We start from the raw sequence: 102,420 nt of genomic DNA on the forward strand, positions 1-102,420 counted from the left end.
TATATAGATTTATTAGATTGGACGTTGTAACTGTTAACCAGTAGTCATTTTTGACTACACCATTATTATACTAGGAGATATAAAGATTGGGGGAGATGAGCGGCCTCTGGTGATTCCGGAAATCGGGATTAATCATGGAGGGAATCTTGAGACGGCAAAACAGATGGTGGATGCGGCCTGCCGCGCGGAAGCCAGGCTGATCAAGCATCAGACGCATGTCGTGGAAGATGAGATGTGCCATGCAGCCAGAGAAGTGGTTCCCGGGAACAGCAGGGATTCCATTTATGATATTATGGCTGGCTGCGCCCTGTCTGAGGATGAAGAGTATGAGCTTATGAGGTATACGCAGTCAAAAGGGATGGTGTTTTTAAGCACGCCCTTTTCCCGCGCAGCGGCAGACCGCCTGGAGCGATTTGGCGTGCCTGCGTATAAGATCGGATCCGGTGAACTGAATAATTACCCCCTTTTGAAGCATGTGGCCTCATTCGGAAAGCCAATGATTGTTTCCACGGGGATGAACGGTATGGCGCATATCAGGAAGGCAGTGGAAATTCTGGAAGGGAGCGGCGCCTGTTATGCCCTGATGCATACCACAAACCTTTATCCGACGGCGCCCCCACTCGTCAGGCTTGGGGCGATGCAGGAGATGATGGCTTCATTTACAGACGTGCCGGTGGGACTTTCGGATCATACGCAGACCAATACGGCCTGTATTGCCGCCATGGCGCTCGGGGCGTCCGTTGTAGAACGCCATTTTACGGATAAAAAGGATCGTCAGGGACCTGATATCGTATGCTCTATGGATGAGAGGGAGCTTGGGGAGCTGCTGGCCGCCGCCCGCGACATAAAACAGATGCTGGGAGGAAAAAAGGAGGCGGCAGAGGAGGAGCAGGTGACATCGGATTTTGCATTTGCCTCTGTTGTGACCATAAGGCCTGTGGAGCAGGGAGAGGCTTTCACACGGGACAATCTGTGGGTCAAGCGCCCAGGTGTGGGCGGGATACCGGCCGGGCGGTATGAATCGCTCCTGGGGAGGCGCGCCGCGCGTGCGATTGCCTGTGACGAGCAGCTTACCTGGGATGCGGTGGAAGAATAGGAAGGATTTATGAAACAGAAGAGGGTTTTATTTCTGACGGGAACCAGGGCGGACTACGGAAAAATGAAGCCTCTGATGCGCGCGTTAGACGACAGGAAGGAATTTCAGGTATTTATCTTCGTATGCGGTATGCATCTTTCAGAGACGTTTGGAGGCGCCTTTACTGAAGTGTTAAAGGACGGCTATGAGAATGTGCATATTGCGTACGGACTTTTGCAGACGCAGAATGCAAGTGTAAACGTCGGAAATACCATAGCCTATCTGTCAGGTTATGTAGAGCATGTGCGGCCGGATATGATTGTTGTGCATGGGGATCGGATGGAGGCTCTGGCCGGGGCTGTAGTGGGGGCGCTGCATAATATCTTAGTGGCCCACATTGAGGGCGGGGAGCTGTCCGGGACGATCGATGAATCGATCCGGCATGCGATTTCAAAGTTTGCGCATATCCATTTTGTATGTACGAAAGAAGCGCAGGCGCGTCTGATCCAGTTGGGAGAGGAGCCGGATCGGATTTATGTCATCGGTTCGCCGGATATCGATGTGATGATGAGTGATCGCCTGCCGTCCGTAGGACGGGCAAAAGAGAGGTACGATATCCGGTTTGAACGCTACGGCATTTTGATGTACCATCCGGTCACAACGGAATATGACAGGGTTGGCATATACTGCAAGACCGTTGTGGACGCGGTAAAATGTAAAATGGAGCTGTAACGGCCGCCTGAATTATGCGTCAAAGGATAAAGAAATGCTGCAGTTGATGAGGAAAGCCGGATGCGTGTTCATCAACTACGGGATTGAATCCATGGATAATGAGGCTTTAAAGCGCATGAATAAAAATCTGACAACGGATATGATCATACAGGGGATTGAAAATACATTGTCCTGCGGTATCAGTCCGGGGCTGAATATCATTTTTGGGAATTTAGGTGAAAACAGGACATCCATTGAAAATGACGTGAAATTTCTATTAAAATATGACGACCACGCGCAGTTGCGCACAATCCGGCCCGTTACCCCGTATCCCGGAACCGATCTGTATAACTATGCGATTGAGCAGGGACTGATCAGGGATATTGAAGATTTTTATGAGCGTAAACACGTGAATTCTGATTTACTGACGTGCAATTTCACGGAGCTGACAGACGATGAATATTATGATGCGCTGTATTGGGCCAATAACGTATTGCTTGAAAATTATTTGGAAAGTACAAGAGAGGCTAATAAAACGTGCCTGGATAAACTGTATCTGGAAAAGGATGCGAGTTTCAGAGGATTCCGGTATGTGTAAATGAGAGATAGTGTTTTATTTTTGGCGCATGATGGCTGAGAAAAAGAGGTTTGAGAGGGGATTGTAAAAAAAGTTATAGTTTGGTATAATAAATCCGGCTCAGAAGAGAGGGGAACCGGCGTGGCTAAATAAACATATGCTCCGGTTGACGATATTTTCGCTGTAAGCATTCCGGAACTGCCGGGATGCATGGCACATGGCGAAACAAAAGAAAAAGCATTAAAAGAGATAGAAACGGCAAAGGAACTGCGGATAGAAACGGCCCTGAAAGCGGCTGAGGAATCTGGAAATAAGGAAGAAGTCAGGCGGATCATTGATGAGTTATCGAGGATGCCCAGGACGGCCTTGAGGACGATTAGGGCGTGTTTGAGACGCGCTCCGGGAGATATAATGATGTTCCGCTCCTGACATTGTAAACAGCGCAGAGGCCGGGTAAGACATATCTTTGAAAAGATATGTCTTTTTTGAGCAGGACAGACATGCCATGAAGCCCCATTTCCACATTGAAATATGAGCGGTTTCGCTTTAAATGTAAATCGTGGCTCACAGCGCAACAATTCAGCTTGTCTGAACGACTGTCCCGCAGCAGATAAAAGGAGTGCAAAAGCATGACCATGGAAGACAGAAAAAAGATCGCGGCGTGGATCCACGCCCAGCTCGAGGATGTATGGCGCGCGCTGGGGGACGGGGAGCCGCCGGGAGAGGCCGATCGCGCGCTTCGGGTCCGCCGCGCCGGGGAAGATATTTTTTACTGCTTTATCTACAGGGGAAAGCCGTGCGCAGAAGCAAGGATCTACTTTGACCATCTGGACAATCAGTGGAGATTTGAGCTGACGCAGGTGGCTCGGGCGCATTATGAGAGCGTGCGGGCATATTTTACAGGGAAGATGCGTAAAGGGCGTTGAGGCAGAGCCGCGAGAAAGGATATGCTTCGGAAGAATAATCGATCTCGCAAAAGTGAACAGGCGGGAAAATGAATGGGGATCCTGAATCAGGGATTCCTTTTATTTCAGCGACTGGTCCGGTTATAGCTGGTTTGACGCGGATTACGTAGGCGGGTACGACGACGCATACGTCTTCTTCGGGGACGGCGCATAGAGGGAGAGGAGGGAAATTTTAGCGCATGAAACAGCGCGGCCCCGCCCAAAATTTATGGAATCTAAATAAACCCACCTAAACCGAATTACCTGTGTGGAATACATCTTTCCTCTTTTTTCCATGGAAAATAGAAGCAGAAAGATCGGATAAACGTGAATTTGTTGGTTCTTTTCCGTATAATCCTCTTGTTTTTGTCAAAAATAGATAAGGAAAAAGTCTCCGGTTTATATGGGAAAAATTTGACAATCTTTCATTTTCATGATATAAATGGAGCGTATTCAACAAAAAGAATATTACCTGAAAAGGAGTTTTGGTTATGAAACAGAGAAGAATTATGCTGACTACAGTAGAAGAAGCAAAGGATTTTGTGACATCTGCGATGAAGTGTGACTTTGATATTGACGTTTTTTATAATCGCGTTGTGATCGACGCAAAATCTTTGCTGGGTGTGATGAGTCTGGATTTGACAAAGGTGCTGACCGTGGAGTATGATGGTGAGAACAAGGGCTTCGAGGCATTTCTGGACACCGTGGCTGTAAAGGCGACAGCGGCTTAATAATTAGGCGGGCGCTTTTGCACAGAAAGTCTTTAGGAAAGACGCAGAAACGGCGTTTGCGGGCCGGGAAGGGCTGTAGGGATGCGGCCCGGGGCTCCGTTAAGCGCAGGCGCGGTTATTTTGGGATTCCGGTAAAAGGGAAGAGCTGCAGGAAAGACGGCGGCTCTTCCCTTTTTTGCACGGCCCCGCATCATGAAGTTTGCCGCGCGATGAAAATGGAAGGCGGCAAGGAGGGGGAAATGGAGCTGAAAGGGCGTGAGATACGCGTGTCGGTGCGGAATCTGGTGGAGTTTGTCCTGCGGTCCGGGGATATCGACAACCGCCGGACCGCGGGCCGGCAGAGGGAGGCCATGGAGGCCGGCAGCCGCCTTCACCGCAAGATCCAAAAGCGGATGGGGCCGGACTACCGCGCCGAGGTCGCGTTAAAGCACCGCGTAGAGGAGGAGGGCTTTTCGCTCCTCATCGAGGGCCGGGCGGACGGGATCCTGCGCCGGGGGAACGAGACGGTGATTGATGAGATCAAGGGCGTTTATATGGATGTGTCCCTGCTTCAGGAGCCGATCCGCGTACATCTGGCGCAGGCCATGTGCTACGGGTATTTCTATGCCCGGTCCGAGGGGCTGGCCGCTGTGACCGTGCAGGTGACGTATGCGAACCTGGAGACAGAGGAGATCCGCCGTTTTCAGGAGGAGAAGCGCTTTGAGGAGCTTGAAGAATGGTTTTCCTGCCTGATCCATGAATATGTGAAATGGGCCCGCTACTTATACCACAACGCCCTGCGCCGGGACGAATCGATCGGAAAGCTTTCCTTCCCGTTTCCCTACCGCAAGGGGCAGCGGGATCTGGCGGCGGCGGTCTACTTAAGCGAAACGCGCGCCCGGCGTCTGTTTATCCAGGCCCCCACGGGCATCGGAAAGACGCTCTCCGTGGTGTTTCCGACCTTAAAGGCCATCGGGGAGGGGCATGGGGACAAGCTGTTTTACCTGACGGCAAAGACGGTCACGCGGGTCGTGGCAGAGGAGGCTTTGGAGCTTTTGAGGAAAAACGGGCTCTATTTCCGCTCTGTGGCCATTACGGCCAAGGAAAAGCTCTGCATCCTTGAGAAGCCCGAGTGCAATCCGGACGCCTGCCCGCGCGCCAGGGGGCATTTTGACAGGGTCAATGACGCGGTGTTTGCGATTATCCATGAGGAATTCGGCATCACAAGGGAGCGCATCCTTTCCTTTGCGGAACAGTTTTCTGTGTGCCCCTTTGAGTTCTGCCTGGACATCTCAGGCTTTGTGGACGGGATCATCTGTGATTACAATTACGTATTTGACCCGGATGTGCGGCTTAAGCGCTATTTCGGGGAGGGCGCAAACGGCGCGTACTTTTTCCTGGTGGACGAGGCGCACAATCTGGTCCAGAGGGCGAGACAGATGTACAGCGCCTCGCTTGAAAAGGAGGAGGTGCTGGCTGTAAAAAGGCTCGTTAAGGAAAAATCGCCGGCGCTGGCCATGCGCCTTGAGCGGGTCAACCGGATCCTTCTGGAGCTGAAACGGGAGTGCGAATCGTGGCGGCTGCTGCCGGACGCCGGACACCTCATCCTGGCGCTTACCGGGCTCTTTTCCGAGCTCGAACGGTTTCTCGATACGTTCCGGGAGTTTCCGGAACGGGAGGAGGCGCTGAACTTCTATTTTACGGTGCAGAGCTTTTTAAATACCTATGAGCGCCTGGACGGGCATTACCGCATCTACACAGAGCTTTTGGAGAGCGGCGCATTCCGGATCCGCCTCTTTTGCGTCAACCCGATCCGCAATCTCGGCCTCTGCCTGGAGCAGGGCAAAAGCACCGTGTTTTTTTCCGCCACGCTTCTGCCGCTTCCCTATTACCGGAAGCTCTTAAGCAATGAGGCCGAGGACTACACCATGTACGTCCACTCGCCGTTCCCGCCGGAAAACCGCCTGATTCTGGCGGCCTGCGACGTGACCAGCCGCTACGCAAGGCGCGGGGAGCGCGAGTACCGGAAAATCCTCCAGTATATCTACGAGGCCGCGGGGGCCAGGCGGGGAAACTATATGGTCTTTTTCCCATCCTACCAGTACATGGAGCGGGTGTATGAGCTGGCCCGGAGCGGGCCGCGCCGCCTGGCCATCCTGAAGCAGGAAAGCCGCATGGACGAGGAGGCAAGGGAGGCGTTTCTGGCGGAGTTCGACAGGGAGCGGGGCGAATCCCTGGCGGCGTTTTGCGTGATGGGAGGGCTGTTTTCCGAAGGGATTGACTTAACCGGGGAACGCCTGATCGGCGTGATCGTGGTCGGGACGGGCCTTCCCATGGTGTGTACGGAGCAGACGGTGTTAAAGGAGTATTTCGACGAGGCCGAGCAGGCAGGATTTTCCTTTGCGTATCAGTATCCCGGGATGAATAAGGTGCTGCAGGCCGCGGGGCGGGTGATCCGCACAGCCAGCGACCGGGGGGTGATCCTGCTGCTGGACGACCGGTTTTTGCAGGGGGACTACCGGGCGCTGTTTCCGAGGGAATGGAGCGATGTGAGGCGGGTGACGCTTAAGACGGTGGGGGAGGAGCTTTTGAGGTTTTGGGATGGGGATTTTGTGGAAGGATAAATCCCCGTCCCGGATACCGGAGGAGATTGGGTTGGGCTATTTGTCTCCATAGTGGCCTCTGCAGTGGGCGATATAGAGCCGCCCGTTTTCCATGTGGCAGACGAGGCGGTCTTTTTCGTTGATACGGCGGCTGTATTCGCCGTGCAGGTCTCCAAAGAGAGGTTCAGGTTACCCAATTCCTTTCATACAGCCGTTCCGTTCAATATCCTGGATGAGCTGGTTGATCCTTTTTAGTGTTTTTTATCTTGCGCCTGCCAGCAGGGCATCCTGCAATACTTTTGAAAAGCTGACGCTTTTTTCTTCACAAAGCGTGCTGAGCCACATAGGGATGCTTAAAGTCTTTCTCACGGGTTCGTATTCATATGTGCTATTATTTACTTAAGCGAAGTATTGCGGGCCATTGTTTATCATGAGAGGGCCGCCATTGTCAGGTTCTGAATCCAACAAAACCCCATGTCGTTAATGCAAATAACATCGGTTTACACGCCCCCATACAACAATCGGCCTTACCGTATAATTTTCTATTCACAGCCGCCGTTGTTTATGGTATGATTGAGAAAACACGCAGCCATCCGGTCTGCCTGGGCGGCTGCGATAACACAACACAACGGATCCGGAGAAACCATCCGGAGAAGAAGGAGGAGAAAAACGATGCCGCAGGATCATACGGAAAGGGCCCGCCGCGCGGGTTCCGGTTCGCGCGGAGGCGGGCCGGGAACGCTGTACAACCTTTACAGGAGCGAGCTGGGCCGCATATCGCGCTGCACGCCGGAAGAGGAAGGGGAGCTTTTAAAGGCGCTTCTGGCGGGGGAAGAGGGCGCGTCGGAGCGCCTGGTGGAAGGAAGGCTTGAGATGGCGGCCCTCCTGGCAGAGGATTATAAGGGGCGCGGGCTCCCTGTGGATGATCTGGTGCAGGAGGCGAATATGGGGCTTCTTCTCGCCGTGCGGGAATATCAGGGCGGCGATTTTTCCGCGTTTGCCGAGGAGCGGATCCGGCGCGTGATTGAGGACGCGCTTAAGCTTCAGCGGAGCGAGGACCGCGTGGGCGAAGAGCTGGCGGCCAGAGTCAATGTGCTAAAGGATATTTCCGCGGGTATGGCCGAAGAGCTGGGCCGGGAAGCCACGGTAAGCGAGCTTGCCGGGCGGATGCGGATGACGGAAGAGGAGATTAAGGATATCATGAAGCTGACGCTGGACGCGTTTCGCGTGGGCTGAGAGGGCGTATGAGATTTTATTTGGTCCGCCACGGGCAGACAGAGTGGAATATAGAAGGAAAGGTACAGGGTAAGACGGATATTGCATTAAATGAGACGGGCCTTCTCCAGGCGCGTCTTCTGGCCGGAGCCCTGTCGGACTGCGGGGCTTCATGCGTCTACACGAGCACCCTGAAACGGGCCGGGCAGACGGCAGAGGAGATCGCAGAGGAAACGGGGATCCCGGTGATTGCGTCCGGTGATTTGCGGGAGGCGGATTTCGGGCTCTGGGAGGGCATGACCTGGGAGGAGATCGCCCGCGATTTCCCGCAGACCGCCGCCCAGTGGGAGAAAACTCCCGCCCTTGTGACCCCGGACGGAGGCGAGAGCCCGGAGGAATGCAGACGCCGCTGCCGGCGGATTGTGGAGCGGATCGCGTCGGAAGCGGGCGGGGGCGGTAAGGACAGCAGCGGCCGCAGCGGAGGCGAGGGCGGCAGGGACAGCAGAGGCCGCAGCGGAGGCGGAGGCCGGGAAAGCGTGATTGTCGTGGCCCACGGCCGGATTCTGGTCTTTGTCATGGGATATCTTCTGCGCAGGCAGGAGGACAAGCCGGAGCTTATCACAAAAAACGCGAGCATTTCCGTGATTGACTATGACGCCGGGACAGGCGTGGGCGAGCTTTTAACGCTGAATGACTGCAGCCATCTGGACGGGCTGGCGGGCGGGAAAAGAGGCCGCTACTGCTGATAGGGGAGGACAACAGCAAAGGAAAAAAGCAGGAGGTAGCTAAAATGAGCGTAAGACGTATTTTCGTTGAGAAAAAGCCGGAATTTGCCGTCAGGGCAAAGGAGCTTTTGGAGGAAATCGAAAGTTATCTGGGAATTGACACGATTACCGGCGTGCGGGTGCTGATCCGGTATGATATTGAGGATGTCTCGGAGGAGGCGTACCAGAAGTCGCTGGCCACGATTTTTTCCGAGCCGCCGGTTGACTTTGTGTACGAGGAGGATTTCCCGTGCAGGGGAAGCGATACGGTGTTTACTGTGGAATACCTGCCGGGGCAGTTTGATCAGAGGGCTGATTCGGCGCAGCAGTGCGTGAAGCTTTTAAGCGGGGACGAGGAGCCGGTGATCCGTTCCGCGACGACGTATGTGATATCCGGCCAGGCATCGCCGGCGCAGATCCAGGCGATCAAGGCGCTGTGCATCAATCCCGTGGATTCCAGGGAGAATAATAATCCCAAGCCGGAGACGCTGGCCGTGACCTTTGAGCAGCCGGAGGACGTGAAGGTGTTTGAGGGCTTTCGCGCGCTCGATGAGGAGGCGTTTTTAGCGCTTTACGCTTCCTTAAACCTGGCGATGACCTTTGAGGACTTTAAACATATCCGCAATTATTTTACGACAGAGGAGCAGCGCGATCCCACAGTGACCGAGATCCGGGTTCTTGACACCTACTGGTCGGATCACTGCCGTCACACGACGTTTTTGACGGAACTGAAGGATGTGGCCTTTACAGAGGGCGATTACAACGCGCCGATCGAGGATGCGTACCGCCTCTATTTAAGCGGCAGGGAGGAGCTCTATAAAGGAAGGGACGACAAATACATCTGCCTCATGGATCTGGCCCTGGCGGCGATGAAAAAGCTTAGAAAGGACGGGAAGCTTGAGGATCTGGAGGAATCGGAGGAGATCAACGCCTGCAGCATCGTGGTTCCGGTGGAGATCGACGGCGCGCGCGAGGAGTGGCTGGTGAATTTTAAAAATGAGACGCACAACCATCCCACGGAGATTGAGCCCTTCGGCGGCGCGGCGACCTGCCTGGGCGGGGCGATCCGCGATCCGCTTTCGGGGCGCACGTATGTGTACCAGGCGATGCGCGTGACCGGCGCGGCGGATCCGACGCGGCCTGTGGCCGAGACGCTGAGCGGCAAGCTTCCGCAAAAGCGCATTGTGACCGACGCGGCCCGCGGCTACAGCTCCTACGGGAACCAGATCGGCCTGGCCACAGGCTATGTAAAGGAGATTTACCACCCGGGATATGTGGCGAAGCGGATGGAGATCGGCGCGGTGATGGCCGCCGCTCCCAGGCGGAATGTCATCCGCGAAACCTCGGATCCGGGCGATGTGATCCTCCTTATGGGCGGGCGCACGGGCCGCGACGGCATCGGCGGCGCGACCGGATCCTCCAAGGTCCACACCGAGGCGTCCATTGAGGTCTGCGGCGCGGAGGTGCAAAAAGGGAACGCCCCCACGGAGCGCAAGCTCCAGCGCCTGTTTTCACGCGAGGAGGCCAGCCGCCTGATCAAGAAATGCAATGACTTTGGCGCTGGCGGCGTGTCGGTCGCGATCGGCGAGCTGGCGGCGGGGCTTATCATTGACCTTGACAAGGTTCCGAAGAAATATGCGGGCCTTGACGGCACGGAGATCGCCATTTCCGAGTCCCAGGAGAGGATGGCCCTGGTCGTGGATCCAAAGGATGTGGACAGGATGCTGGCCCTGGCCGCGGAGGAGAACTTGGAGGCGGTTCCCGTAGCGGTGGTCACGAAGGAGCCGAGGCTGGTGCTTAACTGGCGCGGGAAGACGATTGTAGACATAAGCCGCGCGTTCCTGGATACGAACGGCGCGCATCAGGAGGCTTCGGTTACGGTCGAGGTCCCGAAACGGGAGGGCAATGTATTTGAGCGCCGTGATCCGGGCGATGTGAGGGAGAAATGGCTCTCTGTCCTTTCCTCTCTGAATGTGTGCTCCCAGAAGGGCTTAACCGAGCTGTTTGACAGCACGATCGGCGCGTCGAATGTGCTCATGCCTTACGGCGGAGTTTACCAGATGACGGAGACGCAGGCCATGCTCTCCAGGCTGCCGCTGATCTCCGGATCCTGCGATACGGTGACCATGATGAGCTATGGATATGACCCATATCTGTCGAGCTGGAGCCCGTACCACGGGGCCGTGTATGCCGTGCTTGATTCCATTGCCAAGATTGTGGCAAACGGCGGGGATTATAAGCGCATCCGCTTCACCTTCCAGGAATATTTTAAGCGCATGACCGGCGAACGGGAGCGGTGGGGCGTGCCGTTTGCATCGCTTCTCGGCGCGTACAGCGCGCAGATGGCCTTTGGCCTTCCGTCCATCGGCGGAAAGGACAGCATGTCCGGGAGCTTCTTTGACGAGGAGCACGGCGAGATCAATGTGCCGCCGACGCTGGTGTCTTTTGCAGTGGATATTTCCGACGGCCGCCATGTGGTGACGCCGGAGTTTAAGAAGCCGGGCAGTAAGATTGTGGTATTCCGGATCGAGCGCGACGCGTACGATCTCCCGGTTTATGAGCAGGTCATGGACGGATACGGCAGGCTCTATAAAGACATGGAGGACGGAAAAATCATTTCCGCGTACGCGGTCGGCGCAAACGGCCTGGCGGAAGCGGTGAGCAAGATGGCCTTTGGAAACCACTTAGGGCTTAAGATCGAGCACAACCTCGATCCCAGGGACTTCTTTGCGCCGGGCTGGGGCAACATCGTGTGCGAGGTCCCGGACGGGAAGGTGGGAGAGCTCTCCATTTCCTATACGGTGATCGGCGAGGTGACAGACACAGGCCGCTTCGAGTACGCGGGGGCGCAGATTACCCTGGACGAAGCGTTAAAGGCGTGGACCGGCACGCTGGAGAAGGTGTTCCCCACGCGTTCCGGCGCGCCGGCCGCCGATGTTTCGGAGAACGCATACCGGACGGATTCGGTTTACATCTGCCGGCATAAGGTGGCAAAACCGAGGGTGTTTATCCCGGTTATGCCGGGAACGAACTGCGAGATGGACAGCGCCAGGGCCTTTGAGGGCGCCGGGGCGGAAACGATCGTGCGCGTGTTTTGCAACCAGAGCGCGGCCGATATCCGGGAGTCGGTAGAGAGGTATAAGGATGACATAAGCCGTTCCCAGATCATCATGTTCCCGGGCGGATTTTCCGCGGGGGACGAGCCGGACGGATCGGCGAAATTCTTTGCCACCGTGTTCCGGAACGCGGCTCTGACAGAGGAGATAAACCGGCTGCTTAACGAGCGGGACGGCCTGATCTTAGGCATCTGCAACGGCTTCCAGACCCTCGTCAAGCTGGGCCTTCTGCCGGGCGGGGAAGTCGCGGCGCAGACTGCGGATTCCCCGACCCTGACCACGAACCGCATCGGCCGCCATATCTCCAGGATGGCGTATTTAAAGGTGGTTTCCAACCTCTCGCCATGGCTTCGCGAGGCAGAGACAGGCGGCGTGTACGCCAATCTGATCTCCCACGGCGAGGGCCGTTTTGTGGCAAACGACGAGTGGCTTAGGAAGCTGTCCGAAAACGGGCAGATCGCCCTCCAGTACGTGGATCCAAACGGGAAGCCGTCCATGGACGAGGAGTGGAACCCGAACGGCTCCTATATGGCCATTGAGGGAATCACCAGCCCGGACGGACGGATACTTGGAAAGATGGGGCATAATGAGCGCGGCCGCGAGTGCCGGGACGGCGTGGCAGTGAATGTATACGGCGAGCAGGATATGAAGCTGTTTGCGTCGGGCGTGCATTATTTTCAGTAACGGCGGGACTTTTAGAAAAAGGTGATGCGATGACAGAAAAAGAAATGATAAAGATATCCATCGAGGAATTTTCAAGAATCCAGGACTGGATGCTGCTTGCGGATAAGGACACGGAATTGTATAAAAGTATCAGAAAGCGGTATATTGATTTAAAGGTTATATTGACGACATCCGGTGTAAGTCTTACGGAACTGGACAGGATAAAGGAGTAATGAGGATGCGGCAGATCGGCGTATCCGCCCGGCGTAAGGGTTTATCGGTTTAAAATCATTTCAGGGAAACGGCGTAGCTTTGCGGGTTATGCCGTTTCTGTTTTCAGATTTTTTGTGGGAATCCGGCGGTGCTGCCAGCACGATTACTGGCCGGATGGAGCAATATCAAGATATTAAAAAACATCTGGAAAAATGATACTATATATGATACTATATATAGAAAAGGAGGGGATGCAGTGATTATAAACCAATGTAGAAATCAGGTGAGTTATAATGAATGTTAAGAAAATATTGGAAAAAATGCAAAGGCAGCCTAACGGAATCAGGTACGAAGAAGCAAAAAGAGTGTTAGAACATTATGGATTTGAGTGCGCCCGGCAAAAAGGTTCACATGCCCATTTTAGAAACAGGAAAACAGGAGAATTGATAACCATAAAAGTAGATAATCCTCTGAAAAAAGTATATATTCTTGATATTCTGAATAGGGTAGATGAATAAATTTTAGAATTATTTAATATTATATTAGAGAAAGCTAAAATTAAATACAAAATAAGGAGAGAGGAAAATTATAGGCATTAATTAAAATAGATTATCGAGGAAAACACTATGAATAAATTGGAATATTATATGAATTTACCATACAATAAAATCATACAGGAGATCAATGATGAAAGCGGTCACTATTTTTATGGCAGAATTTTGGAACTGGATGGTTGCCAGAGTACAGGAGATACACTGGAAGAATTAAATGCAAATCTTACAGAGGCTATGGAAGGGCATATTGAAGTATTGCTGGAAAATGAAATGGAGATACCAGAACCAGTTAAAGAAGAAAATTTTAGTGGAAAATTTGTAATCAGGGTTCCAAAGTCATTGCATAGAAGATTAGTGGTAGAAGCAGAAAGAGAGGGCGTGTCATTAAATCAGTATGCTATGTATAAATTATCAAGGTAAAAGGAAACCCGATCGGGCTGCATTATGTTTAGCATGCTGTACTAGCCAGAGGCTGGTTCTGTATCCATAAGAAACCCGTAGAAAACTGACGGCGCTTAGCGAGATCTTTTCGAGCCGTACAGACCGCTGTATACGCAGAGCTGTACCGGCTGTCCGCTGCGCTTTTCTCAGGGCGGGAGCGGGGTTTCTTTTGGATACAGAACCAGCCTCTGGCGGCCTTTTCACAGTCTTTCTTACATTCATGACACATACGCAAGGCTGCGCACAAACATACGAAATTTTTAAATATCCCTCTTGAAATCCCCTATATTTAATAGTATACTAAAAAAAGCAAACAAAACTGTCTGAGAAATTACCCAATAATTGGATATCAGACGCATCAACAAAGGAGAAGGGAGAAAAAATGTTTGATTTCTTTGTTTTCGGGGGTATTTTGCCATTCTTACCGGTGATTATCCTTGTAACTGTGCTTATCATCATTATTGCCAGCGGGTATGTCAAAGCCCCGCCGGATGTTGCGTTTATTATTTCGGGCCTGAAACGGGAGCCGCGGGTGCTTTTGGGGCGGGCGGGGATCAAGATCCCGTATCTGGAGCGGAAGGATAACCTGATTGTAAAGCAGATCAGCATTGATATCAAGACAAACGGATATATTCCCACCAAGGATTTTATCGGCGTGGACATCGACGCGATCGCGAAGGTGCGGGTGAACACAGACCGAGAGGGGATTCAGCTTGCCATGAAAAACTTCCTGAATATGAAGGAGGATCAGATTGCGCTGGCCCTGACCGATTCCCTGCAGGGTAATATGAGGGAGATTATCGGTACCGTGGAGCTCAAGGAGCTGTGTACGGACCGCAAGAAATTCGGCGACGAGGTGCAGAATAAGGCGCAGCAGGATATGAACGCGCTGGGCATCTCGATTATTTCCTGTAATATCCAGAAGATTGAGGATGAAAAGGGCCTGATCGTGGCTCTCGGACAGGACAACATGTCCAAGATCCAGAAGGACGCGTCCATCGCCAAGGCGCAGGCTGAGCGCGATGTGGCGATCGCCAGGGCGGAGGCCGATATGGCAGCAAACGACGCGCGCGTCGGGGCGGAGACAGAGATTGCCCAGAAGAATAATGAGCTGGCGATCCGCCGGGCTGAGCTGCAGAAGATGTCGGATGCGAAGAAGGCCGAGGCGGACGCGGCGTACGAGATCCAGAAGCAGGAGCAGGAAAAGACCATCCAGACAGCCACCGTAAACGCCCAGATCGCCAAGGCGGAGAGGGAAGCCGAGCTTCGCAAGCAGCAGGTTGCGATCCAGCAGCAGGCGCTGGAGGCGGAGATCAACAAGCGGGCGGACGCCGAGCGCTATGCGACGGAGCAGAAGGCCGAGGCTGAGCTGGCCAAACGCCAGAGAGAGGCCGAGGCGAGGAAATACGAGCAGGAGAAAGAGGCGGAGGCCAAGAAGGCCAGGGCCGAGGCTGAGAAGTACGCGATGGTCCAGGAGGCGGAAGGTATCAAAGCCAGAGGCGAGGCCGAAGCGGCGGCCATCCAGGCAAAGGGCCTTGCTGAGGCGGAGGCCATGGAAAAGAAAGCGGAGGCGTACCAGAAATACAATAAAGTCGCCATGGCGGAGATGATGATCCGGGTTCTGCCCGAAGTGGCCGGAAAGATTGCGGAGCCGCTTACGAGAATCGAGAGCATCAGGATCATCGGCGGCGGAGGTTCCGACGGATCGGACGGCGTGGCGTCCGTGGCGGGCAGCGTCCCGGTGGTGATGGCAAAGCTGTTTGAATCCATGAAGGAGACCACAGGCGTGGATCTGGCGGAGATTATGCGCGGCGATACATATGACGCAAAGGTGAACCGGAATCTTCATGTTTCAGGTTTTCCGGAGAACGGGAATTTCACGGACGCGGCCGGGATGGCGGCGGCAGAGGCTCTGGCCGGAGACGGGAAAGAAGGGATTTAGGGCATGTTTTAAACGCGCCCTGGCCTGCAGATGCCCGGACTTTACAGGAATGTGTTACTTCACACAGTTGCAGCGGCAGCGTTCACGCGCGGCGTGGGCAGGGAGGCAGTTTCTCCCGGCCTGCCGCGCGGTTTTTGTCATACTATACAACGGCGTCGTCCTTTGTATAGCTTTCCAGAGAATGTTCCCTGACCTGGATGCACAGAAAATGAATATCCGCCTCTTCGGCTGCGAAAAACTGACGCTTTGCCGCAGGGGAAATGCGGATCCAGTCGCCGGCGGCGAGTTCTGCCGTTTCCCCGTCAATCACAGCTTTGCCTTTTCCGGAGAGGATCGCGTAGATCTCCTCATTTTTTTTATGGGAGTGGACAAAAGGCACGCCTGCGCCTGCCGGAAGATGATTGATACTTACCTCTGCGCCGGTCAGGCCGAGCTGATCATGAAGCTCGGTTCTTGCCTCGGATGCCACGCTGACTTTGCTGAAATTTTTCATAGCAGTACCTCCGTTTTTTGAATGTAATAATTGTTGATACAACAGAAATTATACCATTGATTGGTTGTAATGTCAATGGTTATATCGGATTTTCTCAAAAAAATAACCATTCGGTAACAGCCCAGGTTGTCTGAGCTGCTGCAGCCGTTCAGGTATCCGAAATGGTTATTTTGATGCTATTAATTTTTGGGCGTCGTCCATGACATTCTGTATTGTTACGGATTTCATCTCCTGTTCCATGGCTCTTTGGATCTGTTCAAGCCGGCTGTCCAAAATGGAGTGGATGTTTTTTCCCACAGGGCAGAGCTGGCTTGGATTTTCATGGAAATGAAAGAGCCCGCTGTCCTCCACGCACTCTACGGCGTCATAGATGTCAAACAATGTAATCTTATCTAGCGGCTTTTCGATATCCGTTCCCCCGCTGCCCCGTGTGACGCTTACGATCCCGGCTTTTTTTAACTGCTGCAGCAGACGCCTTATGATCACGGGATTTACATTTACGCTTGACGCGAGAAAATCGCTTGTCACTTTGTAATCATTTTTAAATGTCTCGATACATATGAGCACATGAACGGCAATGGTAAATCTGCTTGAAATCTGCATGGCATACCTCATCTGTTATGTTTTACGTACAGAACATATCCTGTATGGAATCCAGTATAGCAGAAAAAGGGGGATTTCTCAAGACGGTTTTCTATTTTGAAGAGCTTATTGAAGAGCTTATACGTAACAGTTCAGATAGGTCAGCGCACCTGCTGCGCTGACCGTACGAAAACGCGGCGAAAGCAGGCATCCGCCCCATCGCGAAGCGATTTTCATGGGCAGATGCCGTAACAGTTCAGGTTGTCTGAACTGTTACGCTTATACTGGCCTGCGCGCAATCCGGTATCAAAGGGATCAAAAGACCTTTTGACCCCGACATCATTCCATTGATCTCTGAACTGTTACAGAAAGTAAAAATCTGACAAAAAAACTTAAGTAAAATGTTAGACTTACGCGGGAAGTATCTGTTATAATAATAAAATAATATACATTATTGGAAGAAATCAGGCGAGTTTACTGTATAAATTCAGCCTGTGGGCGCAAGGCGGACGAATATGGGCTCGCGCGCCCGGCTCCGTACGCAGGCGCTTGCGGTCTGCAGCGGCAGATACCGCGGGAGGCCAGCATCTGGCGGCAGATGGTCCGGGCGTATGGCAGAACCGTCTGCAGGAGCAGAATATGTATATTAAAACCAATAACGAGAAAGGAGGAGGAATGATGAGGCACAGCATAAAGCAGCACACCCTTGCGGCGGTACTTTCTGCTGCTGCGGCGCTTTCTATGTGCATGCCGGCCTATGCGGCCAGCAAGGATACAATCCCAAGCGTAAAGCTGGAGGTTGACTGCGGGGAAGAGCCGGAGGCGGGGGACAGCGTCGGTTCTGTGGAAGTAAAGATACCGGCTTCCGCCAAATACGAGATATCGGAAGAGGCGGAATATTATGATACCAACGATGACGAATGGGAGCGCGGCGAGGTTCCGGTGATCCGCGTGGAGCTGCGGGTAAAGGATTTTGAGAAGGATCGGTTTACCTCATCCACCAAAGTGACGGTATCGCGTTTCCACAGCTCCGTGAAGTCCAAGAAGGTACTGGACAACGGCGAGACGCTCCGCGTAGATATCAAGCTGCGCGCCGTGGGCGGGGAGCTTGAGGAGGTGGACGATTACTGGTGGGACGGCCGGTACGCTGCCTGGAGCGATATTGACGATGCAGATAAGTATGAAGTCAAGCTTTACCGCGGGAGTAATAATGTGGCGACTGTGACGACCACATCAAACCGCTATAATTTTTATCCCTACATGACCCGTTCCGGCAATTATACCTTTAAGGTACGCGGGCTCAGCAATTCGGACGGAGAAAAGGGAAGCTGGAGCGGCGAATCGGATGATTATTACATCAGTGAGAGCGACGTCTATACCGGAACGCCGCCGTCTGACAGTACGTCAACAGGTTCCGGCAGCCCGTCAGGATCGGGCAGCCCCTCAAATTCCGGGAGCCCTGCTTCCGGCTGGGCGCAGGATCAGAACGGCTGGACCTACCGCCTTGGAGACGGCAATCTGGTGCGCAATGCGTGGATCTTTGTGGATGACAACTGGTTCTATCTGGGCGGCGACGCCTATATGCTGACAGACTGGATTTTCGTGGACAATAACTGGTTCTACTTAAATCCGGTTTCGGACGGCACAAAGGGCGCGATGAAGACCGGGTGGCTGAACCTTGGCGGGACGTATTACTACTTAAATCCCATCTCGGACGGCACGAGGGGCGCGAGGAAGACCGGCTATCAGAATATCGATGGAAAATGGTATTTCTTTGATCTGAACACAGGCGCTCTCTGGATGAACCGTACGGTTCCCAATGGGAAATGGGCCGATGCAAACGGCGTGATTAATTAAAATAAATGTACTCCCGGAATCTCGCCGCGCCTGATTTCGAGAGTAGATATTAAGGAAAAGGGCTGCCGCGCAGGATGATTCGCGCGGCAGCCCTTTCCGGTATGGCGGGGGATGTTGTCCCTGTCAGGCTTTTAGGCCGCCGCATGCCGTTTGGCGAATGCGGCGCTTCTGGTAAGCATTTGTTTATGGCCTGCATTTTTTGCAGGCGTCATACCCGGCGGATATGGCGTACTCACGTGTGACGGAGCGCGCGTTGCCGGGATTCATCCTGCCGCAGTCCGGTATGCGGTGATACTTTTCGCCGGTTGCGGAGAGCCATACCATATCGCTTGAGGAGGAACGGCTGTCTTTGCCGGAGGATGCGGACGCGCCGGAGCCGGAAGAGGCTGTATGTTTAGGGGCGGCGTTTTCTGCGCTTTGGTCCTGGCTCTGCGCGGCCGCCGCCGGAACATCCTGCAGGAGCTTTGTCTGCACAACGCTGTCTACGGTCCAGGCCCCGTTTATGTCTACCGTATACCCGTCGGGCGTGTCGCAGTCAGTGAGGCAGTACCCGCTGCCGTCGAAGTAATAGCATTCGGCGATTCCGTCCTGATTTCCATCGATCCATTCCCATGTGTCTGTCAGGAAGCTGCCGTCATCCTGCGCGTAGCGGTAGCCCTCTGTTGTTTGCCGCCATTCCCCGGCAAAGGCTGACGCGGATAAAAGACCTGTTAAAATTCCCGCGATGAGCAGTATTTTCCGCAGTTTTTCCATGGTTTGTTCTCCTTTGTATATTTTTTCTTTTATTATAGATTATTGTGGCATAATTGACAATCTGTTTTTGACGCGCCTGAATGGTTTCTTTGCCTGTTGGCAGTCGTTATACCATTTGAAATTCCAGGGCGCCAGTACAGCGTTGCTAAAATTTCAGTGAATACATTGCTTGATATCGGTGTCATCTGCACGCCCCACTTTGCGGTATATTTGTGCCAAATTCACTTAACGTAGCCCACTACGCCGCGTTCATTTGGCACAAATCTCCCACAAAGTGGCACGCACAGCTACCAGAAAGCAATTTTCAAACACGCTCTAGGGCGCTTTTTCAAGTGTGAAGTTTGAGCAGTTAAATAAACGCTCTTTTTATGCAAATCACAATATTCCTCAAACATTTATACCTTTACCAAACCATCGCAGAGACATCAACGGTATCGTGCTCCGGATATTCACCATATCGTTGGAATTCAAAGGCCTTTGCCTTACCAACCTCTAAATGCTCTAAAAAAGTATTTTCCATATAAACAATTTTATTGTCTTTTCTAAGTACAATGGACAGGTTTACCTGGTCAATCTCCTGTGTGTAATTATTCGTAATTTCTCCCGTTATAAAATTTTCGTCGCTGCCGCTTCTTTCCGATACATTCGTTATCGCAAAATCTGTCGTTTTTGCCGCGCTGTAAATGAACGTCCCACTTCCCAAATCACTCCAATCCACATCAAATATGATTTGTGTATCATCTGTCAAATCGGAAGCCTGCACGGAGAACATACCGCAGAGTGTAACAGTATCGTTTGGCATAACAATGCTTCCAGTCTGTTCCTCTGCCGCTGCGATACTGCCATCTCCATTTTTTACAGTAACAATCACTTTAGGAAATTGTGCGGCAAGCGTTTCATTTGGGTTATAGATGATTCCGCAAAATTCAACATAGGCAGTATCTCCGGACGGCGGATTAATAAACCATCCATAATCAACTAATTCCAATGGCTGCTCTGAAGTGCGCGGATTATCTGCATTAAACGATAAAATACCATTTGAAGATGAGGTTGAATCATCAATTACCGCATGATTTACCTTCTCATAGTTAATAATCCATGAGCCTAAACGGTTTTCTATGGCGGTTGCTTTCACAACAACTGTATCCCCCTGTTTTACATCAGGGTTTCCGGATGATATAAAATTAAGGTGTTCCCCTGCCCAGATATTATATCCGAAAGCTGAATCTGGCTTCAGCTCCCCGGCAACGAATTGAACAATCGTTCCTTCCAGATTTTCACCGTTGTTCAGCGCGGCTTCAAAAGATTCTGCGTCTGTATAATTAATTACCTCCGCATTTTCTTTGGTTTCTTTAGTTTCCTTGGTTTCCCTGTTTTCTTTGGCTTCTGTGGTTTCGTTACACGCGGCCAGTGATGAAATCATCATAATTACAATCAAGAAACCGGTTACTTTTTTTATGGTTTTCATTTTTCCATCTCCCTCCTGAATTGGGCTGCTTTTACGAATCTGCTTAATTTTATAACTTACGGAACTGCGAAGTTTCAGTTATTTATCCTGCTCCTTCCTTAAATGTTTTCATTTGTGAATTTTTCCTTTCATACTTCCATACAGGCAAACGTCTTACAGACATTTTGCTCATTAATAATCAACAATCCTTTTACTGTCTCTGAGAGACAGCGCCTCGCTCAGCTCCGTTGCCTCGTATTCCGATTTAAATCCGTCGTTGTCCTGTAAAATGAGCGTGCCCGGCTGATTTTTCTGTTTAAAATACAGCTTGTACGACCAGACAGAATCTCCGTCGTGCCAGGTAATCGCCAGCTCGTGATTCAAATCCCCGGAGACAATCTTTACCCGATCACACGTGGTGTCTCCCATGCCTTCGCTGAAATAATAAACATAGCCGCCGTCAAAATCAATAATATAATAGAGGTCATACGTCCCGCGCCGGCCGATATAGGAAAATACCCCGGAATTTCCGTTTTTAGCCGTTTCCTGGCCGTTGGTGGAATAATAAACGGGCCCGGAGGAGGCGTCTTCGGAAGAAGCGCCGGAAATATTGCCCTCCGGTTCCCCTGCATCCCCGGCCGATGGCGTGCTGCCCTCCGGTTCCGGCGTCTCTGCGTCTTCGGAATGTTCCGGTTCAGCGGCCCCGGCCGAATCGGAGATCGTGTCAACGTTGATCCGGGAGCCTGCGCAGGAAAGTCTCAGACAGACAACGCCGTCCCTGGCCGCGTCAATCCGGCTCTGGCCTTTGACCTCATCGTCCTCTGCGCTGGCAAACTGGATTGTGTGAGGGCCTTTGGCCAGGATCAGGGTGTAGTATTCCGTTGCGCCATGCCGGATCGTTCCCTGCTCGGCGCCGTCAACACAGATCGTAACATCATACTTGTTAAAAAGCAGGTTGGCGGCGCAGTCAACTTGAAGCTCAATGGTGTATTCCGGCTCGGCTATGGAGATGCCGATCACTTCGTTTCCCTGATAATCAACCGTGAGCTGATAGCCGTCTGCGTTTTTGGCAAAATACTGCCTGTCTGATTCAGCCGTCCCGGCATTGAATCCTGCCTCGGCGCACGCTAAAACGTACGCTCTATACTTTTCCTGAGATATGCCGCTTACATATGCCTTAAAGCCCGAATCGGTATTGATTTCTATCTTTCCTGTGGAGGAATCCGGAGCCGGGATGAGCCGCGCCAGCCCGGTATCAGGCCATTGCATGGCGTCAAACGTCTCAGGGGCGTCAAATAAAATATGCAGCTCGCTTTTGTCTTCAAAATAGCGCAGGGAAAGCTTGTAGCCCTCCGGATTGAATGCATCAAAGGAGTCGCCGGTCTTTTCGGCTTCCACCGAAAATCCTGTCTCCTCGCAGGCGTCAAGGTAAGCGGCGTATTGCGCGGGGGATATATGATAGAGATGTACAAGCATAGTATCCGCCGAATTGGAGAGGATTTGGCCGCGATTTATTTCAGGGGCGGGCAGCCGGTTTCCCAGGACGATCTCATTCCAGTCAAGCCGCTCGGTCTTCGCCGAAGTGAGCAGGACGGCATAAGGCGCGAGCAGAAAAAAGGAAGCGGCAAGGAGCGGTATGGAAAGCCAGGCTTTTGCTCCCCTGATAACCTCTTTTTTTATGAAAAAGGAAATGGCTGCCATTGCAATTTGCATCAGCGCAAGGATCCCCGCGCCCGGTTTTCCCGCGAGAAATGCAATCAGGCATAAAAGCGTGAACAGCAGGACGGAGACTGCCAGGATTTTTTCGTAGGCGCTGAGCTTAGGTTGGTACATGGCAGGCCCGGATCGGACATCGCTGAAAGGCGCTGCCGCCGCGTCGATCTCTGCGCCGCAATAAGAGCAAAATTTCGCATCATCGGGCAGCTTCGCGCCGCATGCCGGACATTTCATGGATGTATCCCCCTTTTTTGTTTTTGCATAACAATTATTTATATAACAATTCGTAACAGATCAGATAACCCGGATTATTACGATAATTGGGTTTACAGAGCGATTCTTTACAGTTTTTCGTTCAGATGAAACGTAAAATGCAACGTTTATTTCTCAGATGGAACGGGCGGCATGGTGCTTTGAAATACATCTTTCAGTTCATCTACTGCATCAGCGCGGCTCCATGCGGGCATTCCGGGCCTCCACACCAGGCTGGACATGAACAGGCCGCCGGCTCCCGCCATCTGCGTTAAGGTATTGATGTCAAACGGGCCGGCAGCCGTTCCGTTCACGGCGACATGATAGGCGGGAACCGGGATGGGGGGAGGCGGGACAGGAGGAGGGGAGGAGAGCGCCGCGGGCTGCGCCTGATTCGTTTCAGCCATGATACGGTTCATTGTGCCGGCGATATTCTGCCCGACAGCTCCGCCGACTGCCATACCGGCTATCATAGCGGCCGGATTGAAGACAGCGCTGCTGCCGGCCGGATCCGCTCCGGCGGGAGCGCCTCTTCCCATCTGTCCGAGGGCGGAAGCGCCGGCAATGCCGACCTCCGCCTGTTTTTCCACCTGAAAAGCGCCCATATTCGCGGACTGTGTCTGCTTGTGCTGCGCGTACTGGCTTTCTTCGCGCCGGATACGGAGACATTCCGTATAATCCGTTGTTTCCGCCTGTATCCTGAGGGCGGCGACTTCTTTTGTCACTTCCATAAGCTGCCTGTAGCCGTCGCCGGACTTGTCAATTTCAATAGCCCCGATATCGACGCCGGTCACTGTTACGCCAAAGCTCTCCCTCAGCCGCGCGCGGATAGCGGATTCCGCCTGGTCATTTATGAAAGACAGCCTGCTTTCAAGCTGAATCACCGGAATGTTGTGCTTTGCCGGAGCATTTGTGACAATTGCTTTGATATAGCGCGCCGCCGCATCCCGGATCTGCGCCTGGAAATCATCAAGGCGAAAGGTGTTCAGGCGGTGCAGCCGGATGAATTCCCTGTAATCGCTGATCCGGAAGCTCAATGTGCCCCTGACCGCGGCCGGGACGCCGAAGTCCGGGAACCGTGGGTCATAGACGTCAAAAAACGGGATGCCGAACTTAACCTGAATGATTTGGGCAAGGTTGATAAAGTAGACTTCCGCCTGGAACGGCGTGCCTCCGGCATATGCAAGTCCCACAATTGAGGCCAGGACAGGCAAGTTTTCGGTTTTTATGATCTGGTCATAGGGCCCTTCGATAAAATCCTGTGTGACGCCGTCCCGCCTTTTATAGACAAATACCGCGGCCTCCCCTTCCTTTACGCGCAGGGAAGAGCCCCAGCGAATGGCATTTTCCCGGTTATTGACGCCCGGATCGGAGCCTGCCGGACGCCATTTCCAAATCAGATACGAGGGCTCGTCGCAGCGAATCTCATCCATGAAGCCGCCGGACCGCTGTTTGGTGAATAATCCCATCATGTTCCTCCTGTATGATTGACGTGCTGCTATTTTTTGACGTCTATGTATAAAATTGCCGTGATCGCCGCCAGAGCTGATATGACGGCGGCGATCGCCAGCGTGGCGGCCGGGTTCCACTCCATGCCTGCCATCAAAAGCAGCAAAAGAAAGGGTATAAGGAAGGCGCAAAAGGACAGCGCCTTTTTTAGTGTCATACGGATTTTTTCTGCCCTGATTTCCTGCCGGGTTCTCTCATAGATTTCCTGTATGCGGGCAAAATCCGCATCGTTTTTCATGGAGAGCGCCGCTTTTTGGTAAACCTGCTCCAGCTTTGAAATCCAGGCTCCGGATACTGCGTCGTCTATTCCGCGGGCGGGATTGATTCTGGATGCGGCCAGAATCATACATTCGAGCATGTCTTCTTTTGTATTTGGAAGAGAGTAGTGGGTGATCAGGTTCGCTTTTTCCTGTTCTTTTTGCGCGTCAAACCGCCGCCTGGCTTCCGCGGCCTCGTCTTTTTCCCTGAAATCCTTGCCGAAAATCCATTTCATTACAGATTTTTTCTCTTCCAGCGCAGGCATGTCGCGGGCTTCGATCTCCTCAAGCCTGGCGGCGAGCTCCCTTACGGAATCCGAAGCCTTTGCGCCGCGGATCTCATACCCGCACGCAGGGCAGTTTATGGCAAATGCCTCCAGAACCTCGCCGCAGCCGGGGCATTTATGGATATAGCCCTCATAGATGGTTCTTCGCCCTGCCGGACGGCTGTGAAATGTGTCTGCGGATGGTTTTGGCCCCGCGCCTTCCTCTGCGATACGGCTTGCCGCCTGCTTTCCGCAGCCCTTACAAAATCTTGCGCCGGGATCCAGTTCCGTACCGCAGAAGGAGCAGAACCGGGCCGGCGCAGGGCGCGCGGCGCTGTCATTATAATCATTCATGTCTGACACAATCCCCTCTTCTTTCTCATTCTTCATTCCTCCCCCTGAAGCATTTTTCCAACACGTTCCGGTTCTGGTATTTAGTATATCTGTAATGAACTTATAAGTCAATATTAACTTATAAGGTTCTTATTTTTTACGCCTGTTCTGTTTATAATAAACCGAGGTGATGCACATGGTAATAGATTATCAGCTAATCGGGCGGCGCATCGCGGCGCGCCGGAAGAACAATCATATCACACAGGAAAGCCTGGCTGAGTATCTGGACGTTTCTCCGGCTTTTATCAGCAAGATCGAGCGCGGGAGGACGCAGCTCAGCCTTGAGCGCCTGGTCCAAATCTGTCATTATCTGGACACAACTCCCACTGAGCTGCTATACGGAAGCAGCTTAGAGTCAGCGTCCTATATGGTTCCTGAGATGGCCTCCCTTCTGGAACAGTGCCCAAAGGACGCGCTTCCGCTTGTCCGATCCCTGATCGAGGATGTGATACATTATTCTAAAAACGCAAAAAAAAATGCTGACTGATGATGGTCAGCATTTTATCATAATAGGAAGCTGTTTTGGTCTGCCGCCAGCAGACAAACATATGTTTGAAATTGATTGCTGCCGTACTGTAACCGTTCGGAAATTGTCTGGACAGTTACGCTGTATTAATGATAACAGAAGACAATGATCCGATCCGGCTGGATCTGGGCCGGTATGCTCCTTGTGGCGGCCGTGTACTCCACCAGGACGGTATTGCCCGCCAGCGCGCCGTAAAAGGTCTGGCCATTGGGCAGGATCATGTTGAGCGGGGCGGAATTGCTGATCTGGAACCGTCCGTCCGTGCTGACGAAATTGTTGTAAAATTCCCCGAGATAGTAGTTGTAATAAGAGGAATTGGCCACAGCCACGGCCTTGTACTGCGGCGGGTAAATCAGGGGCACGGGCGCATTGGCGTCATAAAAGATCGTCACGCGGTCGCCGGGATTGATGGGAAAATTATCCACAACATACGTTTCCCCGTTCATGGTGAAATTGATTTCTCCCTGGCTGAACGAGCGGAGCGTCAGGTTGAGGGTGCAGCCGTAATCCGCCTGTGTGGGGATAACGGGCTCAATGCGGGCGACAATGCCCGAGACAGATATGTAAGCGTTCATGGAATACCTCCGGAAAAATACTTATATAGTATCATATTACAGAGGGCGGGGGAACATGCGAAGAATTGCGGCGGAAATGGGCGGTCAGGGGAGCGGCTGATATGTAACAGTTCAGTAACCCCTGAACGGTTACGGCATACGGCATTTAGAATTGCCTGCGGCGATGGGCCGTATGCCCGCGACCACTGTGTTTTCTTACGGTCAGCGCGGTGAACGCGCAGACCTATCTGAACTGTTACGCTGATATAAACAATTTAATAAAACCAACAGGCAGGGATATTGACAGAACGAAATGGATAGCATATATTAATATTAACGATGCATGCATTCGCAGGTGTGAGGAAATGTGTGTGCAGGATCAGAGGTGTTGAATGTTACAAAGGAGGGAGAAGCATGGCAACGGTTTTTGATGTGACAAAATATATTTTGCATAAATGCGGCAAAATGAGCACATGGAAGCTCCAAAAGCTCTGCTATTATTCACAGGCGTGGCATTTGGCATGGACAGGGTTGCCTATGTTTGATGAAGAATTTGAAGCATGGGCCAATGGACCGGTATGTCCGGAATTGTTTCATGCGCATCAGGGGAAATTTTCTGTTGATATAAATGATTTCTCAAAGGGGACTCCGGAAAATTTGACAGAAGACGAAAAAGACTCTGTAAATGTTGTGATTCGTGATTATGGGGACATGGCGCCGTATGATTTAAGGGAATTGTCGCACAGTGAAGCACCGTGGAAAGATGCGAGAAATGGCTTACCTGACGGGGCTAAGTGCAGGACGGTTATTACAAAGGAAAGCATGGGAGAGTATTACGGAAGTTTATAGATATGGCGAATAAAACAACAAAGAAGAAAAAGACAACTGTAAGTTTAAAACGCACTGTAAAAGAACCGGGATATGGTACGGATGGAAAAAAGGTTATCTGGCGGTTTGATATGATTGACCGTTCTGGTAAATTCGCTTTTGATTTGAACAGGGATGATTTTTTGCATCATGAAGTCATGGAGAAAATGATTGATTACAGCAATATGACATGGGCAGAGGTAAAGAGTCAGACTCATGATGAGGGAAAATCGAAGCATCATCTGCTTTCGATTGATATGTTATCAAATGATGCATTCGACAGGTTTAAGACAAGGCGCCTGGAGGGATATGAGGATTCTGTATTTTCATTTGCACTGCAGAATCGGCTCCGTATAGTAGGGATTCGTGAGAATGAACACTTTCATGTATTGTGGTATGATCCAGGCCATGAAATATGTCCGTCAAAAAAGAGGCATACATAGCCGGATATTTAGTTTAAATGCTGTAAAATCAATACCGTTATCCGAATATATCAGGATAAAAGTGTTGATTTTACAGTATAAATCATTACAAAGGAAACTATTATCCTGTTTTCCTCATAAACCGGGAGTTGTAGGTATGATTTAACAGCAGCTTCACGTTCTGTCCGGCCTTCTTTTGATTCTCAGCAGCCGAATGAAATCGTCAAATAAAGAAGTATCCTCTGGTTCAAACAGGATCCATTTCCCGTCATGGTAAGTCTGGGCTTCATCATATATTTCCTGAACTTCTTTTGAGTAATTCTCCCTGTCTGCTTCAAATTTTGCCCGTTCCTCTTTCCCTAAGATAATCATAAAACCCACGCAGTTTTCCCTTGCATATAATGCACACAGCGTTTTGCCGCCCCGACGGTATTTGTATTCATATTTCCAAGCTTTACCGCCTTTATTCCACAAACAGTCCATATCATACTTTTCGTCAATTAAAGCGCATAGCTTGTTCCATATATCATATAAAGGTTCTCCAACTAAATCCGCCATTTCTTTTTTGCCAGGTATCGTATCAAGCATATCAGCCCTCCTATATAACTAATGTACTCTCGGAATCTCCCTGCGCCTGATTTCGTGAGTACATACTATTTTATGCTTAATTCTATCACATCCATTCTCCATTTGCCACTATAAAATGCAGGGCATGGCAGCCGCGGCCCGCAATGCGTTACTGTTCACACATCAGCCAATCCGAGGTGCTTTTTGTGAGCGCAGCGAAAGTCACAGAAAACCGCAATCCTTCCGCTTCAATATGCGGCGTCAATTCCCCTCTGCCAGGCAGTTATTACAAAACAGTTATGCTCTATACCAAAATGTGCATAACCGTTTTATTTTTCCGCCGTTTTTTGTAGAATATGTACAAACCTCATGAGGAATATAAAAACAAATGTTTTGAATTAGAAAAGGGGGTCTTATATGGCAGAACAGGTACCTGGCATGGGGAAGGGGAACCAGAAAAAGGAGACGCCGCTGTATGTCAAAATTTTTATCGCGCTGTTTGCGGGCATTGTATTCGGGTATATCCTGAATTTCCTCGGGGGCGTGGAGAATGCGGCGATAGGCGGCTATGTCCTTCCATTTTTCCAGTTTGTGGGAGATTTATTCATCAAGCTGATTAAAATGATTGTAGTTCCGCTGGTGTTCTTCTGTATTATCGACGCGGCGCTTTCGCTGGGCGATATTAAGAAGCTTCGGAGCATTGGAGTAAAGACGATTGCGTGGTTTCTGGCGACCGGCGCTGTTTCGGCTACGATCGGCCTGATTCTGGCCAATCTGATTCAGCCGGGAAGAGGGCTGGTGCTCGGAACGGTAGACAGCGTGGCCGAGGTCAAGGAGCTTCCGGGGATTTACCAGACGCTTCTGGATCTGATTCCGGCCAATCCCTTTGCATCTTTAACGAGCGGGGAAATGATGCAGATCATCGTATTCTCCCTGTTCATGGGATTTGCGATTATCAGCATCGGCAAAGAGGCAAAGCCTCTGGCCGACATGATTTCGCTGTTATCCCAAACGATGTTTAAAATTATTGATATGATTCTGGGGATCATCCCTTACGGCGTGTTCAGCCTCATGACCGTGGCGCTGGCAAAGTACGGCATCGCTATTTTCGGCCCGGTGCTTAAGTTTATCGCCACCGATTATCTGGCCGGGATCATCATGTGCACAGCCGGCTACGGGATCCTTCTGACCGTCTTTGGCAAGGTCAATCCCATCCGTTTCTGGAAAAAGGCGTTTGAGCCGTGGATGATTGCATTCAGCACCTGCACGTCCTCTGCGGCGCTGCCGGTATCCATGGATATCGCGCCGCGGAAAATGGGGGTTCCGAAGGACATTGCAAGCTTTGTCCTGCCTCTTGGATGTACGGCGCAGATGAACGGGACGTGCGCATATTTTGGAATCGTTGTATTGTTTGCCGCGCAGCTCTACGGCGTGGAGCTGAGCCTGCAGCAGCAGGTTATGATGGTGATACAGGCCACCTTTTTAAGCGTGGGATGCGCGGCCACCCCGCAGATCGGCCTCGTTATCAGCCTGACGCTGATGACGCAGATGGGACTTCCCCTGGACGCCTATGCGCTGGTAGCCGGAATCTACCGGATTGTGGATCAGATTCACACGTCCACCAACTCCGTCGGCGACCTGGTGGCCGCGGTATGCATCTCCGAGATGCAGGGCGAGCTCAACCACGCGGTATTTAATGAGGAAGAGGTAAAGGCGTCGGCTTAAGCGGGCCGCGGCAGAGACAGTACGGCAAAAACAGAGAAACCAGCAACAAATATTATATAAAAGAAAAGGAGATCAGACAATGGAAGACAACAGAGTAATCGAATGTATGGAGCGTGCGGATTATATTTTATCGAACCTGATGGCGGTAAAGCCGGGCGAGGAAGTGCTGATTGTGACGGATCCGCAGACCGATATGCGCATGGCCAACGCGATGGCGGCAGCGGCGCTCAAGTGCGGCGCGGAGTACGGCATTTATATGATGCCCATCCGCGGAAAAGACAAGGCGACCATTTTCCCGAAATCCCTGGAGCTCGGCATGGATGCATGCGACGTGTTTGTTGGCATGACCACGGCGTCCGGAGCGGCTATCTACAACAACCACTTAAAGGAGCTGATCAATCAGAAAAAGCTGCGCGAGGTTTCCATCTGCCTGAGAAATATCGACAACTTCACCCGCGGCGGCGCCTTGGCCGACTATGAGGCCGTGTATGCGGACGGAGAAAAGCTGCAGGCGATCTGGCGCGGCCACAGGAAAGCGCACATCACCACGCCGGCCGGAACGGATCTGTATATGGACATGAATCCCATGGAGCCGATCATCGAGTGCGGAATCGCCAGGAATCCGGGCGATGCCATGGCCTGGTCCGACGGAGAGGTTTCCCTGGGGCCGGTGATCGGCACAACGCACGGCAAGCTGGTCATCGACGGGCCGATCTGCTACTACGGCTGCCCGACGATCCCGGTTGAGCTGAAAATCGAGGAAGGACGCATCGTGGAGGTCATGGGCGGAGACGCCAAGATCTGCAAGGAGATTCGCCGCCAGATTGCGGAGATAAAGGATTCAGACAACATCGCCGAGATCGGTATCGGACTGAACCCGGCCTGCATGTTTAACGGCGATTTCGAGGAAGAGAAAAAGGCCCGCGGAACCTGCCACATCGCCATGGGCAACGGCTTCTACTACGGCCAGCCGGCCCGTTCCACGGTACATATCGACATGGTACAGTACAATCCGACGGTTATCTTTGACGAGGGAACCGCAGAGGAGACGGTGATCGTCCGGAACGGCAGAATGGTCTGCCTGGGTGAGGAGTAGTCCGCGGATTCACAGGGAGTAAGATGCGCTGAAAGGCCGAATAACAGATAAAGTATGGAAACAGGACCGCCCCGGCCAGCGCTGGGGCGGTTTTTGAGGCCTTCCCGCATCCATCCCCTGGCTGCCATATAATATATTTATTTTACCCTTACGCAATAACGCCCGGACGCCCTCCTTACCGGACAGTGGCTAAAATTCCGCATTTCCGCTATAATAATCGTTACATTAAAAATACATTTCAAATGATACCCGAATACCACAGCTTTAAATCAGGAAGGTGAGGAATCAATTTGCTGAATGAGATGAAATACGTATACGCTGTATATCAGGAAAAAAGCTTTTCAAAAGCGGCGAAAAAGCTGTTTATCAGCCAGCCGGCCTTAAGCAATATGGTGCGCAAGGCAGAGCGGGAAGTGGGGGCCGCTATATTTGACAGGAGCACCATACCTCTTACCATCACCAAAGAGGGCGCCCATTACATCAAATCTGTTGAGGAGATCCTGTTTATCCAGAGAAACTTAAAATCGTATTTTGAAGACTTGAGGGGGCTGAAGACAGGCTCGCTCTCCCTCGGTGGATCTTCCTTTTTCTGCTCTTTTGTATTTCCGGATTTGATCGGCCGCTTCCGGGCCAGGTATCCGAATGTGACGATTGATCTTCTCGAGGGAAATGTAAAAGAGCTGCGCGAGGGGCTGGAGGACGAGACGCTGGATCTGGTGATAGAAACCGCGCTGGAGGAGAACGCCCCTGCGGTGGAACGGTATTTTTACAAAACGGAAACCCTGATTATGGCCGTGCCGGCCCAGTGGCCGATCAATAAGAAGCTTGCGCCGTACCGTCTGTCATGCGGCGATATTGTTTCAGGGAAATATGCAAGGGAAGCGGCGGCGCCGGTTCCGCTGGAGAATTTCAGTGAAAGCCCGTTTATCACCATGAAACCGGGGAACGATATGTACCAGCGGGGGCTTGCCATCTGCCGGAACGCCGGTTTCGAGCAGAAGACAGCCATGTATGTGGATCAGGTTCTGACTTCGGTGAATATCGCGTCCAACGGAGTGGGGGCTGTGTTTGTCCGCTCCGATATCGTGGAGTGCGTGCGGGAGCACGATCGGCTGGCATACTATAAGCTGGGGGATCCGCTGGCAAAGAGGAATGTGACGTTTGCGGTCAAAAAGGGGAGGTATGTCACGTCGGCGATGAAGGAGTTTTTGCGGATGGCGGGGGTGAAGAAGAACGCATTTCATTTTTGCTGAACTTGTTCTTCCTAATTTTCGGCAAAATCCGCTGTAATAACAAGGTCAGGGACAGGCCGGCGGCTCCGGGATGAGCATGTTTACCGGCTGCCCGATCATAAAGGATGAGACAATGGTGGATGTGGATACGATCACCGCTTATATACGCGATTACCTTGGCGGCGTGGCGGGGGAAGAATACGCCGATCCGCGCGGGCAGGGGCGGATTACGATCCGCTGACGGCCGGTAACCGTTCCGGGAAGTCTGCGCGCCTGCGGCCGCGCAGCCGCCCAATAGCCGAAAAATATTATGGACTTTGCAATATGGGTATGGTATATTAAACTCAATTGTAACGGTTCTGGCAGCGGATGGCTGCTGCTGTAAGATTCAGATATTTTAATGAAACGACAGGAAATGTCATAGACGTTTCCTTATGGAGGAAGAGTCCCATGAAATCACTGGAAACCCGCTATTTAGAGCGTTTATCAGAGCTGTATCCGACGATTGCCGCCGCGTCCACGGAGGTTATTAACCTGGAGGCGATTTTGAACCTGCCAAAGGGAACCGAGCATTTCCTCACGGATATCCATGGCGAGTACGAGGCATTTTCGCATGTGCTGAAAAATGGCTCCGGCGCGGTGAAGCGCAAGATTGACGATGTGTTTGGAAACACGCTGAGCCGCCAGGACAAGCAGTCCCTTGCAACGCTGATTTACTATCCCACGGAGAAGATGAGCCGCATCCTGCGCACGGAGAAAAATCCGGACGACTGGTACAAGATTACCTTATACCGGCTGATCGAGGTCTGCCGCCGCGCGGCGAGCAAGTATACGCGCTCCAAGGTCCGCAAGGCGCTTCCCGCGGAATTTGCCTACGTGATGGAAGAGCTCATCACCGAGAAGGCGGATCTGGCGGACAAGGAGTCGTATTATGACGCGATTGTGCAGACCATCATCCGTGTCGGCAGGGCGCAGCAGTTTATTGTGGCGCTCAGCGAGCTGATCCAGCGCCTGACCGTAGATCACCTGCACATCGTGGGGGATATTTTCGACCGCGGTCCGGGGCCGCATATCATCATGGACAAGCTGATGAGCTATCACTCCATTGATATCCAGTGGGGCAACCACGACGTGCTCTGGATGGGCGCGGCGGCCGGACAGCCGGGCTGTATTGCCAATGTGATCCGCAACTGCGCCCGCTACGGGAACCTGGACATTCTCGAGGACGGGTACGGGATTAATATGCTGCCGCTGGCCACCTTTGCCATCAACACGTACGCAGACGATCCGTGCGCGTGCTTCCAGTTAAAGGGCGGTTCCCACGACGCGTCGGAGATGGAGATCAATTTAAAGATGCACAAGGCCATTTCCATCATCCAGTTTAAGGCAGAGGGCCAGATTATCCGCCGCCATCCGGAATTTCATCTGGAAAAACGAAATCTCCTGCACCGGATCGATTTTGAGCGGGGCGTGATCACGATAAACGGTAAAGAGTACGCCCTTCTGGACACGAATTTCCCCACCGTGGATCCCAAAGATCCCTATGCCTTCACAGAGCAGGAGGCGGAGATCATGGAGCGGCTGGAGAGGGCCTTTATCAACTGCAAGAGGCTGCAGCAGCATATGAAATTCCTGCTCGCCAGAGGAAGCCTTTATAAGGTTTACAACAACAACCTCCTCTATCACGGCTGCGTGCCGCTCAATGAGGACGGAACCTTCAAGGCAGTGGAGATTTACGGGAAAACGTACCGCGGCCGCGCGCTGTACGACACGCTTGACAACTACATCCGCAAGGGCTTTGTGGCAGTCGATAAGGCGGAGCGCGAAAAGGGGCGCGATCTGATGTGGTATATCTGGCTGCACGAGGATTCCCCGCTGTTCGGCAAGGATAAGATGGCCACCTTCGAACGGTATTTCCTGGCGGAGAAGGAGACGCACAAGGAGACAAAGAATCCCTATTACCGCTTTCTGGAGGATGAGACGGCGGTCAGCCGCATCCTGGCGGAATTCGGCCTGCGCTCCGCGGAGGCGCATATCGTCAACGGCCATGTCCCGGTCAAATCAAAGGACGGCGAGAGCCCTGTCAAGTGCGGCGGAAGGCTGTTAGTCATAGACGGCGGCTTCTCAAAGGCATACCAGAAGGAGACGGGCATCGCGGGATATACGCTGATCTATAACTCCTACGGGCTGATCCTCGCGGCCCACGACCCGTTTGAGTCCACGGAGGCGGCGATTGAAAATGAGAGCGATATCCATTCCGACAGCCGCATGGTCAAATGGGTGCCGGAGCGCAAATGTGTGGGCGATACGGATGTCGGCCGGGAGCTGAAGGAGAAGATTAAGGATCTGGAAGAGCTTCTGCAGGCGTATTACAGCGGGGCGATTGCGGAGAAGTTTACGGGGCAGAGGTGAGGCGGACGAAACAGATGGTAACAGTTCAGATAACCTGAACTGTTACGGCATCTGCCGATGAAAATCGCTTCGCGATGGGGCAGATGCCTGCTGCCGCCACGTTTTCGTACGGTCAGCGCAGCAGGTGCGCTGACCTATCTGAACTGTTACAACAGATGGTTTTCAGCGCCGCGGCCGGGCAAAAAAACGCTGGCTTTTTTTCTGGTTCTATTGTATAATAATATCCAACTGACGAGGGAGTGAGGAATCACTCCCTTTTTATGCCTTTTTTGGAAATTAAAGATATATTATCAACTGTTCGAATTTTCTAAACAGTAATAAATGTTCCAAAAATAGGATAAATTTAAAGGCAAATATGGAGGAAAGTAAGACATGAGCATCAGGATTGGTATTTTTGGCTACGGAAATTTGGGAAAAGGCGTGGAGTGCGCGATCCGGCAGAATCCGGATATGGAGCTTAAGGCGGTTTTCACACGGCGGGATCCGGCGTGCGTCTCCATCCTGACAGAAGGGGTTCCGGTTCTTAAGGCGGACGAGGCGGAGCACATGAAGGATGAGATCGACGTGCTGATCCTCTGCGGGGGCAGCGCCACGGATCTCCCGGTCCAGACCCCGGAGTGCGCCAGGTGGTTTAATGTGGTGGACAGCTTTGACACCCATGCAAAGATTCCGGATCACTTTGAGGCCGTGGACGCGGCGGCAAGAAAGAGCGGTAAGGTGGCTGTGATCTCCGCGGGATGGGATCCGGGGATGTTTTCCATTGCCCGGCTGTACGCGGCGGCTTCTCTTCCCCGGGGCGAGAACTACACTTTCTGGGGCAGGGGCGTGAGCCAGGGCCATTCAGACGCGATCCGCCGGATCGAGGGGGTAAAGGATGCCAGACAGTACACCATACCGGTTGAGAGCGCGCTGGAGGCGGTGCGCAGCGGAGCGGCCCCGGCTCTTACCACGCGCGAGAAGCATACCAGGGAGTGCTTTGTCGTGGCAGAGGAGGGCGCGGATCAGGCCCGGATTGAGCGGGAAATCAAGACCATGCCCAATTATTTCTCCGATTATGACACGACCGTGCATTTTATCTCAGAGGAAGAGTTAAAGCGCGATCACAGCCGTCTTCCGCACGGCGGCTTTGTGCTGCGCAGCGGAAAAACGGGCTGGAACGGGGAGAACAGCCATGTGATTGAGTACAGCTTAAAGCTGGATTCCAACCCGGAATTCACATCCTCTATTATCGTCGCGTATGCAAGGGCCGCGTATAAGATGAACCAGGAGGGGCAGACGGGCTGCAAGACCGTATTCGACGTGGCCCCGGGCTATTTATCCGCAGAGAGCGCGGCGGATCTGAGAAAGAAATATTTATAAGAACAGGAGAGATGGAACATGTCGCTGGAGAGGGCAAGGCAGTGGCTGAAGAAGTGGGATTTGGACAGGCGGATACTGGAGTTTGATACGTCGAGCGCGACCGTAGAGCTGGCCGCGCAGGCCGTCGGCTGCGAGCCGGCGCGGATCGCCAAGAGCCTGTCCTTTAAGATAGGGGAAAAACCCATCCTGATCGTCACGGCCGGGGACAGGAAGATCGATAATCATAAGTATAAAGAAAAATTTTCGGCAAAAGCGAAGATGCTCACCGCCGACGAGGCGACAGAGCTGGTGGGACATGCCGTCGGCGGCGTCTGCCCCTTTGGGATCCGGGAAGGCGTGGAGGTCTATCTCGACGAGTCCCTGAGGCGTTTTGAGAGCGTTTACCCGGCCTGCGGGAGCGCCAACAGCGCGATTGAGCTGACCATGGGAGAGCTGGAGCAGGCTTCCGGTTATCTGGAATGGGTGGATGTGTGTAAAGAGGCGCAGGATGCGGGCGGCGCATGAAGCGCGCCGGTGAAATTATGCGGGCCATCGCTTATGGTGAGAAGCCCGCATATTCTTTGCCGCCTGATCTGTAAGAAACGGTCACGAAATAACTTGTGCAGGTTATTCCCGCGAGCAACGAGCCAAGTGGGCATGCTTGCATGCACATTTGGCGACTGCCGCGAGGGTCAGATACCCCGCTGTCATTGCAGCGGGGTTGTTGACTTCGTGACCGTTCTTTGGCCCGTGAGAGCGGGGAAGGGCCGTAATGAAAACGTAAAAAATTCTGCCGTTTAAATTCATTGCATGCAGCAGGAAAATAAAGTAAAATAAATATACAGTTTACGCGCGCGCAGCGCGGGAGCTGTTACTAATGTACTCTCGGAATCTCTCTGCGCCTGCTTTTGCGGCTGATTTTCCGCCAGATGCACCCAAATTTAATCAACGTACGCTCCACGTACGCCTCATAAATTTGTGCACATCTGACAAAAAATCATCTCACAAAATCAGGCGCAGCGAGATTCCGAGAGTACATACTAAACATAAGGAGAAACCTGCATATATGATGAACAACCAATCGCTGTCGCATTCCGCCGCTGTGCACAGGCCGCGCGTATCCGTTCTGCTCGGCCTGCTTCTGGCGGCGGTTCTTACATTTGGCCTTCCTTTGGGCGCATACGCCGCCGGCCCGGGATCGGAGGGTGAGGGAACAGGGAACAATCCCGCGCAGCCGGCAACCGCGCAGCAGGACGCGCAGGCGCAGGCCCTGGAGATTGCCGCTGAGGGCGCGGTTCTCTATGATGTGACGCACAACCGCTTTTTGTATGAAAAGAATGCGGACACGCACTTTTATCCGGCAAGCACCACGAAGCTGATGACCGCGCTTCTGGTGGCGGAACGCTGCTCATTTGAGGACACGGTGACCTTTTCGGAGACGGCCGTGAGCCGGCTGGAGTCAGGGGCCGTCACGCTGAAGGTGAAGGCGGGGGATCAGTTTTCCGTGAAAGACTGCATGTACGGCCTTCTGTTAAAATCAGCCAATGAGGTGGCGAACGGGCTGGCAGAGCACGTGGGAGGAAGTATAGAGGGCTTTGCGGGCCTGATGAACCAGAGAGCGGCTGCTTTGGGATGCACAAATACGCATTTTGTAAATCCAAACGGGCTCAATGATCCGCAGCATTTTACCTCGGCCCGCGATATGGCGCTGATTGCCAGGGCGGCCTTTGAAAATGAAACGGTGCGCCAGATCGCTTCCACTTTAAAGTACAGCTTTCCGGCGAGCAAGAGCGTCCCGTCTGTGCGGGAGCTCACGATGGGCCATAAGATGCTGGATCCGTCCAGGGCGGAATATTACCCGGGCTTTGTGGCCGGAAAGACAGGATTTACCTCCCTTGCGGGGAATACGCTTGTCACATGTGTGGAAAAGGACGGCGTACGCCTGATTGTTGTGATTTTAAAGAGCAGACAGACGCACTATGCGGACACAAAGAAGCTTCTTGATTATGGCTTTGCGGCGGCCGCCGCGTCGCAGGGCGCTGCCGGACCGCTTGGAGGCCAGAATACACAGGGGATGGCTGTGGGCCGGGAGGCGTATCCGGAGGTAGAGGGAACCTGGAGCGAGACGGCGCAGGGCTGGCAGTTTCTCAAGAAGACCGGCGGCTATGCGCGCGGGGAAACCTTCAGGAATAACGGCAGGGTCTATGGCTTCGGAACAGACTGCTATATGCTGACAGGGTGGCATCTGGTGAACGGAACCTGGCATTATTTTGACGCGAACGGTTCCATGGCTTTCGGGCAGTGGATTGAGACATCCGGACTCTGGTACTATGTGGATGTAAACGGGAGCCTGTTTGTAAACGGGACCACGCCCGACGGCTACCGGGTGGACGCGAACGGCGTCTGGATCCGGTAAGCACGCATATTTTTCCTGTTTCAGGATATACTACGTAAAACAATTCATGTGTTACTATGTGATTGAATGAGACAGGAGGGATATGCAATGGATGCAAATTTAAAATCAAGCAGAACCGTAAAAAACCTGATGCGGGCCTTTGCCGGGGAGAGCCAGGCCAGGAACCGCTATACCTTTGCCGCCGAGACGGCGAAACAGGAGGGCCTTCCGGTGATTGAGAGGGTGTTCCAGTACACAGCGGATCAGGAAAAGGAGCACGCGGAGGTGTTTTACAACTTCTTAAAGGAGCTGACCGGCGAGACGATCCAGATCGACGGCGGCTATCCGGTGGATCTGCATGGGAAGACAGCGGAGCTTTTGCGCGCTGCGGAGCACAATGAGTTTGAGGAGCATGATCCGGTGTACCGGGAATTTGGCGATATTGCCCTGGAAGAGGGCTTTGACCGCATCGGCCAGGTGTTCCACATGATTGCCGAGGTGGAGAAGACGCACGGCGACCGTTTTGGCCTCTTTGCGGAGCTTCTGGAGAGGAGCGCCCTGTTTGCCTCCGAGGAGGACACGAATTGGGTGTGCTTAAACTGCGGCTATATCTATGAGGGAAAAATAGCGCCGAAATACTGCCCGGTCTGCGAGCATGAGCAGGGCTATTTTGTGCGCATGGATCTGGCTCCGTATACGAATTTTTACAAAAATATCCACTGACTTCCGTTTGCGGATTGCCGCTGGAATGAGAACGTCCGGCAGCTATGCCTGCCTGCGCGGCAGGGCATGGCTGCCGGTTTGGGGGCCGGGCCCGGCGTCTGTTTCCAAAGGGCCCGGCCGGATTTTGACAGGCAGGAGGGATGGGCGTTGTTTGCTGCGCTGTTTGCAGGCTTTTTGGGGATTGCGGGAGGACTGGCGCTCTGGTCGGAGTATGAAAAGAAGCATTTCGTCACACAGCGGTACGTGATCCCCACAAAAAAGTTTCCGAAAGGCGAGGTGAATGTTGTATTTCTTTCGGATTTACATAATAATGAATTCGGCGCGCGCAATGAGCGGCTGGTGCGGGAGATCGAACGGATCCGCCCGGATGCGGTGCTGATCGGCGGGGACATGATGGTGTGCAAGGGGGAGCGGGACATGGAGCCGGCCCTCTGCCTTGTCAGGCGGCTGGCCAGACGCTTTCCGGTCTACTATGCGAACGGGAACCATGAGGAGCGGATGAACGAAGAGCGGGACATTTACGGGGATCAGTACGAGGAATTTAAAACAGCGCTTGAGGAGGCGGGCGTGTGTTATCTGTCCGATGCAAGCGCGGATTTCGGGGAAACGATCCGCGTCACGGGGGCCAACTTAGACGGGGAGTATTACAGCCGCCGCTTTACGATCCCGGCGCTCCCGGAGGGGACGCTAAAAAAGCGCGTGGGGGCGGCGGCGGCGGATCGGTTTCAGATCCTTTTATTCCACTCGCCCCTGTTTTTTGAGGAGTGCCGGAAATGGGGGGCGGATTTAACTCTCTCCGGACATTTTCACGGGGGCACCATCCGGATCCCGTTCCTGGGCGGCGTGATGACGCCGCAGTACCATTTTTTCCTGCCCTGGTGCGCGGGGCGTTTTGACCGGGAGGGAAAGACGATGATTGTGAGCCGGGGGCTCGGCACGCATTCGATCAATATCCGTCTGAACGATCGGCCGCATCTCGTGTGGGTGACGATCCGCGGCGGCGGGGACGGCTGTTAAGGGAGGTTTTGGAATGGTTCTTTCCTACAAGCTCGATAACTTTGAAGGCCCGCTTGATCTGCTGCTGCATCTGATCGAGAAAAATAAAGTCAGTATCTACGACATTCCCATCGTTCTGATCACGGAGCAGTATTTGGACTATGTCAGCCGCATGGAGGAGGAGGATCTGGACGTGGTCAGCGACTTTTTAGTCATGGCGGCCACGCTGATTGACATCAAGTCGCGGATGCTTCTGCCCGCCAGGGAGGAAGAGGAGGAAGAGGAGGATCCGAGAGCAGAGCTGGCGCGCCGCCTGCTGGAATATAAGATGTACAAATATATGGCCCGTGAGCTTATGGAGCTGGAGCAGGACGCGCAGCTTATTCTCTACCGGGAACCCGATATCCCGAAGGAGGTGGCCAGGCATGAGGCGCCGGTTGATCTGGACAGCCTCTTAGAGGGCTTAACGCTGGCCAAGCTGCAGAAGATTTTTCAGTCGGTCATGAAGCGGAGCGAGGACAGGATCGATCCGATCCGGAGCCGTTTCGGCGCCATCCGCAAGGAATCGGTCAGCTTAGAGCAGCGGATCGGATCTGTGATGGAGTATGCCAGGACGCACAGGCGTTTTCGCTTTCACGAGGTTCTAAAGCGCCGCACTGACCGCCTGGACGTGGTGGTGACCTTTCTGGCCGTGCTGGAGCTGATGAAGATCGGCAGCGTGTATTTAAGCCAGGAAGCGCCTTTTGGCGACATGTACATAGAGGCCCGGGACACAGAAGGGGCAGAGGAGATTTCCCTGGAGGGCCTGGAGGATTTTGATGAAAAAAAATAAGAGTGCAGAGGAAGAGGCCATCGTGGAAGCCGTGCTGTTTACCATGGGCAAATCCGTAGAGACAAGGCAGCTTGCAGCCGCCCTGCGGGCGGATATGGACACGGCGCGGGAGGCGGCGCTGCGCCTTAAAAAGCGCTACGACAGGGGAAAGCACGGGATGCAGATCACCCGCCTGGAGGATAGCTGGCAGATGTGCACCCGGGCCGAATACTATGAAAACCTGATCGAGGTGGCGTCCGCGCCCAAAAAGCAGGTTCTGACCGATGTGGCTTTGGAGACGCTTTCCATCGTTGCCTATAAGCAGCCGATCACCAAGCTGGAGATCGAGAAGATCCGGGGGGTGAAGTCGGATCATGCCGTAAACCGCCTGATCGATTATAATCTCGTCTATGAGGTGGGCCGCCTGGACGCGCCGGGCCGGCCGGCCTTATTTGCGACCACAGAGGAATTTCTCCGGCGTTTCGGCGTCGGATCCACAAAGGAGCTGCCTGTGCCGGCGCAGGATAAGCTGGATGAGTTCCGGCTGGAGGCGGAGGAGGAGCTGAAGCTTGCGGCAGGGGAGGAGCGGGAGCTGTCAGAGGATGCGGGGGAATCGATGTCAATTATATAAGGATATATGCAGGGCCTGATGATGGCTACATGATCGGCTTGCCTTGATTCTGAAAGACATGCTTAGGAGCTTGAGTTTATGATAGGATGCCGGGAGCAAAAGTCGGGTCATCGTTAAATTGTATCAATTGTTTTGGATTTGTACAAACTAATATAAGCCAATTCAAATAACTTTACATTATTGTCCGGAAAAACACAAGTATCGTGGTAGTCTGTAAAATCTATAATGCATAGAGTTATTTGAATTGAGCTATACTAATCAGCCGCTATTACAGCATTGCGTTAATAACGGTGAATATCAGCAGGAACGACAAAGGACAGGAGAATGACACATGAAGATCAGAATCAAATATTTCACGGAGGACATAGAAAAGCTTGCCTATATTGGCGGCAAATCGGACTGGATCGATCTGCGGGCGGCGAAGGAGGTTACGCTTAAAAAGGGTGAATTTGCCCTGATTCCCCTGGGCGTGGCCATGGAGCTTCCGGCCGGGTATGAGGCCCATGTGGTCCCCAGGAGCAGTACGTTTAAAAATTTCGGGATCATACAGACAAACCATATGGGGGTCATTGACGAGAGCTACTGCGGGGATCAGGATCAGTGGTTTTTTCCGGCGTATGCCCTGCGGGATACGGTGATCCATGTAAATGACCGCATCTGCCAGTTCCGGATTATGGAGCATCAGCCGGCGCTCGACTTTGAGGAGACGGCGCTTCTGGGCCATGCGGACCGGGGAGGGCATGGGAGCACAGGGACGAATTAGTTACTGTTCACACATCAGCCAATGCGAGGTGTTTTTTGTGAGTGCAGCGCAGCGGAAGTCGCGGAAAACCCGAGGGCAGCGGCGCCAAACCGCATTTTCTGGCGGTTTGTGTGCATCGCGAAGCGTATTACTGGGCACAGCCCGGCAGGGGTGTGAACCGTAACACGAATTAAACGTTGCGGGGCGGATGCATTTACACGATGTACCCACAAAATCAGCAGCAAAGGCGGGTGCAGCGGGATTCCAAGAATACATCACAGAGGAAAGAGGGAAGAATAACGGATGAGACAACGGATCAGTTTGTGCGCCGGCCTGCTCGCAGCCGTCCTGTTATGCGGGTGCGGGGAGTCGAAAGAGGCAAAGGAGGCCAGGCTTTCGGGCATTGAGAGGATGGCGGAAGGGGATTACGGCGGGGCAATCGCTTCTTTTGAGGAAGCGCTGGAAGCGTCTGACGGGATCGTGGACCGGTTTGAGCTTGATATTTTAAAGTACCGGGGCGAGGCGGAGTATTTGGCACGGGACTATGCGGCGGCGGCATATACGTACGGCACGCTGGAGCAGGTAGAAGGCGAGAGGGCGGAATACCGGTATTATAAGGCGGCGGCTGAGGCGATGGCCGGCAATTTTGAGACGGCGCAGACGGATTACGAGGCGGCGGCGGGACTATCAAAGGTATCGGATCAGAGCGCGCAGGCCGCGGCATCGGCTGCGCTGACAGCGCTCTCAGAGGCGGCCAGGCAGGCCGGAGAGACGGAAAAAGCGCTGGAATACTGCCGGACAGCGATTGACGGCGGCATGGCGGGACCGGGGATTTTGAACCAGATGGGGCTTGGCCTTGCGCAGGCGGGGAATCTCGACGAGGCTGTCAGCTACTTTGAGCAGGGGCTTTTGCAGGCGGAAGGCGAGGCGGCCGCTGTGCTGACGCGCAACCTGGCGGCGGTGTATGAGCAGAAGCTGGACTTTGCGAAAGCGCTGGAGCTGCTCCGGGAGTACCGGGCCTCCTGGGGATCGGTTCCGGAGGTTGACAGGGAGATTGCATTTTTAGAGAGTCGGTGACAGGAGGGCTATGGCAGATTTAATTGAGCTGAAGGAAGAGGAGGAGCGGGTGATCCTGGTGGGAGTCAGCACCTGTGAGGAGGATGATACGGAGCGCTCCCTTGACGAGCTGGCGGAGCTTGTCAGGACAGCGAACGGCGTGGCCGTCGGGCGCATGATTCAGAACCGGGAGCGGATCCACCCCGGAACATATCTGGGAAAAGGAAAGCTTGAGGAGCTGAGAGATCAGATAGAGGAGTTTAAGGCCACGGGGATCGTCTGCGACGACGAGCTGTCCCCGGCGCAGATGCGCGGCCTTGAGGAGGCGCTGCAGACCAAGGTGATGGATCGGACCATGGTGATTCTCGATATTTTTGCCGCCCATGCGACGAGCAGCGAGGGCAAGATTCAGGTGGAGCTGGCGCAGCTTAAATACAGGGCCGTGCGCCTGGTGGGCCTTCGCAGCTCCCTGTCCCGCTTAGGAGGCGGGATCGGGACAAGGGGGCCGGGCGAGAAGAAGCTGGAGATGGACCGGCGGCTGATCCACCGGCGGATCGGGCAGCTAAAGGAGGAGCTTGAGGGCGTCAAGCGCCACCGGGAGATTTCGAGGAAAAAGAGGCGGCAGAGCCATGCTATGTCCGCGGCGATTGTGGGATACACAAACGCGGGCAAATCAACGCTTTTAAACCGCCTGACAGGCGCCGGGATCCTGGCGGAGGACAAGCTGTTCGCGACGCTGGATCCGACGACAAGAGGCTGCGCGCTCCCCGGCGGGGAGACGATTCTCCTGACAGATACGGTGGGCTTTATCAGAAAGCTTCCGCATCATCTGATCGAGGCGTTTAAGAGCACCCTGGAGGAGGCGCGCTACAGCGACATCCTGCTCCATGTGGCGGACTGCTCGGATGATCAGATGGATCTGCGGCTGCATGTGGTATACGAGACGCTGCGCGAGCTGGGGATTCAGGATAAAATCATCATAACTGTATTTAATAAGATCGACTGCCTGACAGAGGAGGCGGTATTGCGGGATCTGCGCTCCGATTACCAGGCGCGGATTTCGGCAAAGACCGGAGAGGGGATAGAAGAGTTAAAACTGCTTCTGGAACGGATCCTCCGCAGCCGGCGGATTTATCTGGAACGGCTCTATCCGTACCGGGATGCGGCAAAGATCCAGCAGATCCGCAAAACGGGCCAGCTTTTGAAGGAAGAGTACAGGGAAGACGGGATATTGGTCGAGGCATATGTGCCGGCGCAGCAGTATGCGGCCCTGATGGAATCCGGCAGTCCGGGGAAATAGGGCGCGCGGGAAAGCTTTGCGGAAAAAAATCCGGGGCGCCGCCTGTAACCCGTAGCTGCTGCCTCGCTGCTTGCGGCGGAGTTGCAGACTTTTAAAGCCTGTCTCAGAAATAGAAGGCAGCGCGGTTCAGAAAAAGGCTGCGCCAGCAAAAGCTGGCGCAGCCTTGTGTTCAAACTCAGGGACTATATTGCATGATGGAATCTGACGGCTTCAGCCCGTAAAATCGCTTTGCGATGGGGCGCCTGCCGTTGCTATGTTACTATACGGTCAGCACGGCAGATACGCGGCTCGATCGGAACTGCAGCCGCCGTCATGATCATGAAATGCATTTGAAGGACTTCGTTATTAATTTTTAGAAGCAGCCTTCGGATAAAATTTCGGATTGGAAAAATATTCCTTTGTCTGCCTGCGCACCTGCGGGAAGAGCACAACCAGGGCGATCATATTCGGGATAATCACAAGCCCCATGGCCAGATCCTGCACGGTCCAGACAAGGCTTATCTTCTGTACGGCCCCCACGATGCAGAGGAATGGATAAACGTATTTGATCTTGCTGGTCAGGGCAGGTCCGAATGCATATGTAAAGCTTTTCGCCGCATTGAACCACTGGCCCATCAGCGTGGTAAAGCAGAAAACAAGGAGGGCAAACGCGCCCAGATGCTTTAACGGGGTCCAGATGGTGCCAAAGGCGGAGATAGCCATAACGGTCGCGTTCAGATCACTCTGCTGATAAATTCCGGTTACGCCGATAACGAGGGCGGTGATGGTACAGATGATGATCGTGTCAAGAAAGACCTCTGTCACACCGGTAATGCCCTCTTCACAGGGATGATCCACCAGGGAGGAGCCATGGGCAAACGGAGCCGTGCCTTCGCCGGCCTCGTTGGAATACATGCCCCGGGTGATGCCAAACTGCATGGCCTTTGCCATTACATAGCCGCCCGCGCCGCCTGCCGCCGCCTGCATCGAAAACGCCTCGGAGAAGATCAGGGCAAATACAGCCGGAACCTGTCCGATATTAAGAAGGATCACCAGAATACCGATCACAATGTAAAAAATAGACATGGTCGGCACCAGGGAGGTGGCGATATCCGCAACGCGTTTTAAGCCGCCTAAAGTGATGCACATCAAAAGCCCGATGAGGAAAATACCGACCAGCCAGGTGGGAACCCCGTACTGCGTATTCAGAATACCGGAGATCGTGTTGGACTGGACGAGATTTGCGCCCATCATCTTAAGGCACATCAGCGCGGCAATCACAACGCCAAGCCACGGCGCTTTCAGCCCGTCCCGGATGTAATACATCGGTCCGCTTAAGAGATTCCCGTCCTTATCGCGCCCGCGGTAAAGCTGGGAAAGGACGATCTCGCCATATTTTAAGGCCATGCCGAAAAATGCGGCGAACCACATCCAGAACACCGCGCCCATGCCTCCAGCCACAATGGCTGTCGCAACGCCGACCACATTGCCGCCGCCGACATTGCCCGCCAGCGTGACCATCATGGCCTTGAAGGTGGAGATAGAGCCGCTTCCCTTGTCCTCATTTCTTGCTTTAAAAGAATCGATCAGGGTTTTCTTGATGATAAACCCAAAATAGCGGATTTGGATAAATCCATTCGTGAAGGTGTAGAGCACGCCAAGGGCTAACAGAACAAATACAAGCCAGTTGCCCCATAAAATAGAGTTAAATTTTGTCAGAACTGTTTCCAGTGCTCCCATAACGGAATTCTCCTTTTCTTGATAAATATGAAAAAAATACGTCCCTGACTGAAAATATAGTATAACATGAATTGAAAATAAAAACAATTATATTTTGCGGGAGCATGATATGCGGATCAATCCGCAGGCGTCAGGTGTTAAAAGACTTTTTGGCTCCAACATCATGTCATATTTTTACAGCGCCATACATATAATTGTAAGAAATAAATCCGAATAGGGGCTGAAAAAAAGTAAGAAATATGATATCATAGTAAGATAATGGGTAAACTTTTGAAATATATTTCATAAGTGTTCTGAAAAAGGGTGGGATCGCTATGAATATCAGGGAAACGACAGAAGAATGGGAGAGGCGGTATTTAAGCCCCTATGCCTCTCTGAGCGCGGATACAAGGGGCAGGGATCAGGCGGAGCCGCTGTGCGATATCCGCCCGGAGTATCAGCGGGATCGCGACCGGATCCTGCACAGCAAGGCGTTTAGGCGGATGAAGCACAAAACGCAGGTATTTCTGGCGCCGGAGGGAGATCATTACAGGACAAGGCTTACGCACACGCTGGAGGTGGCGCAGATTGCGCGTACGATCGCAAAGGCGCTGCGGCTGAATGAGTCGCTGACCGAGGCGATCGCCTTGGGCCATGATTTGGGGCATTCGCCGTTCGGCCACTCGGGGGAGGCGATTTTAAACCAGCTCTGCAGCGGCGGTTTTTCCCATTATGAGCAGAGCGTCCGGGTGGTGGAGGCGCTGGAGAAAAAGGGAAAGGGCTTAAACCTTACCTGGGAAGTGCGGGACGGGATTTTGAACCATCCGACGAGCGGCTGCCCCTCTACGCTGGAAGGCCATATCGTGCGCCTCTCGGATAAGATTGCGTATATTAACCATGATATAGACGACGCGATCCGGGCGAAGATCTTTGAGGAGCCGGATCTGCCGGCAGCGTATACGGATGTGCTGGGGCACAGCGTCCGGGAGCGCCTCAATACCATGATCCATGACCTGATTGGCCAGAGCATGGGAAAGGATCGGATCTGCATGTCTCCGGGCATGGAGAGCGCGATGCACGGCCTGAGGAAGTGGATGTTTGAAAATGTGTATGAAAACGGCGCGGCCAGGACCGAGGAGACCAGGGCGCAGCACATGCTGGAAATGCTGTACGATTATTACAGAAAGCATATCGGGGAGCTGCCAAAGGAGTATTTACAGATGATGCGGGAGCGGGACGAGACAGAGGAGAGAACGGTCTGCGATTATATTGCCGGCATGACGGACGGCTATGCGATCGACCGCTTTGAGGCGCTGTTTATCCCGAAATCCTGGAAGATATAGGGGAGGAGCGCCTATGTTTTATCCGGAAGAGGTTCTGGAGGAAGTGAGGACGAGAAGCGATATCGTGGACATCATTTCCGGGTACGTGCGCCTGCAGAAAAAAGGGAGCAACCTGTTCGGGCTGTGCCCGTTTCACCACGAGAAATCGCCTTCCTTTTCGGTTTCCCCGTCAAAGCAGATGTATTACTGCTTTGGCTGCGGCGCAAGCGGAAATGTGATTACGTTTGTGATGGAATATGAGAATTATTCGTTTCAGGAGGCGGTGCAGCTCTTAGCAGAGCGTTCCGGGATACAACTTCCGAAAATGGAGTATTCTAAGGAACAGAGGGCCATGGCGGACCGCCGGGCGGCGCTCCTGGCGGCGAATAAGCTGGCGGCAAATTATTTCTACTATCAGCTAAAGCAGCCGCAGGGGAAGGCGGGGTATGCCTACCTTACCGGCCGGGGGCTGACGGATGAGACGATCCGCCGCTTTGGGCTCGGCTATGCGAACAAGGTCCGCGATGATCTCTACCGCTATCTGCGCAGCAAGGGCTATGAGGACGCGTTTTTGAAGGATTCGGGGCTGGTGACAATTGAGGAGCGGGGAACCAGGGACAAGTTTTATAACCGGGTGATGTTTCCGATCATGGATGTCAACAGCCGTGTCGTGGGCTTTGGCGGCCGCGTGCTGGGGGACGGGGAGCCGAAATACTTAAATTCCCCGGAGACGGCGCTGTTTGACAAGAGCCGGAACTTATACGGCCTGAATTATGCAAGGACGTCCAGGGAGCGCCATATGTTTCTGTGCGAGGGCTATATGGATGTGATTGCCATGCAGCAGGCGGGGTTTACGAACGCGGTGGCCTCCCTGGGAACGGCGTTTACAGAGAGGCACGCGATCCTTTTGAAGCGCTATACGGATCAGGTGATCCTGACATTTGACAGCGACGGGGCGGGCGTGAAGGCGGCGCTGCGGGCGATCCCCATGCTCCGGGAGGCCGGGCTTTCAGCCAGGGTTCTTGATATGCGCCCCTGCAAGGATCCGGATGAATTTATGAAGACGCTGGGGCCGGAGGAGTTTAAAAAACGGGCGGAGCATGCCAGAAACAGCTTCCTGTTTGAGATTGATGTGCTCAAATCCGGTTATGACATGGGCGATCCGGAGCAGAAGACGGAATTCTATAACCGGGCGGCCGAAAAGCTTTTGGAGTTTTCCGAGGCGCTGGAGCGCGATAATTACATCCAGGCCGTTTCCAGGGAATATATGATTCCCTATGACGATCTGAGGGCGCTGGTGAACCGGCTGGGGCTTCGCGGCGGGCCGGCGGCGTCTTCCCGTCCGCAGCGGCTTTTGCAGGAGGAGGCGCGGGAAGCGCGGCCGGCCCCGGCCGCGAAACGGCGGGAGAAGGAGGAAGGGATCCGCTCGTCGGAGCGCCTGCTTCTGACATGGCTGATCGAGGAGCCGCGGCTGTTTGATGTGATCCACGGCATCATTGGGCCGGAGGATTTTGTGAAGCCGCTCTACCGCGCCGCGGCTGAGGCGGTGTTTGAGGCGCGCGAGGCCGGGGAGGTGAAGCCCGCGGCGATCCTGAATCGTTTTATTGACGATGAGGGAAGCTATAAGGAAGTCGCGGCGCTGTTTAATGCGTCCCTTGACGAGTCCCTGACAAACGAGGAGCAGAAAAAAGCGTTTTCAGAGACGGTGCGTCGCGTCAAGAAAAACAGCCTGGAGCATCAGATCCGGCGGGCAAAAGGGATTGACGAGCTGCAGAGGCTCATAAAAGAGCAGGCCGGGCTTGCGAACCTGCATATTTCGCCGGAGCGGGGATAAAATGAGAGTATTAGCAGGCGTTTTAAGCCGTATGGACAGTTCGCGTATCATCTGCCGTATGGAAGAGTACACACAGGAGGCGCGGCGGCAGCGGGGTAGCTGTGAAAGGATGGAGGAATTGTATGGAAGAAAAGATGACTACATTTGAGGAAAAGCTGGCGCAGCTTCTGGAATTGGCTAAAAGCAAAAAAAATGTGCTGGACAACAAAGAGATTCTGAATTTTTTTCATGGCGAGCTTCTGAGTCCGGACCGGCTGGATCAGATTGATGATTTTCTGGATCGGAATAAGGTGGATGTGCTCCGTTTTGATGAGGATCTGGATATGGATCCCGATTTGTTCCTGGAGGAGGATCTGGACGGCGAGGACGATCTGGATATGGAAAATCTGGATCTGAGCATACCCGAGGGCGTGAATTTAGAGGATCCGGTGCGGATGTACTTAAAGGAGATCGGCAAGGTCCCGCTCCTTTCACAGGAGGAGGAGATTGAGCTGGCGAGACGCATGGAGGCAGGGGACGAGTCGGCCAGGGAACGCCTGGCGGAGGCGAACCTGCGCCTGGTGGTGAGCATTGCCAAGCGGTATGTGGGCCGCGGGATGCAGTTCCTTGATCTGATCCAGGAGGGCAATCTGGGGCTTATCAAGGCAGTCGAGAAGTATGATTATTCCAAGGGCTTTAAGTTCAGCACCTACGCGACATGGTGGATCCGGCAGGCGATCACACGTTCCATTGCCGATCAGGCCCGCACGATCCGTATACCGGTGCATATGGTGGAGACGATCAACCGCCTGATCCGCACATCCAGGCAGCTTCTCCAGGAGATGGGGCGCGAGCCGTCGGCGGAGGAGGTAGCGGCGCGGATGGACATGCCGGTGGACCGTGTGCGGGATATTATGAAGATTTCCCAGGATCCGGTGTCTTTGGAGACGCCGATCGGCGAGGAGGAGGACAGCCATCTGGGCGATTTTATCCAGGACGAGCATGTGCAGGTTCCGGCGGACGCGGCGACGTACACGCTGCTTCACGAACAGCTCATGGAGGTGCTTGACACCTTAACGGATCGGGAGCAGAAGGTGCTGCGGCTTCGCTTCGGGCTGGACGACGGCCGACCCAGGACGCTGGAGGAGGTCGGAAAGGAGTTTAATGTGACCAGGGAGCGCATCCGCCAGATTGAGGCAAAGGCGCTGAGGAAGCTGCGCCATCCGAGCCGGAGCAAGAAGCTGAAGGATTACCTGGATTAGCGCAGCGCCGGCCGCGGCGGGCCTGCTTTAAAGCGGTTTCGGGATAGCTGCGGATGGACAGGAGGTGAGGGAAAGAGTGAAGCTGTCAAAACGGCTGCAGGCGGTTGCCTCCTTTGTGGCTTCGGGGAGCGCCGTGGCCGATATCGGGACGGATCACGGCTACATACCGGTTTATCTCGTGAAGGAGGGCGTCGCCCCGCGCGCTCTGGCCATGGATGTGAGGAAAGGGCCTCTGGAGCGGGCAAAGGAGCATGTGAGGGAGTACGGGCTTTCGGATCGCATTGCGCTGCGCCTGTCGGACGGCCTTTCGGGGCTTAAGCCGGGAGAGGCGGATACAGTGATTATCGCCGGCATGGGGGGAAAGCTTACCATACGCATCCTGGAACAGGGCCGCCATGTGTGGGATTCGGTGAAGCAGTTTATTTTGTCGCCCCAGTCCGACATAGGCGAGACGCGCCGTTTCCTGGAGCAGGCGGGCTTTTGCATCGACCGGGAGGCCATGGTCGAGGAAGACGGGAAGTTTTATGTGGTCATGGATGTGTCAAGGGGAGAAATGCGTCTTGTAAGAGCCTGTTATTATGAGTACGGAAGAGATCTGATTGAAAAAAGGGATCCGGCGCTCTTCCGTTATCTGGACAGGGAGAAGAGGATCGTGAGCTCGATCCTTGAAGGGCTTTCGCAGGCGCAGACAGAGAACGTGAGGAAGAGACAGGCCGCGCTCGCTGAGCGTCTGGCCGTGATTGAGGAGGCGCGATATGAAATGCAGTGAGATCATGGAGATCCTGGAGGAGCTGGCCCCGAAGGAGCTGGCCTGCGAGTGGGACAATCCGGGCCTTTTGGCCGGGCGCGGCGATAAGGAGGTGAAGACGATCCTGGTGGCAGTAGACGCCACGGACGCGGTCCTTGACCAGGCGGAGGAGGCCGGCGCAGATATGCTGCTTACGCATCACCCGCTCATTTTTAAGCCTGTTAAGAGCGTAACGGACCGCGATTTTATCGGGCGCAGGCTTCTCCGCCTGATTCAGGCGGACTGCCCGTACTATGCGATGCACACAAATTTTGACGCCGCGCCGGGATGCATGGCCGCCCTGGCCGGGGAGCGCCTGGGGCTTGCGCATACCTGCGTGCTGGAGGAGATGGGCCGCACGAAGGAGGGCGTTCCCTATGGGATCGGGCTTTGCGGGGACTTTGAGCAGAGAATCTGCCTTTCAGAGGCCGCAGAGCGCGTGAAAGAGGCGTTCGGGCTTTCGCATGTCACAGTGTACGGGGATGACGGGGGCGAAAAGAGGATCCGCCGGGCCGCCGTGTGCCCGGGCGCCGGGGGCGGGACGTTACAGGAGGCCATAAAAAGCGGGGCGGATGTCTATGTCACAGGCGATATCGGGCACCACGAGGGGATCGACGCCGTGGCGCAGGGGATGTCTGTGATCGATGCGGGGCATTATGGGATCGAACATATTTTTGTGGATTTTATGGCGGATTACCTGGAGCGAAGGCTGCGGGGGCAGGTGCGGGCGGTGAAGGAGAAGACCGTATTTCCGTGCCATGTGGTTTAGACGCCTGATATACCAGCGTGCGGATAAGGCTTATTTACGAGGAGGGACGATATGCTGAACGTGACGATAGGAGATGAGAGACGAAGCTACAGGAACGGGGTTACATACGCGGAGATTGCCAAAACATATCAGGAAAAGATGGAGGACGATATTTTACTCGTCCTGTCAAACGGCCGGCTCCAGGAGCTGCACAAGACGGTGAAGGAGGACTGCGAGGTACGCTTTATTACAGCCAGGGACCGGGAGGGCTTTGCCACCTATCAGAGAAGCGCCCTGTTCCTGCTCCTGAAATCGTTTTTTGACGTGGCCGGAAAGGAAAATGTGACGAAGCTGACCGTGTGCTTTTCTATGGGAAACAGCCTTTTTATAAAGCCTGAGGGGGCGGTCTGCCTTAATCAGGGGCTTTTAGAGCGCGTAAAGGAGGAGATGCGGCGTCTCGTCGCGCTGGATCTGCCGATCCGCAAGCGGAGTGAAAATACAGACGACGCGGTGGAGCTCTTCCACAGGCACGGCATGTACGACAAGGAAAAGCTGTTCCATTACCGCCGCGCGTCAAGGGTCAATATCTACAGCATCGAGCATTTTGAGGACTATTTTTACGGGTATATGGCGCAGAGCACGGGCCTGATCCGCTACTTTGATCTGAAGCTCTATGATGAGGGTTTTGTCCTGATCCTCCCTTTAAGGGCCAGTCCGAAGGAGATTTTGCCCTTAAAGCCGAGGAAGAAGCTGTTTGAGGTGCAGAAGGAAGCGGGCCGGTGGGGGCGCAGGCTGGGCGTACCGAATGTGGGCGCTTTAAACGATGCGATCGCCGCGGGCCGGACGGGGGATCTGATTCAGATGCAGGAGGCGCTGCAGGAAAAGAAGATCGGGGACATTGCGGAGCAAATCGCATCGTCCGGGCGGAGCAAGTTCGTGATGATCGCCGGGCCGTCCTCGTCGGGAAAAACGACCTTTTCCCACCGCCTTTCCATTCAGCTCGGCGCTCTTGGCTTAAAGCCGCACCCGATCGCGGTGGATGATTATTTTGTCAACCGGGTGGACAGCCCGCGGGACGCGGACGGGAATTACGACTATGAGTCCCTGCACTGCATTGATCTGAAGCAGTTCAATGAGGATATGACAGCGCTCCTTAACGGGGAGACGGTCAATATGCCCCGCTACAATTTCGTGACAGGCGAGCGCGAGTACAAGGGGACGACCCTGACGCTCGGGAAGAACGATATCCTCGTGATTGAGGGGATCCACTGTTTAAATGACGAGCTGTCGTATACGCTGCCCAAGGAGAGCAAGTTTAAGATCTATATCAGCGCCCTGACGCAGCTCAATATCGATGAGCACAACCGCATCCCTACCACAGACGGGCGGCTGATCCGCCGCATGATCCGCGACGCGCGGACACGCGGATCCTCGGCCCGCGTGACCATCCGCATGTGGGATTCGGTGCGGCGCGGGGAGGAGCGGAATATCTTCCCGTTCCAGGAGGAGGCGGATGTGATGTTTAATTCCGCGCTTCTGTATGAGCTGGCGGTGTTAAAGCAGTATGCAGAGCCGCTTTTGTTCGGGATCCCGAGGGAATGCGGGGAGTATCAGGAGGCGAAGCGGCTGCTTAAATTCCTGGATTACTTCCTGGGGGTCAGCAGCGAGCAGATTCCGCAGAATTCGATTCTCCGCGAGTTTGTGGGGGGAAGCTGTTTTAAGGTATAAATGAGACGGCCGTTCAGGCTGCCTGAACGGCCTCCCGTTTTTTAAGGAAGTGAAGCCGTGATTTTAAGCGCCAGCCGCAGGACGGATATTCCCAACTATTATTCGGAATGGTTTTTGAACCGGATAAAGGAAGGATATCTATATGTCCGCAACCCGTTCCATGCGCGTCAGATCAGCAAAATTACAATCTCTCCGGAGGTTGTGGACTGTATCGTTTTCTGGACGAAAAACCCGGAACCCATGTTCGCCAGGTTAGGAGAGCTGGGCGCGTATCCATATTATTTTCAATTTACACTTACCGGTTTCGGCCGTGACATCGAATCTCACATTCCGCATAAGAAAAAAGTGATGATTCCGGTCTTCCGGACACTGTCGGATAAAATCGGCAGGGAAAGGGTGATATGGAGATACGATCCGATCCTCTTTACGGATCAATATAATCCGCAATATCACTTAAGGGCGTTTGAACAGATTGCAAAAGAGCTGTATGGATATACGTCCAGATGCGTGATCAGCTTTGCCGATACCTATGCTAAAAACAAAAAAAGCATGGAAGCCCTGGGCGCTTTTTCCCTGACAGAACAGGATTTAACCGCATTCGCCGGGGAAATCGCGCAGATCGCGGCCGGATACAACATAAAAACCGCGTCATGTGCCGAGGCAGCCGATCTCTCATCCTGTGGAATCGAACATGGCTGCTGCATTGATAAAGAATTCATTGAGAACATAACCGGATGCAGAATCCGGGCGGGTAAAGACCGGAATCAAAGAAGCGAGTGCGGCTGCATAGAAAGCATTGACGTCGGCGCATACAATACCTGCAGAAACGGATGCCGGTACTGCTATGCAAACGACAGTCCGGAACGCGTTTCTAACACCTGCAGATTATATGACGCCCATTCCCCGCTGTTGTGCGGAAGCATCACAAAAGACGACAGGATTACAGAACGGGACGTAACATCATGGAAGGAGAGCCAGTTGACGCTTTGGGATCTGTAAACACGGCAAAAGACCGGCCGGGAACCGTTCAGGAACGTCTTGGGGCGGCAATCCCGCCAAAGGCCGTTCAGGAGGATGTACTGTGACAGAAAAAGTAAAACATGCGCTTTATACCGCAAGCAATGCCGCGCTGTTAGCGGGCGCCATCATTTTCATAACCGGGGCCTATTATACGGTAATAAAAGCCGGAATCCCATATCAGGATCCGCCGCTTGAGCTGCAAATCCAATACGCAATTCACGCAGGCATCGGGGACGAGCTTTTAAGGATTGGTTTTTTCACGCTCCTGTACGGAGCGGCATTCCGCCTGATGCTTCTTGTCCGGCATAGCCGGACAAGAAGATGAGCCCCGTGAAAAGTAACAACTGATGGACGGCCCCTGTTTCTCTATTCCCCAAATTATCTTGAAATGTCCCCCAAACAATGGTAAACTAATCGCAAATCCGGTATTTTACGCCGGATATGGGATATAATGGTTATAATAGATATAACCACAGACAATCCCCTTATACCATAGCCATAATGTACTCCCGGAATCTCAGCCGCAAAGGCAGGCGCAGAGAGTCTCCGGGAGTACATCAACGATTTATCACAAAACAGGGAGGCATCGCATGAAGCAGACCGTACTGCTATATAATTTTACAGATCCAAACCGTCTGGCAAAAGTGCAACAGGCGCTGCTGCCGCTGGGTTTCCGGCTCCGGATCGTGCGGAAAGAGGATTACAAAAAGCCGGTGGGAGCGCTGGCCGGCGTGAAGGGCATGGAGGATGAGGCGGCCGCAGAACCCTCAGGCGGAGAGGGCGCCAGGGGCGGGGAGATTGATTTTTCCGACGAGATGGCGGTGATGGCGGGCGTTACCTCCGCGCAGGTGGACGCGTTCATCCGGGCCCTGCGCAGGAACGGGGTTGGGCGCATTGATTATAAGGCCGTTTTAACGCCATATAATAAGAACTGGGATTCGGTAAGGCTGTACCGCGAGATACGAAGGGAGCATGAGAGCATGTCGGCTGCCATAGACGGGGGGCAGGGCGGCGCGACGTAAGGAATTGTCCGGGAGCACACAATATCGGCAAGGAGGGGAAACATATGCTGGAGAAGGTAGATTTGGAAAAGAGCGTGGACAAGGAGTCCTATAAGAGAGTCAGCGACGAGCTGAGCGCGCGCCTTGGCGTCCTGCAGAGGAAATGCAAGGCGGAGAAGATTCCGGTGATCATTGTGTTCGAGGGACTGGATGCCGCAGGGAAGGGCGTGCAGATTAACCGGCTGATTAAGCCGCTTGATCCCAGGGGCTTTGATGTGTATGCCAGCCGGAAAGCGGGCGAGGAGGAGAGGATGCGCCCGTTTTTGTGGCGTTACTGGATCAAGACGCCGGAAAACGGGCGGATTGCCATTTTTGACAAAAGCTGGTACAGCCGCGTGACGGAGGAGCGGTTTTACAGGCGCATAAAGAGCGGGGAGCTTGAAGGGGCGTTTGGCGATATCCTGTCCTTTGAAAAGCAGCTCACCGACGGCGGATGCGTGATTATTAAGCTGTTTCTCTATATTTCCAGGGAAGAACAGAAAAAACGTTTTAAAAAGCTTTCGGAGAGCCGGGAGACGGCCTGGCGGGTATCGGAGGCGGACTGGAAGAGGAACAGGGAGTATGATAAGTATCTGGCCATGAATGAGGAGATGCTCCAGCGCACGGATACGGGACATGCGCCGTGGACGATCATTGAGGCCACGGATAAGAATTATGCGGCGATGAAGATCATGGCCACAGTAGCGGACCGCCTGGAGTATGAGCTGGGGCAGCGGGAGGAGGAAAAGACGGACACAGCCAGACGCCTCCACGCGCCTATCCCGGCGGATCGCTTTAAAAACGGGGCGCTTTCCGGAGCGGATCTGTCAAAATCTTTAAAGCCCGGGGAATACCGCGGAGAGCTTGACAAGCTCCAGAAGCGCCTGGAATACTTACACAGCGAGATATACCGCCTGCGGATCCCGGTGGTCATCGGGTTCGAGGGCTGGGACGCGGCCGGAAAGGGAGGCGCGATCCGCCGCCTGACGAGCCATCTGGATCCCAGGGGCTACAAGGTGAATCCCACCGCGGCGCCGAATGACGTGGAGCGGGTTCATCATTATCTCTGGCGTTTCTGGAACAACATGCCAAAGGCCGGCCATATCGCCATTTTTGACCGAACCTGGTACGGGCGCGTCATGGTAGAGCGCATTGAGGGCTTCTGCCGCGAGGAGGACTGGCGGCGGGCTTATCAGGAGATCAATGAGATGGAGGCCCACATGGCAAATTTCGGGGCCGTGGTCCTGAAATTCTGGCTTCACATTGACAAGGACGAGCAGGAAAAGCGGTTTAAGGAGCGCATGGAGGATCCGGCGAAGCAGTGGAAAATCACGGACGAGGACTGGAGAAACCGCGAGAAATGGGACGCCTATGAGACAGCGGTCAATGAGATGCTGGTGCGCACCTCCACCACCTACGCGCCCTGGACGATTGTAGAGGGCAATTCCAAGTATTACGCCAGGGTGAAGGTTGTAAAAACCGTGGTAAAGGCCCTGGAACAGAAAATAAAAGAGGTGGAAAAAGAGAACAGAAGATGAGACGTATCATAGTGATCGGCGGGGGCGCGGCCGGGATGGCGGCGGCCATCGCCTGCGGGGAGGCCGGCGCGCCTGCGCTGCTGCTCGAAAAAAATGAAAAGCTGGGCAAAAAGCTTTATATTACCGGAAAAGGCCGCTGTAATGTGACGAACGCCTGCGCTGCAGAGGAGTTCTTCGGACATGTGGCGACCAACGCAAGGTTCCTCTACAGCGCCTTTTACGGCTTTACAAACCGGGATATGACGGCCCTTCTGGAGGACTGCGGCTGCCCCCTTAAGACCGAGCGGGGCGGACGGGTATTTCCTGTATCCGACAAGGCGTCAGACGTCACGGCCGCGCTGTCGGGGCGGCTTCGGAAGCTTAAGACAGATATCCGCTTAAACGAGGAGGTAAAAGAGCTCTGGATAGAGGACGGGCGGTTACAAGGCGTGATCCTGAAAAAGGGAAACCGGAAGATGGCCGCGGACGCGGTGATCATTGCCACAGGCGGCCTTTCCTACCCGACGACGGGTTCCACTGGAGACGGCTACCGCATGGCCGCGCAGGCCGGGCACCGCGTCACAGAGCTGTCCCCGGCCCTCGCGCCCTTTGAGACGTCCGGGGACGTAGGAAAAAGCCTGCAGGGCCTGGCGCTTAAGAACATCGAGGCAGCCGTGCTGGACGGAAAAAAGGAGATTTACCGGGAGTTTGGGGAAATGCTGTTCACCCATTTCGGCGTATCCGGCCCGGTGATTTTAAGCGCCAGCAGCTATGCGGCCCGCCTCCTGAAAAAACGGCCGCTCACCCTGGCCATCGACTTAAAGCCGGCCCTTACGGACGGGCAGCTTGACGCCCGCATCCTGCGCGACTTTGAGGAGGGCAAAAACCGGCAGTTTAAGCACGCTTTGGACCGCCTGTTTCCCGCGAGGCTGATCCCGGTCATGATTCAGCGCAGCGGCATTTCTCCGGAAAAAAGGGTCAATGAGATTACCCGAAAAGAGCGGAGGCGGCTTGTGGAGGAGACGAAGCGCTTCTGCCTGACGCTGACCGGGCTGCGGGGGTACAATGAGGCCATCATCACCCAGGGCGGCGTGAATGTGAAGGAGATTAATCCGTCAACGATGGAATCAAAGAAGCTTTCCGGGCTTTATTTCGCGGGGGAGGCGCTCGATGTGGACGCGGTTACCGGGGGATATAACCTGCAGATCGCCTGGTCTACGGGGGTGTTGGCGGGAAGGAGCGCGGCCTGTTTGAAAGATCCGGAAAACTGTGATATAGTTATATAAGAAATGAAGAAATGGCAGATAAGCCGTTTTGCCGCGCAGGCTTATCTGAGGAAGGGAGAAGAAATACCATGCCGATGAATATTGCAATCGACGGCCCGGCCGGAGCGGGGAAGAGCACGGCGGCCAGGATGGTGGCGGAGAAGTTTGGCTATATTTATGTGGACACCGGCGCGATGTACCGGGCCATGGCGCTTTATATGCTGCGGGAGGAGATCGATCCGGCGGATCAGGGGGCGGTTGAGGCGGCCTGCGAAAAGGCTGATATTTCCCTGGAATATAAGGACGGCGTCCAGCAGGTCCTGTTAAACGGCGAGAATGTGACGGCTGAGATCCGCACGCCTGAGGTGAGCCGGGCGTCGTCGGCCGTGTCTGCGTACGGCGCGGTGCGCGCGAAGCTGGTGGAGCTTCAGCGGAAGCTGGCCGGGCGGCGCGATGTGGTGATGGACGGCCGAGATATCGGGACCGCGGTGCTCCCCAATGCAGATTTAAAGGTGTACTTAACGGCAAGCGCCCATGTGCGCGCGCTGCGGCGCTTTAAGGAGCTTCCGGCCGGCCAGGCGGGCGTAAGCCTTGACGAGGTGGAGGCGGAGATTACCGCCAGGGATAAGCAGGATATGGAACGGGAGATTTCTCCGCTTAAGCGGGCGGAGGACGCGGTGCTTCTGGACACCTCGGACATGTCCCTTGAGGAGGCAGTCCGTGAGCTTGAGGAGCTGGTGGAGGACGCAGGCAGCCGCGGCTGCTGCGGTTGTTGAGGTCAGCGGATGGAAGTCATTGTGGCAAAGACAGCCGGCTTCTGCTTTGGCGTGAAGCGGGCGGTGGAATGCGTATATGAGCAGCTCGCGACCGGAAAGAAGCCGATCTTTACCTTTGGCCCCATTATCCACAATGAAGAGGTGGTGCGGGATCTGGAGGAGCGGGGCGTCCGCGTCCTTAATACAAAGGAGGAGCTGAGGAGGCTTAAGGAAGGCGTCGTGGTGATCCGCTCCCACGGGGTGGGGAAGGAAATTTACGATATCCTTGAGGCAAACGGGATTGAGATTGTGGACGCGACGTGCCCCTTTGTGAAAAAGATCCACCGGATCGTGAGGGAGCAGACCGCGGCCGGGCGGCGCGTGATAATTGTGGGAAATGAGCGCCATCCGGAGGTGGAAGGAATAAAAGGCTGGGGAAACGGCGATACTTTAGTGATTGAGAGCGCGGAGCAATTTGAAAAAATGCCCGTGGAACAAGGAGAAAAGCTGTGTCTCGTGGCGCAGACGACATTTAACTACAATAAATTTCAAGATTTAGTTGAAAAAATTTCTAAAAAGCGTTATGATATACTTGTTTTAAATACGATTTGCAATGCAACACAGGAGAGACAGGTGGAAGCGGGGCGAATCGCGTCAGAGGTGGATGTGATGATTGTAATCGGAGGACGAAACAGTTCCAACACCCAGAAGCTGTACGAGATTTGCCGCAGGGAATGTAAGGATACGTATTATATCCAGACACTGAGTGATTTCAAACCTGAGAAGGCAGGTACTGTGCGCAGCGTAGGTATTACGGCAGGGGCGTCAACCCCGAATTATATTATCGAGGAGGTTCATACTAATGTCAGAATTAAGTTTTGAACAAATGTTTGAAGAATCATCAATTAAGCGATTACGTGCAGGAGAGGCAGTAACGGGTCAGGTTATCGGCGTAAAAGAAGATGAAATCATTCTCAGCATCGCTGGAAGCAAGTCTGAGGGTATCATTACCCGCAGCGAGTTTACGAATGAGCCGAATGTGGATCTGACGACCAGAGTTTCCGTAGGCGACGAGCTGGAGGCAAAGGTTTTAAAGGTAAACGACGGCGAGGGTATGGCGTCCTTATCCTATAAGAGGCTTGCGGCAGACAAGGGCTTAAAGCGCTTAAAAGAGGCTTTTGAGAATAAGGAAGTCCTGACCGAGAAGGTGACACAGGTTATGGAAAAGGGCCTTGTAGTGGAGGTAGAGGGAACGAGAGTATTCATTCCTGCCAGTATGGTTTCCGATACCTACGACAAGGATTTATCAAAATATGCGGGCCAGGAGATTGAGTTCGTTGTGACCGAATTCAACCCGAGCGGCAGAAGAAGCAGGATCATCGGCGACCGCAAGCAGCTCATGATCGCAAAGAAGGCGGCGATGCAGAAGGAGTTATTCGAGCGCATCGAGGTGGGCCAGACCGTGGAAGGCGCGGTAAAGAATGTGACGGATTTCGGCGCGTTCATTGACCTTGGCGGCGCGGACGGCCTCCTGCACATCTCCGAGATGTCCTGGGGCCGGGTAGAGAACCCGAAGAAGGTCTTCAAAGTAGGCGATCAGGTGAGAGCCCTGATCAAGGATATCAATGGCGAGAAGATCGCTTTAAGCCTTAAGTTCCCGGAGACAAACCCGTGGGCAAAGGCGGCTGTGAATTATGCGGCGGGCAACGTGGTAGAGGGCAGAGTGGCCCGCATGACGGATTTTGGCGCATTCGTTGAGCTGGAGCCGGGTGTGGACGCGCTCTTACATGTATCACAGATTTCCAGAGAGCATGTGGATAAGCCCTCCGATGTACTGAGCGTAGGCCAGATCATCCGGGCCAGAGTCGTTGATTTCAACGAGGCGGACAGAAAGATCAGCCTCAGCATGAAAGCCCTGGAGTCCCAGAACAGCTCGCAGGATGCGGATATCGCGGATGTGGATATCGACGCGGTGGCTGCAAGTGAAGATGCGCAGTAAAGAACAGCGATGTGCATAGGGCCGTGGGCCGGTGCAAATGATTTTAAGACAATTCTGTCGGATCCGCTTTTCTGCTTCCTTTGCGGGGCAGAAAAGCGGATTTGTTTGAGAGAAGAACCTTTCCTTTTGGCGGCAAAAGCGCGGGAGAAAAGGTTTTTTCTTAAAGAAGAGCATGTAAAAAAGCCAACCGCCCGATCCTGAAGCGATCAGACAGTTGGCTTTTCCTTACATCCTATACGCTATAATCCTTTACATGCGGCTTAACGCTCGTCATTCAAATTGAACAGATTCACCAGCTTCTGCAGCCTCTCAGCCTGCTCAGACAGCTCCTCGCTGGCGGCGGCGCTCTCCTCGGCGGTGGCCGCGGTGGTCTGGATGACGGCGGACACCTGGCTCACGCCCTCGGTGACCTGGGTGATGGAGTCCGCCTCTTCCTTTCCTGCTGTGGCAATCTCGCGGATCAGGTTCAGCGTCTGGTTGCTGCCGTTTACAATCTCGTTTAAACTGGAGGCTGTCTCGTTGGCAATCGCCGCGCCTTTTTCGGCTGTCTTGACCGAGCGGCCGATGAGGGCGGTGGTTTCTTTTACGGCGTCAGCGGAACGCTGGGCCAGGCTTCTCACCTCGTCGGCTACGACGGCAAAGCCCTTTCCGGCGTCTCCGGCCCTGGCGGCCTCCACCGCGGCGTTGAGCGCCAGTATATTGGTCTGGAAGGCGATATCGTCGATGGTTTTCACGATCTTGCCTGTCTCGCGGGCGCTTCTGGAGATCTCGTCCATGGCTGAGATCATCTCGCCCATCTGTTCATTGCCCTTTTCCACAACGATTCCGGTCTGCTCGGAGATCCGCTCCGCATTTCGGGCGTTTTCAGCGCTCTTTCTGACATGGCTTGAAATCTCGTTGATGCTTTCGGACAGTTTTTCAACAGAGGAAGCCTGCTCTGTCGTTCCCTGAGCCAGGGATTGAGAGCCGTTCAGGAGCGTACCGGACTCGGAATTGACGACATGGGCCACCTTCTTGATCTGGGAGATCGTGTCGTTTAACGTGGTGCGGATGTTGAACAGGGCTTCCTTAATCTTGGCAAATTCACCGGCATAGTCGTAAGTGAGCTCAAACTTTAAGTTGCCCTTTGATATGCGGTTTAAAACATCGGTGATCTCGTTTATGTAGTTGATGTAGGAGCTTAAACGCACCACGGTCTTGCCGAGGGCTTCTGATACGTCCCCAATCTCGTCATTGCCTTCGGCCCTGAGATGTACGTCAAAATTCCCGTCCGCAATCTGCTCGGCGGCGTTTGAGAGCGTCTTGAGCGGTTTGGTGAGGCGGTTGGCAAAGATGACTGCGACAATCACAACCACAATCACCATCACTACAGCCAGAAGGATGTTTAAGTAAATCATGTGATAGGTGCTGGCATAGGCGGCGGCCTTTGTCTGGACCGTCACGGCGCCCCACATTTCAGAATCGCCCGGAATCTCGATGGGACAATAGGAGTAAAGGGAATCCCTGCCCTTCATGTTTTTGAGCTCCGTGGTGCCGGAGTGTCCGTCAAGGAGCTGGCGAGTCATATCCTGAAGCCCGTCCGGAAGGTCAATCGGCGTCTCGGTCGTGGTATCTCCGTTCAGAATGGATTTCGTACCTTTGATATAGTTGTAGATCTCAGATACCTGCGTTTCGTCCGGATGGGCGATGACATTGCCCTCGCCGTCGATGAGGACCGTGTAGAGGTCGGCTGTGTTGTAGCGGTTGATGATCTCCTGGAGCTGCGCAAGGCTCATGTCAGCGGCCAGTACCCCGGCAATCTCATCATTTCTGTCCCAGACAGGGAAAACGATGGAGGTCACGGCCTCGTTGGTGTTGAGTGTGTAGTACGATTTGGATACAAACGGCTTGTGCGTCTCCATCTCCTGGATAAACCACCAGCGGTCCGCGCGGTTTCCGAGTTCGCCCGTGCTCCTGGCGGTCTGCTGTCCGGTAGTGTCCTGATTGTATAAGAGGAGAAAGGCCGGATTATTTTCCGCGGTACTGACCAGAATCTCTTTCTGGATGTCCGGATCAGAGGAAAGGATATCCTCGCCGCTTGACAGCGCCTCGACCACGGCATATCCTTTTTCGACATAGAGCCGCACCTGCTCCGCAACGCTGCTTGTCTGATCGCGGATCTTGTCATAAGCATCCTCCCGCCCGGACTTTGCAGATATGGACAGGCTGATGATATAAGACAGTATCAGCGGTATCAGGGAAACCAGCATGGCCATGCTGATAATTTTAGTGCGTATACTTGTTCTGCGCCGTCTCCCCGCCGCGCGGGAAGAGTCCCCCCCATGTTTCATATCTAAATCCTCCCTTAAAAATTTTTGGTTTGCCGTCCATTTGGGCTGTACGCGGCTGTTCGTCCCGCCGCGCCGCCGTATGATAAAGTTTTTGTCTGATACATAGGTAAATAGTGACAAAAATTTTATGCATGAATATGAAACCTTATACAAATTGTACCACAAATCTCAGGTTCGGTAAAGCGGTTTCTGGGAATATTTATGTGTAAGGCAGGATATCGGTTACTGTTTACGGGCAATGTCAGTTAGTTAAGCATCAGGTTAGATTCTGCTATAAAGGTCTAACCTGATGCTTAACTAACTGACATTGCCCGTGAATAGTAACAAAATTGTAACAGTTCAGATAGGTCTGCGCACCTGTTGCGCTGACCGTACGAAAACATAGCGGCAGCAGGCATCTGCCCCGTCGCGAAGTGATTTTCATGGGCGGATGCCGTAACAGTTCAGGTTGTCTGAACTGTTACACAAAATTCATTCTTCAAAGCTGGCAGATACACTTTGAAGTTGCATACCCGCAGGAAAATCGTTATAATGGATGGATAAGATAAGGCCGCCGGCCTTTTGTCTGACAGTGTTGATAAGGAGGATGGATGAACAATGGATGAATATAAGAACGGGAATATAAATGGGGAGAGCCGCGCAGACGGGACAGGGCAGGAGAGGAAGGTGCTGTCAGCCCTCAAGTCTGCGCCGCATGTGTATTTTCTGTTATCAATGTGTACAAGAGCGCCGTATGTGCTCTGCGATCCGGAGACGTTTGACGATGAGATTCTGGTTTTTCTTGACCGGGAAGAGGCCAGGGCCGAGAGCGAGCGCTTTTCAGAGCAGAAGATTCCGGTGCAGGTGGCCCGGGTGGAGGGCGAGCATTTGCTGGCTTTTTATACCAGCCTTTACACAATGGGAATTAACGCGCTTTTGACTGAGGCTTCCCGGGAGCGGGAGGTGATTCAGCTTGAGGAGATCCTGCAGCGGCGGACGCCGGACTCGCTTCCGGAGGGCAAGGTATGGATCGAAAATCCGGCCCTTTATCTGACGTCCCTTTATTATATGCAGGAGCTGAGGCGGCAGCCGAATCTGGAGAACACGCCGCAGCTTCAGAGGCTGCAGGAGGAGATTACCGGCCATTTAAAGAGGGGAAGCTATATCCTGGGGGTGGAGAAGGAGACGAGCCGCGTGCCGCTTATGAAGCTGGGCGCGGATACGGTGTATCAGCCGTTTTTTACGGATGCGCTGGAATTCCAGAAGTTCAATAAGGAGGACAAGCTGCGCCCGCTTGTGATACCGTTTGACAAGATTATGAAGGCGCTGGCGCCGCAGGCAAAGGGGATGCTCTTGAATCCGATGAGCATCAACATGCCCCTGGCGCTGAGCCAGAAGGATCCGGCGGGAAAGCAGGGAGAGGCGTTTGAGGCGCAGTAAGGAACTTCTTAAACAGAAAACGCCCGCCGGAATAGATTTCCGTAAAGCCTGCCATACTATACGAAAAAAGGATTGGCGCGGCGTCTTTCACGCCGCGGCAGGCCGGGAAAGGAGTGGCGGGCGTGCGCACAAAAATGCTCAGGGAGGGGTTTTACTGGACTGGGATCATGGATCCGAATCTCCGGATCTTTGACATCATCATGAAGACCGAGTTTGGAACCACATATAATTCGTATGTGCTGAAAACAGAGGGCAGGACGATTCTGTTTGAGACGGCGAAGGCCGTGTTTCTGGAGGAATATATAGAGGAGCTTGAGTCGCTGGCCGGGGTGGGGCAGATCGACTACCTGATCCTTGATCACACGGAGCCGGATCACGCGGGCAGCGTGGAATATCTGCTGGAGCGAAATCCGGGCCTTAAAATCGTGGCCACCGGCTGCGCCCTGAATTTCTTAAAGCACATCGTAAACCGCGATTTTTTCGGGATTGCGGTAAAGGATCAGGAAACCATGCGGATCGGGGGTAAGACGCTCCGCTTTCTGTCGGTTCCGAACCTGCACTGGCCGGATACGATGTATACGTTCATTGAAGAGGACGCGATCCTTCTGACATGCGACTCCTTTGGGGCGCATTACGGGACAGAGGGGATCCTGCGCAGCGAGGTGCGGGACGAGGAGAGCTACAAAAAGGCGGCGAAGTATTATTTTGACAATATTCTCGGCCCCTTTAAGCCGTATATGCAAAAGGGCCTTGAGCGGGCGCGGGCGCTTAAGCCCTCGATGATCTGCACCGGGCACGGGCCTGTGCTGGATACGAAAATCGGGGAGATATTCAGCCTTTATGAGGACTGGTGCAGGATAGAGAACCCGAACCGGGAAAAGACGGTGGTGATTCCGTATGTCAGCGCATATGGCTATACAAAGGAGCTGGCCGAGGGGATCGCGGACGGAATCCGGGACAGCGGTCCTGTGGCGGCGCGGCTCTATGACATGGTGGAGGCGGATCCGGCGGCGGTTCTTGCGGAGATTTCCATTGCGGACGGAATCCTGTTCGGAACGCCGACGATTCTGGGAGAGGCTTTAAAGCCGATCTGGGATCTGACGACGTCCATATTCCCGGTCGCGCATAAAGGTGCGTATGCGGCGGCTTTTGGCAGCTACGGCTGGAGCGGGGAGGGCGTGACGCACATAACGGAACGCCTGCGCCAGCTCAAATTCCGCGTTCCGGACGACGGCCTCAGGGTGCGGTTTAAGCCGGGGAAGACGGGCTGCGCGGACGCGTACGAATATGGCTTCCGTTTCGGCCTGCTCGTGCAGGGCGGGGCGGAGGCGGGAAAGAAGCAGGCTGAGAAAAAGGGCGCGCGGACGCTGGTTAAATGCCTGGTCTGCGGGGAGATCTTTGACTCGTCCCTGGAGACATGCCCGGTCTGCGGCGTGGGAAAGGAATACTTTGTCCCGGCGCAGGAGGAGGAGACTTCCTGGCGGCGCGATACAAGGGAACGCTTTGTCATTCTCGGAAACGGCATTGCCGGGCTGTCGGCGGCGGAGGCCATCCGGCAGAGAAATCAGACGGCTTCTGTGATCCTTGTCTCGGAGGAGATGTATGATACGTATAACCGCCCCATGCTGACCAAGGCGCTTCTGGCAAATCCCGCGCCGGAGCAGACGGCCGTTTACGGGGAGGAATGGTATGAAAAGCGCCGGATTTACCGGATTCTGGGCAAACGGGCCGTTTCGGTTGACAGGGACAGAAAGGAAGCCGTACTTTCGGACGGGACAAAGCTTCCCTGGGATAAGCTCATCTATGCCCTGGGGGCAGAGCAGGCGCTCCCCCCCGTCGAAGGGGCTGCGCAGGAGCGTGTGATTGCCATACGCCGTCTCTCGGATGTCAAACGGATCCAGGAGATGCTTCCAGGGCTGCGCCGCGTGGCGGTGATCGGGGGAGGCGTGCTGGGGCTGGAGGCGGCGTGGGAGTTTTGCCGGGTGCGCTGCCAGGTCACGGTTGTGGAGTCCGGGCCATGCCTGATGCCGCGCCAGCTTGACGTCCGCACAGCGGATCTGTTAAAGACACTCGCAGAGAAGGAGGGCGCGCGGATCCTGACAGGAGCCAGGGTAAAGGAGATTGCGCCGTACCAGGCGGGAGACGGCGGGGACTTTGGCGTGAGCCTTGAGGACGGGGGATTTATCCCGGCGGATCTGGTGATCGTCTCCGTCGGGATCCGGGCCAATACAGAGCTTGCGAAACAGGCCGGGCTTGATATCCGGCGCGGAGTTCTCGTAAATGAGCGCATGGAGACGAGCCATAGCGGCGTCTACGCCTGCGGGGACTGCGCAGAGTACGCAGGGACAATCGAAGGGCTCTGGAGCGCAGCGGCGCAGCAGGGCAAAACGGCGGGCGCAAACGCAGCCGGGGAGGCGGTGTGCTATGAGCCCGCTGCGTCCGGGATTTCCTTTCACGGCTTTCAGACCGCGCTGTTTTGCATCGGGGACGTTCACACAGATGAAAACAGCCCCTCCCGAATCGCGGAGGAGCTGGATGAGGCGAGAAATGCGTATAAAAAACGCGTGTTTGTCAACGGCCGCTTAAAGGGCGCCGTGCTCATGGGCGATCTGTCTGAAATGGCAAACCTCATGGAGGAGATCGTCCCGCTCAGCGGATCGTGATCACGATGCGGTTCGGCAGGCAGACGATGGTCTGCCCGCTATCGCCGGCCCCGCCCTGGCGGACGCAGATCTGATCCGGACAGGAAGCCTCTGTGACAGAGGCTTTTTTGTCCCGGATCACCAGGCGGTTTACGCCGCCGTTTTTATTTTCGAGAAGAAGCTCCGTATCCCGGGAGAGGGGAAGCTCCCACACAGTCTGCCCGTCGATGTCAACCTGCGCGATGCGGCCGGCATCCCGGCGGGCGAGGCGCGCGCCGGCAAGAAACACGGCGGCCAGGGCAAGCAGCCCGCCGGCAAGGATGCGGTCATTTCGTTTTTTGCGCTCCATATTTCAGAAAAGCCTCCTTTCACGCAAACAGCCTGCGTCCATCGGTTCATCCCTGTCCCGGCTCCAAAAGCTCTTTTGCGCCGTCCGAATAATGAATCTCATAGTCCCCGGTTATAAAGTATCCGTAAATGCCTTCCATGGACTGAAGGAGGGCCATCCCTTTTTCCAGCCCCATGGAAAAGCAGGCGGTGCTTAAGGCGTCCCCGTCCACAGAATGGGGGGAAACGATCGTAACGGCGATCAGCCCGTTGTCGTAAGGGTACCCGGTATCCGGGTTCAGCAGATGATGGTAATTCGTCCCGTCCACGGTAAAACAGCGCTCATACACGCCGGAGGAGACAACCGACTGATCGCGGATCCGCAGCCGGGCGATCAGCTCATTGCGATCCTCAAAGGGCTTTTGCAGGCCGATGCGAAACGGTTCATTGTCCGGCCTCTGGCCCACGCAGAGGACATTCCCCCCCAGGTTAATGATCGCGCTCGCCACCCCCCGGCTTACAAGGTATTCCTTTACCCGATCCGCGATGTAGCCCTTGGCAATGGAGCCGAGATCCAGGGTCACATCCGGAGAGAGAAAGGTCAGCGTGTTCCCCTCAAGCCGGATAAGACGGTAATCAACGCGGGCCGCCGCTTCGGCAACTGCCTGCGCGGGCGGGACCTCATGCGTCCCGCCGGTGAAATTCCAGAGGGTGCTCAAAGGCTCGATCGTCAGATCATAGGCCCCGCCGGAGCGCCCGCTGTAGTAAAGCCCTGTGCGGATCAGCTCCGCCGTGTCGTCGGACAGGGTGAAAACCGTCTCGCCGGGGGCGCGGTGGTTTAAGCGGTAAATCTCGCTTGATTCTATGGTCTTGCTGAATCTGTTTTCGTAGCTTTTTACCAGATCCATACAGGAATCAAGGATGGCTTCATCCCGGGTATCGTAGAGCGTGATGGTAACAAATGTATTTAAAAGGAAATCCGTGCGGCTGATCTCGGTGTGCTTTGGGGTAAAGGCGGCTCTCAGGGCCAGGATCAGTATAAGCAGGGCCGGGAGCAGGAGGATGATTCGTCTGGGCTTCATGGGGTTATGTTCCTCTTTTGGGGCATGGGTTGTCGGGTTTTACATTATACTAGCAAAGGGGGGAGGGAAAGTCAAGAAGGGGTATGAACGGATACTTAAGCGGAGTGAAGGATTGCCGGCCGCGGTTTATTGTGTAAAGGCCGCCGCCCGAGAGCCTCTATATCCAACGGAACCCCGCTCCCGCTCGGAGAAAAGCGCAGCGGGAGCGGGGTTCCGTTGGATATAGAGCCTGTCCACGGCGTCCCTTTCACAATTAGCAAAATCCAAAAGATTTTCCAAAAGATTTTCCAAAAAGATTTTCCGATTGACAATATTGTCCAAATCTGATACACTAAGATACTACTAAAATTGTAGTCTTTAGTCCAAAGACACAAAAATAATACGAAAGTGAGGAAAATTCAATGGGCAAGATTATTGGCGATGGCATTACTTTTGACGACGTGCTGCTCGTCCCCTCGTATTCCGAAGTGATCCCGAACCAGATTGACGTTTCGACGAACCTGACGAAGAAGATTAAGCTGAACATCCCGTTAATGAGCGCCGGTATGGATACAGTTACGGAACACCGGATGGCGATTGCCATGGCCCGGCAGGGCGGTATTGGAATTATTCATAAGAACATGTCTATTGAGGCGCAGGCCGAGGAAGTTGATAAGGTAAAGCGCTCTGAGAACGGCGTTATTACAGACCCATTTTATTTATCCCCAGAACATACACTTAAGGATGCCGACGAGCTGATGGGCAAGTTCCGCATTTCGGGCGTGCCGATCACGGAAGGGCGCAGGCTGGTGGGCATTATCACGAACCGCGATCTGAAGTTTGAGGAGGATTTTTCCAAGAAGATCAAGGAGTGCATGACATCCGAGCACCTGGTTACGGCCAGGGAGGGCATCACGCTCATGGAGGCCAAGAGTATTCTGGCGCGCGCCAGAGTGGAGAAGCTTCCGATTGTGGACGATGATTTCAATTTAAAGGGCCTGATTACGATCAAGGATATTGAAAAGCAGATCCGTTATCCGTTCTCCGCGAAGGACGAGCAGGGGAGGCTTTTGTGCGGCGCGGGCGTGGGCATCACGGCAAATGTGCTGGAGCGCGTGGAGGCGCTGGTGAATGCCAAGGTGGATGTGATTGTGCTGGATTCCGCGCACGGCCATTCGGCGAATGTGATCCGCTGTGTGAAGATGATCAAGGACGCTTACCCGAAGGTGGAGGTGATCGCGGGAAACGTGGCGACGGGCGAGGCGACGAGGGCGCTTATCGAGGCCGGCGTGGACGCGGTGAAGGTGGGCATCGGGCCGGGCTCGATCTGCACGACGCGCGTGGTCGCGGGTATCGGCGTGCCGCAGATCACGGCGGTGATGGACTGTTATGAGGCGGCGAAGGAGTACGGCATCCCGGTGATCGCGGACGGCGGCATCAAGTATTCGGGCGATATCACGAAGGCAATCGCCGCGGGCGGAAGCGTGTGCATGATGGGTTCCATGTTCGCCGGGTGCGACGAGAGCCCGGGAACCTTTGAGCTGTATCAGGGCAGAAAGTATAAGGTTTACCGCGGGATGGGCTCGATTGCGGCCATGGAGAACGGCAGTAAGGACCGTTATTTCCAGAGCGACGCGAAGAAGCTGGTTCCGGAGGGCGTAGAGGGCCGCGTGGCCTACAAGGGCCTGGTGGAGGACACGGTATTCCAGCTTCTGGGCGGGCTTAAGGCCGGCATGGGCTACTGCGGCGCGCCGGATATCAGGACGCTGCAGGAGACGGGCCGGTTCATTAAGATTTCCGCTGCGTCGCTGAAGGAAAGCCATCCTCACGATATCCATATCACGAAGGAAGCGCCGAATTACAGTATTGACGAATAGGACATACCCCCGTTCAGACGAGCTGGACGGGTACGGCGTCCGCCTCAGGCATTGTTTTCGTTGGGGAGGGCGCCTGTGCAGCCATATCCGGACAGGGTTCCGGTTATGGCTGTTTTGCGTTGCGGCCTGGCATCGGGCGGGAAAATTGCCCCGCAGTGACAGGGAAGTACAGTTCAGAGGTTATGAAATGTACTACAGCGTGTTTGAAAATTGCTTTCTGGTAGCTGTGCGTGCTGCTTTGTGGGAGTTTTGCGCCAAATGAACGCAGCCCACTGCGCCGCGTTCATTTGGCCCAAATCTCCCACAAAGCGGAACGCACATCTGGCAGAAAGCATTTTTCAAACACGCTCTAGCAAAATCAGGCGCAGCGAGATTCCGGAGTATATTGGACGCTTACGGAGGAAAGGAGAAGATTATGAAAACATGGAAGATTGCCGTGATCCCGGGCGACGGGGTGGGACCGGAGGTGGTCGCGGAGGGAATGAAGCTTTTAAAGCAGGTTGCGCGGATGGACGGCGCGTTTGCGGTGGAGGATATCTGGTTTCCGTGGGGGTGCGAGTATTATTTAAAGCGCGGGCGCATGATGGATGAGGACGGGATGGAGCGGCTTAAGGACTTTGACGCGATTTTTCTGGGGGCCGTGGGCGCGCCGGGCGTGCCGGATCACATTTCCCTGTGGGATCTCCTGCTCACGATCCGCAAGGGGTTTGATCAGTATGTGAACCTGCGTCCGGTGAAGCTGCTTTCCGGAGCGCCGTGCCCGCTAAAAGGCGTTAAAAAGGAAGAGGTAAACATGACCTTTATCCGCGAAAACAGCGAGGGCGAGTATGCCGGGAGCGGGAGCTGGCTGTACCGGGGAAAGCCGCAGGAGGTGGTGATCCAGGACGGCGTATTTTCCAGGGCGGGCTGCGAGCGGATCATCCGCTATGCTTTTGAGACGGCGCGGCGGGAGAGGCGGAGCTTAACGAGCGTGAGCAAGGCAAACGCGCTGAATTATTCCATGGTGTTCTGGGATCAGATATTTGATGAAGTCAGCCGGGAGTATCCGGATGTGGAGACGCACGCATACCTGGTGGACGCGGCAAGCATGTTTATGGTAAAGGATCCGGGGCGTTTTGAGGTGGTGGTGACGAGTAATCTGTTCGGCGATATTTTAACGGATCTGGGCGCGGCGATCGCCGGCGGGATGGGCCTTGCGGCCGGCGCGAACTTAAATCCGGAGCGGCGTTACCCGTCTATGTTTGAGCCGATCCACGGCTCGGCCCCGGATATTGCCGGCAGGGGGATCGCCAATCCCATGGCGGCTGTATGGTCTGTGTCGCAGATGCTTGATTTCTTTGGCTATGAGGAATGGGGGGCGCGGATCCTGGCGGCGATCGAGCGCGTGCTCGTTAAGGGCGAGGCCCTTACCCCGGATCTGGGAGGAACATCCTCGACGCAGGAAGTGGGGAATGCAATTTTAAAAGAAATTTGAAGAGATAGGAAGCTCTGTCTCGTTCTATAAATAAAGGCGGCAGATGTGTTTTGGCCTTCAGGCCGCCGGGCGGCGGGGCATTTTCAGACACGCCCCGGGACAATACATATACAGGGAGTCGGATATGTGGCATAAAAAGGAAAAAGAAGAGAAGATGGAGATGCAGAAAAAAGGCCAGAAACCGGAATTTGCAGAAGAGAAGACGGACGAGGAGATGCAGGAGATCCTGGGAGAATACCTGTCAGAGGATCATTCCCCGGGAAAGAAGAAAAAGGGCGGAAAGCGCAGGGATAAAGCGCGGGAAAAAGACAGGGCAAACGAGGGGAAAGGCGGCCGCGCAAAGGCTGTTTTTAACGGAATCCGGGGCCTTAGCGGGAAGAAAAAGCTGGGGCTTTTTGCCCTGTCTGCCGTACTGCTGTTTGTGATAAGCCGGGCGGCCTGCCCGAAAAAGGAGCCGGCTGTCATGGTTTCCGCGCTCCCGCTGGAAAAGGGGGATGTGACGGAGGTTTTGAGCTTAAACGGGCCGGTGTCCGGCACGGAGAGCGCGGATGTAGTGTCCAATCTGCACGCGGAGGTGCTGGAGATCATGGTGCGAGAGGGCGACCGGGTGGAAAAGGGGCAGACGCTGGCCCGGATCGACAGCTCGGACGCAGCCAGGGAAGTGGAGATAGCGCAGAACTCGTATGAGCTGGCTGTCAGCGAATACAATGAGAATATCCGGGATACGCAGCACAATTATGAGAAGGCCGTGCAGGATTACCAGACCGCGCAGTTGAATTATAACCGCAATCAGGTCCTGTTTGCGGCGGGCGACATTTCCCAGGCGGAGATGGAGCAGGTGAATAATGCGTTAAAGGACGCGGCGCGGCAGGTGGAATCCTTTACTGTGCAGGGCGGCCGGGCGGTTCCGGACAAATCGTATGAGCTGAAGGTGAAGTCCGCCCAGTTTGAGCTGGATCAGAAGAAGAAGGATCTGGAGAATACGGAGGTGAAGAGCCCGATCGCCGGGACTGTGGTGCGGGTAAACTCCAAGGTGGGGCAGTTTGCGGATAAGCCCGAGGATGAAAAGCCCATGTTCATCGTGGAGAACTTGGACATCCTGGAGATGGTGATCGCGGTCAGCGAGTATTCCATCGGCAAGGTGCAGGTGGGGCAGAAGGCGGAGATCACGGCTGATATTCTCAACGGGACGCCTGCCCGGGGCGAGATCGTCTCCATTTCCCCGACCGGAGAGGAAAAGGGGGGCGGATCCTCGGAGCGCGTGGTTCCCGCCACGATCCGCATCGACGGGGAGAGCTCCGGCGGCCTGATTGCAGGGATCACCGCCAAGGCGTCGATCGTGATCGGGGAGGCGAGCCAGACTTTTAAGGTGTCGCAGACGGCCCTGACCGCGGACGCGGAGGGGAACGTGTGCGTGGCGACTGTGGACGCGGCAACGAATCTCGTGCATCTGATTCCGGTCACGACCGGTGTGGAAAGTGATCTGGAGGTGGAGATTCTCCCCGTTGAGGAGGGCGCTCTCACAGAGGGGATGCTGCTCATCCCCAATCCCGCGGGCCTGGCGGAAGGCATGTCTGTGACCATGGCGCAGGGGGCTGGCGTATGATAAGGAGATGGCTTAAAAGCAGCAGGGGGGAGCTCCCGGAAGTGGAGACGGATGAGCTGATCAAGATCGTGAATCTCTGTAAGGTATATGATACCGGGGCTGTGAAGGTGATCGGCTTAAGCAACATCAACCTGACCATTAAAAAGGGCGAGTTCGTGGCGATCATGGGCCAGTCCGGCTCCGGAAAATCCACGCTGATGAATATTCTGGGATGCCTGGACCGCCCGGTGCTGGGACATTACTACCTGGACGGGATCGATATCTCCACCTTGAACGAGGATCAGCTCTCGCGGATCCGCAACCAGAAGATCGGCTTTGTGTTCCAGTCCTTTAATCTGATCTCGAGGACGCCCGCGGTCAAGAATGTGGAGCTGCCCATGACGTACGCGCATGTGCCAAAGCGGCTGCGCCATGAGCGCGCGGTGGCGCTTCTGGAGCGCGTGGGCCTTGGGAAGCGGATCGAACATATGCCGAACGAGATGTCAGGCGGCCAGCGCCAGAGGGTGGCCATTGCCAGGGCGCTGGCCAATGAGCCGCCGCTCATTCTCGCGGACGAGCCCACCGGAAACCTCGATACAGCGTCTTCGATCGAGATCATGGAGCTGTTTTCCGCGCTTCACGACGAGGGGGCCACGGTGGTGGTGGTAACGCATGAGGAGGACATCGCGGCGTTCACGGAGCGGATCATCCGTTTCCGGGACGGGAAGGTGGTAAGCGATGTCAGGAACCCCAAACCGGCGCGGCGGCGGGATCTTTCGCCAGAGGCGGCGGGCGGCGTGGACAGTCCGCCCCGGAAGCCGGCCCGGGATCCGGGGACGGACGGGGATAAGGAGGCGGGGAATATATGCTGTTAGAAAATATGAAGATGGCCTTTACGGCCCTGCGCGCCAATAAGATGCGCGCCTTCCTGACCATGCTGGGCATCATCATCGGCATCGGCTCGGTGATTGCCATTGTCTCCATCGGGGACACGATGCGCGGCCTGTTTTCCAGCATTTATCAGGACATCGGCATCACGCAGGCGTACCTAAGCATCGGGTATTGGGTGGACGATGTCAGGCAGAGCGATTATTTTACGATGGATGATTTAAGCCGGATCAAGGAAGTGTTCGGGGATAAAATCAGCTATATCGACAGCAACATGAGCGCCAGCAGCGAGGCCGTTTCGGAGTATGCTTCGCTTAAATTCAATTTTTCCGGCGTGGATTATCTCTATCAGGAGGTGCAGCCAGTGGATATCCTGTACGGCCGTTATCTGAACGCCGGCGACATCAAGGGCCGCCGCCAGAACGCGGTCATGGAGGCAGACAGCGCCAGACGCCTGTTCGGGACGGAAAACGCGGTGGGCCGGACCTTCCGGGCCGAGATTTTCGGAAATATGCAGGAATACACGGTTGTCGGCGTTTATCAGAAAAAAATGAGCGCCTTCCAGCAGATGGTGATGGGCTCGGGCGGCGACAACGGAAAGGCATACGTGCCCTGGACGCTTCTTACCTGGCCCAACGATTATTTCTATTTCTGCCATTTTTTCGCGGACACAGGCATGACGGAGCTGGAGCTGAACACCTTTTACAGCGAGATAACCGCCTATGTCGCAAAGCTTAAGGATCGCAGGCCGGAGGATTTCCGCATGGAAACCGCTATCGGCCAGATGGGCCAGATGGACTCCATGATGGCCAACCTTTCCATGGCGGTCGGCGGGATCGCGGCGATCTCCCTGATCGTGGGCGGAATCGGCATCATGAACATCATGCTTGTATCCGTCACGGAGCGGACGCGCGAGATCGGCATCCGCAAAGCGCTGGGAGCCCGCACGCGGGACGTCCTGATCCAGTTCCTGACCGAGTCCGCCATCCTCTCCGCGTGCGGGGGCGTCATCGGAATCATCCTCGGCGGAGGCATCGTCAGCCTCGCCGGGATGGCCCTCGGCGTTCCGACGATCGTAAAACCGGGAGTGGTGATTCTGGCTGTGTCGTTCTCGGCCGTGGTGGGGATCTTTTTCGGGCTTTATCCCGCGTCCAAGGCGGCGAAGGCGGATCCGATTGATGCGCTGCGGTATGAGTAGGCCGATCCATTACCGGCAACATTTAGTAACCAGTTACGTTACTGTTTACGGGTAGTATTCCGCGAGGTGTTTTTTGTGAGCGAAGGTCACAGAAAACCCGAGGGCAGCAGGCGCCAAAATGGGCAGTCTGCCCATTTTGTGTGCATCATGTTGCTGTGAACGGCGCAGCCGTGAACAGTAACCCAGTTACATTACAATTTTATGAAAATTCTGTAATATGCTCGCCATTTACCATAACTTATGATATAATAACTCCATATGCTATGAGCCACGCAAAACAATCAGAGGTTTGTTCCACAGGCCGTCTGCCTCGTTAAAAAAGAGAGAATCTGCCATGCGCCAGCACAAAAGCAAATTTTCTCTTTTATTCACAGTTCCTTGCTGTATTACAGACAGCGCGCCCCGGCCGGGACAGCCGCTTGAACCATACATGTTTGCGCATCAGGTTTGGAGAGTGACATTATGCTGAATGAAGAAAAGATCCGTCTGATGACGGATCTGGCTATGTTTGAGAAGAAGAACCAGTGCTGCTTAAGGGACGCGTCCGGTTATTTTAAGAGCGATTATATCAGCAGGGGCCTGATCAGCGGTCTGATTCACTATACGCTGTGTTTTTTGATGCTTCTGGCCCTGTGGGTGCTGATGAATATGGATGAATTTTTAAGCACCATGGAGTTTGAGCGCCTGGCGGCCCTGGCGCTTAAGGGCGGCTGGATATACGGCGCGGGGCTTTTGGCCTACCTGCTTTTGGTTGTAGCGGTATACAGCAGGCGTTATGAGTATGAGGTGAAGATGAACCGCATCTACATCTCGAAATTAAAGCACCTGGACAAGCGTTATGAGTATCAGAGCCGTTCCAGGGAGCTGGCCAGGGAGGGCGGACGCATATGATGGGACTGCTTGTATTTAAGGAGGGGCTTAAAGCCTTTTACGCGAAGTACAGCGCGTTTGCCATACCGGTGATCCGCTTTGCGGTCGGCTTTACGGCCGTTTTTCTGATGAACCAGAACGTGGGTTTTATGCCAAAGCTCAGCGGGCCGCTAGTTCCGGCGGGGATGGGTCTTGTATGCGCGTGCCTTCCTTACGGGGCGATCGCGTTTTTGTGCGGCGGCTTTTTGCTGGCGCAGCTCTCGGCGGCTTCCATGGAGGTGACGGTGATCACGCTGGTGTTTATCCTGGTGGTGGCGCTTCTCTACTACAGCTTCCGGCCCGGGGACAGTGTGCTGCTTCTTGCGGCGCCGATTCTGTTTTTTCTGAAGATGCCGTTTGTGATTCCGCTGCTTACGGGGCTGGCGGGCAGCCTTCTTTCCGTGATTCCCATGTGCTGCGGGATTTTCATTTATTATGTGATGCTGTATACAAAGATGAACAGCGGCTTTCTGGCCGGCAGCGGGCAGGAGGAGATGACGCAGGTCTTTATCGGGGCTGTGAAGGGCCTTCTGGGCAATCAGGTCATGCTGGTGATGATGGCCGCCTGCTGTCTGGGCGTCCTGGTTGTTCATCTGATTAAGAGGTGGTCCGTCAGCTATTCCTGGATCATCGCCATCGCGGCGGGTGTGATCGCGCAGGTGGTGGTCATTTTTGTGGGGGATTTCCGGTTCGGCGTGGAGATGTCGCTGCCGGAGATGACGCTTGGGATTGTGCTGTCCTGCGCAGCGGCCGGGGCGTACCATTTTTTTGTTTTTGCCGTAGACTATAGCAGGACGGAATACGTGCAGTTTGAGGATGACGAGTATTATTATTATGTGAAGGCGGTCCCGAAGCTTACGGTGACAAGGCCGGACGTTAAGGTAAAAAGGATTAATACGCGCAAGGCGGCCAGGCGCTGAATCTGCGTCTGCCCGGCGCCCGCGCTTTTAAGGGAAGTGGATGCATGGCAGAATTTTTAAAGGAGATCTATTCCTGGATCTCGTTTGTACCGAAGATTACGATAAAAAACTTTCTGGAGATTGCGATCATTGCCATCGTAATCTATGAGGTGCTGGTCTGGATAAAGAATACAAGGGCATGGACGCTCCTTAAAGGGATTCTGTTTATCCTTGCATTTTTCATGTTTGCCGCTGTGATGGAGCTGGATACGATCCTGTGGCTTCTGGAGAAGATCTCCTATATCGCGGTGACGGCGATTCTGATTATTTTTCAGCCGGAGCTCAGGAAGGCATTGGAGCAGCTCGGGAGCAGGAACGTGCTCACCAGCCTGTTTGCGCAGGAGGATGAGAAGCAGAACGAGGCGTTTACGGAGAAGACGATCCATGAGCTGGTGCGGGCCTGCTTTGAGATGGGCAAAGTGAAGACCGGCGCTTTGATGGTGATTGAGCGGACGACGAAGCTGAATGAGATCGAGCGCACGGGGATCCAGGTGGACGGTATTGTGACGAGCCAGCTCCTGATCAATATTTTCGAGCACAATACGCCGCTTCACGACGGCGCAGTCGTGATCCGCGGCAACCGTGTGACGGCGGCCACATGTTACCTGCCGCTGTCGGATAACATGGCGATCAGCAAGGATCTGGGCACCAGGCACCGCGCGGCGGTGGGAGTCAGCGAATCCTCGGACAGCATTACCCTTGTGGTGTCGGAGGAGACGGGCCGCGTTTCCGTGGCCTCGGGCGGGCAGCTCCGCCGGGTGTCGGACGCGGAGGATCTGCGCGGGCTTCTCTCTGTCATGATAAAGCGGGACGACGCGGGAGCGGGAAGGTTCAGGATTTGGAAGGGAAGGCGGAGGAATGAAAGAAAGGCTGACTAGAAATTTGTGGATCAAGCTTCTCTCGCTGTTCTGCGCATTCTTTGTGTGGCTGGCTGTGGTCAATATCGCCAACCCGATTGTGACGGCGACACAGGAGATTGAGGTTGAGATTGTAAATGATTCGATTCTGGAGCGGGCAAATCTGGCGTATGAGGTGGTTGGAAAGAAGACGGCTACCATAAGCTACAAGATCCGGACCAAGGACGCGTACCGGCTGCGCGATACGGATTTCAGGGCTTATGTGGATCTGTCGGAGATGTATGATGTGACAGGCGCGATACCGATCCGGGTGGAGGTCCTGAAAAATAAGGATTTGCTTGAATCGGCCCCGGTGGTGAAGGCTCCGGAGGTTTTGAAGATCCAGACCGAGGACATTCTTACAAAATCCTTTGCCCTGGAGGCCCGGCCGGCCGGAACGCCGGGCGAGGGCTGCCAGCCGGGTACGATTTCCATAATCCCCTCCCAGGTATCGGTCAGGGGGCCTGTCTCCCTGATGGGGCAGATCAGCAGCGTGGGAATCGAATTTGACGTAGAGGGAGCGACGGCGGATGTGAGCGGCATGGCGACACCTGTGTACTATGACGCAAACGGAAATGTGCTGAAGGATTTGGGCGAATCGGTCCGCACCTTGAGCGGCGATGTTTCCTATTCGATGCAGATTTTGAAGGTCAGGGAGATTCCGCTTGATTTTGTGGTGAGCGGCGAGGTGGCGGCCGGATACCGCTACACGGGCGCGGAGGCGAGCCTGCGCACCATATCCGTGGCGGGGCTTAAATCCGATCTGGCTTCTTTAAACACCATTACCATCCAGGATCCGGCCCTGAATATCCAGGGCGCGACGCAGGATAAGGTGTGCCAGATTGATCTGGCGGATCATCTGGATCCCAAGCTGAGCATCGCCGGGCTGGAGAATACGGTGGTGGAGATCACGCTCCGGGTGGAGCGGCTGAGGGAGCGGAGCTTTACGGCAGAGGCAAAGGATATCACGCTTGCCGGCCAGGAGGATTCACTAAGCTATTCCCTGGGAGATTCAAAGGCAGAGATCCGTGTGAGGGGCTTAAAAGAGGATTTGGACAGTCTTTCTGTGGATAAAATGAATATACAGGCGGACGTGACGGGCCTTACGCCCGGCGTCCACACGGTCACGGCTCAGATCCGGCTGGATGACGCGTTTGAGGTGATCGCCTCGTCCCCGGTTACGGTGACCGTGGCAGAGGCGGACAGGCCGAATGAAGCGGAAGGCGCCCAGGAAGCGGCCGCCGGGGCCGGCCCGGAGACGGAAGCGGAAACTGCGGCAGAGACAGAGGGAGAGACGCAGTAAAAATATTGAGATGATGCTGTGAGGGCCGTATGTTTATGGCGACAGCGGCCATATCGGTTTGACAGAAAGGAAGAAACGGAGGTGTTTGGCGATGGTTCGCGCGATGGCGACAATTAAAAATTCAACGGGCCTCCATCTGAGGCCGGCCGGGATCCTGTGCAATGAGGCGTCGAGGCATGAGTGTTCCGTTACGTTTAAATTCAGGGATACGATCTCCAACGCAAAAAGCGTGCTGAGCGTGCTGGGCGCGTGTATTAAGTGCGGGGACGAGATCGAATTTATCTGTGAGGGACGGGACGAGGAGGAAGCGCTGTCCTCCATGCTGCGGATTGTGGACGAGGGACTGGGGGAATAGGTCTGCACGCGGCATCGCGTGAGGACGCGGACACGAAAAGGGAAGGGCGGCGAAGGAGAAACGCGGCCCTTCCGTCTTATGGAAGGGAAACAAGTTCATGATCGTTTATGTATTGTGCTATGGGGCGGCCTGGATGTTTGCTATGAGCCGGCATCCGTATCCGGCCGGGCTCTGCCTTCTGGGGGCGGCGCTGTGGCTGTATTATGAGGATTACAGGCGGTCCGGGAACGCGCTCCACCTGCGCGCCCTGTTTGCGCTGTCCTTTGTGGGCGGGCAGGGGCTGGCCGCCCTGCGGCTCAGCCGTTTAAGCCAGGACTGGAATGCCATGACCTGGCTTTCGTTTCTGGCTGCGTTTTCCGGTTTTTATGCGGTCTTCTGGTATCTGGAGGGCGGAAGCGGCGCGAGGTGGAACCGCCAGAGCCGGCGCGCGGATTTTGGGGATGCGAAGCAGCCGATCTTTGCGGCGGCCTGTATCCTTACCGTGCTGTCAGCTGGGTGTTTTGCGGCCGAGGCGGCGGCGCTTGGCTATATCCCGCTTTTCGTGAGGGGGGTTCCGCACGCGTATTCGTATTTCCACCTGACGGGGATCCATTATGTGACCGTGTCGTGCGCGCTTGTGCCCTCCCTTTCCGTGATGTATTTCTGTATTGACCGGGGCCGAAATCAGACGCAGACCGCGGCGCTTCTTGTGATGGACGCGCTGGCCCTGCTGATTCCCGTTCTCTGTGTGTCGCGTTCCCAGCTTCTTCTGGCAGTGCTTCTGGCGGCCTTTACGTATATCCAGATGGGGGAACGGGTGCGCCTGCCCATCCTTTTGGGCGCGGCGGCGGCGTTTGCCGCGGCGTATGTGGCGATGACGGCTGCCAGAAGCCATGACAGCGCGTATTTAAAGGCCGTTTTTGAGATGAAGCAGGAGAAGATGCCGCTCTTTCTTTCACAGCCCTATATGTATGTGGCCAACAATTACGATAATTTTAACTGCCTGACCGGGCAGGGCGCGGGGCACACATGGGGCATGCGGATGCTGGCCCCTCTGTGGAGCTTAAGCGGGCTGAAATTTCTGTATCCGTCCCTGACACCGGGGCCGGTTTTTGTCACCAGGACGGAGATGACGACATTAACGCTGATTTATGACGCATATTATGATTTTGGGCTGCTCGGCGTGCTGATGTTTTCCTGTGTCCTGGGCTTTGTATCCTTTGTCCTGATGCGGAAGATGGAGCATGTGCGCAATCCCATCCTGTACCTGCTGTATGCGCAGATGGCGTTTTATCTGCTTTTATCCTTTTTTACAACGTGGTTCAGCAATCCCGCGACCTGGTTTTATCTGGCAGTCACAGGGGCGGCGGCGCTTTATGTCTCCTTTTTTAAGGGAAGCGGGCTGTCCGGGAGCGGGCGGCGCAGGGGAGGCAGGCGTTTTGCGATTAAGAAAGGGGCTTTGTTATGATGATTTCCAAAAAAATGACGCCGATGATTCAGAACAATTCCGCGATCCGGATGATGTTCGAGGAGGGAAACCGGCTGGCGCGCCTTTACGGCCGGGAAAATGTGTTTGATTTCAGCCTCGGAAATCCGAGCGTCCCTGCGCCGGGGGAGGTAAAGGAGGCGATTCTGGATATCCTGGAGCAGGAGGATTCCCTGTTTGTCCACGGCTACATGTCCAACGCGGGCTATGAGGATGTGCGGGAGGCGGTCGCCGATTCGCTGAACCGGCGCTTTGGGACGCGGTTCCACAAGGGGAATATCCTGATGACGGTCGGGGCGGCCAGCGGGCTGAATGTGATCTTAAAGACCATTTTGGATCCGGGCGACGAGGTGGTAACGTTTGCCCCGTATTTTGTGGAGTACGGCTCATATGTGCGCAATTATGACGGGGAGCTGCGCGTCGTACCCCCCAATACCGCAGATTTCCAGCCGGATCTTGAGGAATTTGAGAAGCGGATCAGCAAGCGGACTAAGGCGGTGATCATCAATACGCCGAATAACCCCACAGGCGTGGTTTATTCGGATGAGACGCTGAGACGGATCGCAGGGATCCTTGAGAGGAAGCAGGGGGAATTCCAGTCGCAGATCGCCCTGATCTCAGATGAGCCGTACCGGGAGCTGGCGTATGACGGCGTAAAGGTTCCTTTTGTCACCGGGTATTACAGGAATACGGTTATCTGCTATTCGTTCAGCAAGTCCCTGTCCCTGCCCGGGGAGCGGATCGGCTATCTGGTGATCCCGGATGAGATGGAAAGTGCGGGAGAGGTCTTTAAGGCGGCCTCGATTGCGAACCGCGTCCTGGGCTGCGTGAACGCGCCCTCCCTGATGCAGCGCGTGATTGGGCGCTGTCTGGACGCGGAGGTGGATGTGGCGGCGTATGACCGGAACCGGAATCTCCTGTACAACGGTTTGCGGGAGTGCGGGTTCACATGCGTGAAACCGCAGGGCGCATTTTATCTCTTTATGAAATCTCCGGAGGAGGATGAGAAGGAGTTCTGCGAGGTCTGCAAGAAACACAATGTCCTGGTGGTTCCGGGAAGCTCATTCGCCTGCGGCGGATATGTGCGGCTTGCGTACTGTGTGTCCTATGAACAGATCGAGCGCTCTCTGCCCGCGTTCCGGGCGATTGCGCAACACTACGGCCTGATATGACAGAGGACGTAAAGCGGTATGTCCGGATGCTGCTCAATGTCGCGTTTCCTCTGGCCGGGATTTACCTGGCCTGCGTGTGGGGGCCTAAGCTTTTGCGCTTTTTTATGCCGTTCGTCGTCGGATGGCTGGTCGCCATGGCGGCCAACGCGCCGGTTCGTTATCTGGAACGCCGCCTGCGGATTGTGAGACGGCACAGCTCCATAGCGGTCATGGTAACGGCGCTTGCGGCAGTGATTGGGCTTATCTACCTGGCGGTCCTGCTGGTTTACCGGGAGCTGTCGGCCTTTGCCGCCGATATCCCGGCCCTGTATGAGCACGCGCTGCTGGAGATCGACGGGGCGTTTGCAAACGGCGAACGGCTGTTTTCCTTTTTGCCGGACGGCATGAGCGGCCTTCTCTCCGGGCTCTGGGAGGCTGTGAGGGGAAGCATCGGGGGTCTGGTGTCAAAGGCGGCGGCGCCGACGGTGGAGCTGGCCGGAAGCGTGGCGAGAGGCATACCGAATGCGATGGTGAATACGATCGTGATGTTTCTGGCCTCGTACCTGTTCCTGGCAGAGCGGGAGGCAGTCATGGGCTGGCTCACGGCGCATCTGCCGCGCGCCGTGTTCCAGTATACGGAGTATTTAAAAAGGGATGCAAAGGGCCTGATCGGCGGCTATTTTCTGGCGCAGTTTCGGATTATGTTCGTGGTGGCGGGCATATTGGCCGCAGGGCTTCTTGTGCTGGGCGTGCGGTACGGGCTTGTGCTGGCTGTGCTCATCGCCCTGCTGGATTTCCTGCCCATATTCGGGACCGGGACCGTGCTGCTTCCGTGGGCGGCGATCAAGCTTTTTACAGGCGAATATGCGTATGGAGCGGGCCTGATCCTGATTTACATCCTGACTCAGGTGGTGCGCCAGATTATTCAGCCGAAGATCGTGGGGGATTCCATGGGGATCCCGCCGCTGATGACGCTGTTTCTGCTGTATATCGGCTTTAAGGCGCGCGGGATTGCCGGCATGATCCTGGCCGTGCCTGTGGGCCTTTTGTTTATTAATTTTTATAAGTATGGGGCGTTTGACGGCCTGATTGAGAATGCGCGGGCGCTCTGGCGCGAGATCGAGCGCTTTCGCCGCTCATAAATCCACTCTCGGGCTCTCACCGCGCCTGATTTGCGGGGGTAGAGTCCGAGAGTACATATAAGTGGGCGGAGGAAAAAGCTCCGGCCCGGCCCGTGAAAACGAAATCATGGCTGTCCATTATATCAGCGATAGGAGGATGCGCGGATGAAGCAGATTGTTCTGGAAAAGTATCACTGCATGGGAAATGATTATCTGATTTATGATCCGAACCACAATGAGATGGAGTTAAATGAAGAGCGGATACGGCTCATCTGCAACCGCCATTTCGGGGCAGGTTCAGACGGTATCCTGGCCGGGCCTTACCTGGATCAGGAGCGGATGTATGTAAAGATTTTTAATCCCGACGGAAGCGAGGCAAAGAAGAGCGGAAACGGGATGGGGATCTTTGCAAAGTATTTAAAGGACGCCGGCTATGTCCAGAAGACGAGCGTGTCCTGGATGACAGCGGACGGGGAGGAGACGGTTTTTTACTTAAACGAGCAGGGAACGCGCGTGAAAATCTCCATCGGCCGCCCGACATTCTGGAGCGACGAGATCCCGGTGACCGGCGAGCGGCGGGAGATGGTGAACCAGACCATGGTATTCGGCAAGATCCCGTATGTGACCACCTGCCTTTCCATCGGAAACCCGCACTGTGTGATCTGGATGAATGAGATTTCAAAGGAGCTCGTCTGCCGCATCGGGGAACACTCGGAGGGGGCGGAATGTTTTCCTGAAAAGGTCAACACGCAGCTTTTAAATGTCCTGGACCGGACGAATATCCAGATCGAGATTTATGAGCGCGGCGCGGGGTATACGCTGGCATCCGGAACGTGCGCCTGCGCCGCGGCCTGCGCGGCCGTGCGTCTGGGCCTGGCGGACAGCCACATGTATGTGCATATGCCCGGCGGCGTGCTGGAAGTGGAGATCAAGGAGGACGGCGTGGTCTACATGGTAGGCGAGGTCGGCTATGTGGGGAAAATGACGCTTGGGAGCGGGATGACGGAGAGGCTTGAGTTGTTGTGAGGCTACCCGGCCGCCGCCCGAGAGCTTCTATATCCAACAGAATCCCCGACCCGCTCGGAGAAATAGAAGCTCTCTGGCACCCTTTCACGATCCCTATCATATATGACTCGGGTGCAATATAGGCGCAGACAGCAGCATAAACATTGGCAAAGGGGCTGACTTTAACGGTACAGCTCCCTTTTGCGGTTAAAAAGACGCGAGGTGGAAATGGAGATGAAGATAAAGATGGAAAAGAACAACGCCCCCCTTTTTGACGAGGCAGTCGATCTGGTAAAATTTCAGTTTACAGACGTATTCGGGCAGAATAAGGTGGTCGAGATGACGAAAAACCAGGCAGAACGGGCTGTGAGGGAGGGATATCCGATCAACCGTTTTGCCCTGGGAGGGCTTAAAAAGGGGGAGACGGACAGCGAGTCCGCGCCGGATTACTTAACGGACAGGCAGGAGCAAACGCAGCTCTATTTAAAACCGGATCTGCATACGTATGCGCTTCTTCCCTGGGAGGGGGCCGGATCGCATACGGCGCGGCTGATCTGCAATATCTGCGGCCCGGACGGGGCTTTTTCCGGGCTGGATTCGCGGTATCTGCTGCAGAGGCAGGTGGAGAGGGCAGGGGAGATGGGTCTTGCGGTTGAGTTTGATTTTCAGTGTGAATTTTATTTATTCCACACGGATGACAACGGGAGGCCCACGACGATCACGCATGAGGTGGCGAGCTATTATGACGCGGGGCCGATCGATCTGGCGGAGAATGTGCGGCGCGATATGCTCATGAGCCTTGAGGAGGCGGGAATGGAAGCAGAGAGCGCGCGCCACGGCCTCACGCCGGGCCAGCACAGCTTCCGGCTGCCGCCGCGCCGCGGGGTGGAGGCAGGCGACTATCTGCAGACGTTTAAGACAGCGGTGAAGCGGATTGCGAAGCGCCACGGGCTGCATGCGACCTTTATGCCAAAGCCCAACATGAGCGGGGACGGCTCGGGGCTTCATGTGGGCATGACGATCCGGCGGACGGACGGCTCGGATGCGGGGGAGGCGGCCGCGCGGTTCCGGGTGGGAATTCTTAAGAATTTATACAATATGATGATTTTTACGAATCCTATGATCAATTCCTACAAACGCCTGGCAGCCAGCCGCGGATCCGTGTTCCAGCCGGAATTCCCGGCCGCGGCCTGGGAAAAGGGAAGCGATAAGGCCGTCCGCCTGACAGGCTGCTCGGAGAGAGGGGCGTCTCTGGAGGCGCTTTTCCCGGATCCGGCGGCGAATCCCTACCTGGCTCTGGCAGCGATTCTTTCAGCGGGGCTTAACGGCCTGGAAAATGGCTGTGAGCTTACGCAGTACGAGGCGGATCCGCGCTTTCCGGAGACGCTGGGCGTGCTGATCCGCCAGCTTCCCGAAAATTCGTTTGCCCGGCGCACCTTTGGGGATAAGCTCTGCCGGGTGTACCATGAGGGGAAAAAGGAGGAATGGGAGCGCTTCTGCTCGTATGTGACGGACTGGGAGCTCGCGGAATACCTGTATCGCTGCTGACGGGGAGAGGTGAGGCGGTTGACGAATATTATAGTGGCATTTAAAAAGCCGGAGGACGGACGAAGTATCCGCAATATCCTTGTCAAAAACGGGCTGCAGACCACGGTTTCATGCACCTGCGGCGCGCAGGTGCTGGCAAATGCGGATGATCTGAGGAGCGGGATTGTGATCTGCGGATTTTGTTTCGGGGATATGACGTGCCGCGAGCTGGGCCGCCAGCTTTCGGACGCATTTGAGATCCTGGTGATCGCCTCCCCGGCCAAATGGAGCGGGGAGGATATGGGACGCCTCGTCTGCCTTCCGACCCCCTTTAAGATGTGCGATCTCATTTCCACGGTGCGCATGCTCGAGGAGACGCAGAGCGGACGAAGGCGGGAGAGGAGGAAGAAACCGCTGCCGAGGGGGGACGGGGAGCGCGCGGCGATTGATAAGGCCAAGCAGCTCCTGATGGGGCGCAACCATATGACAGAGCCGCAGGCGCATAAGTATCTGCAGAAATGCAGCATGGATACCGGATGCGGCATGGCGGAGGCGGCGGAAATGATTTTGAGGCTGTATGGTTAAGGAGAATTGAGCGGAAATGATTTTGAGACTGTACGGTTAAGGAGGACTGATTGGAATGAAATTTACAAAGATGCAGGGCCTGGGGAATGATTATGTGTATGTAAACTGCTTTGAGGAGACTGTGAAGGATCCAAAAAGGACGGCTGTTCTGGTCAGCGACCGCCATTTCGGCATCGGCGCGGACGGGCTGATCCTGATTCAGCCCTCGGATATCGCGGACTGCAGGATGGATATGTACAACATGGACGGATCCCGGGGCGCGATGTGCGGGAATGGGATACGCTGTGTGGGAAAGTACGCGTATGATCATCACATTGCGGATAAGACGAAAATTTCAGTGGAAACGCTTTCGGGCGTGAAACATCTGGAGATTAAGGCCGTGAACGGGAAAGCGCAGGCGGTTACGGTGGACATGGGAAAGCCGGTTATCACCTCCGATCTTCCGGAAGAGATTGTGGCAGAGGGGACGCGGTATGAATTTACCGGGATTTCCATGGGGAATCCCCATGCGGTGGTCTTTATGGACGCAATTGAAGAACTCGATCTGAAGCAGATCGGGCCCGGGTTTGAGATGCATCTGCGTTTTCCGGACCGCACGAATACGGAGTTTGTCCAGGTGATTGACAGGACCCGCATAAAGATGCGCGTCTGGGAGCGCGGCTCCGGGGAGACAATGGCCTGCGGCACCGGCGCGTGCGCGGCTGCCGTGGCCTGCGTGCTGGCGGGATATACGCAGAACCGCGTGCAGGTGGATCTGCTTGGCGGAACGCTGGATATTACGTGGGACAGGGAAAAGGATACGGTTTATATGACCGGACCGGCGGTGGAGGTGTTCAGCGGGGAGTGGGATGATCGTGCGGATTAACTACCGCAATATCATGATGCCGGGGTCTAAAGCATTAATTCGCGGGTAAACAGCGCTCCGCAGACATTTTATTCCCGCGGGCAGCGAGCCAAGTGGGCATGCTTGCATGCGCATTTGGCGGCTGCCGCGAGGGTCAAATCCCCCGCTGCTCTGCAGCGCTGCAGGTTCGACGCCCCGTTGCTTGCAGCGGGGTTGTTGACTCACAAATTCAGGACAAAAAGAAAGCGCCCTCGGAAATTGATTCATCCGTTGGCGCTTTTTTATCTTACCGTATCATAATGTGCCCATATGCTCTCACTCTGCATTTTTCGTATGCAAACGATTTAGCTCAAAATACAATGGCATCAATACCGCATTTATAACCAGGGAGTAGAACAAAGGAAGCAGCGCTACCGATATAACCCCACATAAGGCGGCAAACTCGGGCTCCAGCGCATGACGGCGCATAAGATTCACCGTACTGATTATAACGCCGATGCTTCCCCAAATCAAACTGGATCTGCATACCAGTTTAAGCGCGTCAGCGCTGTCCCTTATCATTTCTGCTGTGCAATAGTCTCTTTTAATTAAATAGACAAATGCCTTTAGAAAGCCCCGCCAATACCCTGTACACAGCAGTATTAGGAGGCAGGGAATCAGGATAAACTCCATGCTGATAGAATCCATAAAATACCAGCCTTTGCTGCCGATGCCATATTTGACTATAAACAGCACCCCTAAAATCAGGACTACAAGCTTTACAAGTAAATTTGAACTTTTTTGGGCGTTATTTGCTTTTTGCTGCAATTCCACAAGATTTTCTTCTGCTCTTTTTTGATAATTTTCCATGGCAATCCTTTCTCCGCTGAGCAGTTCATTTGCGCTGATACCAAGTATTTTACATAAGTCCAGCATAATGGCGGCATCCGGAATGCTTTTTCCGGTTTCCCATTTTGATACTGCCCGGTCGGTAATATTTAACTTTTCTGCTAACTGTTTTTGTGTAAGCCCCTTCTCTTTTCGACAGGCTGCAACGAATTTTCCTATCGTTCCCTGGTTCATGTTTTATCCTCCTTGCCGTTAGTATAATAGAAAAAGAATTGTTCTGAAACTAACCAGTAGTTGATTTTGGCAGATTCAACCAGCGGTTGATGGATTCTCATACCATGCCCCCTCTGTAATTGCTTCCTCAATGGTGGTTCTGGGCAGAATTATCATTACAATTTTCTTGAATGTTTTCAAATTTCAATTTATATATTTGATTATAAATTATTTGCCTGCTATTTACAATGTATACTAATAAACTCGTTTTACATAGGTACACAATTGTTAATGTTCACGGGCCAATGGCAGTTAGTTAAGCGGACGATTGCGGGATGTTGTTTATCGTGGGGAGGCCGCCGTCGCCAGTTCCGTTGGGTTTGGAATCGGACTCTGGCGGCCCTTTCACGACAGATAACGCCCTGCAACCGTTCACTTCGCTTAACTAACTGACATTGATTCACGGGCCAATGGCATTTCTCTGGCAATCCCCCCTTATGCGCATGAGTTTGCATCGGAATGGTCACGCTTTCGCTCCTCTTTACATACTGTAATAGTACAAAGGTATGTTGAGAGGAGTTTTTTCTTTTGGATGCTAAAAGGAAAGTTGTGATAGATGCCGGTCACGGCGGCGATTACGATCCCGGGGCCGTATTTGAGGGGAGGCGGGAAAAGGATGACAACCTGCGCCTGGCCCTGGCGGTGGGGGATATTCTCGAGAGAAACGGGGTGGATGTATTCTATACGCGGGTGACGGACGTGTATGATTCGCCGCTTGAGAAGGCGCGCATGGCGAACCGGTCAGGGGCGGATCTGTTTGTATCGCTGCACCGCAACGCCGCTCTGGAGCCGGGGCGCGGCTCGGGGACGATGACGCTGGTGTACGGGGAAGAGGGGATCGCGGAGGATCTGGCGGAATCTATCAATGATGAGCTGAAAAAGACCGGTTTTAAAGATCTGGGGATTTTTGAACGGCCGGATCTGATCGTACTGCGCAGGACCATGATGCCGGCTGTCCTTGTGGAGGCCGGATTTATCGACAATCCGGAGGATAACGCGCGGTTTGACCGGGAGTTTGAAGCAGTCGCACAGGCGATCGCGGACGGGATTTTGAACACGCTTCGCGAGGAAGGGGAGGCGCGCTCTTACTATATGGTGCAGACCGGCGTCTACCGGGCGAGATCTCTGGCAGAGCAGCAGCTCGACGAGCTTGAGGCGCGGGGATTCCCGGCGTATCTGATCTATGACGACGGCTATTACAAGGTGATGGCCGGGGCGTTTGAGGTCATGGATCATGCGGTGGAGCTCGAACGGGAGCTCCGCAGCATGGGCTTTCCGACGGTCCTGACGTACCGGGAAGAGGAGCGGTGAGCCGTTACGGAAACAGGAAGGTAAATACTGTAAATTGAGATACGCGGCTCTCACAGGCGATGGTTATATGATGGCGGCCGGCTATCTGTTTGGCGATCGAAAGGCCAAGGCCGGTTCCGGTTTTGTTCTGCCCGGAGCGTTCCCTGTAGAAACGGTCAAATATGTAAGGGAGGTCTTCGGGAGAAATGCCGCTTCCGCAGTCGGATATGGATACGGCGAACTTTTGTTTCTCCCAGTATGTCCGGATGGTTACCGGACGGCCGGGCGGCGAAAATTTGACGGCATTGTCGAGGATGATCAAGAACATTTGCCGCAGCCGCCCGTAATCCCCTGAAAAACGGAAGGATCCGGCTTCTTCGCGAAATTCGATCGGCGTCTGTTTTTGTGCGGCCAGCCTCTGCATGGAACGGGCGGCCTCTTTAATGACGTCAATGAGATCAAACTCGGTTTTTTCGATCGGAAAATTCGCGTTCTGGAGTCTTGAGAGCTCCAGGAGATCATTGACTAGGCGCTCAAGATGCGCTGTGTCAGACAGCATTTGCCGGACATATTCGTGTATTTCATCCGCGTCGGTCACCAGGCCCTGTTCCAGGACCTCCAGCGACCCTTTGATCACGGTTACAGGCGTGCGCAGCTCATGGGATATATTGGACGTAAAATCCTGCCGCATCTGGTCAAGGCGTTTCCGTTCATCCTCTATATTCGATAATTGCACAAATAAGGCGTCGATATTGCGGGCCAGAGAGCCAATCTCATCCGCCTGCCTGACGCCGGTGCGCGCGGAGTAATCGCCGTTCATCACGTGTTCCGCCGCCTGGCCGATTTTCTTTAAGGGGCTTATAAAATGGCGGGCCAGCAACACAGAAAGGATGATTGCCAGGGGAAGCGCGGTAATGATGCAGAACACAAGTATATGGATGCCGCCGCGCTGCGCGTTTTGTATGCCGCTTATGGGACTGTGCAGGAGAAGCGCGGCGGCCACGTCTCCATTTGCGTCATAAACCGGCGCGCCTACGGTGATGGAGGGCGCGTCGAGCAGGGGGCTGAACTCCCTGTTTGACGCCACGCAGCCCTCAAAAATCCGGCCTATCAAATCCTCTGCGCCGGAAGGCAGCTCATTGTAGGACAAGGCGCTGTTTCTGTGACCGGACTGGAGGATACGGGCCTGCTCGTCCACCAGCCACACTTCGCTCATGGCGATCTCATCGATAAACCGAAGGTAAGCGCCTAAGCCGCCGGACATCCCGCGGCCCTGATGTTCATTTTGGGAGAAACGGGAAAGCGTATCGGCAATAGAAAGCGCCCGCCCGCTCAATTCCCGCTCATGGGTTTTGGCCGTGTACCAGGAAAACAGGGCGCAGAACAACAGGCCCGCAATGGCGGAGAAGAGGACGAGCGCGGCGGAAAAATATGCGATTAGACGGTAGGTGATCGTGCGCTTCATCCCTTTGTTCCCTCAAATTTATAGCCCATTCCCCAAATCGTCTTGATCTGCCAGTTCGGGTGGGGAACCGTGTCCAGTTTGGCGCGCAGCCGTTTGATATGGCTGTCAACCGTGCGGTTGTCCCCATAATAATCATATCCCCACAGATCATTTAATAAGTTGTCTCTGGAAAATATTTTTCCGCGGCTGCCAAGAAGCGTCCAGAGGATTTCAAGCTCCTTTTTGGTTAAGGCGATCTCCTGTCCGCCGACGGTTACAGCGGCGTTATCGAGGCAGACGCTTAAGTTGTCATAGGAGAGGTTCGTCTGCCTGGCCGTCTGGCTGGAGTAATCAATCCGGCGCAGCACGGCGCGCACCCTGGCCATGACCTCGCTGCCCGAGAAGGGCTTGACAATGTAGTCATCCGCGCCGATATCCAGGCCCATAATCCGTTCAAAATCCTCGCCCCGGGCCGTTATCATAATGATCGGTATATTGGAAACCCTGCGTATCTCCCTGCAGACCTCAAATCCGTCCTTTTTGGGCATCATGACATCAAGCAGGATAATCGAACACATATGTTTTTGGAACAGCTCAATGACCTCCTCGCCATCGTGGGCGACGACGGGCTCAAAGTTTTCCTTTTTGGCAAATTCACTCAGAATTTTTGTGATCTGGACATTGTCGTCCGCGATTAAAATTTTATCCATGACTGCTGACCTCTGTTAATTTGATAGGATTTGCGGATACTCGGTATAGCTGATAATTTCAGTATCTTCAGCCGTTCAGATTCCTGAACGGTTACCAGTATATCATGAAATTTTGTTTTTTTTGTGGCATTTGCGTTGGCTCAGGCGCAATCATACGGCGGGCTGGCCTGTCTTATTGAGGGCCTGATACGGCGCTGCCTGCCTGCTTTTATATTTTATCACAAATTTGGACGATGAAAGACACAATTTTGCCATTTTTTTTCTGTATGATGTACCTGTAAATAAAAATAACGGATTGTCCGGGAGGTATTTTGAGATGAAACATGTAAAACGTAATCTTCTTCTTTTTACAGCGGTTGCCGCTCTCTCCATGGCTCCGGCCGCCACGGCGATGGCTGCGGAATATCAGACGCCGGCCGATACGGCCGCGGAAGTGACGGGAAGAAGCGTGGAGGATGTGGCGCGGGAGCGGTTTGAAACAGGGAAAACGTATGGCGCCATTGCGGCAGAGGACGGGCGGCTGGATGAGTTTAAGGCCCGGAGGCTTGATATGCAGGAAGCCGTTCTCGGCGAACAGGCTGAGCAGGGGATCATTTCGCAGGAGGAGATGGATCGGATCTTAAGCGGAATAAAGGCGCGCCAGGCGGTATGCGACGGCACGGGCTATGGGGACGGTTATGGCTGTGGATATGGCTATGGATGCGGGTACGGCTATGGGCGCGGTTATGGCTGTGGTTATGGGAGAGGACATGGCAGATGGTTTGGCAACGGGGCCGCTTTTGGAGGCGGACAGAGAGCGGGGAGATGATGGCGCAGCAAAGGGGCGGGAGAGGAGTCCCGCCTCTTGGAACAATACCCTGAATGTCAACGGTTAGCGGCTTTTCACTTTCAGCATAGTCCCAAAATAGTGCTTTGAGGAAATCAGTCCACGGGATAAATTATTTCTCCCACATCCTGCTTTCCGGATTCCACCTTCTTCTTACGCCACTGTCAATATTTAGCAGTGGCGCGGTAAACATCCTTACACCCGCGATTACATCTTCAAGCGAAATCTGAACCATTGCCTTTTTCTTTTTCAGAAAGGACTTCCATCTCGTCTGATGCAGCGGATCATGAACAAATTCCTCACTGAAAGCTGCCGTACTCATAGACATTTCTGTTCCTCTGTTTAGAAACGTCTCGGATACTGCATTTTTTACATCTTCATATTCAAACGAATACTTACTCGTAAGGATATAAATATCGTAAAAATCCTTGTATCGGCTGTTCAGATATCCATTATGTACAATAGCTTCCAGCTTTTCTGCAATCGAGGATTCCAGCGAGTACGCATTGACTTTTGGCGCCTCCATATCAAGAATTACTGGGAAATCCATCTTCACTGCATCGGGATAAATCACATCACCAAATCCAATATCTATGCTTATCGGAAGCCTTGTCCTGTCAAGATAGGCTTCTGCTGAAATGTGCAGACCATGATATTCCTTAAATTCCGTTATATCTTCCACCGTAATTGAATCAACATCAAAAGTAAGCGCATCATCTGTATCTTGTGCTAATAGTTCTCTGAAGATCCCCTTCATCTCTGCACTGCTGTTTGGAATCCGCCTTGCAAGAAGATCTACATCCGTGGTCGCTCTCTTATAATTTCTGTCAAAAATCGCATAAAGGAATATTCCACCCTTCAGCACGAAATGCTCCGCATACTTTGACACAGAAATTCTGTATATAGTTCTCTCCAACCCATAATAGACCAGAGCCTCTTGGAAAGTATGTCCTGTCTCCACGGCAAAATTTTTAAGTCGTGCTTTTACGGAATCAGCATTCATTATATCAACACCTCCAAATATGTCCTGATTATTTTTTCGCAGCGGAGTTTTTTGGCATACCCGTAGAGTCTGTCAATCTGCCGATCTTTTCTTTCAAGATATTTTTTCAGTATCTCGGAAGTCTCCTCTATTCCGACCTTGTTCCGGTAATAAATAATATCCACAACTGTCTTTTCAATGTCAAAAATATTGAATGAATTTTCCCCATCCCGGATTTCCTGAACACCGAGAGCCATACGTCCCGGATCAAAATAATAGATCCTGATCTCCGGCCAGTCAGGAAGAGTGCTGACCTTTTTTTTTCTCGCAATAGCCACATCTACCGCATCCGGCAGAAAATCAGTCAAACCATAATACCTCGCCGCACTCATAAGGCAGATAACTCCATCTGGTACATATGCCTCGGCACTAAAAAAATCATTTTCCTCGCCCTTATAGGAAAGATTCTCATAGGTGCTGCGATTGATCCTCTTAATTGTTCCGTTCTCTTCAAGTTTTCCTATCTTATAATACGAATATCCCATATCTTTTAGCTCAGCAATTTTAATGAATTTTCTGCCTTCAGAGATAGCGCCCACCTATGACTCCTCCTTCCCGTAAAACGTTTTTAAGTAAGGCAGTAGAATGTTGACTCTGCTGTCCTACGAATATCATACACTATTTTCATTATGATTTCAATAAAAATCGGCAATTATTTTTTTAGCCGAATTTAATTTAAATTTACACTCAACTTTCCGCATAAAAACGCCCCGCCGAAGCGAGGCATTTCTGTTTTGCTTTTTGTTATGAGTTTACATTAATCTCAAGCCCTGATTTGAACTCTACTGTTATCTACTATGTATTATTAGGCGCTTAACAACGAAATTTTGCGCAAAATGGCAAAATTATTGGTTCCGGCTTGTCCGGGTTAGGTTTATCATATCATAAGTAGCTGCCGTTTCTGCCGGGGTGACATCCTCCGGCTTTAAGTTTACCGAAGCTCTGATATAATCGTTGATATGTTATTGGGACAACTGAACAACCGTCTCTACATGCCGCGTCCCGCAGAACATATCAACCGGCCATGCTTCCCTGGCCTGATACCCGTTTTGCTTAAAAACCTTCAGATCCCGCGCCAGGGTTTCGGGCGAGCAGGAGATGTAGACCACGCGTTTGGGCTTTACCTGCGCGACGGAGCGGATGAAGGCTTCTGTGCTGCCGCTTCTGGGCGGATCCATGAAAACGACGTCAATGGTTTCGCCGCGGGAAGCCATGTCAGCCATAAAGGTTCCGGCATCATTGCAGTAAAACTGTACGTTTTTGATCGCGTTTCGCCGGGCATTCTGAACGGCATCCCGCACCGCGTCCCGGCTCAGCTCTACGCCGATCACGGTTTTGGCCCTGGCGCTGGCGATGAGGCTGATGGTCCCGATCCCGCAGTAGGCGTCGAGCACCGTTTCAGTTCCGGTGAGGCCGGCCAGATCGAGGGCTTTTTGGTACAGCCGTTCGGTCTGTACGGGATTGACCTGATAAAATGACTGGGATGAGATGCGGAATGTAAGTCCGCACAGGACGTCCTCAATCCATCCGGGGCCGTACAGCGCGCGTTCCTTCTGTCCCAAAACCATACTGGAGCCGCGGTCATTTACATTCTGCAGGATCGTGGTGATCTCCGGGTGCGCGCTGCGCAGCGCCTTTACGAAATTATTTTTTGACGGAAATACGGGGGAGGCGGTCACGAGGACTGCCATCGTCTGATCCGTGGAAAAGCCGCGGCGCACTAAAACATGGCGCAGGAGGCCGCAGCCGGTGTCCTCGTCGTAGGTCCGTATTTTAAATGATTTCAGCATTCCACGGATGGTTTCTATGATTTCTGCTGCTTTTTCGTCCTCGATGAGGCAGCGGCGGGCGGGGACGATCCGGTGCGTGCCTTCCTGATAAATGCCGGATATGGGCTTTCCCTTCTGGTCAACGCCAAAGACGGCATGGACCTTATTCCTGTAGTGGAGGGGATTCTCCATGCCAAGGATGGGCCTTACCGGGCAGAACTCCTTTAAGAGCGCGTGGACTGCCTGCTGCTTTAAGGCGAGCTGCTCCGGGTAGGGCAGATGCAGAAGCTGGCAGGCGCCGCACGCCCGGTATACGGGACAGACGTCTGCCCGGGGCTTTTTTGTCTTTGTCCGGGGAGGGCGGCCTGCCTGGACAGCCGCCCTTTTGGCACGGGATAGATGATTGGATGGATTTTTTGATGGCGCGTTCCCGGCTGCCGCGCGGCCTTTTTTATCTGGATTCACTGGGTGGTTCCTCATCTTTCCAAATCATAGCCCAGGAGGCTTAAATAGTTCCTGACAACCTGCACCGCGCCCTCTACGCCGATTGCGGTGGTGTTGATGGCCAAATCATAGTTTTCAAGCGACTCCCAGTCGCGCCCGGTGTAATATTTGTAATAGTCGCGGCGTTCCCGGTCGATGCGCTTGATGTTCTTTTTGATTTCCTTCTCGCTGTAGAGGTTCTTCTCCCGGATCCGCTGTTCCCTGGCCTCATAGTCTGCATAGATGTGGATGCGCACCAGGCCCTCCGTACCCTCCAACACGTAGTCCGCGCAGCGGCCGATGATCACGCAGGACTCCGCGGCGGCGAGCTTGCGGATCACTTCGGACTGGAAGCGGAAGAGGTTGTCCGCGGAAACGAGATCCGAGCCGAAGGAAGGCGCGCCCTTTTCCGGCGTCAGGCTGCTGATGATTTTGTAGAGCAGCCGGCTGCCCGCCTTCTCGTCCGCCAGGTGGAAATAGCTTTCTTTGATCCCGCTTTCGTCTGAATTGACGCGGAGGATATTTTTGTCGTAAAATCCGATCCCCAGCTCCTCAGCCAGACGCCTTCCCGTCTCCGCGCCGCCGCTTCCGTACTGTCTGCCAATGGTGATTACGAGTCTTTTATCTGCCATAAAAACGCCTCCTTTTCTGTTTGATGTACTCTCGGAATCTCTCTGCACCTGCCTTTGCGGCTGATTTTCCGCCAGATGCACCCAAATTTAATCAACGTACGCCTCATAAATTTGTGCACATCTGACAAAAAATCATCTCACAAAATCAGGCGCAGCGAGATTCCGAGAGTACATTTTGCCTTAACGAGCTGGTGATAGGATTATTATAGCATACGGGAGGGGAATGATCTATTCATTTTGGGGGTTTTCTGCGTTTTGCGCGCTGCCTGCAAAACGTGGTATTGGAAAAGTGACCTCTTAAAAATCAGTAAAACTGGATATATTATTCATGACAGATGCATGCTATAATCTCGTAAAAGTGAGTAATCCTCCAGAGTGTTTGAAAAAGAAAGAGAGGGAATTTCGATGGATAGTCAGGGAACCTTGCGCGTGAGGAGTGCAAAGGGCGTAAAGGCGAATGTGATGACCGCTTTTTTTGCGGCCGTGATTTTTCTGGGAATCCAGTCGTTCCGGATCCCGCTTCCGGCGGCGGTGGGAACACCGTTTGTGCATTTTGGCCATATTTTTATCATGCTGGCCATTTTCTGCCTGGGAGGGCGGCGGGCGGCTGTGGCCGGAGTCCTGGGGCTGGTGACGTTTGACATTTTAAATGGGTATGTCCACGCCATTCCCAATGTCTTTGTGAGCGCTATCGCGCTGTGCCTTTTGACAGGCGGCCTGTTTTCCTTTTTAGAAAAAAAGGCGGCGGGGGACTGGAGAAGAGAATACCGGGCGGCGGTGATCTGCGCGCTTGTCTATGGGGCGGCAAATACAGTCATTGATTTTTCATGGTCCGTATGTTCGCTGGTGCTTGTGGGAGGAACATGGGCCGCCTCGCTGGCGGCGGAGCTTACGTCGATTCCGGCTACGGTGATCAACGCGGTGTTTACGGTTGCGGGAACGGCCGTCCTTTATGTGCCGGTGCGCTCCGCGTGGCAGAGGCTTGGGCGCTGAGCGCGCCTTTGCCTGCCGTCTGATTCTGATTCCGGTTCCGGCATGCGGCTTACGGCGTAAAGGGGCTGACAACCGCAGTATTTTACAGAAGGGATTTTTATGGAAATGATTCGCAATATCGTATTTGATATGGGAAATGTTCTTGTTATTTATGATCCGGTGCGCGTGTGCCGGGTTTATGCGCAGGATGAGAGGGAAATTGAGTGGATCCGGCGGGAGCTCTTCGGTTCAGAGGAATGGATCCTCCTGGATAAAGGGGCGGTCACAGAGGAAGAGGCCATGGAGCGGGTCAGAAGGCGTCTCCCAAACGAACGCCTGCGCGCGCTGGCTGACCGCTGTATGCAGGAATGGCACATACACAATATAGAGCCGCGGCCGGGGATGGAGGAGCTTGTCAGGGACTTAAAGGGGATGGGGCTGGGGATTTATCTCTGTTCCAATGCCTCGCGGCGGCTCAGGGTATATGAGGGCCGCCTTCCGGGAAGCCGGTATTTTGACGGGACGATCGTTTCCGCGGAGGAAGGCGTTTTAAAGCCGGACGCGGCCATTTACAAAAGATTGTTTGAGAAATACTCCCTCTGCCCTGAAGAATGCTTTTTTATCGACGATCTGCCTGCCAATATCGAGGGCGGAAGGGCCTGCGGCATGGACGGGTACTGCTTTGCCGACGGGGATACAAAACGCCTGCGCGCATTTCTCATGGAGCGGCTTGGCAGGGCGTGAGAGAGGGAGCGGGGGACGGTTCTCCCTCTCACGCCCTTTTAACGATCGGCTTTCCCCTCTGTGGGCGCCGCGATAAAGGAGTCAAAACGGTGAATATGGGCGTCTAACAGCAGGGCGTCGTCCTGGTTGTGGGTGGCTATGAGAACGAGGCGTCCGCGCGTCTTTTCAACAAGGCAGCGGGCCGCCTTTTTTTTGGACTTTTCGTCGAGTCCGGTGAAGGGCTCGTCGAGAAGGAGCAGATCAAAAGGGGCCAGCAGGGCCCGCAAAAGAGCGCAGCGGCGTTTCATGCCCCCGCTTAAGGTGGCGACAGGGCGGTCCAGGCATTCCTCAGGGAGAAGGCGCGCGCATTCCCGGCGCAGCAGGGAGAGGGAAAAGCCGGGCGCTCCGGGAAGAACCAGGGCGATATTCTGCAGAGGCGTCATGGCGTCAATCAGGCGATCCTCCTGAAAGACACAGGAAACGCGGTTTGCTTTCACGCTGTCTGTATGCCGGTCAGGCTCAAAGGAAATGCAGCCGCTGTCCGGCGTCTCCAGGCCGGCCAGAAGGCGGAGCAGCGTTGTCTTCCCGGAGCCGGAGGGGGCCATGATGCAGTGGATCCCGGGGGAGCGGAACGTAAGCTCCAGGTTTTGAAGAACCGGGAGCGCGCCGCAGCGCTTGTCAAGCGCATGCAGGGAGAGGCTGAAAAAGGGGTTCTGCCCGGCGTTTCCTGCGCGTTTTTTTTCCCGGAGAAAGCGCGGCCTCTGGAAAAAGCACGGTCCCTGGAAAAGGCGGCTTTCCCGGAACCTGCCGGAGCCGGGAGATACAGCGTCCGGGGTTATGCGGGCGGACAGAAGCGAAAGGGCCGCGCGCAGCCCGCATTGGAGCAGCCAGGCGGAGGCGATGATGATAAGCGTCCAGGCAAAGAGATCCGCGGTGCTTAAGTAGATTTTGGCTGTGTAAAGCCGGCTCCCGATGGAGTGATCCGGGACGCCGATCACCTCGGCGGCCACCCCGGATTTGACGGCCAGGCCAAGGGCGGATCCGGCTGCGCCCGAAAGCCAGGGCATGAGGGCGGGCAGCCAGACGGCCCGGACGCGGCGGAGCCTCCCCACGCGAAAGACCCGGCACATTTCCAGAAGCTTCGGATCCGTCTGGGAAAGCCCGGAGAGGGAGGCCTGGTAAATGAGGGGCAGCGCGACCATAAAGGAGATGATGACCGACAGGTTGGCGGATCCGGCCCACACCAGGGCCAGAATAACAAAGGAGGCCACAGGGACAGACTGTAAAAAGAGGATGGCCGGGGAGAGAAGCCTGCGTATCAGAGGACAGCAAAAGGAAACCGCGCCTGAGAGGAGGCCAATAAGCGCCGCAGCCAGGAATCCGGCCAGGATCCGGCCAAAGGAAAAAGCGAGCGTCCTCCAGAAGGAAGGCTCCCTGGCCTGCGCCAGAAGAGCGCCGGCCACCTCGGCGGGGCCGGCAAACAGGATCGGATTGGAGACAGCGGCCGCGGCCGCCAGCCACAGAACCAGCCAAAAGGCCAGAACAGCCGGAAAACGGAGTTTACGCTTCATGTCTTTCCTCATTCAAAATAGAAATCATCCCCGGGCATAGCGCCGCCCACAGACTGTGGATCCTGCCCAAACAGCACGGACAGATAGCCGGAAAGGGCTTCCTTCATCTCTCTGCCGGTAATACAGGTGATGCTGCAGTAGGGAAGAGCTTTTTGCGCCACAGGGGCCTTTTCGATGATGCCTGCCCGGACAATGCGCTGTGCGGTTTCCTCCGGGAACTGTAAGGCCGCCTCGGCGGACGCCTGATGCTCGTCCAGAAAGGCCCGCACTTCCTCCTCATGCCCCTCTAAAAATGCATTCCGCACAATCGTCACACCGGTCACGAGGCGGCTGCCTTTGCCTTGCTGGAGCAGATCCCATTCTTTGGTCAGATCCAGCGCGATCCGGTACGAGGGATTCTGGGCCATAGCCACAGTCGCGAACGGCTGCGGCAGCAGGGCTGTGGCGTCGTCCCGCCCGGCGAGGATGGAGGCGACCTCGGTTGCCTCTGATTTGTATTCCAGGGTCACATCCCCTTCGTCCAGGCCGCTCTCCCTGATGAGGTAACGGGCCACATAATCGGGCGTGGTTCCTTTTCCGGTGAGATACACGGTTTTTCCCTTCAGATCGGCGACGGATTGGAGGGAGGGGTCGGCTGAGAGGACATAGAGAACCCCCAGCGTGTTGATGTCAATGACGGTAACGCCGCCATTTGTGCGGTTGTAGAGAACGCTGGCCACATTGGCGGGAACGAGCGCAATGTCCGTTTTGCCGGAAGCGACGGAGGCAACGAGCTCGTCGGCTGCGGTCACCATGCTGAATTCATATTTGCCGGCGTCGTCTGAGTCCATGAGGGCCAGAAGCCCCATAGAGGTCGGGCCCTTGAGGGAGCCGACGCGGATGGGGGCGTCGGGCGCCGGATCGCCGGCGTTACTCCCGGGATTGGTTTGGGCGGCGCTGTTACCGGTAATGTCAATCGGATCAGACGGGTTCTCCGGTGTATGTTCCGGGCGGGCTTTTTCGGAAGCCTCTGAAACCTCTGCGGATGGAGAGGTTTCAGAGGCGGATTTTGCGGGGGCAGAAGGACTGCCGGCGGCGGAGCATGCGGCGAGCGAGGCCGCGGCTATGGCGGCGGCCAGAAGGCTGAGAAAGCGGTGTTTTATATGTTTCATAATAGGGTCTCCTCTCTGTATATGTGATTATGCTGCCGTTTGCTGTTTTGAGGCGGAGGGCGGCGGTAATATTACGTTTCAAATATACAGGAAGACGGGTGAAAAAACAAGCCCTGTTTGTGGGGAATGTATTGCGATGTTAATACTGCCTGACATTCTTTAGTACGGGAGGGAGAATAGGCTATTACAGCAGTCGAAGGGGAGTAAATGTAAAAAAATCAAGAAAACAGTGATTTTTCAGGAAAAGCATGGTATAATTTTCCAATAGATAAGTTTCTGTTATTAATCAGAAACAGGGTGTGATGAAAGACGGATAATAAAGAGTTATCCATTATTATTTTCTATTACAAATGATAAGGAGAACCTTCATGAATGATTTAATACC

95 protein-coding genes and 2 pseudogenes are annotated in these 102,420 nt (G+C 54.3%); 72 read left to right on the forward strand and 25 right to left on the reverse strand.

Going from position 1 to position 102,420, the window contains the following annotated elements; genetic code table 11:
* The first annotated feature begins 109 nt into the window (after positions 1 to 109).
* From NFS31_RS10015 to NFS31_RS10045, 7 genes are all read left to right on the forward strand, one after another.
* Positions 110 to 1,096, forward strand: coding sequence for an N-acetylneuraminate synthase family protein (locus tag NFS31_RS10015; RefSeq protein WP_275563885.1), 987 nt, complete (start codon positions 110 to 112; stop codon positions 1,094 to 1,096).
* Between the two features lie 9 nt (positions 1,097 to 1,105).
* Positions 1,106 to 1,807 carry a UDP-N-acetylglucosamine 2-epimerase gene (gene neuC, locus NFS31_RS10020; RefSeq protein WP_251494302.1) on the forward strand — a complete coding sequence of 234 codons (702 nt, stop codon included), beginning with the start codon at positions 1,106 to 1,108 and terminating at the stop codon, positions 1,805 to 1,807.
* 34 nt (positions 1,808 to 1,841) lie between these two features.
* On the forward strand, positions 1,842 to 2,384 hold the full coding sequence (locus NFS31_RS10025) for a radical SAM protein (RefSeq protein WP_251494305.1): 543 nt from the start codon (positions 1,842 to 1,844) through the stop codon (positions 2,382 to 2,384).
* 153 nt (positions 2,385 to 2,537) lie between these two features.
* On the forward strand, positions 2,538 to 2,792 hold the full coding sequence (locus NFS31_RS10030) for a type II toxin-antitoxin system HicB family antitoxin (RefSeq protein WP_275563886.1): 255 nt from the start codon (positions 2,538 to 2,540) through the stop codon (positions 2,790 to 2,792).
* Positions 2,793 to 2,992: 200 nt separating this feature from the next.
* Positions 2,993 to 3,289 (forward strand): hypothetical protein, encoded by a 297-nt coding sequence (locus tag NFS31_RS10035; protein ID WP_251494311.1) that lies wholly within the window; start codon positions 2,993 to 2,995, stop codon positions 3,287 to 3,289.
* Between the two features lie 509 nt (positions 3,290 to 3,798).
* Entirely contained in the window at positions 3,799 to 4,038 is a 240-nt protein-coding gene (locus tag NFS31_RS10040; protein ID WP_160227936.1) for an HPr family phosphocarrier protein, read from the forward strand.
* Positions 4,039 to 4,277: 239 nt separating this feature from the next.
* Positions 4,278 to 6,641 carry a helicase C-terminal domain-containing protein gene (locus tag NFS31_RS10045; RefSeq protein WP_251494561.1) on the forward strand — a complete coding sequence of 788 codons (2,364 nt, stop codon included), beginning with the start codon at positions 4,278 to 4,280 and terminating at the stop codon, positions 6,639 to 6,641.
* Positions 6,642 to 6,677: 36 nt separating this feature from the next.
* Here the strand turns inward: NFS31_RS10045 and NFS31_RS27070 are convergent, their stop codons facing one another.
* Positions 6,678 to 6,788, reverse strand: coding sequence for a type II toxin-antitoxin system YoeB family toxin (locus NFS31_RS27070; protein WP_331482586.1), 111 nt, complete (start codon positions 6,786 to 6,788; stop codon positions 6,678 to 6,680).
* Positions 6,789 to 7,292: 504 nt separating this feature from the next.
* On the opposite strand from NFS31_RS27070, the gene NFS31_RS10055 reads away from it, so the two are divergent.
* From NFS31_RS10055 to NFS31_RS10085, 7 genes are all read left to right on the forward strand, one after another.
* Positions 7,293 to 7,856: a sigma factor gene (locus NFS31_RS10055; RefSeq protein ID WP_251494313.1), complete on the forward strand. Its 564-nt coding sequence runs from the start codon at positions 7,293 to 7,295 to the stop codon at positions 7,854 to 7,856.
* Between the two features lie 8 nt (positions 7,857 to 7,864).
* Positions 7,865 to 8,581, forward strand: coding sequence for a histidine phosphatase family protein (locus NFS31_RS10060; RefSeq protein WP_251494316.1), 717 nt, complete (start codon positions 7,865 to 7,867; stop codon positions 8,579 to 8,581).
* Positions 8,582 to 8,625: 44 nt separating this feature from the next.
* On the forward strand, positions 8,626 to 12,399 hold the full coding sequence (locus tag NFS31_RS10065; RefSeq protein WP_251494319.1) for a phosphoribosylformylglycinamidine synthase: 3,774 nt from the start codon (positions 8,626 to 8,628) through the stop codon (positions 12,397 to 12,399).
* A gap of 29 nt (positions 12,400 to 12,428) precedes the next feature.
* Positions 12,429 to 12,611, forward strand: a complete 183-nt coding sequence (locus tag NFS31_RS10070) for a hypothetical protein (RefSeq protein ID WP_251494322.1) — start codon at positions 12,429 to 12,431, stop codon at positions 12,609 to 12,611.
* Positions 12,612 to 12,884: 273 nt separating this feature from the next.
* On the forward strand, positions 12,885 to 13,109 hold the full coding sequence (locus NFS31_RS10075; protein WP_251494325.1) for a type II toxin-antitoxin system HicA family toxin: 225 nt from the start codon (positions 12,885 to 12,887) through the stop codon (positions 13,107 to 13,109).
* 108 nt (positions 13,110 to 13,217) lie between these two features.
* On the forward strand, positions 13,218 to 13,565 hold the full coding sequence (locus NFS31_RS10080) for a type II toxin-antitoxin system HicB family antitoxin (RefSeq protein WP_251494328.1): 348 nt from the start codon (positions 13,218 to 13,220) through the stop codon (positions 13,563 to 13,565).
* Between the two features lie 403 nt (positions 13,566 to 13,968).
* Positions 13,969 to 15,528 (forward strand): flotillin family protein, encoded by a 1,560-nt coding sequence (locus NFS31_RS10085; protein ID WP_251494331.1) that lies wholly within the window; start codon positions 13,969 to 13,971, stop codon positions 15,526 to 15,528.
* Between the two features lie 142 nt (positions 15,529 to 15,670).
* On the opposite strand, the gene NFS31_RS10090 is transcribed toward NFS31_RS10085, so the two are convergent.
* Complete coding sequence (locus tag NFS31_RS10090; protein ID WP_251494334.1) at positions 15,671 to 16,021, reverse strand: cupin domain-containing protein; 351 nt, start codon at positions 16,019 to 16,021, stop codon at positions 15,671 to 15,673.
* Positions 16,022 to 16,186: 165 nt separating this feature from the next.
* On the reverse strand, positions 16,187 to 16,624 hold the full coding sequence (locus NFS31_RS10095) for an Rrf2 family transcriptional regulator (RefSeq protein WP_251494338.1): 438 nt from the start codon (positions 16,622 to 16,624) through the stop codon (positions 16,187 to 16,189).
* 654 nt (positions 16,625 to 17,278) lie between these two features.
* On the opposite strand from NFS31_RS10095, the gene NFS31_RS10100 reads away from it, so the two are divergent.
* Positions 17,279 to 18,460, forward strand: coding sequence for an N-acetylmuramoyl-L-alanine amidase family protein (locus NFS31_RS10100; protein WP_251494340.1), 1,182 nt, complete (start codon positions 17,279 to 17,281; stop codon positions 18,458 to 18,460).
* Positions 18,461 to 18,643: 183 nt separating this feature from the next.
* Here NFS31_RS10100 and NFS31_RS10105 read toward each other — a convergent pair whose 3' ends face one another.
* From NFS31_RS10105 to NFS31_RS10125, 6 genes are all read right to left on the reverse strand, one after another.
* Positions 18,644 to 19,213 carry a hypothetical protein gene (locus NFS31_RS10105; RefSeq protein WP_251494343.1) on the reverse strand — a complete coding sequence of 190 codons (570 nt, stop codon included), beginning with the start codon at positions 19,211 to 19,213 and terminating at the stop codon, positions 18,644 to 18,646.
* 221 nt (positions 19,214 to 19,434) lie between these two features.
* Positions 19,435 to 19,494: a DUF6783 domain-containing protein gene (locus NFS31_RS28300; protein WP_416389450.1), complete on the reverse strand. Its 60-nt coding sequence runs from the start codon at positions 19,492 to 19,494 to the stop codon at positions 19,435 to 19,437.
* Positions 19,495 to 19,616: 122 nt separating this feature from the next.
* Positions 19,617 to 20,681, reverse strand: a complete 1,065-nt coding sequence (locus NFS31_RS10110; RefSeq protein WP_251494346.1) for a hypothetical protein — start codon at positions 20,679 to 20,681, stop codon at positions 19,617 to 19,619.
* 171 nt (positions 20,682 to 20,852) lie between these two features.
* On the reverse strand, positions 20,853 to 22,610 hold the full coding sequence (locus NFS31_RS10115) for a zinc ribbon domain-containing protein (protein ID WP_251494349.1): 1,758 nt from the start codon (positions 22,608 to 22,610) through the stop codon (positions 20,853 to 20,855).
* Between the two features lie 146 nt (positions 22,611 to 22,756).
* The gene (locus NFS31_RS10120; protein WP_251494352.1) at positions 22,757 to 24,100 is read right to left on the reverse strand and encodes an SPFH domain-containing protein; all 1,344 of its coding nucleotides are present in this window, start codon (positions 24,098 to 24,100) and stop codon (positions 22,757 to 22,759) included.
* A gap of 26 nt (positions 24,101 to 24,126) precedes the next feature.
* Positions 24,127 to 25,050, reverse strand: coding sequence for a zinc ribbon domain-containing protein (locus tag NFS31_RS10125; RefSeq protein WP_251494355.1), 924 nt, complete (start codon positions 25,048 to 25,050; stop codon positions 24,127 to 24,129).
* 139 nt (positions 25,051 to 25,189) lie between these two features.
* Here NFS31_RS10125 and NFS31_RS10130 point away from each other — a divergent pair, with 139 nt between their 5' ends.
* Positions 25,190 to 25,540 (forward strand): helix-turn-helix domain-containing protein, encoded by a 351-nt coding sequence (locus tag NFS31_RS10130; protein WP_251494358.1) that lies wholly within the window; start codon positions 25,190 to 25,192, stop codon positions 25,538 to 25,540.
* 125 nt (positions 25,541 to 25,665) lie between these two features.
* Here the strand turns inward: NFS31_RS10130 and NFS31_RS10135 are convergent, their stop codons facing one another.
* Positions 25,666 to 26,154 carry a hypothetical protein gene (locus tag NFS31_RS10135; protein ID WP_251494361.1) on the reverse strand — a complete coding sequence of 163 codons (489 nt, stop codon included), beginning with the start codon at positions 26,152 to 26,154 and terminating at the stop codon, positions 25,666 to 25,668.
* Between the two features lie 393 nt (positions 26,155 to 26,547).
* On the opposite strand from NFS31_RS10135, the gene NFS31_RS10140 reads away from it, so the two are divergent.
* Complete coding sequence (locus tag NFS31_RS10140; protein ID WP_251494364.1) at positions 26,548 to 26,982, forward strand: Panacea domain-containing protein; 435 nt, start codon at positions 26,548 to 26,550, stop codon at positions 26,980 to 26,982.
* A gap of 2 nt (positions 26,983 to 26,984) precedes the next feature.
* Positions 26,985 to 27,443, forward strand: a complete 459-nt coding sequence (locus tag NFS31_RS10145) for a hypothetical protein (RefSeq protein ID WP_251494367.1) — start codon at positions 26,985 to 26,987, stop codon at positions 27,441 to 27,443.
* A gap of 153 nt (positions 27,444 to 27,596) precedes the next feature.
* On the opposite strand, the gene NFS31_RS10150 is transcribed toward NFS31_RS10145, so the two are convergent.
* The gene (locus NFS31_RS10150) at positions 27,597 to 28,010 is read right to left on the reverse strand and encodes a DUF3788 domain-containing protein (protein ID WP_251494370.1); all 414 of its coding nucleotides are present in this window, start codon (positions 28,008 to 28,010) and stop codon (positions 27,597 to 27,599) included.
* 396 nt (positions 28,011 to 28,406) lie between these two features.
* On the opposite strand from NFS31_RS10150, the gene NFS31_RS10155 reads away from it, so the two are divergent.
* The 15 genes from NFS31_RS10155 to hflX all read left to right on the forward strand — a co-directional run bounded on the left by NFS31_RS10155 (position 28,407) and on the right by hflX (position 44,446).
* Positions 28,407 to 29,714, forward strand: coding sequence for a dicarboxylate/amino acid:cation symporter (locus tag NFS31_RS10155; protein ID WP_251494372.1), 1,308 nt, complete (start codon positions 28,407 to 28,409; stop codon positions 29,712 to 29,714).
* A gap of 79 nt (positions 29,715 to 29,793) precedes the next feature.
* Positions 29,794 to 30,810: an aminopeptidase gene (locus tag NFS31_RS10160; protein WP_251494375.1), complete on the forward strand. Its 1,017-nt coding sequence runs from the start codon at positions 29,794 to 29,796 to the stop codon at positions 30,808 to 30,810.
* A gap of 290 nt (positions 30,811 to 31,100) precedes the next feature.
* The gene (locus NFS31_RS10165; RefSeq protein WP_251494378.1) at positions 31,101 to 32,063 is read left to right on the forward strand and encodes a LysR family transcriptional regulator; all 963 of its coding nucleotides are present in this window, start codon (positions 31,101 to 31,103) and stop codon (positions 32,061 to 32,063) included.
* A gap of 70 nt (positions 32,064 to 32,133) precedes the next feature.
* Positions 32,134 to 32,283 (forward strand): hypothetical protein, encoded by a 150-nt coding sequence (locus NFS31_RS10170; RefSeq protein WP_251494381.1) that lies wholly within the window; start codon positions 32,134 to 32,136, stop codon positions 32,281 to 32,283.
* Positions 32,284 to 32,492: 209 nt separating this feature from the next.
* On the forward strand, positions 32,493 to 34,454 hold the full coding sequence (locus NFS31_RS10175) for a fructose-1,6-bisphosphatase (RefSeq protein WP_251494384.1): 1,962 nt from the start codon (positions 32,493 to 32,495) through the stop codon (positions 34,452 to 34,454).
* A 372-nt stretch (positions 34,455 to 34,826) separates the two neighbouring features.
* Entirely contained in the window at positions 34,827 to 35,813 is a 987-nt protein-coding gene (locus tag NFS31_RS10180; protein WP_251494387.1) for a diaminopimelate dehydrogenase, read from the forward strand.
* Between the two features lie 18 nt (positions 35,814 to 35,831).
* Positions 35,832 to 36,317: a YbaK/EbsC family protein gene (locus NFS31_RS10185; protein WP_251494390.1), complete on the forward strand. Its 486-nt coding sequence runs from the start codon at positions 35,832 to 35,834 to the stop codon at positions 36,315 to 36,317.
* Positions 36,318 to 36,858: 541 nt separating this feature from the next.
* A complete protein-coding gene (locus NFS31_RS10190; RefSeq protein ID WP_251494393.1) occupies positions 36,859 to 38,208 on the forward strand; it encodes a D-alanyl-D-alanine carboxypeptidase family protein in 1,350 nt (449 codons plus the stop codon).
* An 87-nt stretch (positions 38,209 to 38,295) separates the two neighbouring features.
* Complete coding sequence (gene rbr / locus NFS31_RS10195; RefSeq protein ID WP_251494396.1) at positions 38,296 to 38,910, forward strand: rubrerythrin; 615 nt, start codon at positions 38,296 to 38,298, stop codon at positions 38,908 to 38,910.
* Between the two features lie 147 nt (positions 38,911 to 39,057).
* Entirely contained in the window at positions 39,058 to 39,927 is an 870-nt protein-coding gene (locus NFS31_RS10200) for a metallophosphoesterase (protein ID WP_251494399.1), read from the forward strand.
* A 13-nt stretch (positions 39,928 to 39,940) separates the two neighbouring features.
* Positions 39,941 to 40,738, forward strand: a complete 798-nt coding sequence (locus NFS31_RS10205; RefSeq protein WP_251494403.1) for a segregation and condensation protein A — start codon at positions 39,941 to 39,943, stop codon at positions 40,736 to 40,738.
* The gene (gene scpB / locus NFS31_RS10210; protein ID WP_251494407.1) at positions 40,725 to 41,348 is read left to right on the forward strand and encodes an SMC-Scp complex subunit ScpB; all 624 of its coding nucleotides are present in this window, start codon (positions 40,725 to 40,727) and stop codon (positions 41,346 to 41,348) included. Before NFS31_RS10205 ends, scpB begins: the two co-directional genes overlap by 14 nt.
* A gap of 331 nt (positions 41,349 to 41,679) precedes the next feature.
* The gene (locus tag NFS31_RS10215; protein ID WP_251494410.1) at positions 41,680 to 42,111 is read left to right on the forward strand and encodes a dUTP diphosphatase; all 432 of its coding nucleotides are present in this window, start codon (positions 41,680 to 41,682) and stop codon (positions 42,109 to 42,111) included.
* A 282-nt stretch (positions 42,112 to 42,393) separates the two neighbouring features.
* The gene (locus NFS31_RS10220; protein WP_251494413.1) at positions 42,394 to 43,167 is read left to right on the forward strand and encodes a tetratricopeptide repeat protein; all 774 of its coding nucleotides are present in this window, start codon (positions 42,394 to 42,396) and stop codon (positions 43,165 to 43,167) included.
* A gap of 10 nt (positions 43,168 to 43,177) precedes the next feature.
* Positions 43,178 to 44,446, forward strand: a complete 1,269-nt coding sequence (gene hflX, locus NFS31_RS10225; protein WP_251494416.1) for a GTPase HflX — start codon at positions 43,178 to 43,180, stop codon at positions 44,444 to 44,446.
* A 345-nt stretch (positions 44,447 to 44,791) separates the two neighbouring features.
* Here the strand turns inward: hflX and NFS31_RS10230 are convergent, their stop codons facing one another.
* Positions 44,792 to 46,165, reverse strand: a complete 1,374-nt coding sequence (locus tag NFS31_RS10230; protein ID WP_251494419.1) for an alanine/glycine:cation symporter family protein — start codon at positions 46,163 to 46,165, stop codon at positions 44,792 to 44,794.
* 314 nt (positions 46,166 to 46,479) lie between these two features.
* Between NFS31_RS10230 and NFS31_RS10235 the strand changes: the two genes are divergently transcribed.
* The 15 genes from NFS31_RS10235 (at position 46,480) to rpsA (ending at position 61,400) form a co-directional block, all read left to right on the forward strand.
* Positions 46,480 to 47,487 (forward strand): deoxyguanosinetriphosphate triphosphohydrolase, encoded by a 1,008-nt coding sequence (locus NFS31_RS10235; RefSeq protein ID WP_251494422.1) that lies wholly within the window; start codon positions 46,480 to 46,482, stop codon positions 47,485 to 47,487.
* Positions 47,488 to 47,500: 13 nt separating this feature from the next.
* Positions 47,501 to 49,300 carry a DNA primase gene (gene dnaG / locus NFS31_RS10240; RefSeq protein WP_251494427.1) on the forward strand — a complete coding sequence of 600 codons (1,800 nt, stop codon included), beginning with the start codon at positions 47,501 to 47,503 and terminating at the stop codon, positions 49,298 to 49,300.
* A 1-nt stretch (position 49,301) separates the two neighbouring features.
* Positions 49,302 to 49,448, forward strand: coding sequence for a hypothetical protein (locus NFS31_RS10245; protein ID WP_251494430.1), 147 nt, complete (start codon positions 49,302 to 49,304; stop codon positions 49,446 to 49,448).
* Complete coding sequence (rpoD, locus tag NFS31_RS10250) at positions 49,423 to 50,541, forward strand: RNA polymerase sigma factor RpoD (RefSeq protein WP_251494433.1); 1,119 nt, start codon at positions 49,423 to 49,425, stop codon at positions 50,539 to 50,541. The genes NFS31_RS10245 and rpoD overlap by 26 nt, the downstream gene beginning before the upstream one ends.
* A 76-nt stretch (positions 50,542 to 50,617) precedes the next feature.
* Positions 50,618 to 51,310: a tRNA (adenine(22)-N(1))-methyltransferase gene (locus NFS31_RS10255; protein ID WP_251494436.1), complete on the forward strand. Its 693-nt coding sequence runs from the start codon at positions 50,618 to 50,620 to the stop codon at positions 51,308 to 51,310.
* Complete coding sequence (locus NFS31_RS10260; protein WP_251494440.1) at positions 51,297 to 52,097, forward strand: Nif3-like dinuclear metal center hexameric protein; 801 nt, start codon at positions 51,297 to 51,299, stop codon at positions 52,095 to 52,097. The genes NFS31_RS10255 and NFS31_RS10260 overlap by 14 nt, the downstream gene beginning before the upstream one ends.
* A 51-nt stretch (positions 52,098 to 52,148) precedes the next feature.
* Positions 52,149 to 53,804, forward strand: coding sequence for a nucleoside kinase (locus NFS31_RS10265; protein WP_251494443.1), 1,656 nt, complete (start codon positions 52,149 to 52,151; stop codon positions 53,802 to 53,804).
* A gap of 57 nt (positions 53,805 to 53,861) precedes the next feature.
* Positions 53,862 to 54,803 carry a DUF1848 domain-containing protein gene (locus NFS31_RS10270; protein WP_251494446.1) on the forward strand — a complete coding sequence of 314 codons (942 nt, stop codon included), beginning with the start codon at positions 53,862 to 53,864 and terminating at the stop codon, positions 54,801 to 54,803.
* Positions 54,804 to 54,885: 82 nt separating this feature from the next.
* A complete protein-coding gene (locus NFS31_RS10275) occupies positions 54,886 to 55,149 on the forward strand; it encodes a hypothetical protein (protein WP_251494449.1) in 264 nt (87 codons plus the stop codon).
* Positions 55,150 to 55,414: 265 nt separating this feature from the next.
* Positions 55,415 to 55,846, forward strand: a complete 432-nt coding sequence (locus NFS31_RS10280) for a DUF3783 domain-containing protein (protein WP_251494451.1) — start codon at positions 55,415 to 55,417, stop codon at positions 55,844 to 55,846.
* 44 nt (positions 55,847 to 55,890) lie between these two features.
* The gene (gene pap / locus NFS31_RS10285; RefSeq protein ID WP_251494453.1) at positions 55,891 to 57,402 is read left to right on the forward strand and encodes a polyphosphate:AMP phosphotransferase; all 1,512 of its coding nucleotides are present in this window, start codon (positions 55,891 to 55,893) and stop codon (positions 57,400 to 57,402) included.
* Positions 57,399 to 58,667, forward strand: coding sequence for a BaiN/RdsA family NAD(P)/FAD-dependent oxidoreductase (locus NFS31_RS10290; RefSeq protein ID WP_251494456.1), 1,269 nt, complete (start codon positions 57,399 to 57,401; stop codon positions 58,665 to 58,667). The genes pap and NFS31_RS10290 overlap by 4 nt, the downstream gene beginning before the upstream one ends.
* A 68-nt stretch (positions 58,668 to 58,735) precedes the next feature.
* Positions 58,736 to 59,422 carry a (d)CMP kinase gene (cmk, locus tag NFS31_RS10295; protein ID WP_251494458.1) on the forward strand — a complete coding sequence of 229 codons (687 nt, stop codon included), beginning with the start codon at positions 58,736 to 58,738 and terminating at the stop codon, positions 59,420 to 59,422.
* Between the two features lie 9 nt (positions 59,423 to 59,431).
* Positions 59,432 to 60,283, forward strand: coding sequence for a 4-hydroxy-3-methylbut-2-enyl diphosphate reductase (gene ispH, locus NFS31_RS10300; protein ID WP_251494461.1), 852 nt, complete (start codon positions 59,432 to 59,434; stop codon positions 60,281 to 60,283).
* Positions 60,264 to 61,400 (forward strand): 30S ribosomal protein S1, encoded by a 1,137-nt coding sequence (rpsA, locus tag NFS31_RS10305; protein WP_251494465.1) that lies wholly within the window; start codon positions 60,264 to 60,266, stop codon positions 61,398 to 61,400. Before ispH ends, rpsA begins: the two co-directional genes overlap by 20 nt.
* A gap of 260 nt (positions 61,401 to 61,660) precedes the next feature.
* Here the strand turns inward: rpsA and NFS31_RS10310 are convergent, their stop codons facing one another.
* Complete coding sequence (locus NFS31_RS10310) at positions 61,661 to 63,730, reverse strand: methyl-accepting chemotaxis protein (protein ID WP_251494468.1); 2,070 nt, start codon at positions 63,728 to 63,730, stop codon at positions 61,661 to 61,663.
* 597 nt (positions 63,731 to 64,327) lie between these two features.
* Here NFS31_RS10310 and NFS31_RS10315 point away from each other — a divergent pair.
* Both NFS31_RS10315 and NFS31_RS10320 read left to right on the forward strand, forming a co-directional pair.
* Positions 64,328 to 65,149 carry an SseB family protein gene (locus tag NFS31_RS10315; RefSeq protein WP_251494471.1) on the forward strand — a complete coding sequence of 274 codons (822 nt, stop codon included), beginning with the start codon at positions 64,328 to 64,330 and terminating at the stop codon, positions 65,147 to 65,149.
* A gap of 122 nt (positions 65,150 to 65,271) precedes the next feature.
* Entirely contained in the window at positions 65,272 to 67,812 is a 2,541-nt protein-coding gene (locus NFS31_RS10320; RefSeq protein ID WP_251494474.1) for an FAD-dependent oxidoreductase, read from the forward strand.
* On the opposite strand, the gene NFS31_RS10325 is transcribed toward NFS31_RS10320, so the two are convergent.
* On the reverse strand, positions 67,799 to 68,140 hold the full coding sequence (locus tag NFS31_RS10325; protein WP_251494477.1) for a NusG domain II-containing protein: 342 nt from the start codon (positions 68,138 to 68,140) through the stop codon (positions 67,799 to 67,801). The two genes, NFS31_RS10320 and NFS31_RS10325, sit on opposite strands and share 14 nt — an antisense overlap.
* A 46-nt stretch (positions 68,141 to 68,186) precedes the next feature.
* Entirely contained in the window at positions 68,187 to 69,200 is a 1,014-nt protein-coding gene (locus tag NFS31_RS10330; protein WP_251494480.1) for an FAD:protein FMN transferase, read from the reverse strand.
* Positions 69,201 to 69,601: 401 nt separating this feature from the next.
* Between NFS31_RS10330 and guaB the strand changes: the two genes are divergently transcribed.
* Positions 69,602 to 71,056, forward strand: a complete 1,455-nt coding sequence (guaB, locus tag NFS31_RS10335) for an IMP dehydrogenase (RefSeq protein WP_251494484.1) — start codon at positions 69,602 to 69,604, stop codon at positions 71,054 to 71,056.
* Positions 71,057 to 71,229: 173 nt separating this feature from the next.
* Here the strand turns inward: guaB and NFS31_RS28305 are convergent.
* Positions 71,230 to 71,338, reverse strand: a pseudogene (locus tag NFS31_RS28305) (DUF6783 domain-containing protein); the annotation flags it as partial.
* Between NFS31_RS28305 and NFS31_RS28310 the strand changes: the two are divergent.
* The 17 genes and pseudogenes from NFS31_RS28310 to dapF (NFS31_RS10415) all read left to right on the forward strand — a co-directional run.
* Positions 71,315 to 71,413: pseudogene (locus NFS31_RS28310) on the forward strand (DUF6783 domain-containing protein); the annotation flags it as partial. The pseudogenes NFS31_RS28305 and NFS31_RS28310 overlap by 24 nt on opposite strands.
* Before the next feature lie 58 nt (positions 71,414 to 71,471).
* Positions 71,472 to 72,530: a tartrate dehydrogenase gene (locus NFS31_RS10340; protein WP_251494486.1), complete on the forward strand. Its 1,059-nt coding sequence runs from the start codon at positions 71,472 to 71,474 to the stop codon at positions 72,528 to 72,530.
* Between the two features lie 124 nt (positions 72,531 to 72,654).
* Positions 72,655 to 74,136 (forward strand): efflux RND transporter periplasmic adaptor subunit, encoded by a 1,482-nt coding sequence (locus NFS31_RS10345; RefSeq protein WP_251494489.1) that lies wholly within the window; start codon positions 72,655 to 72,657, stop codon positions 74,134 to 74,136.
* Entirely contained in the window at positions 74,133 to 74,990 is an 858-nt protein-coding gene (locus NFS31_RS10350; RefSeq protein WP_251494492.1) for an ABC transporter ATP-binding protein, read from the forward strand. The genes NFS31_RS10345 and NFS31_RS10350 overlap by 4 nt, the downstream gene beginning before the upstream one ends.
* A complete protein-coding gene (locus NFS31_RS10355; RefSeq protein ID WP_251494495.1) occupies positions 74,981 to 76,201 on the forward strand; it encodes an ABC transporter permease in 1,221 nt (406 codons plus the stop codon). Before NFS31_RS10350 ends, NFS31_RS10355 begins: the two co-directional genes overlap by 10 nt.
* A gap of 462 nt (positions 76,202 to 76,663) precedes the next feature.
* Positions 76,664 to 77,092: a hypothetical protein gene (locus tag NFS31_RS10360; protein ID WP_251494497.1), complete on the forward strand. Its 429-nt coding sequence runs from the start codon at positions 76,664 to 76,666 to the stop codon at positions 77,090 to 77,092.
* Positions 77,089 to 78,030 carry an ABC transporter permease gene (locus tag NFS31_RS10365; protein ID WP_251494500.1) on the forward strand — a complete coding sequence of 314 codons (942 nt, stop codon included), beginning with the start codon at positions 77,089 to 77,091 and terminating at the stop codon, positions 78,028 to 78,030. The genes NFS31_RS10360 and NFS31_RS10365 overlap by 4 nt, the downstream gene beginning before the upstream one ends.
* 44 nt (positions 78,031 to 78,074) lie before the next feature.
* Positions 78,075 to 78,947 carry a diadenylate cyclase CdaA gene (cdaA, locus tag NFS31_RS10370; RefSeq protein WP_251494503.1) on the forward strand — a complete coding sequence of 291 codons (873 nt, stop codon included), beginning with the start codon at positions 78,075 to 78,077 and terminating at the stop codon, positions 78,945 to 78,947.
* Positions 78,928 to 80,268, forward strand: a complete 1,341-nt coding sequence (locus tag NFS31_RS10375; protein ID WP_251494508.1) for a CdaR family protein — start codon at positions 78,928 to 78,930, stop codon at positions 80,266 to 80,268. Before cdaA ends, NFS31_RS10375 begins: the two co-directional genes overlap by 20 nt.
* Positions 80,269 to 80,359: 91 nt before the next feature.
* Positions 80,360 to 80,623, forward strand: a complete 264-nt coding sequence (locus tag NFS31_RS10380; RefSeq protein WP_251494510.1) for an HPr family phosphocarrier protein — start codon at positions 80,360 to 80,362, stop codon at positions 80,621 to 80,623.
* A 97-nt stretch (positions 80,624 to 80,720) separates the two neighbouring features.
* Positions 80,721 to 82,070, forward strand: a complete 1,350-nt coding sequence (locus NFS31_RS10385; RefSeq protein ID WP_251494513.1) for an O-antigen polymerase — start codon at positions 80,721 to 80,723, stop codon at positions 82,068 to 82,070.
* The gene (locus NFS31_RS10390; RefSeq protein ID WP_251494564.1) at positions 82,070 to 83,260 is read left to right on the forward strand and encodes a pyridoxal phosphate-dependent aminotransferase; all 1,191 of its coding nucleotides are present in this window, start codon (positions 82,070 to 82,072) and stop codon (positions 83,258 to 83,260) included. Before NFS31_RS10385 ends, NFS31_RS10390 begins: the two co-directional genes overlap by 1 nt.
* Positions 83,257 to 84,381, forward strand: a complete 1,125-nt coding sequence (gene ytvI / locus NFS31_RS10395; RefSeq protein WP_251494516.1) for a sporulation integral membrane protein YtvI — start codon at positions 83,257 to 83,259, stop codon at positions 84,379 to 84,381. The genes NFS31_RS10390 and ytvI overlap by 4 nt, the downstream gene beginning before the upstream one ends.
* A gap of 144 nt (positions 84,382 to 84,525) precedes the next feature.
* On the forward strand, positions 84,526 to 85,386 hold the full coding sequence (dapF, locus tag NFS31_RS10400) for a diaminopimelate epimerase (RefSeq protein WP_251494519.1): 861 nt from the start codon (positions 84,526 to 84,528) through the stop codon (positions 85,384 to 85,386).
* 213 nt (positions 85,387 to 85,599) lie between these two features.
* The gene (locus NFS31_RS10405) at positions 85,600 to 86,913 is read left to right on the forward strand and encodes a glutamine synthetase family protein (RefSeq protein WP_251494522.1); all 1,314 of its coding nucleotides are present in this window, start codon (positions 85,600 to 85,602) and stop codon (positions 86,911 to 86,913) included.
* A gap of 18 nt (positions 86,914 to 86,931) precedes the next feature.
* Positions 86,932 to 87,477: an ANTAR domain-containing response regulator gene (locus tag NFS31_RS10410; protein WP_251494525.1), complete on the forward strand. Its 546-nt coding sequence runs from the start codon at positions 86,932 to 86,934 to the stop codon at positions 87,475 to 87,477.
* A 55-nt stretch (positions 87,478 to 87,532) separates the two neighbouring features.
* Positions 87,533 to 88,342, forward strand: coding sequence for a diaminopimelate epimerase (dapF, locus tag NFS31_RS10415; RefSeq protein WP_251494527.1), 810 nt, complete (start codon positions 87,533 to 87,535; stop codon positions 88,340 to 88,342).
* Positions 88,343 to 88,636: 294 nt separating this feature from the next.
* Here dapF (NFS31_RS10415) and NFS31_RS10420 read toward each other — a convergent pair whose 3' ends face one another.
* Complete coding sequence (locus NFS31_RS10420) at positions 88,637 to 89,383, reverse strand: helix-turn-helix domain-containing protein (RefSeq protein ID WP_251494529.1); 747 nt, start codon at positions 89,381 to 89,383, stop codon at positions 88,637 to 88,639.
* A gap of 567 nt (positions 89,384 to 89,950) precedes the next feature.
* On the opposite strand from NFS31_RS10420, the gene NFS31_RS10425 reads away from it, so the two are divergent.
* The gene (locus NFS31_RS10425) at positions 89,951 to 90,733 is read left to right on the forward strand and encodes an N-acetylmuramoyl-L-alanine amidase (protein ID WP_251494531.1); all 783 of its coding nucleotides are present in this window, start codon (positions 89,951 to 89,953) and stop codon (positions 90,731 to 90,733) included.
* 4 nt (positions 90,734 to 90,737) lie between these two features.
* Here NFS31_RS10425 and NFS31_RS10430 read toward each other — a convergent pair whose 3' ends face one another.
* Complete coding sequence (locus NFS31_RS10430) at positions 90,738 to 92,177, reverse strand: sensor histidine kinase (RefSeq protein ID WP_251494533.1); 1,440 nt, start codon at positions 92,175 to 92,177, stop codon at positions 90,738 to 90,740.
* Positions 92,174 to 92,866 carry a response regulator transcription factor gene (locus NFS31_RS10435; RefSeq protein ID WP_251494536.1) on the reverse strand — a complete coding sequence of 231 codons (693 nt, stop codon included), beginning with the start codon at positions 92,864 to 92,866 and terminating at the stop codon, positions 92,174 to 92,176. The genes NFS31_RS10430 and NFS31_RS10435 overlap by 4 nt, the downstream gene beginning before the upstream one ends.
* A 316-nt stretch (positions 92,867 to 93,182) precedes the next feature.
* Here NFS31_RS10435 and NFS31_RS10440 point away from each other — a divergent pair, with 316 nt between their 5' ends.
* Positions 93,183 to 93,674, forward strand: a complete 492-nt coding sequence (locus NFS31_RS10440; RefSeq protein ID WP_251494538.1) for a hypothetical protein — start codon at positions 93,183 to 93,185, stop codon at positions 93,672 to 93,674.
* Positions 93,675 to 93,804: 130 nt separating this feature from the next.
* Here the strand turns inward: NFS31_RS10440 and NFS31_RS10445 are convergent, their stop codons facing one another.
* From NFS31_RS10445 to NFS31_RS10460, 4 genes are all read right to left on the reverse strand, one after another.
* Entirely contained in the window at positions 93,805 to 94,695 is an 891-nt protein-coding gene (locus NFS31_RS10445) for a nucleotidyl transferase AbiEii/AbiGii toxin family protein (RefSeq protein ID WP_251494540.1), read from the reverse strand.
* Positions 94,695 to 95,273, reverse strand: a complete 579-nt coding sequence (locus NFS31_RS10450; RefSeq protein ID WP_251494542.1) for a type IV toxin-antitoxin system AbiEi family antitoxin domain-containing protein — start codon at positions 95,271 to 95,273, stop codon at positions 94,695 to 94,697. Before NFS31_RS10450 ends, NFS31_RS10445 begins: the two co-directional genes overlap by 1 nt.
* Before the next feature lie 423 nt (positions 95,274 to 95,696).
* On the reverse strand, positions 95,697 to 96,983 hold the full coding sequence (gene rlmD / locus NFS31_RS10455) for a 23S rRNA (uracil(1939)-C(5))-methyltransferase RlmD (RefSeq protein WP_416389449.1): 1,287 nt from the start codon (positions 96,981 to 96,983) through the stop codon (positions 95,697 to 95,699).
* On the reverse strand, positions 96,980 to 97,618 hold the full coding sequence (locus NFS31_RS10460; RefSeq protein ID WP_251494546.1) for a cytidylate kinase-like family protein: 639 nt from the start codon (positions 97,616 to 97,618) through the stop codon (positions 96,980 to 96,982). The genes rlmD and NFS31_RS10460 overlap by 4 nt, the downstream gene beginning before the upstream one ends.
* A 405-nt stretch (positions 97,619 to 98,023) precedes the next feature.
* Between NFS31_RS10460 and NFS31_RS10465 the strand changes: the two genes are divergently transcribed.
* Both NFS31_RS10465 and NFS31_RS10470 read left to right on the forward strand, forming a co-directional pair.
* Complete coding sequence (locus NFS31_RS10465) at positions 98,024 to 98,611, forward strand: ECF transporter S component (RefSeq protein WP_251494548.1); 588 nt, start codon at positions 98,024 to 98,026, stop codon at positions 98,609 to 98,611.
* A gap of 105 nt (positions 98,612 to 98,716) precedes the next feature.
* Positions 98,717 to 99,334: an HAD family hydrolase gene (locus NFS31_RS10470; protein WP_251494566.1), complete on the forward strand. Its 618-nt coding sequence runs from the start codon at positions 98,717 to 98,719 to the stop codon at positions 99,332 to 99,334.
* A 38-nt stretch (positions 99,335 to 99,372) separates the two neighbouring features.
* On the opposite strand, the gene NFS31_RS10475 is transcribed toward NFS31_RS10470, so the two are convergent.
* Positions 99,373 to 100,884, reverse strand: coding sequence for an ATP-binding cassette domain-containing protein (locus NFS31_RS10475; RefSeq protein WP_251494551.1), 1,512 nt, complete (start codon positions 100,882 to 100,884; stop codon positions 99,373 to 99,375).
* A gap of 8 nt (positions 100,885 to 100,892) precedes the next feature.
* A complete protein-coding gene (locus NFS31_RS10480) occupies positions 100,893 to 102,035 on the reverse strand; it encodes an ABC transporter substrate-binding protein (RefSeq protein WP_251494554.1) in 1,143 nt (380 codons plus the stop codon).
* Between the last annotated feature and the right edge of the window lie 385 nt (positions 102,036 to 102,420).

The sequence above is a fragment of the Otoolea muris genome (assembly GCF_943193115.1).
Lineage (GTDB): Bacteria > Bacillota > Clostridia > Lachnospirales > Lachnospiraceae > Otoolea > Otoolea muris.

Bases quoted from the DNA above. Each gene is read 5' to 3' on its own strand.
- neuC (WP_251494302.1), top strand. From the start codon at position 1,106: ATGAAACAGAAGAGGGTTTTATTTCTGACGGGAACCAGGGCGGACTAC.
- NFS31_RS10025 (WP_251494305.1), top strand. From the start codon at position 1,842: ATGCTGCAGTTGATGAGGAAAGCCGGATGCGTGTTCATCAACTACGGG.
- NFS31_RS10035 (WP_251494311.1), top strand. From the start codon at position 2,993: ATGACCATGGAAGACAGAAAAAAGATCGCGGCGTGGATCCACGCCCAG.
- NFS31_RS10040 (WP_160227936.1), top strand. From the start codon at position 3,799: ATGAAACAGAGAAGAATTATGCTGACTACAGTAGAAGAAGCAAAGGAT.
- NFS31_RS10045 (WP_251494561.1), top strand. From the start codon at position 4,278: ATGGAGCTGAAAGGGCGTGAGATACGCGTGTCGGTGCGGAATCTGGTG.
- NFS31_RS10055 (WP_251494313.1), top strand. From the start codon at position 7,293: ATGCCGCAGGATCATACGGAAAGGGCCCGCCGCGCGGGTTCCGGTTCG.
- NFS31_RS10060 (WP_251494316.1), top strand. From the start codon at position 7,865: ATGAGATTTTATTTGGTCCGCCACGGGCAGACAGAGTGGAATATAGAA.
- NFS31_RS10065 (WP_251494319.1), top strand. From the start codon at position 8,626: ATGAGCGTAAGACGTATTTTCGTTGAGAAAAAGCCGGAATTTGCCGTC.
- NFS31_RS10070 (WP_251494322.1), top strand. From the start codon at position 12,429: ATGACAGAAAAAGAAATGATAAAGATATCCATCGAGGAATTTTCAAGA.
- NFS31_RS10075 (WP_251494325.1), top strand. From the start codon at position 12,885: ATGAATGTTAAGAAAATATTGGAAAAAATGCAAAGGCAGCCTAACGGA.
- NFS31_RS10080 (WP_251494328.1), top strand. From the start codon at position 13,218: ATGAATAAATTGGAATATTATATGAATTTACCATACAATAAAATCATA.
- NFS31_RS10085 (WP_251494331.1), top strand. From the start codon at position 13,969: ATGTTTGATTTCTTTGTTTTCGGGGGTATTTTGCCATTCTTACCGGTG.
- NFS31_RS10090 (WP_251494334.1), bottom strand. From the start codon at position 16,021: ATGAAAAATTTCAGCAAAGTCAGCGTGGCATCCGAGGCAAGAACCGAG.
- NFS31_RS10095 (WP_251494338.1), bottom strand. From the start codon at position 16,624: ATGCAGATTTCAAGCAGATTTACCATTGCCGTTCATGTGCTCATATGT.
- NFS31_RS10100 (WP_251494340.1), top strand. From the start codon at position 17,279: ATGATGAGGCACAGCATAAAGCAGCACACCCTTGCGGCGGTACTTTCT.
- NFS31_RS10105 (WP_251494343.1), bottom strand. From the start codon at position 19,213: ATGGAAAAACTGCGGAAAATACTGCTCATCGCGGGAATTTTAACAGGT.
- NFS31_RS10110 (WP_251494346.1), bottom strand. From the start codon at position 20,681: ATGAAAACCATAAAAAAAGTAACCGGTTTCTTGATTGTAATTATGATG.
- NFS31_RS10115 (WP_251494349.1), bottom strand. From the start codon at position 22,610: ATGAAATGTCCGGCATGCGGCGCGAAGCTGCCCGATGATGCGAAATTT.
- NFS31_RS10120 (WP_251494352.1), bottom strand. From the start codon at position 24,100: ATGATGGGATTATTCACCAAACAGCGGTCCGGCGGCTTCATGGATGAG.
- NFS31_RS10125 (WP_251494355.1), bottom strand. From the start codon at position 25,050: ATGAAGAATGAGAAAGAAGAGGGGATTGTGTCAGACATGAATGATTAT.
- NFS31_RS10130 (WP_251494358.1), top strand. From the start codon at position 25,190: ATGGTAATAGATTATCAGCTAATCGGGCGGCGCATCGCGGCGCGCCGG.
- NFS31_RS10135 (WP_251494361.1), bottom strand. From the start codon at position 26,154: ATGAACGCTTACATATCTGTCTCGGGCATTGTCGCCCGCATTGAGCCC.
- NFS31_RS10140 (WP_251494364.1), top strand. From the start codon at position 26,548: ATGGCAACGGTTTTTGATGTGACAAAATATATTTTGCATAAATGCGGC.
- NFS31_RS10145 (WP_251494367.1), top strand. From the start codon at position 26,985: ATGGCGAATAAAACAACAAAGAAGAAAAAGACAACTGTAAGTTTAAAA.
- NFS31_RS10150 (WP_251494370.1), bottom strand. From the start codon at position 28,010: ATGCTTGATACGATACCTGGCAAAAAAGAAATGGCGGATTTAGTTGGA.
- NFS31_RS10155 (WP_251494372.1), top strand. From the start codon at position 28,407: ATGGCAGAACAGGTACCTGGCATGGGGAAGGGGAACCAGAAAAAGGAG.
- NFS31_RS10160 (WP_251494375.1), top strand. From the start codon at position 29,794: ATGGAAGACAACAGAGTAATCGAATGTATGGAGCGTGCGGATTATATT.
- NFS31_RS10170 (WP_251494381.1), top strand. From the start codon at position 32,134: ATGAGCATGTTTACCGGCTGCCCGATCATAAAGGATGAGACAATGGTG.
- NFS31_RS10175 (WP_251494384.1), top strand. From the start codon at position 32,493: ATGAAATCACTGGAAACCCGCTATTTAGAGCGTTTATCAGAGCTGTAT.
- NFS31_RS10180 (WP_251494387.1), top strand. From the start codon at position 34,827: ATGAGCATCAGGATTGGTATTTTTGGCTACGGAAATTTGGGAAAAGGC.
- NFS31_RS10185 (WP_251494390.1), top strand. From the start codon at position 35,832: ATGTCGCTGGAGAGGGCAAGGCAGTGGCTGAAGAAGTGGGATTTGGAC.
- NFS31_RS10190 (WP_251494393.1), top strand. From the start codon at position 36,859: ATGATGAACAACCAATCGCTGTCGCATTCCGCCGCTGTGCACAGGCCG.
- rbr (WP_251494396.1), top strand. From the start codon at position 38,296: ATGGATGCAAATTTAAAATCAAGCAGAACCGTAAAAAACCTGATGCGG.
- NFS31_RS10205 (WP_251494403.1), top strand. From the start codon at position 39,941: ATGGTTCTTTCCTACAAGCTCGATAACTTTGAAGGCCCGCTTGATCTG.
- scpB (WP_251494407.1), top strand. From the start codon at position 40,725: ATGAAAAAAAATAAGAGTGCAGAGGAAGAGGCCATCGTGGAAGCCGTG.
- NFS31_RS10215 (WP_251494410.1), top strand. From the start codon at position 41,680: ATGAAGATCAGAATCAAATATTTCACGGAGGACATAGAAAAGCTTGCC.
- NFS31_RS10220 (WP_251494413.1), top strand. From the start codon at position 42,394: ATGAGACAACGGATCAGTTTGTGCGCCGGCCTGCTCGCAGCCGTCCTG.
- hflX (WP_251494416.1), top strand. From the start codon at position 43,178: ATGGCAGATTTAATTGAGCTGAAGGAAGAGGAGGAGCGGGTGATCCTG.
- NFS31_RS10230 (WP_251494419.1), bottom strand. From the start codon at position 46,165: ATGGGAGCACTGGAAACAGTTCTGACAAAATTTAACTCTATTTTATGG.
- NFS31_RS10235 (WP_251494422.1), top strand. From the start codon at position 46,480: ATGAATATCAGGGAAACGACAGAAGAATGGGAGAGGCGGTATTTAAGC.
- dnaG (WP_251494427.1), top strand. From the start codon at position 47,501: ATGTTTTATCCGGAAGAGGTTCTGGAGGAAGTGAGGACGAGAAGCGAT.
- NFS31_RS10245 (WP_251494430.1), top strand. From the start codon at position 49,302: ATGAGAGTATTAGCAGGCGTTTTAAGCCGTATGGACAGTTCGCGTATC.
- rpoD (WP_251494433.1), top strand. From the start codon at position 49,423: ATGGAAGAAAAGATGACTACATTTGAGGAAAAGCTGGCGCAGCTTCTG.
- NFS31_RS10260 (WP_251494440.1), top strand. From the start codon at position 51,297: ATGAAATGCAGTGAGATCATGGAGATCCTGGAGGAGCTGGCCCCGAAG.
- NFS31_RS10265 (WP_251494443.1), top strand. From the start codon at position 52,149: ATGCTGAACGTGACGATAGGAGATGAGAGACGAAGCTACAGGAACGGG.
- NFS31_RS10280 (WP_251494451.1), top strand. From the start codon at position 55,415: ATGAAGCAGACCGTACTGCTATATAATTTTACAGATCCAAACCGTCTG.
- pap (WP_251494453.1), top strand. From the start codon at position 55,891: ATGCTGGAGAAGGTAGATTTGGAAAAGAGCGTGGACAAGGAGTCCTAT.
- NFS31_RS10290 (WP_251494456.1), top strand. From the start codon at position 57,399: ATGAGACGTATCATAGTGATCGGCGGGGGCGCGGCCGGGATGGCGGCG.
- cmk (WP_251494458.1), top strand. From the start codon at position 58,736: ATGCCGATGAATATTGCAATCGACGGCCCGGCCGGAGCGGGGAAGAGC.
- ispH (WP_251494461.1), top strand. From the start codon at position 59,432: ATGGAAGTCATTGTGGCAAAGACAGCCGGCTTCTGCTTTGGCGTGAAG.
- rpsA (WP_251494465.1), top strand. From the start codon at position 60,264: ATGTCAGAATTAAGTTTTGAACAAATGTTTGAAGAATCATCAATTAAG.
- NFS31_RS10310 (WP_251494468.1), bottom strand. From the start codon at position 63,730: ATGAAACATGGGGGGGACTCTTCCCGCGCGGCGGGGAGACGGCGCAGA.
- NFS31_RS10315 (WP_251494471.1), top strand. From the start codon at position 64,328: ATGGATGAATATAAGAACGGGAATATAAATGGGGAGAGCCGCGCAGAC.
- NFS31_RS10325 (WP_251494477.1), bottom strand. From the start codon at position 68,140: ATGGAGCGCAAAAAACGAAATGACCGCATCCTTGCCGGCGGGCTGCTT.
- NFS31_RS10330 (WP_251494480.1), bottom strand. From the start codon at position 69,200: ATGAAGCCCAGACGAATCATCCTCCTGCTCCCGGCCCTGCTTATACTG.
- guaB (WP_251494484.1), top strand. From the start codon at position 69,602: ATGGGCAAGATTATTGGCGATGGCATTACTTTTGACGACGTGCTGCTC.
- NFS31_RS10340 (WP_251494486.1), top strand. From the start codon at position 71,472: ATGAAAACATGGAAGATTGCCGTGATCCCGGGCGACGGGGTGGGACCG.
- NFS31_RS10345 (WP_251494489.1), top strand. From the start codon at position 72,655: ATGTGGCATAAAAAGGAAAAAGAAGAGAAGATGGAGATGCAGAAAAAA.
- NFS31_RS10350 (WP_251494492.1), top strand. From the start codon at position 74,133: ATGATAAGGAGATGGCTTAAAAGCAGCAGGGGGGAGCTCCCGGAAGTG.
- NFS31_RS10355 (WP_251494495.1), top strand. From the start codon at position 74,981: ATGCTGTTAGAAAATATGAAGATGGCCTTTACGGCCCTGCGCGCCAAT.
- NFS31_RS10360 (WP_251494497.1), top strand. From the start codon at position 76,664: ATGCTGAATGAAGAAAAGATCCGTCTGATGACGGATCTGGCTATGTTT.
- NFS31_RS10365 (WP_251494500.1), top strand. From the start codon at position 77,089: ATGATGGGACTGCTTGTATTTAAGGAGGGGCTTAAAGCCTTTTACGCG.
- cdaA (WP_251494503.1), top strand. From the start codon at position 78,075: ATGGCAGAATTTTTAAAGGAGATCTATTCCTGGATCTCGTTTGTACCG.
- NFS31_RS10375 (WP_251494508.1), top strand. From the start codon at position 78,928: ATGAAAGAAAGGCTGACTAGAAATTTGTGGATCAAGCTTCTCTCGCTG.
- NFS31_RS10380 (WP_251494510.1), top strand. From the start codon at position 80,360: ATGGTTCGCGCGATGGCGACAATTAAAAATTCAACGGGCCTCCATCTG.
- NFS31_RS10385 (WP_251494513.1), top strand. From the start codon at position 80,721: ATGATCGTTTATGTATTGTGCTATGGGGCGGCCTGGATGTTTGCTATG.
- NFS31_RS10390 (WP_251494564.1), top strand. From the start codon at position 82,070: ATGATTTCCAAAAAAATGACGCCGATGATTCAGAACAATTCCGCGATC.
- ytvI (WP_251494516.1), top strand. From the start codon at position 83,257: ATGACAGAGGACGTAAAGCGGTATGTCCGGATGCTGCTCAATGTCGCG.
- dapF (WP_251494519.1), top strand. From the start codon at position 84,526: ATGAAGCAGATTGTTCTGGAAAAGTATCACTGCATGGGAAATGATTAT.
- NFS31_RS10405 (WP_251494522.1), top strand. From the start codon at position 85,600: ATGAAGATAAAGATGGAAAAGAACAACGCCCCCCTTTTTGACGAGGCA.
- dapF (WP_251494527.1), top strand. From the start codon at position 87,533: ATGAAATTTACAAAGATGCAGGGCCTGGGGAATGATTATGTGTATGTA.
- NFS31_RS10420 (WP_251494529.1), bottom strand. From the start codon at position 89,383: ATGAACCAGGGAACGATAGGAAAATTCGTTGCAGCCTGTCGAAAAGAG.
- NFS31_RS10430 (WP_251494533.1), bottom strand. From the start codon at position 92,177: ATGAAGCGCACGATCACCTACCGTCTAATCGCATATTTTTCCGCCGCG.
- NFS31_RS10435 (WP_251494536.1), bottom strand. From the start codon at position 92,866: ATGGATAAAATTTTAATCGCGGACGACAATGTCCAGATCACAAAAATT.
- NFS31_RS10440 (WP_251494538.1), top strand. From the start codon at position 93,183: ATGAAACATGTAAAACGTAATCTTCTTCTTTTTACAGCGGTTGCCGCT.
- NFS31_RS10445 (WP_251494540.1), bottom strand. From the start codon at position 94,695: ATGAATGCTGATTCCGTAAAAGCACGACTTAAAAATTTTGCCGTGGAG.
- rlmD (WP_416389449.1), bottom strand. From the start codon at position 96,983: ATGAGGAACCACCCAGTGAATCCAGATAAAAAAGGCCGCGCGGCAGCC.
- NFS31_RS10460 (WP_251494546.1), bottom strand. From the start codon at position 97,618: ATGGCAGATAAAAGACTCGTAATCACCATTGGCAGACAGTACGGAAGC.
- NFS31_RS10465 (WP_251494548.1), top strand. From the start codon at position 98,024: ATGGATAGTCAGGGAACCTTGCGCGTGAGGAGTGCAAAGGGCGTAAAG.
- NFS31_RS10470 (WP_251494566.1), top strand. From the start codon at position 98,717: ATGATTCGCAATATCGTATTTGATATGGGAAATGTTCTTGTTATTTAT.
- NFS31_RS10475 (WP_251494551.1), bottom strand. From the start codon at position 100,884: ATGAAGCGTAAACTCCGTTTTCCGGCTGTTCTGGCCTTTTGGCTGGTT.
- NFS31_RS10480 (WP_251494554.1), bottom strand. From the start codon at position 102,035: ATGAAACATATAAAACACCGCTTTCTCAGCCTTCTGGCCGCCGCCATA.